Origin of the sequence: Dialister succinatiphilus (genome assembly GCF_928721695.1) — a bacterium.
GTDB classification, from domain to species: Bacteria; Bacillota; Negativicutes; order Veillonellales; family Dialisteraceae; genus Dialister; species Dialister succinatiphilus.
In genome coordinates, this window is record NZ_OV788641.1 from 2,394,903 (window position 1) to 2,486,895 (window position 91,993).

The following is a 91,993-nucleotide window of genomic DNA, read 5'->3' on the forward strand; positions in this document are numbered from 1 at the left end:
CCCTTACATTTCTTTTCAGCGCGCCGCCGTTAAATAAGGGATAGGATACCTGAGGCATAATGCCGAAGGCGTGGCTGCCGGCAGAGAAGAGGCCGCCGGAAAGGGCTGCCAGCCCCAGTACGCCCAGAATGGAAAACTTCGGCTTCATTTCCGCCCTGGCTTCTTTTGTCTTTGCTATCTGCGCAGCCCAGGCCATTTCCGCCGCGCGCACATCCGGCCGCTGGCGAAGCACCTCTGCCGGAATGGCATTGTACATGGCGCTGTCGATTTCCGGAAGAGGCGAAGGGGTGAGGAGCTTTTCATTCAGCGCTCCCGGCACCGTACCGGTGAGAATGGAAATCCGATTGGCTGTATCTGCGATTTCCGTCTTCAGCTCCGGCACTTTCGCTTCCGATTCATGAAGTGTATAGGACGCCTGGTCTGCAGGGAGGGATGAAAGAAGGCCTGCATTCTCGTTCACCTGAAGAAGGGCGAGATTCTCTTTCTGGTTATGGATATGGGCTTCCGTCACCGCCAGCTCCTCCTGCAGGGTGCGGAGGGTGATGTAATTCATGGCCACTTCCGCCGAAAGGGATACCCAGGTGGAGTAGAGGGCCGCCCTTTGGGCTTCCAGCGATTTTTCCGACGCCTTCACCTTGGACCGGTTTTTGCCGAAGAAATCCGGTTCCCAGGACGCATCCAGTCCGGTGTAGGTAAGATTATGGCTGTTATCAATGGTCATGCCCGGCACTTTTTCCAAAGCCGATGGAGTGACATCGGTGATTACTCCTTCCGGCGCCTCAGCCCTCACCCAGCCGGCGCCTGCATTCATCCAGGGTACCAGGGATGCTTTCGTCATGCCCAGCGCCTCCCTGGCCTGTTTCAGTCTTGATTCTGCCTGGGCCAGGTCCCGGTTATGGTCCAGGGCGGTATAAATCAGGGAGTCCAGGGTATCATCATGAAATACTTTCCACCATTCCGCCAGCACCTCCGGCGAAAGGGTGGCTCCCTTTTCTTCTGTGAAATAGGGGTTCCCGTACATGGACGCCAGAGCCGTCCATGACGTTTTCTCAAGATTCACCGGTTCCTCTGCTTTTCCGGAAAGGGGAACCATGCAAAAAGCAGCCGCTAACAGGGAAACCATGCCAAGGGCTGCTTTTCTTTTTTTATCCATGCCGCCACCTCCTTACAAGCTGGATATGCATGAAAGGGAAGGACATCTGATGCCTGTCCCTGTCTGATTGATTTTCTATCCCTATTATATATAATTCAAATTTGAATTTCAATTTCTCCTTCCTCTTCTCCTTACCTTATATAATATATCGAAAACATTGCGTTCCCCTGTAAATAAGCGTATAATGAAAAACCGTAGCATCTCTTTTTACTTATATAGGAGGATTCTCTTGATTTCCAAAATACAATCCATTCTTTCCCATATCAAACTGATTCACCAGATTGCCCTGGGACTGGTGCTTGGCATTCTGCTGGCCGTCACTCTTCCCCAGTCAGTACCCTTTCTTACCGTATTCGGTGACCTCTTTGTGAAAGCATTAAAGAGCGTGGCGCCGGTGCTGGTATTTTTCCTTGTCATCAATGCCATTGCCCAGAAGAAGCCAAACCAGAAAGGCAGCATGAAGCCCATCGTCACCCTGTACATGACCAGCACCTTCCTGGCTTCCATCATTGGCGTATCCTTTTCCTTCCTTTTCCCCACCACCCTCACCCTGCAGGCCGCTGCCGATGCAGGCAGCACCGCGCCGCCCAGCGGCATCGGGGAAGTGCTCTTCAACCTGGTGATGAGCACCATTGACAATCCGGTCAGCGCCCTCTTGAAGGCTAATTACATCAGCATCCTTCTCTGGGCCGTCATTTTCGGCATTGCCATGAAATCCATGGGAACAGGCAGCACGAAACGATTCCTCGATGACACTGCCAAAGCAGTGACAAAGATCGTAGGCTGGGTCATCCATCTGGCGCCCCTGGGCATTATGGGACTGGTGGCCAATTCCGTAGGCAGCCAGGGCGTTTCCGCCCTTCTGGGCTACCTCCATCTCCTGGCCGTCTTGATTGGTGCCTATGGTACCGTGGCTCTGGTGATGAATCCTCTTCTTGTATTTTCCAGAGTTCATAGAAATCCCTATCCCCTGGTGCTGACCACATTAAAGGAAAGCGGCGTCTACGCCTTCTTCACCAGAAGCAGCGCCGCCAATATTCCGGTGAACCTTAACCTCTGCCGCCGTCTGGGACTGGATCCGGACATGTACTCCATTTCCATCCCCCTGGGGGCTGCAGTGAATACGGCCGGCGCTTCTGTCACCATTTCCGTCCTCTCCCTGGCTGCTGCCCATACCCTGGGCATCGACGTGGACATTCCCACAGCCTTCCTCCTCTGCCTGGTAGCCACCATCGGCGCCTGCGGAGCTTCCGGAGTAGCCGGCGGCTCCCTCCTCCTCATCCCCGTGGCCTGCGCCTCCTTCGGCATCAGCAGCGACATTTCCATGCAGGTAGTAGGCGTAGGATTTATTATTTCCGTACTGGAAGATGCCTGTGAAACAGCCCTCAACAGCTCCAGCGACGTTCTCTTTACTGCCACGGCGGAATTTGAAAAGCGAAGAAAAGAAGGAATCCTCAAAAGCTCCGACATGGTGCTGGGCGCAGAGGATAAGTCATAAAAATAGTTTCCTGCCGTGATGATTCCCCAATGCGCCACACCGGACAGAAAACCATCCCGCAATAAAAAGTCCCCGCCGGTCACAGTGATGACTGACGGGGACTTTTTATTTCTCAGCACTTTTTCAGAACTTTGACGATTTCTCCCATATAAATGCTGTGGTTATTGCCGGCCTGTCTGCCGGAATTCCACCTTTCATAGGTTTCCTTATCCGTATAGAATTCCTCTTTCATTTCATGGGTATAAATCTTCCGGCATACCAGGATGAGATCCGCTTCTTCCAAGCCCACCGCTTCATCACCGATAGCATAGGGATGAAGGCCGCTGCCTTCGAATTTATCACCGTCCCTGCCGGAGTGGGAGCCCATGTAGGATTCCTTTGGCTTATAAGATACGGGCGGGAAAGACAGGGTGAAATAATCCTGGGCATCCAGGATGGTCTTCGTGAAACGGCTCTGACGGATATAGATGGATGCCACCGGTTTTCTCCACATAATGCCGAAACCGCCCCAGGTCACCAGCATGGGATTGCATTTTTCTTTATTGCCTGCTGTGACAATGCAGTAATCAGCGAGTTTTGTAAACGGATTCAATCCGCATTCTTCCACAGGGATTTCTTTAAAAGACATAGCAAGTCTCCTCTCATTTCATAAAATCTATATGGATTATACCATTTTCTCAAATCATTCTAAAGAGAAATGATAAGGATTGTCAAATTATGATAGAATAGCAAAAGCATCTGATTCATTTAAGGAGGATTCATGAGTCAAAATAAAGCTGATTTCCTACTTTTTACCGCAGCCTTCGTATGGGGCAGTTCCTATGGATTTATGAAACTGGGCGCAGAGACCATGCCGCCTGTCTCCATTGCCGCACTGCGATGCCTTTTTGCCTTCTTCATCCTGCTCCCCTTCTTTATGAAACGTCTTCGGAAGACCGACGGGAAAATACTGAAATACAGCGCCATCACCGGATTTCTCATTGCCGGTGTCTTTATCGGCGTCATCTACGGAGTCATCGGCACCTCTGCCTCCACGGCGGGATTTCTGATTTCCACTTCTGTCATTATGGTGCCCATCCTTCACGGCCTGTGGATTCAGAGAATGCCGTCTTTTCCCATCATGCTTGGCACCGCCATCGTCACCGCCGGTCTTTTCATCCTGAACGGCGTCACTTCCATCAGCCTGGACAAAGGATTCGTGCTCTGCCTCCTGGCAGCATTTCTCTACGCCCTGGATATCCTCTTCACCAATACCTTCGTTTCTAAAGTAGACAGCCTCCTTCTGGGCCTATGGCAGATGGGCTTTGCCGGAATCATAGCCGGCGCCGTCAGCCTCCTTCTGGAAGCGCCCAGAATGCCCCATACCCTGCCGGAATGGACCGCCATTCTGGGGCTGGCGGTCTTCTCTTCCGCCTACGGCTTTACCATCCAGGCGGTGGCTCAGGAATACACCACCCCTGAAAGGGCAGGCTTCATCTTCTCCCTGGAGCCCGTGTTCGCCGCCATTTTCGCCTACTTCTTCCTCGGTGAAAACATGGGCCTCGGCGAACTGGCCGGCGCCGCCCTTATCCTTCTGGGCGTATGGGCCGCCGGAGGAACATTAAAACTGCCGGCATGGATGAGGAGCCGCTGAAAATTGTGGTGGCGGCTCTTGGACACACCTGCGATGTGAGGGTTCAGGCGCCTTTCGGCGCCCGGGTTCTATCGTTCGTGTGCTGCGCACCGAACGATGGGTTCCGCCCACAGAGCGGGCTGGTTCAGAGGGGAATTTTATATGCCGCTGCCCGGGGCAGCGAAAACCTTTACAACCGCCCTGCGGGCGATACCACAATCCTCGGCCCGAAGGGCCGTCAAACTTACGAACCCTCCGGCCCATAGGGCCGGTCCATCTTAAGAACCCTTCCTCATAACGCTGACTTTATAAACATTGTCCCCACAAGAAAACGACTCACTATGATTTGTGCATCGCTTTGCTCAAGGGACGAGAAGTAAAAAGCCAAAAAATTTTCAGTCTTATTCCAATTCCTCCACCAGTTTCCTGACTTCATCCAGGGAGCAGGCAAAGGAGCCCTGCATAATGTCCTTTCCGCCGCCGCGGCCGTGAAGGCGGGTGTTCCATTCTTTGAGGAGGGGTTTCAGATTCACGCTGCCGCTGCCGATGGCGTAGTTCAGCGCCTTTTCATCCTTTCTGGAGAGAAGGAAGAAAAGGGTATCCGGCTTTTCTCCCATCAGGTATTCGCAGAATTTCCGAAGTTCCATGGGGGCCATGGTTTCTTCATAGAGAAGCACCGCTTTCTTTCCTTCCGGCAGGGAAGCAGCCCGCATAGCAAAGTAATGGCGGTTCATGTCGTTGATTTTCTGCCGGAGTTCTGCCATATCCTTTTCCATCTTTTCCACAGCCTTCACTGTTTCATAGGGTTTGACGGAAAAACGGACTGCTATATCCCGGTTCAAATCATGGACCCTGTCATAATCTTCCATGGCCCACCGGCCGCAGGCCAGTTCAATGCGTACGCCGCCCTTATGGTTCATCAGGGAAAGCACCTTAATCAGCCCGATTTCTCCCGTCCTTGCCACATGGGTACCGCAGCAGGCACAGATATCGCCGCCGGGAAATTCTACAATGCGCACCTTGCCGGTGAGCTCGATTTTACTCCGGTAAGGAATGGTTTTCAGTTCTTCTTCCGTGGGGAAGGTAATTTTTGTTTCCACATTGCTGTAAATCAGCTGATTGGCTTCCTTCTCAATTTCCAGCGCCTCTTCCATGGTCATGGGACCGCTGAAATCGACGGTGACCACTTTGTCCATATGGAAACCCACATTGTCGTAGCCAAATTTCTTATGCACCAGGCCGGAATAGATGTGTTCCCCGGAGTGATTCTGCATGAAATCAAAGCGCCGCTGCCAGTCAATGGTTCCATGCACCCTGCTTCCCACGCCCAGGGGCTTGTCGGTATAATGGACCACTACACCCTCTTTCCGGTGTACATCAAGCACCCGGGCATCGCCCAGGGTCCCCTGGTCCCCCGGCTGTCCGCCGCCCTCGGGATAAAAGGCAGTGTCGTCCAGCACCACCTCATAGCCCTTCTTCCCCTTCGTACAGCTCACTACTACACCGTCAAAGTCCTTCATGTAGGCATCTTTATAAAAAAGTTCATTCATTTCATCCATCATTCTTTCCTCCTTATATGGGTTTATCATGCCACAGATAGCCCGGAGTTTCCAGTGGTATTTTGATGGTCTTCTCTGTGGCCCGGGTTCAGAGGGTTCGTCTTGGACACGCCTGTGAACGGTCAGCCGACAATAGGAAGGCCCTTTTATGGGCAGGCTAAGGGCCAACTTCGGCTGACTTGCGCATTCTATGCAGAATGCGCACATGAGGGTTCAGAAGGTTCAGAGGGTTCGGCCTGCCTTTGGCAGGCTGGTTCAAAGGGTTGTGGATTGCCCTTACGGGCAATGCTTATAAAGTCAGCGTTACGGGATTGGCTTTATGAGCTTGATACGCATTCTGCTGACTGGCTCGCTACGCTCGCCCCCCTATCCGAGCTGCGCCGGACTTCTCCACGGGAAAGCGTGTCACACGATTCTCAGGTCGCTTCGCTTCCTTACGAATCGTGTTCCCTTGCCACCCCTGTTCAGGGGGCAGAATAGATTTCTATGCTTCCTGCAGAGACATGGCTCCATTGCTAAGCACCCATAGTCCCACCGCACCGCGGGGGGAAGGTGGTGCCATAAGGCACCAAAGGGGGAATGCATTTTCCTCGCCCGCAGGGCGGTTGTATGGTTTTAGCCGCCAAAGGCGGTATAAAAAATGGCGCCGAAAGCGCCGTACCTCGCCAGCGCAGCGATACTATATAACTCCCGAGGGCGAGAGCCCTCAACCCGCCTGTAAGGCGAAGCCGATCACAGGCAGAACCCTGGCAGCCCAGGGCCGAAAGGCCCGGCGGCTGGCTCAACCCTCACGCCCGTAAGGGCGTGTCAACCTTCGGGAATACCGGAAAGCACCGCGAAACAGTCACTTCATAAGAGGCTCTACAGTAAGCGCCGATAAAATTTCCCGCCATATCCCACGTAAAAAGGCGAAGCATGACGCTTCGCCTTTTTATTTCCTATACTTCCATCCTTTTCCTTCTATTCTTCCTTGCTTCCTTACATTCTTTCTGATTTCCATGCTTCCCTGCTGCTTTACTGACATGTCAGCCTATTAAGCGAAAGGAACCCATTTTCCATCCTGTACCTGGAGTACATCCAGATCCATCTTTGGATCCCTGTTTTCATCAAATTCAAACTTGCCGGTAGCGCCTTCGAAGTTCTTAATCTGGGCCAGTGCATCGCGGAATTTCTTGCGGTCTGTGGTGGAGCCGGATTTTTCAGCGGCTTCATGCATAATGTAGAAAGCATCGTAGGTCTGGGCTGCGAACTGGTCCGGTTCGTGTCCGTACTTAGCTACGAAGGCTTTACGGAAGTTCTGGGCCTTGTCGCTCTTTCTATCCGGGTTCCAGGGTGTTGCTACCAGGGTGCCGTTGGCTGCATCGCCGGCCTGTTTGATGTACTGGGGGCTGTTGAAGCCGTTGTTGCCGATAATGGGCTGGTTCATTCCCATTTCTCTGGCTTTCTTTACAATGAGGGCGCCTTCCTGGTAGAAGCCTGCAATGCAGATGACGTCCGGATTGGCCGCCTGAATCTTGGTGAGCTGAGCGGAGAAGTCCGTATCCTTGTCTGCAAAGGTTTCGGTAGCCACTACATCAATGCCCATATCCTTGAAGGTCTGCTGGTAAATTTCATTTTCACCGACCATCTGGTCATTGTTGTTGGAGTACATGACAGCTACCTTCTTGAATCCCAGTTTATCATGGGCTTTCTTGACTGTGGTGGGGATAGCCAGCTTACCGGGGATGGCGTTTCTGAAAATGTAGTCGCCAATGTCTGTTACCTTCGGAGCTGTGGTGCTGGTGCCGAAAACGGCAACTTTAGCCTGCTGGGCAATGGGGCCTGCGGCGAAAATTTCACCGGAAGTCATGGGGCCCTGAATAGCCAGTACCTTATCCTGTTCAATGAGGCGCTTGAAGGCATTGATGGCTTCTGCCTTGTTCAGCTTGCTGTCGTAGGTCACCAGATCAATTTTCATCTTTGTTTTCGGATCTTTATTGATTTCTTCTACAGCCAGTTCTGCGCCTTCCTTTTCAGCCTGGCCATAAGCGGCGCCGGGGCCGGTATAGGCGGTAACAAAACCAAATTTTACTGTATCACCGCTGGCTGCCTTTGCGCTGGAAGAAGCGGCTTTCTTGTCACCGCCGCATCCTGCAAATGCTCCACATACTGCTGCTGCTGCCATTGCTGCTGCCATTGCTTTCATCCATTTCTTCATTTTCGTTTCCTCCCTGATATATAATGAAAATTGTTATCCAATCAAAAACCCCTGCCGGACTGATTCATCCGGCAGGGGCGCATATACGCGGTACCACCCTGGTTTATCGCTCAGTGGAACACCGATGATACCAAATAAAAAAGCTCCTGATCTTCATTCTTTTGAAGATAGGGGCGAAAGTTTCGCGGTACCACCCTACATTATACTCTGGTGTTCCTATTCGTAACGTGAATGGACGTTTCCGCTTACTTAGTTCGGCTGAAATACTCACGGGTGAGTGTTGGAAGTTTTCTTCTTACCGGCTTACACCAACCGCCGGCTCTCTGTAAATCAAGGAAATTTCCTTTTTCCCGTTCCTTGTATCTTTGGGTTTTCGGTTATGCATAGAGTATAATACCCGGGTCAGTTCTTGTCAATAGATTTCTTGAAAAAATTGATTGAGGAAATAAGTTTCTTCCTCCACATGGGGCCATTGCGTTTCATGATGACAGGAAACTTTTCGCATATAGTTTCCTACTCCACATAGCACCATTGCGTTTCACCTTCACAGGAAACTGTTCGCATATGGTTTCCTATCCGGCATGGCACCATTGCGTTTCACCTCAGCAGGAAACTTTCCGCATATGGTTTCCTATCCGGCATGGCACCATTGCGTTTCACCTTCACAGGAAACTTTCCGCATATGGTTTCTTATCCGGCATGGCACCATTGCGTTTCACCTTCACAGGAAACTGTTCGCATATGGTTCCCTATCCGGCATGGCACCATTGTGTTTCAACTCGGCAGGAAACTTTTATGAATCTGTCAAATTTTCCTTTCTATTTGGTATAATAGGATAGATAGAATTCAGGAGACCCCGGTCTCCATTGCACGGAGTGTGAGAGTCATGAAAAAAGAAGGACAGTGTACCATCATCGTCAACCCTACATCGGGCCATGAACGGGCACCGCGATATATTCCCCTTCTCCATTCTGTTCTTTCCAAACGGTTTGAGGATATCATCATCAGACTGACGGAAAAGGCAGGGGATGCCACGGATTTTGCCAGAGATGCGGCAGAAGCAGGGCGGGATGTGGTATGCATGGGCGGCGACGGTACCATTAACGAAGTCATCAATGGCATGGTGCCTGTCAACAGCAGCTCCACCTTCGGCTTTGTCCCTTTCGGCACGGTGAACGACCTGGCCAGGGCCCTTCACATTCCCCGCTCCCCCCAGGGAGCCATCCACATGCTGGAAACGGCGGTGAAAACGAATATCGACGTTGGCCGGGTGAATGACCGCTATTTTATCAATGTGGTGGGCGCCGGCAGCATTTCCGAAGCTGTAGGCAAGGTTACCATCAAGGAAAAGACCCTCTTCGGATCCCTGGCGTACTACATGAAGGGCATGCAGGTGGTATCGAAGCAGAAATCCTACCATTTCAAAATTGAAGAGGAAAACGGCACCGTCATCGAAGTGTCCTCTCCCCTCATTGCGGCCATGCTCACCGACTCCGCCGGAAGTTTCCATAACCTCATTCCGCCGTCGGAAAGAAATAAAGGGGTCATCAAACTCTGCCTCTTCCACGATTTTGAATGGCTCCTGGCCCTGAAATCGGCGCCAAAGCTCTTGGCAGGCATGCAGATGGGGCCGGACTTCCTCACCGTAGTGAGCTTCAAGAAAGCCCACCTTTCCATCCGGGAAAACGAACCCCTTGTCACCAACGTAGACGGCGACCTGGGCCCCACCTTCCCTCTGGATTTGGAAATCCTTCCCAACCGTCTTCCCGTCTTCGTTCCAGCTCATCCCAGAGAGGATCAGGGCATTCTTCCCCGTTTCCTGAAGCCCCCTCATATTCACCTGCCCTGGGACGAGGAGTAGGGCACGTGGACACGCCTGCGAACGGTCAGCCGACAATAGGAAGGCCCTTTTATGGGCAGGCTAAGGGCCAACTTCGGCTGACTTGCGCATTCTATGCAGAATGCGCACATGAGGGTTCAGAAGGTTCAAAGGGTTCTTAGGTTTGACGCCCGCTTTGCGGGCGAGGGTTGTGGAGGCGCCCTATGGGCGCAATATGAAGTCAGCGTTACGGGACCTGCAGTTGTGTCATCTGTGCTTCCCCGTCATTTCGAGCGGAAGTACAAGCCGGTATGAATCGCATGTTTTCATGGAGCCGGTGAAACGGAGTCGAGAAATCCCCCACAGGAAGCTGCCTTTCGGCAATCAGGACTGCCCAGGGAAGCACTGATTAATTCATAGAGTCTACTTTCATAAGAATGAAAGCAAACAACGAATTAATCAGCGCTTCCCTAGAGTATCATTCTGAATGATACCCTCCTACGCCCCTTCGCCGCTTCGTTGCCCTCTTCTCCACAGGAAGGAGCCTTGCCATTTTATATTTCCATACAAAAAGCACCGTCCCGAAAGGGCGGTGCTTTTTTGTTCCATTTTAGAAGGAATATCTGGCGGTAAGGGTGTAGGTCCTGCCGTCACCGATGTAATAATGGTTGTTGTCATCATAATATTCCCTGTCGAAGAGGTTATTCACAGCAAACTGGAGTCCGAAGTTCTTATTGAACTGGTAATTGGTGGAAAGGTTCATGAGGAAATAAGCATCCCGAGCCATGAAGTGACCGCTTTCCTTCCCTGCTTCCGTCCTGTCGGAAATGAACATGCCGTCCAGGTTCACTGTCCAGGGATTCTTGCTGTACGTAGTACCAAGGTGGAGCAGATGGCGGGGAATGTCATAATTCTTTTCACCCTCTACCTTTCCTGTCTGCCAGGTGTAATTGATATAGGAAGTCCAGGCGTCACTGTGGTGCTGGTTCAGGGAAATTTCAAATCCATGGGTCTTGGCGTCGCCGGCGTTTTCATAGAAATAAGCAGATGCGTTCTCTTTATTCAACTTGATATAATCATCTGTTTTTGCATAGAACACATCGGCATGAACATCGGTCTTGCTGCCAAATTTCTTTTTCAGTCCTAATTCCCAAGTATCTGTAGTTTCCGGATCCAGGTCAGGGTTAGGACGATAGGTCCCTCTCTTGTTGTCAGAGTATCTGTACACCTGGTACAGAATAGGCGGATTAAAGGATTTCCCATAGGAAACATAAGCATTGGTGCTGTCATTAAAAGCATAATCAAGAGAAATCTTTGGGGAGAACTTGTCATAGGAAGAAGAATCGAAATCCTTTTCATCCTTTCCCCTGTACTGAGAGTACCCATCATATTTTTTATAATGGTCATACCGTCCGCCGATATAAGCGGTCAATTTCTGAGAAACAGCCCATTTATCCTGCAGATACAGGGCGTAACTCTTATCTTTTCCGCCCAGCCGCTGATCAATTCCATCAGATGCTCCGTTCCAGGACTTCCAGTCATAAACATTATTTTCTATGGTTTCTGAGAACTTATCTTCTGTATAGGATCCGCCAAACAGCACGGTATGGGCTCCTAAGATCCAGCGTTTGTTCAAATCGAAATTCCAGGACCTGGACGGATAAGACACTTTCTTACCGGGGCCATCAAAATTCTTTTCCGGATTTACGCTTGTGTCCGGAGAGGTAGCCGGAGAGGTATAACCATCTTTGTAATAATCGGTCAAGCCAAAGTGAGCATGGATGCCATTATCTTTATCATTATAGGTTAAAGAATGAAGATTATAGGCACGCCATCCCCACGTCCCCAGAAAACTGGACGGGCTGTAGCTCATATTATTTTCTCCGATTGTTCCATTCCAGCGATGAGCCCCATCAATGTAGGAAATGGGGTCGTCATACTTCCAGTCATAAATTGAATGGGTATATTTATAGGTCAATTTCTGGCTGTCGTTGAAACTGTAGCCCATGTTGAACCCAAAGGACTCATTCAAAACTTTCTTGCTGCCTCTGTTACCGATGATGGCGTTTCCTTCCGCATCGGAATCATAACCTTCCTCTTTCCCGGATTTGCTGACAGAAACATCGTAATCCTTCCAGCCATGGGTATTCATGCTGCCATAAAAGGCGCCAAAATCAAACTTATCCTTTTTGAAGCCAACATTATAATTCTGCTTTACCGTGGCGTTGCTGCCATAGCTGACAGTGGCAGAGCCGTGGAGACCGTCCTGCTTCTGGGTTTTGGTCATAATATTGATGACACCGCCTACAGCCCGACCGCCGTAAAGAGCGGACTGTCCGCCGGAGACCACTTCGATTTTACGGATATTTTCCACGGGAATCATATTCCAGTCCACATCCCCGTCCCAGGCCGTGTTCATGGGCTGACCATCCACCAGCACCAGAATATTCTTGGAATTATATCCTCTCAGATTCACCGTACCCTCCACAGACTGGGATGCCGATACACCGGTCACCATAGCCAAAGCCTGGGCTGTATTCTGCACATTCCTCTTCTGGATATCCTTCTCCGTAACCACCTGTACATTGGCCGGCACATCCTGCAGCCTTTCCGCCTGCCTGTTGGCAGTAACCGTAATACCCTTCAGCGTATACACCGGTGTTTCAGCACTGACACTGCCTGCCCCTGTCAAAGCCAGTACGGCTAAAAGGGCTGTAATTTCTTTAGATTTTAATGACATAGTACACTCCCCTTGTATTTTTATTGGTAAATAGCAATTTTCAATATATGAAACGCTAATTCATCCGCTTTAATTTCTTACTATTTACTTATCTTATTATATACCCTTGTTCAAGTAGGACAAAGAAATGATTGGACACACCTGCGGTGTGAGGGTTGACGGGGCTTCGCCCCGAGGGTTATGGCCGCCTTTCGGCGGCGGGTTGTGTAAAAGGGTTGTGAAGGGAAAGGTTCTTAAGATGGATGGGCCTTCGGCCCAAGGGTTCTTAAGTTTGACGGCCTTTCAGGCCGAGGGTTGTGGTATCGCCCGCAGGGCGATGAGTATAAAGTCAGCGTTACGGGATTTACTTTTCTGTGTCATATGTGACACAATATCCAGTGCCACCTATTTTCTCGTTTCCCCTTGAGGTGGCAAAGGAACTGGATTTGTAAGAGAGCGAAGCGACCTGAAAATCCAGTGACATGCTTCCCACCGGGGGGAAGTCCCGCGAAGCGGGAAAGGGTGTACGGGGCAGAGCACCGATAGGATGCTCCATCGCGGTCCTGACCGCCAATCGGCGGCCCCCTGAGCGAAGCGATGCACAGCGAACACATTTTGCACTATCTTACCACCGTCCACCCCTTCGCCACTTCGTGGCCCTCTTCCCCTAAAGGGGACGCAAGAACGTTACGGGATTTACTTTCGGTGTCATAGGGCTTGATTGGCATTCTGGTGATTGGCTCGCTACGCTCGCCACCCCCTATCCGGGCTGCGCCGGACTTCCCCCTATGCAGGGGGCAGAATAGATTTCTACGCTTTCCCGCAGAGACATGACTCCATGGCTAAGCACCCATAGTCCCACCGCTCCGCGGGGGGAAGGTGGTGCCGTAAGGCACCAAAGGGGGAATGCATTTCCTCGCCCGCCAGGGCGGTTGTATGGTTTTCGCTGCCCCAGGCAGCGGCATATAAAACTCCCCTCTGAACCAGCCCGCTCTGTGGGCCGAACCCATCGTTCGGTGCGCAGCACACGAACGATAGAACCCGAGCGCCGAAAGGCGCTTGAACCCTCACGCCCCAAAGGCGCTTGTCCATAAAAAAGCACCGTCCCCGAAGGAGCGGTGCTTTAGATTTCATGGTTTTCAGTTATTTTCTACGCCCAGTTCATGTTCCACCACGGAAGCGATGTCATCTACGATTCGTTCGAGCTGGTTCAGCTCCTTGCCTTCACCCATGACGCGGATGAGGGGTTCGGTGCCGGAGGCGCGGACCAGGATGCGGCCATCGGCGCCCAGTTCTTCTTCGCCTGCCCTGATGGAGTCCATAATGAGTTCGTTCTCTTCCCAGCCGTTCTTGCTATATACTTCTACATTCTTAAGAATCTGGGGATAGGTGGTCATGAGGCTGTTCAGTTCGGAGAGTTTCTTTCCGTTTTCGCGGAGCACCCGGAGTGTCTGTACGGCGGTGATAAGGCCGTCGCCGGTGGTGTTGAATTCCGGGAAAATGATGTGGCCCGACTGTTCGCCGCCGATGGAGTAGTTATGTTTCAGCATTTCTTCCAGTACATAGCGGTCTCCTACTTTGGTGGAAACGGTCTGGCAGCCGTATTTCTTCAGCGCTTTGCCGAAGCCCAGGTTGCTCATGACGGTGCCTACCACCATGTTGTCGTTGAGGCGGCCTTCTTTTTTCATCTGCAGGGCATTGATGACCATGAGATGGTCACCGTCCAGGACTTTGCCTTTTTCATCGACGAAGAGGCAGCGGTCAGCGTCGCCGTCGTTGGCAATGCCGCAGTCAGCGCCTTCTTCCACTACTTTTTTCTGCAGGGTTTCGATATGGGTGGAGCCGCAGCCGTTATTGATGTTTACGCCGTTGGGCTGATTGAAAATGGGGATTACCTCTGCCCCCAGTTCGGCAAGGATTCCCGGGAGGAAACTGCTGGCTGCGCCGTTGGCGGAGTCGGTGACGATTTTCATGCCTTTGAAATCGCCGTCCACTGTGGATTTCACATAGTTTCTGTACTTTTCAGCCAGTTCCGGATAGTCGCGGATCACACCGATGCCATCGCCGGTGGGGCGGACGATTTCTTCATCATGGCGAAGGATGTTTTCGATTTCCTCTTCCGTCTTATCCGGCAGCTTGTAACCGTTCCGGTCGAAGAATTTGATGCCGTTGTCGGGGAAAGGATTGTGGGATGCGGAAATCACGACGCCTGCGTCATAGCCTTCCGTTTTGGTCAGATAAGCCACGCCGGGGGTGGGAATCACGCCTACTACATCCACATTGACGCCGGATGCGCAGAGACCTGCGGAAAGGGCAGCGGTCAGCATGGAACCGGAAATACGGGTATCCATGCCGATAAGGAAACGGTGCTCGCCCTTCGTCTTACAGAAATAAGCACCTGCTGCTCTGCCCAGCTGATAGGCAAGCTCCGGCATGAGGGTCGAATTCACCAGTCCGCGCACACCGTCTGTACCAAATAAAGTAACCATTCATATTCCTCCCAAAATTTTCTTGAAATAACTTTCAAATCATACATCTAAAGAGGGATTTCGTCAAGTAAGAGGGGACGCGCCTTTGGCTCGAGGGTTGACGGGGCTTCGCCCCGAGGGTTATGGCCGCCTGATGGCGGCAGGTTGTGTAGAAGGGTTGTGAAGGGAAAGGTTCTTAAGATGGATGGGCCTTCGGCCCAAGGGTTCTTAGGTTTGACGGGGCCTTTGGCCCCGAGGGTTGCGGTATCGCCCGCAGGGCGATGAGTATTATAATGCCGCCTTTCGGCGGTCACATCCACATCGAGTATCATAGTCATTCTTACCACCGTCCACCCCTTCGCCACTTCGTGGCCCTCTTCCCCTAAAGGGGACGCAAGAACGTTACGGGATTTACTTTCAGTGTCATATGGCAAAATAACCATTCTGCTGAATTATCTGCCTTCGGCAGATACACCCCCCCTATCCAGCTGTGCCGGACTTTCTCCACGGGAAAGGTGGTGCCGCCAGCCACCAAAGGGGGAATGCATTTTCCTCGCCCGCAGGGCGGTTGTATGGTTTTATACAAACTGGCGCCTTCTATAAATTTAGAGGCGCCCTCCACAACCCTCAGCGGCATAGCCGCTGTCAAATTTAAGAACCCTCGGGGCCACAGCCCCGTCAAACTTTAGAACCCTCAAGCCCGTCAGGGCTTGTCCATTTGAACCCTCAAGCCCCAAAGGGGCTTGTCCATAAACCTTAATCCTTATCTATTTCCACAACCACCGTCACCTTAGGCACCGCCACGCTGCCTCCGGAAGGCACGTTCACATTCACCACCTGGTGGATGTCGGAGCTGGCGCCGGTGACGTCGATAGGATCCAGGTCCAGTGTCTTATTGCTGGAGAAGAAGGAAATCGGTGCCGTAATAGTCGCTACCGGCGGCGTAATGGTAATCCTGCCTACTTTGTATCCCTTGGCCGGTTCTCCCTTCGTATCGATTCGGATGGGCAGGTTGCCCAGCTTGGTGGCTTCCTTCATCTTCACCGCCACTTTGACCTGGCTGGGCATGATATCCAGTCCCGTCACCGTATTTCCATCGGCATCGAGGATGTTCACACTGTCAAATTCAGTGAAGCTCTTTTCCTTGCCTGCAATATTCACAGACACCACAGCCCGGTCTGCCTTGGCAATCATGGCGGAGCTGCCGGCGATAGTAATGGTATCAGGCGTTACCTTCTTGCTTTCTACGGAGAAATTCGTTTCCGGCGTGCCGAAAATCTGTACATTGGCAGGCAGCGTCTTGACGGCATAGGTATCCACATTCAGGTCAAAGGTTTTCGGAGTCACCGACACCACCGATTCATCGCCCGGTACGGACACATGAATGGGCGTATTGGGATAGTCCCCGTCGGTGACACCGGTCAAATCCACATAGGCCTTGATATTATCGGAGCGCATATAAATCATATCGCTTCTGGACATGCGAACCTTCACCTTCACCGTAGAAGGCACATTGGTAGCCACCAGGGAGCGGTCCAAATTTCTTGTTTCCACCGGTACCGTATAGGTATTTTCCACCTGGGGATTCTGCTCATTCATCACATACACCCACAGAGCACAGGCAGCAATGAGACAGAGGAGTTTTGGAAGCCACCATTCAAATCTTGTATATTTCATTTCAAAGGCCTCCATTTCTGCAGTACATCGCTGACGCCCTTCGGTTTACTGGTGACCAGGTAATTCCGGAGGATGTTCTTCAGACTTTCCGCATCCTGGCCGCGGTAAATATGACCGCCGTAAGTATAGGAAACGATGCCCGTTTCCTCACTGACCACCACGATGACGCAGTCTGCCTGCTCGGACATGCCGATAGCCGCACGGTGCCGGGTGCCAAGCTCCGTGGACAGGTTATGGTCACGGGTGAGAGGCAGCAGGCAGCCTGCCGCCATGACCCGGTTCTCACGGATAATCACAGCGCCGTCATGGAGAGGCGTATTCACGATGAAAATATTTCCAAGAAGCTCCTTGGAAACGAGACCTTCAATGCGGATGCCCGTATCAATGCGGTCATCCAGCCCTACACTTCGTTCAAAGACGATGAGAGCGCCGATTTTGTTGGCAGACATGGTCATGGTAGCGGCCACCACATCATCAATGACATGGTCCCACTCCACCTCATTCATGACCCGGGACGAAACGTAGAACTTCCCCCGGCCGATCTGCTCCAGCGCCCGGCGAAGCTCCGGCTGGAACACCACCGGCAGAGCCACGATGAGCACCGTCATCAGCTTGTCCAGAATCCAGCTGACCACATGAAGCTGCAGCCAGCCTGCAATCACCGTAAAAATTCCCAGAAACACCAGCCCCTTCAAAAGAGCTGTGGCCCGGGTGTCGCGAATCAAAATATAAATGCGATATAGAAAAAAGGCAACCACCAGGATATCCAGAATATCCCAGAGCCTCATGGTCATAAACAGTCCCTGTATCTGTCCCAAAAACATGGAAAAATCTCCTTTATATAAAACCGGCATCCGCCGGTACTATGTATGTATACTTTAATATTTTTATTGTAGCATGAAAAGGAAGAGAAAGGAAATGGGATTTGATATGGGACCGCCTGGACACACCTTCGGTGTGAGGGTTCTTAAGATTGATGGGCCTTCGGCCCAAGGGTTCTTAGGTTTGACGGCCTTTCAGGCCGAGGGTTGTGGATTGCCGCTCTGCGGCAATGCTTATAAAATCAGCGTTACGGGATTTTCTTTCTGTGTCATATGACATGCTTCCCACCGGGCAAGGTGGTGGCGACAGCCACCAAAGGGGGAAAACGCCGAAATGGTACCTGAAGTATATGACTCGCTGTTTTTTCCCTCATATCTCTCGTTTCCCCTTGAGGGGAAGTCCCGCGAAGCGGGAAAGGGTGTACGGGGCAGAGCACCGATAGGATGCTCCATCGCGGTCCTGACCGCCAATCGGCGGCCCCCCGATCGAAGGGCGATAAGACATAAAATAAGAGTATCATAATCATTCTTACCACCGTCCACCCCTTCGCCACTTCGTGGCCCTCTTCCCCTAAAGGGGACGCAAGAACGTTACGGGATTTACTTTCAGTGTCATATGGCTTGATTGGCATTCTGGTGATTAGCCGCTACGCGGCTCCCCCTTATCCGGCTGCGCCGGACTTTCCCCCATCCGGGGGACAGAATAAATCGCTCTATGCTTTCCTGCAGAGACATGGCTCCATGGCTAAGCACCCATAGTGCCCCTGCTTGCGGGGGAAAGGTGGTGCCGTAAGGCACCAAAGGGGGATGCATTTCCCTCGCCCGCAGGGCGGATGTATGGTTTTCCCACGGGCGAAAGCCCGGTTGTAAAGGTTTTATACAAACTGGCGCCTTCTATAAATTTAGAGGCGCCCTCCACAACCCTCAGCGGCATAGCCGCTGTCAAACTTAAGAACCCTCGGGGCCACAGCCCCGTCAAACTTTAGAACCCTCACGCCCCAAAGGGGCTTGTCCCTAAGCGCCCCTTTACCATTCCCCTGATCCCCATTATACTAAATAAGTAAGGAGGTCTTAACCTATGGCATTTACCCTCATCTGCCACGCCTGCGGGCAGAAGCTGACTTTATTTGACCTGGACGTGAAGAAGCGGAAAGGCACCGTGCGGTGCACCCGCTGCGGCGCCCGGATTTCCTATGATTTGGACAAAAGAAATATCCAGCAGTCCGGTTTCTGGGCTGCCGAAGAACCGGCCTTTGACAGCCGGGCCAAGAACCGGCTGGTGAACCAGCTGAAACGGGAAGAAGCCCGGAAGGCAACAGCCGAAAGAAAAGACGCAGCCGATGTCATTTCCATGGAACAGAACTCCTCCCGGGTTCACGACTTTGATGAAAACCCTTTCAGCGCCAAAGCGGGATTTGCTAAATTTGACCTGAAAACAGGGCAGATTGTAGACGATAAGCCTGAAAAAACGGCCGCTCCCCTGCCCCGTCAGGAAAAGGACGGCATCACCTTTAAAGTGGTGGACCGAAGCCACCAGAAACGCACCATCCGCGCCGCCCATGCCGCCCTGCCTTCCATGAAAAACGAAGCAAAAACGGCAGAAAAAACCTTTACCCCGCCGCCCCGCATCGTCACCCGCACAGCCCACCGGAACATGCAGCTCGTCCGCCAGGCCGGCATGGCACGGGCGCCCAAGGCACCGGTGAAAATTTCAAAAATACAGTCATTCTGGCAGAAGGTAAAAAACTTCTTCTCCTTCGGCCATCACAAATAAGGAGGAACTATCATGCACAATACCATCTTCTTATGCTTCGCCCTTCTCATTCCCCTGGTCTTCCTTGGCGGCTGCGCCCCCTCCGCTTCCGACGCCTACCATAAAATCACGCCCCAGGCAGGCTATGAAATGATAAAGAAAGAGCCTGTCACCCTCATAGACGTAAGAGAACCGGCCGAATACCAGCAGGGCCACATCCCCGGCGCCCGCCTCATCCCCTTGGGCACCATCGACGAAACCATCAAAGACAAACTTCCGGACAAGAAAAAGCCCCTCATCGTCTACTGCCGCTCCGGCGTCCGCAGCAAAAAAGCAGCCATGAAACTGGTCGAACTGGGCTATAGTGACGTGAGAGACATGGGCGGCATCCTGGACTGGCCCTATGAAATAGAGAAATAGAGAGTCCCTTCGGGCAGTCAGGAGAAAAGTTCTTAAGATGGATGGGCCTTCGGCCCAAGGGTTCTTAGGTTTGACGGGGCCTTTGGCCCCGAGGGTTGCGGATTGCCCTTCGGTGCACAGCGAACACATTTTGAAGGAGCGCTAGCGACGCGCAAAATGTAGTGAGTCGTTTCCCCTTTAGGGGGCAATGCTTATGAAGTCAGCGTTACGGGATTGGCTGTCTGTGTCATATGTGACACAATATCCAGTGCCACCTATTTTCTCGTTTCCCCTTGAGGTGGCAAAGGAACTGGATTTGTAAGAGAGCGAAGCGACCTGAAAATCCAGTGACATGCTTCCCACCGGGGCGAAATCCCGCGAAGCGGGAAAGGGTGTACGGGGCAGAGCACCGATAGGATGCTCCATCGCGGTCCTGACCGCCAATCGGCGGCCCCCTGAGCGAAGCGATGCACAGCGAACACATTTTGCACTATCTTACCACCTTCCACCCCTTCGCCACTTCGTGGCCCTCTTCCCCTAAAGGGGACGCAAGAACGTTACGGGATTTACTTTCGGTGTCATAGGGCTTGATTAGCATTCTGGTGATTGGCTCGCTGCGCTCGCCACCCCCCTATCCGGGCTGCGCCGGACTTCCCCCTATGCAGGGGGCAGAATAAAGCACCGCGAAGCATTCCTTTCATAAGTCGCTTACAGCATAACGGAGCTTTATAGTGCCCCCGCGAAGTGGGGGTGGCAAAGGAACTGGATTCATAGGGGAGCCCCGCGACCCGCGAATCCAGTGACATGCTTCCCACTGGGCAAGGTGGTGGCGCCAACCACCAAAGGGGGAATGCATTTCCTCGCCCGCAGGGCGGTTGTAAAGGTTTTATACAAACTGGCGCCTTCTATAAATTTAGAGGCGCCCTCCACAACCCTCAGCGGCATAGCCGCTGTCAAACTTAAGCCCCTTAAGAACCTTCGGCCCAGCGGGCCGTCAACCCTCAAGCCCCATAGGGCCCCTTCCTCAAATCAAAAACTCCTCCCTTGAAAAGAGAGGAGTTTTTTGATTGTCCTGGTTTCAGGTAAATCAGTTGAAGTAGATGTACACGCCTTTGAGGTCGATGAGGTCCAGGCCCATTTCTGTGTAGCCCACATAGAGAGCTTTTTCAGAGAGGGACACGTTTTTGTTCTTATCGCCTGCGCGGACCGTTTCTTCTGCTTCCTTGTCCTGCGGATAGACTTTGAGGGAAACGCCGTTGTATACCAGCTTGAAGGTACCGCTTCCTGTTTCAGTGGAAAGGGTGGTGGTGAAAGTTCTTTCTTCATCAGGCACCTGGTCCGGTTCCGGCAGTCTCATGCCGGTAGCAGAGAGAACCAGTCTGTCTCCCTCTTCATCGTGTTCCACGCCATAGGTGCCATACTGGCCTACCTTTGCGTCTTCCACGCGGAAGACAGGAAGAGATGTTTCGATCTTGTTCCGCGGGCGATAACCGCCGCTGTGGGCCCATACATCAGGCTTCACAATGGGGTTGAAGGTGAGCTGGACGATACCTTTGGAATGGAAAATATAATTCTTCCCATAGCGTGGTACATCGGTGGTGGAGTCATAGATCTGGGTACCATTGATAAAGCTATTCACATCGAAGGTCTGGTTATCATAGGAAATCAGATTTCCTGGCGTATAGGTAAATTCTACACTATCTCCATTGACCATCTGGTCTTTCGGATCTCTCACTATCTCCCAGGTAAGGTCCTTCAGAGTCGAACCTTTACCGTTAACCTCCGTGTAGATATCTTTCGGATTTACGATAATATCCCCTTTGATGGTGACGCTGTAGTTCTTGCGGGCATCGCTGCCATTTTCATGGACAATGCCGCCGCCATCCGATTCCAGGTCATTCTCGTACTTCCCGGCATCTGCCGTTGTCCGGCCGGCCTGGTTGGTTTCATAGGCCCCGCCGGCTTTAGGGGTCATGGTAAGCCCATCGGTAGAAATGGTATCCCCATTCACCAGAAGCGGCGTAGCGATTTCCTTGAAGGACCGGTCCGCCGAACCGTAGGTCTGGATCATTTCGTTGTCCACGGTGATGGCCACCGGGGTCAGGGTCATGGTCCCTTCGGACAGTTCCAGATTGTAGTTCTTCAGTGTGTCTTTATCCAGCTGGGTATCGATTCGGTAGCTGTCCAGGCTGCCGTCGGTCTTGTACTTCACATCATTGGTCCGGGTGTCGCTCAAAAGGGCCCCAGAGGTGTTGTGGATGCCGATTTCAGAAACCAGATCTGCCAAGTCATCCCCGTTCTGTTCCCCGGTGACTTCCGTTTGCTTCAGGTCCGCTCCCACTTTGTCCGCAGCCCCGTAAGCTTCGGTATAGTCACCCACCTTCAGTTTCAAGGTAGCCTTGTTGATGGTGGCATCAGCTCCGTCGATGAACACCTTATAATTCTTCAGGGTCCTCTCTGTAGTCCCGGTCAGTTGATATCCAGTACCCGCATCCTGGGTCTTGGCGCCCTTGGCAATCTTATCCGGATCCGTAGCGTCTCCGGTGTTGGTGTAGGTGATATCCCCGTTGCCAATGGCTTTCGTCACTACATCCGTGCTGTCCCCATTGGCCATCGCCAGCTTGCTGACATCGTATCCATAGGTGTTGGTATCCGTAAAGGCGGTACCGTAGGTGGTGGACACGTCGTTGAGCTTCAGATGGATTTCTGCCGGAGTGACAGTGGATGTCCCATCCACGTAGGTAACATCATAGTTGTTGGCTGTATCGCCGGCAACCGTGAAATTCCCGATCAGCTTCCAGTCTCCCACGTCCTGGGTCTTTACCTTGTCGTTATTGGCATCGGCCTTTTCCCCGGTGTTGGTGTAGTTGACGCTGATCTGGTTGTTCTTCAGGGTTTCATCTGTATCTCCGTTGGCGTTGCCGGAAATGGTATAAGTGTACTTCGTCCTATCGAAGCCCGTACCGTAGACCGTGCTCACGTCTCCTACGGTCAGGGTCAGTTTGGCCTTTTCCACCGTGGAAGTCCCCGGATTCACCACTTTGATGTTGTAGTTGTCCAGGGTCCTGGTGGTGCTGCCGGTGATCTGGTAGCTGCCTGCGTTCTGGGTCTTGACATTTTCGTTATTGGGATCGGATTTCGCCCCGCCGTTCACATACGTAAAATCGCTATCCTGGAGGACATCGGTGATGGCCGTTGCGGCATCCCCGTTGGTCAGCCCCTGCAGATCCGCCGCATCCTTTTTGTACCCATAGGTGCTGCCGTCAAACTCATTCCCGTAGGTGGTAGAGACATCTTTCAGGGTCAGGGTCAAGTCCGCTTTATCCACGGTGGCATCAGCCCCGTCGATGAACACCTTATAATTCTGCAGTGTCTTCTCCGTGGTCCCGGTCAGTTTGTATCCTGTTCCTGCGTTTTGGGTCTTCACATTCTCATTGTCCGGATCCGTAGCGTCCCCAGTGTTGGTGTAGGTAATATCCCCATTGGCAATGACTTTCGTCACTACATCCGTGTTGTCCCCATTGGCCATTGCCAGCTTGCTGACGTCGTAACCGTACTTGCTGGTATCGAAAGCTGTACCATAGGTGGTGGATACGTCGTTGAGCTTCAGATGGATTTCCGCCGGGGTGACCTCAGCCTTGCCGGCCTTCACGGTGCCGATTTCGTAATTAGCTGCCGTATCGCCGCTGAGCGTGAAGGTTCCTGTCAGATTGTAGTCGCCTACATTCTGGGTCTTTACCTTGTCATTGGCCGCATCGGATTTCTCCCCGCCATTGGTGTAGGTAACAACGGTGATCTTGTTGTGTTCTACATCCTCTGCCGTATCCCCATTGGTGTTTCCAGACAGGGTATAGCTGTACGTATTGGGATCAAAAGCAGTTCCGTAGGTGGTTTCCGTATTCCCCACAGTCAAGGTCAGTTTGGCCTTTTCCACCGTAGATTTCCCGTTGGTGATATGGACGGTATAGTCAGAGAGATTCTTGCTGGCAATCCCCTGGAGTTCATAACTCCCGGCATTCTGAGTCTTCACCTTGTCGTTGCTAGCATCAGTTTTCGCCCCGGTATTGGTGTAGTTGAGGAATTTGTCTCCCAGTACAGCATCCTTGGTATCCCCATTCACCAGCCCACCTTTGGCGTCATCCACCGTATAGCCATACTGGGTATCATCAAAGGCCGTGCCATAGGTGGTGGACACATTCCCCACCGTCAGGTAAAGGTCTGCCGGATTCACGGTGATGGTGCCGCTGCCGGTGACTGCATAGTTGGCGGAAGCGTCGCTGCCGTCGCTGGCTTTTACTTTGGCACCGGTGGTCAGATACTGGTTTTCATAACTGCCTACGTGGGCCGTATCGTTGCTGCCCTTGCTGTCCGCATAGCTGCCGTCGGTGGCAATGGTATATTGGATATCGCCCAGCGTATCTCCGTTCACCAGCTGGGTTTTGTCGTAGGAAGGCGTCCCATTGGTCACTGCAGTATTACCGTAGGTCTGGGTGCCATCGGTGCTGATGGTCACGGTCTTCCGGAGAATTTCGATATCCGCATTTTCTGTTGCTAAATCATAGCCGTTCAGACCTGTAGCATTTTCCTTACCAACGTTGAAGTGATAGGTCGACTTTATCGTTCCGCCCGTCGGGTCTTTATAGCCGTCCATACGGGTTGCAGCGTCATCCTGTGCTCCACTGTATACAGAAATATTCTTCAGGCCAGTATCTGTTGCATCTGTAGTGCTGGCGATATAAGCTGATTTATCACTTGCTTCTTGGAAATTTTTGCTATAGTCATCCACACTATGAGCTGAGGTATCATCGGAAGCCTTAAATGTCGCCGATGTAATTGTCAACTTATTACGCAAATCTTCATCAGATAAAGTATCACCATAAGTCTTCGTCATATCCTGACCAGAAACCGTGATAGTCGGCGTCACCTGGAAGATGAATTTGTTATGCGTTTGATCCGTATAGGTGCCAATGTCCCTACCCGCTGCATTTTTATCAGATTCAGCAGAAGTAGACTTCTTTGTGGATTCCGACGACCACTGGGCATTGGTTTCGCTATTCAGGTTACCTCCCAAAACAGTTCCATAGTCGCTTGGAGAAGCCACATAGACCTGCCAGGTGCCATGGGGAGCAGTAGTAATAGCGGGAGACTTAGGATTAGTGCTATTAATGAATGCTCCTGTCTTGCCCTGAGCATCAATGATGACAGCGCCATTATCCGAGCTGCCGGCTGCGATCGTCCCAGCAGTAGCATTGCCATCATAATCGACACCAGCCCCCAACGTAATCTTGCCGGAATCTCCAGTGGAAGTCAGGCTGATCTTGCCGCCGCGGGTAGTCGTTGTACCATCATTGGCAACATTATAGGTATTGGACGTAATGCCGTGAACTTCAATATCGCCAGCAGAGTTAATGGTTACATTGTCCAGATAGTCACTAAAGGAAGAATCCGTATTCCTGGTGGCCTCTACATCGGTGCCGCCGGAATGGATTTCGCCGCCTACGGTTACCTCACCACCATTGATATATACACCATGATCGGCATAAATAGTACCATTATTGTATTTTGTTGCAGTATTTTTGGTGTTGCCGGTAGTCACAGAACCAGAGCCAGCATCAATCTTAACCGTATCTAGACCTACAGATTTCCCAAGATCCCCCTGGAGGGTGACTTTGCCCCCGTCCGTCTTGATATTCAGGCTGGAATTGTACAGATTGGTTTCCTGGACGAAGCCTACGGTGGTTCCCCCATCAATAGCGGCATCATCCCAGGCATTGTTGTTGCCATAGCCCACGGTCAAAAAGGGAGCGCTGTTGTCCGGCTGTCCGCCACCGCTCCAGCTGGACCATTTGGTATAGCCATAGACCTGTTCCCCATAATTGGACTTTTTAAGATCTTTGTTCCAGTAAGATTTACTGGTGTCCCAGAATTTTGTACCCTTGATAGTAGTGGTAGTGCCATCTGCGTTGGTAACCGTTGTGGTGACCAGACCTTCGGGCCCGGTCACCCAATAGAATCCGTCCTGATGGCTGGGATCAGCCGGATACTGGGAATAGGGGTTGGTGGTTTTATCGTTGGTCTTGTTGCGTACACCGGACCCCATGCCACCGACCCAGAGGGTTTTCTGGGAGTTGGGAGTGGAGAGGGAGTTTTCCAGTGCCGTGGTAATGGTGGCCAGATAGCTGTCCCCGTGATTGGCACCAGACTTATCCCCTGGATTAGCCAAGCTCTCACTGGCAAACCAGTTATGGGCAATGAGCGCTCTGATATCGCTCTCCAGCGTTGCCATTTTGGTGGGATCGTTTTGAATCTTTTCATAGGTCACCAGATTGCTATTTGTATCTTTGTTACCGTTAGCATATTTTTTTGCATAATTATCCGGCTCAGTCCGGCGGTAATAAATCAGCCAGTCATCGATAGACATCTGGGAGGTTTCCGGCGTGGTCCCTTCCATGATGAAAGAATTGTAGCCATCTCCAGCCTTAGTCGTTGCATACCAGCGGGTATGCTGGGTATCCAGCGTTGCATCCGAATTTGTATAGGTCCAGTTCGCCCCATTCACATCTTTAGGGTTCAATTCATGGAAGGCATAATGGGATTCTCCTTTGTCAAAATGTTTGGCTTGGGTAGTATAGCTATACGTCCCATCTTTATTTTTCGTATAGTTGATTCCTACAAAACGGTAGGAAGGAACTGTATTGTGAGTCAAGTAATCCTTAACCAGATTTTCTACCAGTTTATTCCATTTTTCCGTTCCGAAAATATAGGTGTCATAGCTATTCCCGGAATTGATGATTCCCGTGATATTGACATTGCCGCCAGCTGTCCCATCCTTTTTGCTGGTATCTCTGGTATCTAAAGTGAGGACACCGCCATTCAAGCCGATGGCGACTTCGCCATCCAGTGTAATGGCACCGCCATTGGTCGCGATTTTCCGATTATTTTGTTCTCCGGACAAATCTATGGCGGATTTCCCTTCAGGAACCACATAACCGAAATAAGTACCAACGGTATGGCCTGCTATATTAGGTTTCGTGTCTTTCTCTATACCAGTAGCAGCATATGCACCCGCCTCGGTTCCTGATGGCGCCGTAAACTTTACATTACCGCCGCTGCCAGAAGTAAAAGTACCGCCATTGGTGGAAATATCCGCATTGATGATGACCGCACCGACACCATCGCCATCCGTATCAGAATTCAGCTTCACATTCAGTTTGCCGCCACTAGCCTTTATCTCCTTGTTGATCGTGATATTGCGCTGGGCTTCCAGGGCCAGTGTCGCTTCTCCATCACCGGCAACAGTCGGATTGATAGCAGAATTGACCGTAATGCTGGCAGCCTGACTGGTAGATGCCGCCTGGATCGTCACATCCGTGCCCTTATTCAGAATATCCGTAATCAGATTCGTCTTGATCCAGGAAGTGGAATCATAAGTAGAATCGGCATTCTGGGTGGCAGAAGGTGGATCATTATAGGTAATCTGCGTTCCGCTGCCTTCATTGACCGTGCCAACGGTCTGATCCATACTGCGCTGCGTAGGCTTGTCATCCTGAATCAGGATTTCCAGCGGGTCCAGCAGCCATTCTCCTGCCTTGCCGTTGATGCCTTTAGCGTCGATATTGAGGTTATCCCCCAGGTTCAGCACGTCGCCGGAAGTCTCGATTTTGCCGCCGTCCACATTGCCTTTGGCGAGGAGGTTTGTCCCGTCGTGAACGATGGTCTTTTCACCGATGACTTTGATATTTCCTGCGCTCTGGCCATCTTCTGTGCCGGAGGCGTCCAGGGTGCCGCTCACTTCTACCTGGCCTTTATCGCCGCCTTCGAGGAGGATCTGGCCTTTTTCGTTTTTGCGGAGGGTTCTGGCCTGGAGGGTGCCGGAGTTATTGACCACAGTGCTCATCACGTCGGAGGCGCTGTCGGCGGTCATGACGATGGTGCCGCCATCGGCGGTGATGGCACCTTTGTTGAGAGCGGAGGCTTCTGCTGTTTTGCCGTCTACGGTGAAGTTCAGTTTGCCGTCGGCGTCAGGGGTGAGGGTAAGGGTATCTGCTGCAGCGAGAACTGCGGAGCCGCCGATATTGGAAATGGTGCCGCTGTTTTCTACTTTGGCAGCATGGAGAGCCACCAGGCCCCCTTCGGCTTTAATGGTCCCTTCGTTGATGATTTTTCCATCAGAAACGCCGCCCAGGCTGAAAGAGCCTGTGCTGTTTCCGAATTCTTTCATGAAATTATCCTTCATCTGGGCAGTGGAGGCCACCAGACCCCCTACGTCGATGGAAGCGTTTTTACCGATAACCACGCCGTTGGGGTTCACCAGGAGCACGTGGCCATTGGAAAGAAGGCTGCCGTCAATGACGGACTGCTGATTGCCGGTGACCCGGTTCAGGGCCAGGGCGTCTTTTCCGGGCTGCTGGAAACGGACAGTTTCGTCCTTTCCTACGCTGAAGCCGGTCCAGTCCATGGCCAGGCGTCCCGAGTCCTGGCGAATGGTCATTTCCTTCCCGTTCTGGGTGACGGAGCCGGAACCGGAACGGACGACTCCGCCTTCCGGCATGGCATCCACGCTGGATGCACCCAGAGAAAGGGCAGACATGACCAGAAGGGCCAGTGTCTTTTTCCAATGTCCATAGTTGTGCATTTTCGTTTTCTCCTTATATATGATGAATTGGTTTTGAATGTATTTGACAGCGCCTTTGGCGCTGGGGGTTCTTAAGATTGACCGGCCTTTGGCCGGAGGGTTCTTAGGTTTGACAGCCCTTTCAGGGCTGAAGGTTGTGGAAACGGCTGTCGCCGCAGTTTATAGCCGCCTGACGGCGGAAAAACCAAACAACCGGGCTTCGCCCGTGGAAATGCACCCCTTCTGCCTACGGCACCTCCCCCGGAGGGGGAGGTTTGCTCTATGCTTAACTTTTATCTCATACGTTATGAACCGCATTTCGGAGATTAGCCGCCTGCAGCGGCTTTTCCCCCTTTGGTGCCTACGTCACCACCTTCCCCCCGCTGTGCGGTGGGACTATAACCCGCCGAGAAGCAATCATTTCATAAGTATCTCAAGGCATAGTGTCGCTAGAACTTCCCCCTCCGGGGGAAGTTCCGCCGCAGGCGGGGATAGGGGTGCATTTCCAACGCCCCCAGGGCGGTTTGCATGTTTTGCCTTCGCCCGCCAGGGCGGTTGTATGGTTTTATACAAACTGGCGGCGCAGCCGCCTACCACCACCCTCTGAACCCTGTGAACCTTTTGAACCCTCTGAACCTTCAGGGAAGCTTCGCTTCCCTGTCCTTTAGAAGTAGAATCCGCCGCGGAGCCAGAAGCGGCCGTTGTTGTGGCTGGTGTCGGATACAGGGTCTTCGGCGCCCAGTTTCCATGCGTAGTCAGCCCGGATGAACCAGTCCTGCCAGCGCTGCCAGATAATGCCGATGCCTGCGCCCTGGAGGTTTCTATGGTTCTTCGTACCGGAGTCTCCTCCGTTTCTATCGATCCACACGCCGCCATGCTCTGCGTAGAAGGCAAGCTGGAACTGCTGGTCGTGGGCTTCCAGAGGGATGAGCCAGCGGTATTCGGCTCTGGTAATGTAGCCGCTGTCGCCGGAGCCTTCACTGGTGGGATAGGCTTTCACGCCGTAAGGGCCGCCCAGGGAGAAATGTTCCGACGAATCCAGCGGGGTGAAAGCGTACTGTCCGTAGGCAGAGAGCAGGAGGTAGGATCTTTCGTTGATGTTCTGATGTCTTTCGATATGTCCGCGAATCTTGGAGTAATCGCCGTTGGTGTCGGGGTCGCCGGCCATCCAGCGGGCGTAGATGTTATCGGAGTGGAAAGCCCGGTTGTTGATATGGCCCAGTTTCCAGTCCAGACGCCAGTCTGTCATGCCGGCGGTGTCCTGGTCGTCTCCGTAGAGGGAGAGTACCAGAGCGTTTCCTGTCTTGTCGCCGTAGGTGGCATCATAGGCTCTGTATTCGTCCTTGATTTCACTGTGTTCGAAGCGGAGGCCGGTGTACAGGTTATGGCGCCGGCTTCTCCGGATGGCATAGTCCAGTCCCAGAGAAGTGACCCGGGAGGTGCCTACGCCTTTATACATGGCCCATTCGTCGCCCATGTCGTAGCTGAATACGTTGTATCCTACGGTGAGCTTCAGGCCGTCCTTGGCAAGGGGCGTGATGTAGTTGGTGCCCCAGTTGAACATATGACGGCCGGTGGTGGAAATGGATGCCATGAGGTGATCCCCGTTTCTGGCGGGATTCCAAAAATCATAGTCCAGAGAGTATTCATTGTAGCCCATGGCCCGGCTGCCGTAGTTGTCGGCAGACACCAGACCGTGTTTCCCCACATAAGGCTCTACCGTCATATCCAGTTTCACCGTACCGGGATTTCTTCCGCGGCTCAGCGCCACACGGGCATCGGCGCCGGCCATGTCGGATACCAGCCACACCGCTCTTTCCAGCTTGTCCCTGGTCACGTATTCCCCTTCCTTCACGGCCTGGGCCTGCTTTCTGATAGCGCTGTCCCGGATATTCGTCTTGTTCGTAATGGAGGGAGCATCAAAGCGTCCCACTTCCACATGGTAGTGAACGATACCGGCAGTCACATCCTGGGGCGGAATGTAGGTCTTCGCTACGATATAGCCCTTTTGGCGGAAATAGCGGGTAATTCTGTCCGCCCCGTCCTGGATATCCTTGAAAGAGAGCTCCTTGCCTTTCTTGTCAGCCAGAAGGGCCTTCAAGGTGTCTTCAGAGTAAATATCCTGTCCATCGATGGTGAAATCCTTCACCAGCACCTTTTCCGTTTCAGGAATGTTCAGGGACGGCGTTTCTTCTTCCTGACTTTCCACCCTGGACTCGCCGGTCCGGGTCTGGGAAATCTGACGCTGCCGGTCTTTCCATTCATTTTGCCGCATCAAAGCCTCTGCCTGATTCCTCCCGGCCTCCATGGCCGTGCGGGCAGAGTCCGGAATAACCGGCGGCTCCGCAGCCAGCGACACAGCCGGCATAGCAGCCAGGGCAGCCAGAACAAGGACCAATCTCTCTTTCTTTCTGTTCATGATAACGCGTTCCCTTTCCATCTGTTTAGTGAATGTAAAAGTAAAAAAATGACGTCCAACAGACTGTATATACACAATTTCTACCTGCATTATACGCGAAAAATGCATTGCATTCAAGAAAATCGATTATAAAGTGGGGTATAAATGCCCTTGAATTTCGTCACTTCTTTACCATGCTAAATCTATATTATTCGAATTAAGCGGTCTAAATCCTCTGAATTCTCAATTATTTAAAAGTACATCGATTATTATAGTTGATGTAAAATGCATATTCAATGGTATGTATATGTTTGCTGCATGATTCGATATGGCCTTAATTTAGAATAGAAATAAATCGTTATTAAGAACATGATTTTGTAAATGCTATGCCTGCAAAGCAGAATTCTCGGTAAAATCTGTATTTTATATATTATTTATTCAAATCTTGTCCCCTATGTCTGTCTTTACAATTTCCAGTAATCAATGAATTCAGAAGACATAGTATGCTATATTTATGTGTTAGAAATTTATTAAGTTTATGTCTGATAAATATTTCGAGGAGAAAGGTTCTCAAGATGGACACGCCCTGCGGGCGTGAGGGTTCAGAAGGTTCAGAGGGTTCAAAGGGTTCAGAGGGAAAGGTTCTTAGGATTGACCGGCCTGACGGCCGGAGGGTTCTTAAGTTTGACGGCCCTTCGGGCCGAGGGTTGCGGATTGCCGCTCCGCGGTGCACAGCGAACACATTTTGAAGGAGCGCTAGCGACGCGCAAAATGTAGTGAGTCGTTTCCCCTTGAGGTGGCAAAGGAACTGGATTCATAGGGGAGCCACGCGACCCGCGAATCCAGTGACATGCTTCCCACCGGGGCGAAGTCCCGCGAAGCGGGAAAGGGTGTACGGGGCAGAGCACCGATAGGATGCTCCATCGCGGTCCTGACCGCCAATCGGCGGCCCCCTGAGCGGAGCGACGCGAAAATGTAATGAGTCGTTTCCCCTTTAGGGCGATAAGACATAGAATAAGAATATCATAATCATTCTTACCACCGTCCACCCCTTCGCCACTTCGTGGCCCTCTTCCCCTAAAGGGGACGCAAGAGGCGTTACGGGATTTACTTTCTGTATCATATGACATGCTTCCCACCGGGCAAGGTGGTGGCGCAGCCACCAAAGGGGGAATGCATTTCCGACGCCCGCAGGGCGGTTGTGAAGGTTTTATCATAAGATGGCGCCTTCTATAATTTAGAGGCGCCCTACCACAACCCTCGCGCCAAAGGCGCGTCAAACTTAAGCCCCTTAAGAACCTTCGGCCCAGTGGGCCGTCAACCCTCAAGCCCGTCAGGGCTTGTCCATAGTGTCCAAAAAAAAAGCACCACCCCGAAGGGCAGTGCTTTTTTTATTTTTCTTTTTCTTCAAGCGTAGGAGCCGGGTCTTTCTGGACTAAGAGCAGGGTGCCGTGGATTTCCTGGTCCTTCACTTCTTCCGCTTCTGCAGCGGTACAATAGATCCCATCTTTGCTGGTGAGAGCTGCGTAGGCTTCTTTGGCTCCGCCGCCGCTTCGTTTGAAGATGAGGATTTTACGATCCGAGGGAAGGTGCAGTTCGCCCGGCGCCGCTACCAGAATGGGGGCGTGGATGACGGAGATGGACTGGTCTTTTTCCCAGTCCTGGTCCTTTTCTTTCAGAATCAGGAGGGTGTCTCCGCCGGTGCCGCTGGTATAAGGGCCCTGCACGAGGACCAGGACTTCCATTTTCCCGTCGTGGTCAAGGTCCATGAAGTTGTAGGAGTAGTGAGTGGTCTTCCAGTCTTTTGGGGGAATGTGGAAAGCGGAAATGACGGCCCTGCGAATCCCGTCATTGGGACGCACTTCGGCATCCAGGGTGCGGTCAGGTCCCTGTTCTTCCGGTGCCGGCTCTTCTTTTGGACTGCTGCCGCCGGTCAGAATATCCAGGATGTCTTTCAGTTTCTTATTTTTCTGTACATCATCGGACTTCAGGATTTCGCCCAGAATGACGCTGCTCATGCCTTTCCAGTCGAAGCTGCTGTCATTCCCGCCCTTCCTGTAAGCCTCTTTCAGTTGCTGAAAGAGAAGATCCAGGTCCTTGTCTGAAATCTTCCCCTCCTCCACCGCTTCTTCTGCAGAGGACAGGGTATCGGACTTCGCTTCCAACGGGAAGGAAATGGTGAGAGCCGCCAGCAGGGCTGCCGCCAGGGCTATAGGTTTTATGTATGTCATGTGATGCAACTCCTTTACTTTAGACACACCTGCGGTGTGAGGGTTCAAAAGGTTCAGAGGGTTCAGAGGGAAAGGTTCTTAAGATGGATGGGCCTTCGGCCCAAGGGTTCTTAAGTTTGACGGCCTTTCAGGCCGAGGGTTGTGGTATCGCCCTATCGGGCGATGAGTATAAAGTCAGCGTTACGAGAATTCCTTCCCGCCCTCATCGTCATTCTGAGCCGTAGGCGAAGAATCTCGGCACAAGGCACTTATGAGCTAATCGATAGTAAATACCAGTCGGCGGGAAAGGCGAAGTACCAGGCCCCTGCATGAATTCCAATGACGTCATCCTCGCCACGCACCGAGATTCTTCACTGCGTTCAGAATGACAGAATCAAGGGGCCATCCCATGACCAGTGCTGCCTCGATTTCTTCCCGCCGGACACTCGTCATCCGAGGTCGGTCAGCCGACAATCGGAAGGCCCTTTTATGTGCAGGCTAAGGGAGGGCTTCGGCTGACTTGGAGACCCTCTGCAGGGTCTCCACAAAGCGAAGGATCTTGGCAAGAAAAGCAAGTGACAGAAATGCTATTAACTACCAGTCGGCGGAGCCGCGCCGTCAGGCGCTCCCCAGCCACCAGCCACTAGCTCACTAAAGTTGTTCTATACAAACTGGCGCCTTCTATCAATTCAGAGGCGCCCTCCACACCCCTCAGCGGCATAGCCGCTGTCAAACTTAAGAACCCTCGGGGCCACAGCCCCGTCAAACTTTAGAACCCTCAAGCCCGCAGGGCTTGTCTTTCCTTACTATACTACCAATTTCCCCACAAAAAAAGAAGCCGCCGGAGCAGCTTCTTTTTTTTATATGTTATTTCTGGTCAGCCAGATAAGCCTTGAGGGCATCAGCCAGTCTCTTTACGCCTTCTTCGATAACGTCGTCATCGTTGTAGGAGAAGTTGAGACGGAAGAAGTTCTTCTTCTTGGTCTGGGGGAAGAAGGAGTCGCCTGGTACGTAGGCTACTTTTCTTTCCAGAGCGTATTTGAAGAGGTCACGGGCATTGCAGCCTTCGGGGAGTTCTACCCACAGGAAGAGGCCGCCATGGGGATAGGTGCATTTCACGTCAGAGGGGAAGTATTTCTTGATGGCGTTGCACATCACATCACGGCGATGTCCGTAGAGTTTGCAGTTTTCTCTGATATGTCCATCGAAATCGTAGTTCGTCATGTACATAGCGGCTTCACGCTGGGTAACAGACGGTGTGGCAAGGTCGGTGGAGCCTTTGACGAGGTCAAATTTCGGCAGCAGTTCATCATTCAGAACCATCCATGCCAGTCTCATGCCAGGAGCCAGGGTCTTGGAGAAGGTGCCGGAGTACATAACCAGGTGTTTCGGATCCATGGTGATGAGAGGAGCGATTTCTTCGCCTTCGAAACGGAGGTCGCCGTAGGGGTTGTCTTCGAATACAGGGATTTCGTACTTGGTTACGATTTCCATGAATTTCTTACGGCGTTCCAGGCTCATGCAGCGGCCGCTCGGGTTCTGGTAGTTCGGAATGACGTAAATGAATTTTACTTTGTCATTGGTGGACAGTACTTTTTCCAGTTCTTCCGGAATAATGCCGTCATCGTCGGTGGGGATTTCTACGTAATTTGGCTGTTCGAAATCAAAAGCACCGATAGCGCCCAGATATGTCGGGCTTTCGCAGACAACTACGTCGCCTTTGTTCAGGAATACACGGCCCGTAATATCGAGACCCTGCTGGGAACCGGTGACAATCATAATGTTCTTCGGGTCTACTTTGTACATGCCCATGGGCTGGTACATGCGGTTCATACGGTCGGCAATGGCCTGACGAAGTCCCATGAAGCCAAGGGAGGGGCCGTACTGCATAGCACCGGCGCCATCTTCTTCTCTTACTTTAATGGCTACTTCAGTCAGTTCCTTCAGCGGAAATGTCTGCGGTGCGGGAAGACCGCCGGCAAAGGAAATAATGTCCGGCTGTGCTGTGAGGGCCAGAAGAGGACCCAGGTCGGAACCTTTCATACTTGCAAGTACATCGGAAAAACGAATTGCCATAAAAATCTCTCCTTTACTTCTGGAAAGCGAAATGAAAGTTCATCCCGTTTTCATGGATTTATTATATTGCACCAGGCTCGGGGAACTTCCCGCTGACCGGTCATATAAACAGTATTAGTATTCTTATTGTAAGGCTGCCATGGGAAGATGTCAATGGTTTGGGCGCGCCCTTTGGACGCGCCTGCGGCGCGAGGGTTGACGGGGCTTCGCCCCGAGGGTTGTGGCCGCCTGTCGGCGGCAGGTTGTGTTCGCTTCGCTCAGGGGGCGACAGCGCCTGCGGCGCTGAGGGTTGAGGATTGCCCTTCGGGCAATGCTTATGAAGTCAGCGTTACGGGATTGGCTGTCTGTGTCATATGTGACACAATATCCAGTGCCACCTATTTTCTCGTTTCCCCTTGAGGGGAAGTCCCGCGAAGCGGGAAAGGGTGTACGGGGCAGAGCACCGATAGGATGCTCCATCGCGGTCCTGACCGCCAATCGGCGGCCCCCGAGCGAATCGATGCACAGCGAACACATTTTGCACTATCTTACCACCGTCCACCCCTTCGCCACTTCGTGGCCCTCTTCCCCTAAAGGGGACGCAAGAACGTTACGGGATTTGCTTTCGGTGTCATAGGGCATGATTAGCATTCTGGTGATTAGCCGCTACGCGGCTCCCCCTTATCCGACTGCGCCGGACTTTCCCCCATCCGGGGGACAGAATAAATCACTCTATGCTTTCCTGCAGAGACATGGCTCCATGGCTAGGCAGCCATAGTCCCACCGCTCCGCGGTGGCAAGGGAACTTGATTCGCAGGGAGTCGTAGACGACTGAGAATCAAGTGACACGCTTCCCAGCGGGGCGGGAAGGTGGTGGCGCCAGCCACCAAAGGGGGAGCTCCTTCGCCCGCAGGGCGGTTGTATGGTTTTTTCATAAGAGGGCGCCTTCTATAATTTAGAGGCGCCCCACCACAACCCTCAGCGGCATAGCCGCTGTCAAACTTAAGCCCCTTAAGAACCTTCGGCCCAGCGGGCCGTCAACCCTCACGCCCGACAGGGCGTGTCCATAACGCCAATAAAAAAAGCTGCCTTGCGGCAGCAGGTCGATGGAAATTAATGTTTATTCATGGATGCCAGTTCCAGTAATGCCCAGCATACTTCTTCCTGTTTTTCTTCTTCTACTACAACTTCGTTTTCAACCTGCTGTTCTTTCATTGTTTATTCTGCCTCCATAAAAAGTACCCGATTCTCTGCGGGTCATCAACATATTTTCTATGTTGATACACACATATCTCTTATGTCTATAATATATATCTTTTATACCCCATTATCCAATATTTCTTTGACAAAGTTTGTTTTCTCACTTGAATGGCCATTCATATATTTCATAGCATACATATCTTATAAAATATTCGTTCACATGTATTGATTCCAGAGTATTGGTCAGAGCGAAGTGAATGAAAATGCATGGTGGGGCTATAGGGTGTCAAATACTTTTGTATTTATGCGTTGTATAGTTTGCAGGTTATGATTCAAAGGAAAGGTTCTTAGGATTAATGGGCCCTTTCGGGCCCAAGGGTTCTTAGGTTTGACGGCCTTTCAGGCCGAGGGTTGTGGTATCGCCCTGCGGGCGATGAGTATTATAATGCCGCCTTTCGGCGGTCACGTCCACATCGAGTATCATAATCATTCTTACCCTCGTACATCCCTTCGCCACTTCGTGGCCCTCTTCCCCTAAAGGGGACGCAAGAACGTTATGGGATTTACCTTTCAGTGTCATATGGCATGAAAAACATTACGTCGATCAGCCACCTCCGGTGGCTTTCCCTTGCCCGCAGGGTGGTTGTGAAGGTTTTATACAAACTGGCGCCTTCTATCAATTCATAGGCGCCCTCCACAACCCTCAGCGGCATAGCCGCTGTCAAACTTAAGCCCCTTAAGAACCTTCGGCCCAGCGGGCCGTCAACCCTCAATCCCGCAGGGCTTGTCCATAAAAAACCCCTTCCACCGCTTACGCGGTCCCCCTCCCCCATAGATGGGGGAGGCAAGTGTGAAGGAAAAAAGCAGCGGCCAGGCCGCTGCTTTTTCAGTCTTTCAGTGTTCCCACGATTTCGTTGATGTCTTTTACGTTATTTTTATCGCACCATTCGTCCATTTCGTTCACGATGCGTTCCATGGCTGTGGGGTCGGCCAGGTTGGCGGTGCCTACCTGCACGGTGCTGGCGCCGGCCATCATGAATTCGATGGCGTCTTCGCCGGTCATGATGCCGCCCAGGCCGCAGACGGGGATGTGTACGGCTTTGGCTGTCTGCCATACCATGCGGAGGGCTACGGGTTTGATGGCGGGGCCGGAGAGGCCGCCGGTGATGTTGCCCAGGATGGGGCGGCGGGTGCGGGTGTCGATGGCGATGCCAAGGAGTGTGTTGATGAGGGAGATGCTGTCAGCTCCTGCGTCTTCCACGGCTTTGGCAATGGAGACGATGTCAGTGACGTTTGGTGACAGTTTCACGATCACCGGCAGGGTAGTGGCATCCTTGACGGCTCTGGTGACGGCAGCTGCCTGGGCGGGGTCGGTGCCGAAGGCGGCGCCGCCTTCTTTGACGTTGGGGCAGGAGATGTTCACTTCCAGGGCGGAAATGCCGGGGACTGTGAGCATTCTGGCGCATTCGGCGTATTCTTCCACGCTCTTTCCTACCATGTTGGCGATGAAGGCGGTAGGAAGTTTCCTGACTTCCGGCAGGTAGTGTTCGATGAACCAGGGGGCGCCGGGGTTTTCAAGGCCGATGCAGTTCAGCATGCCTGAGGTGGTTTCGGCCACCCGGACGCCTTCGTTTCCTTTCCAGGGGGTGGGCGCCAGGCCTTTGCCGGAGAGGGCGCCGATTTTTTTCATATCGATGTAGTCATTCAGTTCCAGACCATAGCCTACGGTGCCGGAAGCGCCGATGACGGGGCTGGCCATGGGGATGCCCAGATAGTTTACTGTAAGGCTGCTCATAAGACCACCTCCTCTGCATTGAATACAGGACCGTCGGCGCAGACTTTGTAGTGGCCTTTGCCGTCTTTCCTGTCGCATACGCAGCCAAGGCAGGTACCGATGCCGCAGCCCATGCGTCTTTCCATGGAAACTTCGCAGGGAACACCGGCTTCTTTTGCCATTTCTGCGGCGGTTCTCATCATGATGCCGGGTCCGCAGACGCAGGCTTCGTCCACTTTTTCTTCAGCGAAGAGTTTGGGCAGCACGGACACGGAGAAGCCTTTGATGCCGTAGGAGCCGTCGTCGGTGGTGACGATCATCTGCCGTATTTTCTTCGGGAAGAGGTCTTTCCAGAAGACTTCTTCCTTATTTCTGCCGCCGATGACTACGGTCATCTGGCCTTCCCGGGAGGCGCGGGCCATGAAGAGGATGGGGGCGATGCCTACGCCGCCGCCGATGCCTACGATATGGTCCTTGTCCATATCAAAGGAGGTGCCCAGGGGTCCCAGGCAGTCCAGGGTATCCCCCACTTTCAGATGGGACATGGCTTCTGTCCCTTTTCCTACAATGCGGTAGATGATTTCCACGATGCCCCTGCCTGCATCGGTGCCGGCGATGGAAATGGGACGGCGCAGGATATAGCGGGGGTCGTTCACTTTCACATGGATGAACTGGCCCGGTTTCGCTTCTTTGGCGATGCGGGGCAGTTCGATCTGCATGAGCCAGATATCAGGGCCCACATGGTTATGGACCCGGATGATTCCTTTTTCTACAAAACCTGACATGGTATTACTCCTTCACATAGTCCTGGATGGCTTCTACATGGTGTTCGGCGCCGCTGGAGGCCATGACGCGGAGCACTTCCTTGGCCGTATCCAGGGAGGTAATGCAGGGGATGGCCAGTTCCACCGCAATGCGGCGCAGGTCATATCCTTCCTGCTCGATCTGGCTGCCGTAGGAAATGGTATTCAGCACCATATCCACTTTGCCCGATTTCAGATACTTTTCGCAGTTTTCCCCTTTTTCGTGAATCTTCTTGATGATTTCCACGGGGATGCCGAGGCTCTGGAAATAGGAACCGGTGCCGGAGGTGCAGATGAGGTGGTAGCCCAAGTCTACGAAGCCCTTTGCCAGTTCTGCGGTTTCCGGTTTATCCCGGTCGCTGACGGTGATGAGCACATTGGCGCCGGCGGGAACCATGAGGTTGGCTGCCACTACAGCTTTGTAGAGGGCTTCCTGGTAGGTGTGGCCGATACCCATGACTTCACCGGTGGATTTCATTTCCGGTCCCAGCTTGATTTCTACCAGTCCCAGTTTGGAGAAGGAGAAGACCGGTGCCTTGATGGCCACGTAGTTCTTCGGCGGTACCAGTCCCAGGGGCAGGCCCAGGGTATGGAGCGGTTCGCCCAGGGCCACGCGGGTGGCGTATTCCACCATGTTGATGCCGGTAATCTTGCTCATGAAGGGCACGGTACGGCTGGCGCGGGGGTTCACCTCGATGACGTAGACTTTGCCGCCTACCACGATGAACTGGATGTTTACCAGGCCTTTGACGTTCATGGCGCAGGCAATGTCTTTCGTGTATTTCGTGAGGGTGTCAATGACTTCAGGAGACAGGTGCTGGGGCGGGTACACGGCAATGGAGTCGCCGGAGTGGACGCCGGAGCGTTCGATCTGTTCCATGATGCCCGGGATGCATACGTCCACGCCGTCGGAGATGGCGTCGATTTCCACTTCACGGCCTACCATGTACTGGTCGATGAGGACGGGGTGTTCATGGGATGCCACCACCGCTTCTTTCAGGTACTGGCGAAGCTCTGCCGGGTCATAGACGATCTGCATGGCCCGGCCGCCCAATACGTAGCTGGGGCGTACGATGAGGGGATATTCCAGCTCTGCCGTTTTCTGCATGGCTTCTTCCACGCTTTCCACCAGGCAGCCCTTCGGACGGGGGATGCCCAGCTGGCCGCAGAGGGTGTCGAACCGTTCTCTGTCTTCTGCCATGTCGATGGATTCATTGGAGGAGCCGATGATGCGGATGCCTCTCTTGGCCATGGGGGTGGCCAGGTTGATGGCGGTCTGGCCGCCGAACTGGCAGATTACGCCTTCCGGTTTTTCCTTTTCGATGACTTCCATCACGTCCTGCTCAGTGAGGGGTTCGAAATAGAGGGAGTCGGAGGTATCAAAGTCGGTGGATACGGTTTCCGGATTGTTGTTGATGACGATGGATTTCTTTCCTGCCTTTTTCAAAGCCCAGGAGGCATGGACGGAGCAGTAGTCGAATTCGATGCCCTGGCCGATGCGGATGGGGCCGGAACCGAAGACGACTACAGAGCCTTTGCCCTGGGGTTTCACTTCATCTTCGGCGCCGTAGGTGGAATAGTAGTACGGAGTGTGGGCTTCAAATTCAGCAGCGCAGGTATCTACCATTTTGAAATCGGGGTGGAAAGCCAGTTTCTTTTTGAAATTTTCCACTTCCTTGACCGTCACTTCTGCAAAGTGGGCGATGGCTTCATCAGGCATCTGGATCCGTTTGGCCGCTTTCAGGGTGTCTTCGGTGAGGCCTTCCTTCAGGAGGCGTCTTTCCATTTTGATGATATTCTGGATTTTATAGATGAAGAAGAGGTCGATGCGGGTAATGCGGTTGATTTCTTCCGGTTCGATGCCGCGGCGGAGGGCTTCGGCCACCACGAAGATTCTTTCATTGTCGATGCGTTTCAGGAGGCAGCGGATATCGTAGAGGGACTGGCTGTCCAGTTTCTTCAGGTGCAGATACCCCTCTCCCACTTCCAGGGACCGGAGGGCCTTGAGGAGCGCCCCTTCCAGGGTGCGGTCCAGGGCCATCACTTCGCCGGTGGCCTTCATCTGGGTGCCGATTTCACGGTCCGCCAGGGTGAATTTCTCAAAAGGCCAGCGGGGGAATTTGCAGACCACATAGTCGATGGACGGTTCGAAGCAGGCCTTCGTATTGCCTGTAATGGCATTGGTGATTTCATCCAGATGCATACCCAGGGCTACCTTGGCTGCCACTTTGGCAATGGGGTAGCCGGTGGCTTTGGAGGCCAGGGCGGAGGAACGGCTCACGCGGGGATTCACTTCGATCACATAGTACTGGTTCGTCTTGGTGTCCAAACCGTACTGTACGTTGCAGCCCCCTTCGATCTGGAGGTAGCGGATGATATTGATGGAGGCGGTGCGGAGCATCTGGTACTGGCCGTCAGTCAAAGTCTGGGTGGGGGCCACGACAATGGAGTCGCCGGTGTGGACGCCTACGGGGTCAATGTTTTCCATGGCGCAGACAATGATGCAGTTGTCGGCGCTGTCCCGCATGACTTCAAACTCCACTTCCTTCCATCCTGCAATGGACCGTTCCACCAGGATCTGGTTGATAGGAGACAGCTTGATGCCGCGGTTGGCGATTTCTTCCATTTCATACCGGTCATGGGCAATGCCGCCACCGGTGCCGCCCAGGGTATAGGCGGGACGGATGATGACAGGGTAGCCGATTTTATCCGCAAAAGCCACGGCCGGTTCCAGTTCTTCAAAAATTTCCGATTCCGGTACGGGCTGGTGGATTTCTTCCATGGCTTCCTTGAAAAGTTCACGGTCTTCCGCATGTTTGATGGCATGGAGAGAAGAGCCCAGAAGCTTCACGTTGTATTTTTCCAGCACTCCTGCTTCGGAGAGCTGCACTGCCATGTTGAGGCCCACCTGGCCGCCCAGGGTAGCCAGCAGGGCATCAGGTCTTTCTTTCTTAATGACTTCCGTCACAAAAGGCAGGGTAATCGGTTCGATGTAGACCCGGTCCGCAATGTCCACGTCCGTCATAATGGTGGAAGGATTGCTGTTTACCAGGACCACTTCCACCCCCTCTTCCCGAAGGGAGCGGCAGGCCTGGGTGCCGGCGTAGTCAAATTCCGCTGCCTGGCCGATGACGATGGGGCCGGAACCGATGACAAGGACTTTCTTCACGTCTTTATTAATCATTTTTTAAATTCCTCCATGGCCTTGGTAAATTCAGCAAAGAGATAGAAATTATCCTTCGGTCCCGGAGATGCTTCCGGATGGTACTGCACGGCCTGGATAGGCAGGGTCTTGTGGCGGATGCCTTCGATGGTACCGTCGTTCACGCTGCGGTGAGTCACTACGATGGAGTCCGGAAGGCCTTCATCGGAAATGGCGTAGCCGTGGTTCTGACTGGTAATGTACACCCTTCCGGTGCGCAGATCCTTCACCGGATGGTTGGAGCCGCGGTGGCCGAAAGGCAGCTTGAAGGTGTGTCCCCCAAGAGCGGTGGCCAGCATCTGGATGCCCAGGCAGATGCCGAAAATGGGGCGCTTCCCGATGAGCTTCTTCACCGTATCCACTACATAGGGCACATCCTTGGGATCCCCCGGTCCGGGAGAGAGGAAAATGCCGTCGGGATTGCCTGCCAGCAGTTCTTCAGCCGATGTATGGGCAGGAAATACGTGGACCGTGCAGTCATTGGCTGCCAGGCTCACCAGGATATTCTTCTTGAGACCGCAGTCCAGAAGGGACACCTGGTATTTCCCATTTCCATAGGTATAGGGATAGGCCGTAGTCACCCGTTCTACCTGGTCCCGGTGGAGGGGCTTTGCCAGCTCGGCCTGGATGAATTCCTCGCTTCTGTCGGCACTGACGATGATGGCCTTCATGACGCCCTGGGTGCGGACCATGCGGGTCACCGCCCGGGTGTCCACATTGTAGAGGCAGGGTACATGGTATCTTTCGATGAAATCAGTAATCTTTTCCTTGCATTCCCAGTTGCTGGGATGGTCTGCAATCTGGTCCAGCACATAGCCGGCGGCTGCGGGCTTCCTGTTCTGCATGAACAGGTCGTTGGCGCCGTAGTTGCCGATTAATGGATAAGTCAGGGTCAGGATCTGTCCTTCATAGGAAGGATCCGTAAAGCATTCCTGGTATCCTGTCATGCCCGTATTGAAAACCAGTTCTCCCAGACCTTCCACCGTTCCCAGAAGGTCCCCTTCGAAACGGGCGCCGTTTTCCAAAATCAAGAGGCCTTTCATTTGAGCACCTTTCCTTCTTTCATAACCACTTCCCCATCTACCACGGTGAGGACTGCCTTTCCTTTCAGGGAAATATTTTCATAGGGAGTAAAGAGAGACTTGGTGTAGAGGTCTTCCCCGTGCACCGTCCACTCCTTCTCCGGATCAAATACAGTAATATCTGCAGGAGCGCCTTCCCTCAGCACGCCGCCTTCCACGCCCAGAAGCCTGGCAGGGTTCACGCTCATGAGCTCCACAATGCGGTCCAGCGTAAAGCCCTGCTGGTGATAAAGCACGGTCAGCGTGGAAGCCAGAGACGTTTCCAGCCCCGCAATGCCGTTGGGCGCGCAGTTGAAAGGCACATTCTTTTCCTCATTGCAGTGAGGCGCATGGTCCGTCATGATGGCATCGATGGTGCCGTCCCGGAGGCCTTCAATCAGCGCCTCCCGGTCCTCTTCACTGCGGATAGGAGGAGCCATCTTGAAAGCCGTATCATAATCCTTCAGCCATTCATCGGTGAAATAGAGATGCTGGGCCGTCACTTCCGTAGAGCAGTTCACGCCCTTCCTCTTCGCTTCCCTGATGAGGTCCACCGCCTTTTTGCTGGACACATGGGCGATATGGATATGGCAGCCCGTGAGCTCGGAAAGGAGCAGATCCCGGGCCACTGCAATATTTTCCCCTGCCGCCGGCCGTCCGGTGACGCCCATGGCATAGGACACTTTGCCTTCATTCATGAAACCGCCGCCGCACATGGTCATGTCCTCGGCGTGGTCAATCACCATTTTATGGAGCATATCTGCATACTCCATGGCCCGGCGCATGAAATTGGCATTTTCCACATAATGGCCATCATCGGAGAAAGCCACAGCCCCGTCGGCTGCCATATCTCCCATTTCAGAGAGCTGCTTCCCTTCCAGATTTTTGGAAATGGAACCGATAACGCTCACCTTCACCACGCCCACATCTTCTGCCCGCTTCTGCACATCCCGGAGGACCGCGGAATTATCGATGACAGGCTTCGTATTGGCCATGGTAGCTACCCGGGTGATGCCGCCGGCAGCAGCCGCCTCGGTGCCTGTATGGATATCTTCCTTCGCTTCCTGCCCCGGTTCGCGGAGATGCACATGCATATCAATGAGCCCCGGCGCCACCACCAGACCCTTAGCGTCAAACACTTCCACATCACTTTCCGGGACGGGGATTTCCTTTGCTATTTTCTGAATCTTTCCATTTTCTACGAGGATATCTCCCACTTCATGCTGCTTTTCTGCGGGATTTACAATGGTTCCGTTTTTAATTAAGAGCATCAATGTCTTTACCCTCCGTCAGTGTCAAATACTCCAGAGCCATACGCACAGCCACGCCGTTGCGCACTTCCTCCTGGATCCAGGACTTCTCATCATAGGCCACATCATAACCGATTTCGATGCCCCTGTTCATGGGACCGGGGTGAATCACCGCCACATCCGGTTTGCACAGAGCCAGCCGCTTCTTGTTGATGCCAAAGAGACGGGCATACTCGCGGGTGGTAGGAATGAAACCGGCAGCCGCCCTTTCCAGCTGGATACGGAGAATATTGATAGCATCCGCATCCTTCAGCGCCGTTTCCAGATCATCATCCACAATGCAGCCCATGGCCTCCAGCTCCTTCGGCACCAGCGTACGGGGTCCCACCAGATGCACCTCAGCACCCAGCTTCGTAAATCCCACGATATCGCTCCGGGCCACCCGGGAATGAAGAATATCGCCGATAATCACATACTTCATGCCCTTGATATTCTTCCCCGCTTCCTTCAGCGTAAAGAGCTCCAGAAGCGCCTGGCTGGGATGGGCATGGGCCCCGTCGCCGGCATTCAGCACCACCGGCACCTTCACCTTCGGGCTCATCACTTTGGATGCAAAAAGAGCGGCACCCTCTGACGAATCACGAATAATCACTGCATCCACTCCCATTGCGGAAACGGTAAGCAATGTATCTCGCATGCTTTCACCTTTCGTCATCGAGCTGCCGCTCTTTGTAATATTGATCACATCGGCTCCCAAATATTTACCGGCAAGCTCGAAAGAACTGCGTGTTCTGGTAGATGCTTCGGAAAACACTGTCACCATGGATTTCCCTTTGAGGAAATCTCTCTTCTTGTTGTCAGACAAAACAATCTTTTTCATCTGTGCTGCTACTTGAAGGATCCGTTCAATCTCCTCCGCTGAAAAATCAGCTAAGGCGAGAACCGAACGACCTTGTAGTGAAATCGCGCTCATGCCGGCCTCCTAATTCATAACATCAAAATAGTTATCTCTATAATCATATAGAAACAGCACCGTTTTTTCAATAGGGTAGAAAAATTAAAATCTCCTTACACGAAAACAGTGCCTCATCCATAGCTCTTGTACATATTATATGATAAAGAGGCAGAGGGTTCAAAGGGATTTGACACGCCTTCGAACGGTCAGCCGACAATAGGAAGGCCCTTTTATGGGCAGGCTAAGGGCCAACTTCGGCTGACTTGCGCATTCTATGCAGAATGCGCACATGAGGGTTGACGGGCCTTTGGCCCGAGGGTTCTTAAGGTTCGTAAGTTTGACGCGCCTTCGGCGCGAGGGTTGTGGTGGCGGCTGACGCCGCGGGTTGTGTAGAAGGGTTGCGAAGGGAAAGGTTCTTAAGATGGATGGGCCTTGGACACGCCTGCGGCGTGAGGGTTCATAGGGTTCATAGGGTTCAAAAGGTTCAGAGGGAGAGGTTCTTAGGATTGACCGGCCTGACGGCCGGAGGGTTCTTAAGTTTGACGGGGCCTTTGGCCCCGAGGGTTGTGGTATCGCCCTTACGGGCGATGAGTATTATAATGCCGCCTTTCGGCGGTCACGTCCACATCGAGTATCATAATCATTCTTACCCTCGTACATCCCTTCGCCACTTCGTGGCCCTCTTCCCCTAAAGGGGACGCAAGGACGTTACGGGATTTACCTTTCTGCGTCATACGTTATGATAAGCATTCTGCTGACTGGCTCGCTGCGCTTGCCTCCCCCTATCCGGCTTCGCCGGACTTCCCCCGCAGTTCGGTCGGTCAATCGAAAGGAAGGCCCTTTTATGGGCAGGCTAAGGGCCTACTTTGACCGACTTGCACATCCTATGCAGGATGTGCACAGGGGCAGAATAAAGCTAACGCATAGCGAAGAATAAAGTCCCCCCCCGCCGGGGGGAAGGTGGTGGCGCCAGCCACCAAAAGGGGTGCATTTCCGACGCCCGCCAGGGCGGTTGTATGGTTTTCCCACGGGCGAAGCCCGGTTGTAAAGGTTTTATCATAAGAGGGCGCCTTCTATAAATTTAGAGGCGCCCTCCACAACCCTCGCGCCAAAGGCGCGTCAAACCTAAGCCCCTTAAGAACCTTCGGCCCAGCGGGCCGTCAACCCTCAAGCCCGTCAGGGCTTGTCCCCGATCCCATTTACAAAAAAATACTGATATCCCCCTTATTGGCCCTTTCAGTGCTCACCCGGCCCTCCCTGCGGCCAAAATCTACCCAATGATCCTCGTGCCGTTCACTGATTTCCTTGGGATAAAAAATGCCATCTGTGATGACCACCTTATGGGGATAGCGCTCGTTCAGTGAATATCCGGGCCGGTAGTATCTGTCGGGCCTTTTGAAATAATCTTCCCGCAGCGCCTCGTAGGTCATACCCTGATTGGCCTCTGCAGAATAATAGGCCGCCTCAAAAGTGCCGGCATAGTAAATATGCACAAACCAGGCATCTCCATGGGGTATGCGGATGCCAAGGTCCTCTGCAATTTTCCGGCCCTTTTCACTATAGGAAGGAATGCACAGAGGTTTAGACGGGTTGTAGCACTTTCTCATCAGCTCCTCTGACAGCCCGCTGAACCGGCCCTCCCTCAGCTTATGGATCACCTCTACCGGCGATAAAGGCGAAAATCTGCCCCGGTCCGCCGCCTCCGAGAGAAGCGTGTCGGCATGGCTGAGAACAGAGCGGATAGATTCTCCCGCCTGTCCCCCTGCCCCGCCGGTATAGAAACCAAAACCCAATCCCACCACAAGGCCCAGCATGAGGGCATACTCCACCAGATTCTGTCCCTTTCTCCTGTCCATACTGTTTCCCTTTCCTTCAAAACCATCCTTCCCCTGCCCCTAAGAAGCCGGGAAGTCCCCAAATAGAAACAAAAGTACAGCTGCTGTGAAATTGTAAAAATCGATAAGACCGGCTTTTCCCTCCCCTCCCAAAAACACAACGATTTCACGTACATGGATTTATCTTTATTTTACCATAAGTCCGCATCATACTTTTTCTTTATGCACCTATAGAAAAATTTCATCCCAAAAGCTCTCCCGCCCCCCTCACTTCGACGAAAGCGAAGCGGTGTGGAGAAATCCCACTCCCTCATGGCAGCGAGAGCATGGCGGCAGGAAATCTCTCAGCCCAGAGTCTCCATAGTACTCACTTCCCCTGGCCCTGCAGCCGACATGGAACTCCCCTCGAGATGACCATGGAGCAGGCTGCCTGCTGCCATTGACCCAAAATAAAGACATACAAAAAGAGCTGCGAAGAAATGATTTACATTTTTCACAGCTCTTTTCATACCATCACTTTTGGTCCTTCGGCTTTTCATAGGTACCAGGATAAATACTCGTCATGCTGCCATTGAGCCCTTCTACATGGCCTGTGGTTGTACCATTGTATTTCTCTATCCCATTTTGATCGTAATATCCTTCATTGATGTTTATCGTAGTTTTATAGACGCCCGTACTCTCGTCCTTACCATATTTAGCAGGATTGCTCTTGTAATTATCTCTCAGCTGTTTGAAAGTGACCCAATTATTAGCCGCTGCCGAGTAGTAGGTCACCACGAAAAAGCCATTCGTATTCACCCGGGCATACCAGCCGTCGCCCTCAGGAGTCTGGATATTCAGCTTCTGGGCCAGCGCCTGGCCTTCCTCACTGTCAAAGGCAATATCCACCACACTAGCCGGCTTTCCCTTCAATATATCCGCCAGACCCTGGTATCGTCCATCGCCCAGCCGCTTGATGATATCCTCTGGAGAAGAAGCTGCAGGAAGCGATGCACTGTCCAGAAGGGAACCGGCATTATTAAAGACATTGGAAATGGAATTCGCTATCCCCCGTCCGCCATAGGAATAAATACCAAACCCGATGCCCACCACCACGGCCAGCATCAGTGCATATTCGATGATATCCTGACCCTTTTCTTTTCGCATAAGACTTCATCTCCTATCCTGTAAAAACAGGCAATGTCTCTTTCTGTCCCTATTATAACATACCCCGGCTATCTCATGGACACACCCTGCGGGCGTGAGGGTTCTTAAGATGGATGGGCCTTCGGCCCAAGGGTTGTGAAGGGAAAGGTTCTTAGGATTGACCGGCCTACGGCCGGAGGGTTCTTAAGTTTGACGGCCCTTCGGGCCGAGGGTTGTGGTATCGCCCTATCGGGCGATGAGTATGAAGTCAGCGTTACGGATTTACCTTTTTGTATCATACGCTATGATAGGAATTCTGCTGATTGGCTCGCTGCGCTCACTTCCCCCGCAGTTCGGTCGGTCAATCGAAAGGAAGGCCCTTTTATGGGCAGGCTAAGGGCCTACTTTGACCGACTTGCACATCCTATGCAGGATGTGCACAGGGGCAGAATAAAGCTAACGCATAGCGAAGAATAAAGTCCCCCCGCCGGGGGGAAGGTGGTGGCGCCAGCCACCAAAAGGGGTGCATTTCCGACGCCCGCAGGGCGGTTGTAAAGGTTTTATACAAACTGGCGCCTTATATAAATTTAGAGGCGCCCTCCACAACCCTCAGCGGCATAGACGCTGTCAAACTTAAGCCCCTTAAGAACCTTCGGCCCATCGGGCCGTCAACCCTCAAGCCCGACAGGGCTTGTCCATAAGGCGCCAGCCACCAAAAGGGGTGCATTTCCAACGCCCGCAGGGCGGTTGTATGGTTTTCCCACGGGCGAAAGCCCGGTTGTAAAGGTTTTTTATAAAAGGGCGCCTTATATAATTTAGAGGCGCCCCACCACAACCCTCAGCGGCATAGCCGCTGTCAAACTTAAGCCCCTTAAGAACCTTCGGCCCATCGGGCCGTCAACCCTCAAGCCCGACAGGGCTTGTCCATAAGGCGCCAGCCACCAAAAGGGGTGCATTTCCGACGCCCGCAGGGCGGGTGTATGGTTTTTTCATAAGAGGGCGCCTTCTATCAATTAGAAGGCGCCCTACAACAACCCTCGCCCCTAAAGGGGAAACGACTCACTATGATTTGTGCGTCGCTTTGCTCCTTCAAATCATGTTCGCTGTGCACGCCAAAGGCGCGTCAAACTTAAGCCCCTTAAGAACCTTCGGCCCGAAGGGCCGTCAACCCTCAAGCCCCATAGGGGCTTGTCCCTATGGCGCCCTCCACAACCCTCAGCGGCATAGCCGCTGTCAAACTTAAGAACCCTCGGGGCGATAGCCCCGTCAAACTTTAGAACCCTCAAGCCCGTCAGGGCTTGTCCCCAATAAATTTCCTCAAGGTCAATATCTTCCGTCACCTTTAAACTTCAGCCCCTTTGATGTATAATGACTGTATCACGTACCACCTTTCTGTATTTTGGTTTGTGGAGAATCTAAGATACATGCATGAAGGAAGCGTGATTTTTTATTTCATTTCAAAAAGCAAAGCTATGCCGCCGCATAGCCTGTTCATGTCAGATAGGGGCATTTTCATGAAACGTAAAAACAGAGTCCTTCTTTCCTTACTGGCCGCCGTCTCGCTGGCCATGGTATCCGCGCCTGCCGGGGTGTATGCATCAAATGCTGCTGCATCTTCCGTTAAAGATGCAGGCGCCCTTTCTTTTGTAACCACTGCCAAAGACGCAGTGAAACATATGGAAGCCGCCGGCTTTGTGGATACCGACGGCTCCAAGCTGCAGGCCGTCATCCTGTCCTACGACCGGGCCATTCCTGCTTCATCGGTGGATACAGACACCTACTCCATTGATGATTACGGCACCACCCTTCGCCAAGAAGACCTGACCCAGGGAAAAGACCCCGGTCAAATCAAAAAAGTCTATGTCAATGACAAGCCGGAAATGGACGCCAAAGGCGGCACCTCCTCGGGCTCTTATGTCATCATCGAAGTGAATACAGACTACCAGACCGGACGGTTCCCCCGGTCCTACGCCATTACCATGTATGCCGGCGTAACCCAGAAGAAAGCCATCCGGGCGGAAAAGGGCATCATCCTCCCATCCGATGAAGCCATTACCAACTACACGAAAGAAACCTACGTAGGCTATGACCCCCAGACAGGAAAGCCCAGGGCGCCGGAATATTACAACTACGCAAAAGAAGGCTCCTACCATATCCGGGGCATCGAAGGATACCAGCTCCATACACTGGAAAACGGCACCGCCTTCCACGCCGTCCACTGCTTCGACGAAGCCAATGGCCAGTACTGGGACCTGGACCTGCCCTACACCCTCTACGTGCCAAAAGACTATGACCCCCATAAAACCTACGGCCTGCTCCTTCACATTCATGACGCCGGCTCCATGAGCGCCGACCCCCGCCCCACCCTCACCGAATCCCAGGCCGCCTCCAACTACGCTTCTGAAGATTTCCAGAACTTCGCCAGAAAAAACGGTCTGGACGGCGTCATCGTAGTATGCCCCGCCATTCCCGAATTTTACGCCATGGACGAAGCCCATCCCCACTATGAGCTCCGAATGGCCAGGGACAACTGGACCCTGAGCTGCGCCGAACCCGCCATCTGGCAGCTCATGGACCACCTCACCCGCCAGTACCACATCGATCCCGACCGCATCTACGGCAGCGGCCAGTCCATGGGCGGCATGACCATCATGGCCATGGCGGCCCAGCGGGACAACTATTTCGCCGCCCTCCTGCCCATGAGCTGCAAATGGGGCAACAACTTCAACAAAGACTACCCCTTCAACGGCACTGCCTATTACAACATGCCTGCCGACGGCACCATCGTATGGCAGAAAGACAGCCACGGAAATCCGGTGAACTACAACAACTGGCTCTACATGGTATCCGACGACAACATCCTCTACCTCAATACGGCCCAGGAAAATACGGAATACCGGGTACTCTACCAGGACCTCGCCGGCCTGACCATCCCCCGGGAAGAACTCCTCCTCGACAGCACCACCACCGCCAGGAAACGGAACGCATCCATCCGCCGCCTCACCGCAAGGCCCAATGAAACAGGCATCTACCAGGCCGTCCTCACCGGCAGCGTCAGCCATATGTCCGCCTGGTTCTACGGCCACGGCACACCGGCCTGCTACGAATGGCTGCTGAAGCAGACAAGAAAAACAGAAATGGCCCGCTCCAAACTGCCCCTGAACCGCCCCTTCGCCCTGGCAGACCAGCAGAAAAAAGACGCCGACCACATTTACTCCGTGGACCGGGAAGATCCCTCCCGCATCGTCTACTACCCCACCGGCCGCCCCGGCGCCGGTACCGAAGGATACAACTCCCCCGTCACCGCCCTGGGCTCCAAAGCCAGCCTCCCGCCCGGATGGACCCCCTCCGGTAAAGACTGAGGAAATACGAAATCCCGGGCAAGTCCCTGCCCCTCCCTGTTCCGCTTTCCCTCTATGAAACAGATGAAACCAGAAACTGTGCCTTTCCCCTTATGATGGTCATAACACATGGCAGGGACAGGCAATGAACGATGGGATCTAAGTTAAAAAAATATGTCATACTGCAAAAGGCGCCCTGTCAAAGGCGTCTTTTGTCATTTCTCATGATTTTCTTCCGCCGGTGGGCAGCCCCCCGGCCGGATGGAAACTACGGTTTTCCCCTCTTTTCTGATTTCAAGGGTATACGATGCAGACACTGCTGGATGATTTGGATATAATTGAGCTTTACCAACAGCCAGGCAAAGCCTATCATCTTTCAGAGATAACAAAGAAGCAGATGGCTCTGTATGATGCAATGAGAGTCGCAACCCGAAATAGATATAATTTCACGGGATTTCAGGCCTTAAGAACCCTCGGCCCTAAGGGCCGTCAACCCTCACCCCTAAAGGGGAAACGACTCACTATGATTTGTGCGTCGCTTTGCTCCTTCATATCATGTTCGCTGTGCACGCCAAAGGCGTGTCCATTTTATCTACCACAATTATGGTATAATAATTCCATAGAAAGGATGTGATTTTATGCCCAAGATTATCCCCATCAAAGACCTGAAGGACACCGGAAAAATGTCTGAACTCTGCCACAGCTCCCATGAACCGGTTTTTGTTACGAAAAACGGCTACGGAGACATGGTGCTTATGAGCATGGAAGTGTACGAAGAAATGCGCCGAAAAGAAGGCCTCTACCGGGAACTGGAAACTGCTGAAGCCCAGATAGCAGAAGGCAAGGTGGCACCGGCCAGAGAAGCACTGGCGGAATTGAGGAAGAAATATGGTCTATAAACTTCTGATCGCTGAGCAGGCAGAGAAGCAAATCGAAAAGGCCATCGCATATGTAACTGAAGTACTGAAAAATCCGAAAGCCGCTGCTGATATTCTGGACGATATTCTCCACGTCTACAATACCCTGGAAAAGGATGCTGCCAGCTTCGCCTTTTGTGAGGATAGTTACCTTCGTGCAAAAGGATACCGCAAATTCTCTCTTTATAAACATGACTACATTGTTATTTATCGCGTTAATGAAGATATTGTTTATATAGCAGGCTTTTTCCATATGCTTGAAAACTACAGAATGAAATTATAATAAATGAATGCAAAAGGCAGGAAGTGCTCCGACACTTCCTGCCCTTTTGTACTTCCAGGAGAAAGACGCCGACCACATTTACTCCGTGGACCGGGAAGATCCCTCCCGCATCGTCTACTACCCCACCGGCCGCCCCGGCGCCGGTACCGAAGGATACAACTCCCCCGTTACCGCCCTGGGCTCCAAAGCCAGCCTCCCGCCAGGATGGACCCCCCTCCAGTAAGGACTGAGGAAATCATCATTGACACACAAAAACCTCTTATTTCCCTGCGTGAAATAAGAGGTTTTTTATATTTTATCGATTCAAGCAACTCCTTCCACCCTTTCCGAAGGATTTTCGACCGCAGTTTTATTTTCACCGCTGATAATATACCGCTCCTTTTCAAAGTCCAGCTTGGCTACCGGTTCCATCAAGGGTAGGCAGTCTCTCCTACAATCAAAACCACACAAGTCTTTTCCTCGTCCCCATGTTTAGGGATTCTTTTTTCACACGTGTTCACAACGTACACCGATAGCGGTGACGTGATGAAGTTTTCGTCCCCATGTTTGGGGATTCTTTTTTCACCGGCGGCACCGTCAAGATGGACGGCATTTGCCCGTTTATGTTTTCGTCCCCATGTTTGGGGATTCTTTTTTCACAGGATGGAAATTGTAAATGATAATACCGTAGTACTTTATAGTTTTCGTCCCCATGTTTGGGGATTCTTTTTTCACTTGACGAAAACGGACGAAACGTCCTTGCCTCTGTAGCGTTTTCGTCCCCATGTTTGGGGATTCTTTTTTCACCCGTTCATCTACGGCGGTAGGGGGATTTCCCATGTATTGTTTTCGTCCCCATGTTTGGGGATTCTTTTTTCACAAGGTTAGACGAATTGGAAGAAATGGAGTTTTATGTTTTCGTCCCCATGTTTGGGGATTCTTTTTTCACAGCAGGCCCGGGCTGCCCCACGGGATGGGCTCTCTATGGCCCTTTTGCGGCGGGGATTTCCAATTGATTGGAATTCTCATTATTTTCACCCTTTGACCTTCTGTTTTCTTAGATTTCATGCCTATCGGCGGAGATTTTTATTCCTGTCGTCTTTTCTGACTATTCACTCTGCCTGAGGCTCTCTATGATTTTATCATTTAAACTGTCATAGGTCCATGGAATATCTCTTCCCATAATCAGCCGGGCTGCTTCATGAAGTAAAGAGATAATATCCTTTGCCCGCAGCCCGCCAGGTATACCAGGCGATTTGTCCCAGCTTTCTGCCGTGGCTTTCTGTATCATTTCATCATCCAGATTCGTGATTTCGTGGGCCACCAGGTTTCTGGTTCTTTCTTCCACCACTCGAAGGCAGGTGAAAATGCGGGTAATCCTTTCATGTCCGCTGTTCCCCTTCAAATCATTGTTTTGCAGATATTCGCAAATCATGACCATGGTGCTGAAGTATAAAGGGCCATCGCGGAAGGTATTTCCCAGCTGTGTTTCCAGATAAGCCAGGAGTTTGGGATATTGCCGATTCAGCAGGTACCTTTTGACATAGTACTTTACATTTCTTTTCTTATCGCAGCAGTCCTCCAGGTGGAAGCAGGTCAGTTTTTTCATATATTTAATTCCTAAATCCATCAATACCGGTGACAGCTTGACCACAAATTCAGGATACTGCTTTTTTCTCTCACGAAGCTCCATGACCTGGAAATATTCTGAAAAATCATCGGGGCTGGCAATGAGCGGTTTCCCTTTGTATTGGGAAATGACCTTATTAGCCTGACGCCAAAGAAGGTCTCTCCGATACATGGCATGGTGGAGCATTTTTTTGGTAGTATCGGAAAAAAGGGTGGGATTCAGTCTCACCAGTTCATAGGCGCCGGCATATTCGTAGTTTCTTACAAGGGACTCGATCTGCATGGAAATCCCATGCCGTTTCAGCAGAAGCAGCGGCGGCTCTTCGCAGCGGTCAGGCGCCCCTTCCTCATTATCTTCATTGCAGTCCAGCATTTCCACCAGTTCTTCACTGGTCCGGCAGGGATGGTTGTCGCGGTTCGAGCTTCCTTCCGGGCTGTGTACCTGGATGGCTTTCGCTTTTGGATAGTCCAGCGCCAGAAGAGCCATGACCGTCTTAATCTGAGGCGTGCCGGAACTTACATTGAGAAGCCATTCTGCACCAGGATTCTCTTCATAGGCCCTGGCAAAGTCTTCCTGCATAACAGTCAGGTTTTCATACTCTTGAGGCTCTGTAATGCCGCTCTTGATATAAGTAATGGACGTATCTGGTGAGACAGAGTGTATGCCTTTTGTATAACAGGCCATATCTTCTTCTTTTTTCTCCATATCCGCCGTCAGAAAAAGAATCACTTTATCTACCTTATAATGCCGCAAAATATGAAGAATGGCACCATCGCGATAGCCTCTTACCGGGTCTGTATCACCGGCAGGGGTAAATAAAATACGCATTTATTTCACCTCTCTAAAAAATGAAATCTCCGCCTCTGTCCCGCCCATGCCAAGAGCCGTTTTCATGCCTGTCCCTGCATAGGTTGCAAAGTCCGCCAGCACCGCTGTGAGTCGGGAAGCCATATCATTCCGGAAAAGGCCATAAGACACATCTCCCCGGAAAGCCCGGATTCTCCTGCCTTCCAGCGAGAAAGGGTGCATGTGCAAATGGTAATCTACCACCTGCATTTCTTCATCCAGCTGATCCGCCGTGCGGTCAGAATCAATGAGGGAACTGTCCGTATAGACATTCCATTTACTCACCAGATTTTTCAATATAAGGTAGGGGAAAGGAAAAACAGCATAGCCTCCCTGGGTCTTACAGGAGGTGGAAGTCAGAAATCGGAAATGGATATGATGAATTTTATTATGATTCAGTACATATTTAGACTCTATGTCTCCGAAAGTCTCCTGCCTGACAACGCGGAAATGGGACAGTTCCAGGTCATAGTCTCTCTGCTTCAGGCGATATCGGTTCTTACTAAGCAGGGGATAAATCAGTCGTTCAAAGGCTTCATCGGTAATGGTCTGTATACGCCATACCGGTTTTCCCTCTACCACAGTGACATACTGGCTGTAGGGCCGTACCTGCTGGGTATGCATTTCCTGTGCCCAGGATGAGTCCGTCCTTTCCATCAGGAGTCCCTGGAGGAGAGATCCCATGGACTGATTCAGCTTTTCCCCCGCCGGAAGAGTCAGCTCAAATTCTACCTGTCTGAGCATAGTGGTTTCTCCCCATCCAGATAGCAGAGGCCCATGAGATAGTTCCGCCCATCCACCTCTGACAGTTTCAGGGCATGAGGTGAAATTTCCGTATCCCACCCATGATGGCCCCTCTTGAACATGTTCTCCATGAGCTTTCTGACCACGTACACCGCATCCTCTTTGTTCGGCGCCAGAGCATATACCAGTGTTTTGGAAATGTATCCGGCACCGCCTCCCAGGACCAGGTCCGCATTCTTGGCCCCCTTTATATCATGAAGCTCATCCGTTGCGAAAGACTCAAAAGGTTTCTTCAGGATTTCATACTGGAATTTGACAAACTCTCTGAGTACGTCCACAAAATCTTTGAAGTTATGAATTCCAAAATGACCCATGGCTGATGCATCGTCATCAAGGCCAAGAGTAAATTCCAGAGTAGAATCGGCCTTAAGGGTTTCCCGGAACAGAGACACCTCATGGGTGCGGAAGGTATGAAGGCCCAGGTCTGTCTTAGGCACAACGCACAGGCCGCCATTGACCAGCCTGGCATCACTGACCGTAAGCCCCCGGAAATAGCTTTTCACCATGTCCCTTTTCCCGTTTTTATCCATAGGAATGGCCGCCTCTCTTTCCAGGTTATCCATGGCTTTTCCCATGTCTCTTTTATTTCCGGCAGCTCTCCTGATATTTTCCCAATCCTTGCTGTATGCGCCGCGATTCTGCAGAATATGATGAGCCAGAATGGCGGTACGGAAAGCTCCTTTTAAAGAAGAGCCGGGAATATAGGGATTTCCCCTGGCATCCAGCACAAATCCGGCTATATCACCGGGCCCTTTATCCCGATTTCCAAGATAGGGCTCCGTACGAAGGATAGCTTCTTCCTGTTTCATGGCATGCATTATGTTTCCTATACTGCCATATTCCCTGCACAGCCTGTCCTGATGAGACAAATAGCCAAACAGATTCAGATGGAATGGATTGGCCAAAAGTGCATTAGAAAAATCTTCCATGATTCCATGACGGCCAAGAAAGCGAATCCATCCTGATTCATCAAGGAAATGTACTTCTCCTGCCCTTTTATCGTAAATGTACTCGCTCTTTTTAAACTTTTCGCCGCTCCCCACAAAGACCGGCGACAAGCACACCAGCGATACCTTCCAATAATGCATACTCATTTCGGCACCCCCAGATACAGTCCTTTCCCATAGCGGTACACCGGATGACTGACTGCCCCGGTGCTGACGTCCGCCACCCGGCCATGGAGACGGGACGAGAAGCAGCTGCCCGATGACAGCATATAGACTGATTTTGTTTTGACAGGACTTTCCATGCCCGGTGTCCAGGTAAAGCCGCTCCGCTGTACCCAGAGCCCTGAACCGCGAGATGCTTCCTCTATTTCATCATCTGCCGGAAGAAATACGGATAATGCCATCTGACAATCGGTCTTTCCATCTTCCAAAAGTTTGGCCAAGGACGCTTCATCCTCATTATCGCTTTTAGAGGAAAGGGAAATCCCATCCTGCTCCTTTATAAAAGTTCCCATGCCACTTGATTTTCTGCCACCGATTCCCGCCATACCTGTCAAGCCAATCAGTGACTCCAGCCACTCCCAATCAGCGGGATTTTCCAAACGGACCAGCACATACAAACCGGAATGGGGAGCGAAAAAATAGGAACCAGCAGAATAGGGTGTCCTCGTTCTTCCGTTAAAATGCACCACGGACAGGGCCTCTCCAAAAACAGGCTCCTCCTCCAGGGATGCAGAGCCATAGCGCAGATCATCTATATAAAGACCCAGATCAGAAGCCTTGAGGAAAGCTCTCTTTTTGCTTTTCTTACGGAAAGAAGACATGCTCCTTGCCTTTTGCAGAGACTCTACCTGCATGTCTTTCGCAGGAATAGAAATCACAGGCTTGGGAATATACCATTCATAAATCCCATCTCTCCGAACCCAGGGAAATAAGTCAGAAAAAGCGATTTCCTCATGATTCACCTTTTGAACCAGCTTATCCAGCATCTGTCCACCCAGCCGGGCCGCTTCACTGCAAAGGGCGCTGAAAAAGGTGTCCGCCCTGCAGATGGGCTGCACCGCATCCAGTCCTCCCCCGCCGGATGCATCGCCAAAATGGACAGGAGCCGTAAATTTCAGGGGAAGAATGATATAGGTACTCATAAGGAAGCACTTTCAAACTGACCGGCCAGTTCTGCATCCGGTTTCGCTTTACCCGTATGAGCATCCACCCTGGTCACAGAAAAACCGGAGAAAGCCACTCGTCCATACCCCCGGGAACCATGACCGCCCAGATAGTCCAACTGAAGCAGACGGAAGCCATCTCTGAGCGCATCCATGTCTTGCGTAAAATCTGCTTCCTTTTCCAAGTTGTAGACCAGCCGGAAATCAAACTGCATGCCCGCCGGTACCCTTTCAATCTGCCTTGGATTGGCCACACCGGTAGCACGATTGATGGTATTTTCAAATTTCACTTCTCCCAGATAGGTATCCGTATCCAGGCTGGAAAACTGCTTTATCGATGTGTCCTTCACAAAGGAATCAGAAAACTGGAGTCGGGAGAAAAGAATGTGATTCTTCTGGGCGGAGCCAAAAAGGCGAAGCACCACTTCTTCATCATTGTCCGGAGAATTGCCTATACCACCGCCATTCCTCGTTTTAGCCAGAAGGGTACGCATTTTCCCTTTCACCGAGCTTCCCGGAATCATGGGCTGTTTGGTGAGAGGGTCCCGCACAAATACACTGTCTACGGCACCGATAGGAGCATAATCACTGGAACCGCCGATATGAAGGCCGGTTTTCACAGTCAATACTGCGCGAATAATCACCTTTTCTAAAAGCTGTGTCTGTTCCATGATTAATCCTTCCCTCCGTAAAACTTATGAAATGCCACCAGCGCTTCCACATAGCGGGCAAAGTTTTCATACCTTTCCAGACTGTCTCCGATTTTATCGATTTCACCAATTAATCCTGATTTGTCTGCAAATTCTTTCACCGGATTAGCGCGATTCCGTCCAGAATCAGCCCGCCCAATCTGGTAAGCCAGCTTGACCTTGAGAAACTTGATTTCCATCTGTAAATCCTCTGGAATCCTGCCGGAGGCAGATGATTTATTCCCATTTTTAAACTGGTCTATCTTGCCGTTCACCCGATTCACAGCTGTCAGGAATTTCCTGATCTGGGAGGTCGTCACCATTTTAGAGCCATAGCTTTTCTGTGCTTCTTCGCTTAATGCACGCATGACTTTGTCAGCCCGATCTACATAGTTATCCATAATTCCTCCTTATTTATCCCGCATGCCGTAAATTACAAGACGAAGTGCCGTTTCCAATTCTGCCCGATCCTCTCCGGAGCTTCTCCCCCATCGGAAAAGAGCGTCACGGACTTCACTGTAGCACTTTTTCTCTTCTTCCCTGCATTTCTTTCCCCCACTGCTTTCCGGGTCCAGCCGGGCAATAGCATAGGCAAAATGAGCTAGATTAAAGGTCGGCTCCTTCAGGATTCCTAAAATGCGATAGAGAAGAGACTTCCCCGCCGGAAGCAGGGTCTGCCGAGTTTCAGAATCATTCAGTCCAGCCAGCCGGAAATGAGTCAGAAGGAACTGCAGCTTGTTCCCCCGGATGCCCTCTTCCAGCTCCTTCCAACGGAAAACAGGCAGAGTGTCTTCCAGCTCATTCCTGCCAAAGAGGGCCAGGCTGTCTTTCACGGCATCATTCTTCTTCTTTGCCCCATCTTCCATCTCTCCCGTATCCGAAGCCATCCGTATCACCGGATAGGTGGGAGAAAAAAGCCCCAGACCAGCGGAGAAGGAAAGCTGACCATTGGTATAGCTGTGAAATGCTCTTCTAAGATCCACTGAGAGCTCCAGCAGATCGTCCCAGGCACCAGCTATAAAAATATCGTCGCCGCCGGAATAAACAATATGAACAGCGCGGCTGCCTTTCTTCTCATGGAAAAGATAAAAAGGCTGCTGTCCCTTTGGCAGTTCTTTTCTGCAGATATGGGAAATGATACCGGCAAAAAACATGGACAGGCTGCGTGACATGGAAGCATAACGGGAAAGAGTCCCATATGTCTTCGGAAGGCCTGCCATAAAGACAGCTCCCAGCCAGTCCACATCAGCCCGAAGGATGCCCAGCCGGCAAATACCCGTTTCACCCTTGCCGCCGGATCTTTCTGCCAAATCCGCAAAGTCAAGAATTTTTCCATCCTCCCTTGCTGCATAATCTCCTACCCACAGACGGGTGGCAATGACGTCTGAGGTGGTGGAATCATTCTTGCTATAAATCCGTTCAATCACTCCGTCCCTCATATATTCCTTACCTTCCGAGGGAGTCACTGCCTTCAGCCACTGGTCATGAAAGGGGGCAGGAAGAAGAATGCTGTCCGGCTCTTCCCGATTCAATACGACAAAGAAAGTGCTCTCCCTATCGGGATTTCTATCAATCATCATTTTTCCCAGATAATACATACCATTGCACTGCGGACAGACCTGGAGCTTTTCTTCATTGTCTCCCCTCTCCGCCATGTAATTGGAAAGAAGGGATTCCTTCAAGGAATGGTGGCAGAGACCGCATTCCTTCATACCGCTTTCCATAATGTTCAGCGGGCTGTCTTCAGAAGTCATGAGCTCTACCTGAGCCGGACTGTATCGGACCTGCTTCTTCTCTGCCACCTTTCGATTCACCCGGCGGAATATGGAGTCTTCCCCCACCTTTTCCCCCATCAGATCCTCCGCACATACCGGTACCCAGCCTGCGGCCAGATAAAGGCTTGTTCCATAAAGGGAGAGCAGCTTGTCATTCACCTTTTGGAAAGCCTCTTCCAAAACCTGTATTGTTTCGGCGGAATTGTCTGCCAGCATGTAGAAATGACCGCCGCCGGAATAAATAAGGTTTGCCCTTGAAAGCCCCAGTCTACACAGTATTTCATCCACCACATTTTCCAGAACAATCTGCAGATAGAAAGACCGGCCCCGAAGCATACGCATGGCTCCTTTGGTGGGCACACGGTAAATGAATTTCTGTATACCGGAAAAATCACCGGAAATAAAGAGCATATTCTTCTCCCGGCGATGGTCCTTTCCGTGGGTGAAACAGTAGTCCTTGTAGTCATGATTCCCCTGACTTTCGAGATACCGGAAAAGCGAGGTCCCGATAGCTGCTGTCATTTTTACGTGATCATACAGGGAAATATCAGCCACCTGATTCCTGTCCGTGCTGGAAGGAACGAAACTGACCGTATCCTCCAAAATACGAAGCAGCTCATCAGGTTCCATATCCTGTGGCGCCTTCCGCTGGAAATTAGCTTTCAGGTCATTCACTATAGTCTGGTATTTCCCCGGCGTTGCCACAAGGCTCGGATTCCCGACCGGATAATTAGGTTCCTCCCTGGCATCCAGCTCCTTCAACGGGAAATAGGACTTTTCTTCCTTCTTTGTTCCTTCAAATACATTGAAAACATTCTCCAGGCATATGGACGGATCAAAGGAAAAAGTTTTCTTTCCATCAGCCTTGTCTCTCCGATCCGCACCGGCCGCTATATTATCCGCTTCATACACCAGATAAGCCAGATCATCCACTGCCAGATGAGCCCCGCTTAAATCCCTTCCATGATGATAGCGGACACAACGCAGGATGGCCCCACCTGCTTCAGAGCCTTCACAAAAAGGGCGCAAAAAATCAGAGCCTAAAAGGGAATGGGACTTTTTCTCTTTCCCGGCTCTATAATTTACTTTTCCCACATCATGAAGCAAAGAAGCAAGTGCAGCTGTCTTTAATCGATCAACCATTGTACCACCTCACAGCAAAATTGATGAGAATGAATGTGTTTATCTAATTTAATTATAGCATGATGGCATGCAGATAGCCATCCCGCAAAGAATAATAAGTAAGTGTCAAGTTTTCCTCGGTAATTCATTTGACTGTCGATGATTACTATCTCCGTGGCTTCGGTTTAATCAGTATTTCTGTATAGCTCTGGCCAGTCTCCCCATTGGTGAAGAAGAAGCTCCATAAACGCCTATACGCCCCTCCAGGCATCCTGGCCTATAGTTTCTCATTTTACGCTTCTGCGCCTCACTCCGGACATTCTGGGCGATTTTACGCTCTGCCTGCACCGCAGCCTTGTGCATGGCTCTATCCATCTTTTTGTAGCTTTTCCCATTAGCATGGTACAGGAGAGCTGCTGTAAGTGTTTTATTCTTCCGGGCGGTCAATACCCAAACCATACACTCCATTCCCTCGCTGGACCAGCTCCGTCCCTGCCGCTTCATGCGATAGCTATAGAACCGGTGGTTTGTTTCTGCAGTCCCCAGGTGAATCTCTGTATGGATGCCGCGCTGACTCAGGCTGGGGATATAGGGGGCATTTCTCTCCAGATAGCTCTGCAGCTTGTCTACCTCCTCCAAATCCTCCTCTGTCCGGGCACAGCTCCGGGCAGTGTCCATCCATACGGGAATCTGTTTCATAATATTGTCGGTCCGGTGAAGTTCTCGGATAATACGGTCTATCAGTTTCCTGTTGCAGAAGCTGAGCCGGGTCCGGATCTTTTCATGCACATGATAGCAGTCGCGGAAGTGCTGGTGATCCAGGCAGCCTTCTACCATTCGCTCAAAGTCCTGAAACTGGTATCCGGACCCTCCATCCCCATTCGACAGCACTGTGGTCTTAGACAGGTCATAGTGCCCAAGCAGATAGCTTCTTACCATTGCAAAAAGTTCTTTTCTGCTGGTAGATGCAAAGCAGCGAAGTCCTACCAGTTCTGTCCTGTTGCCATTTTTCCTGACTCCCTCATATATCTGGAGGCGGTGCACTTCCGAAACGCTGCCTTTCTCCTTGTTCTTGAGTACAATTCCATCTCCTTCAATCGCTATAATTTCCGGCTGTGTCGGCTTTTCAACCTTTTCCTCTTCTGCCAATGCTTTTTCATAAGTCTTCGCCTTCTCGCCGGCATAGTTCTTGAGTGAGATAACGGACTGATGGGAGATGGTAATCCCGGCCAGGCTTTGCAGGAGTTCGCTGGCACTGCGAGATGTGGTAATTGCAACAGCCTCGACAATCCGCTCAATCATTCCCAAGCTGTAGTGCTTTCTGGACTCAAAGCCCATTTTGCAGTCCAGGGGATAGAAGCTCTTCCCTTCTTTCTGCAGAAGTCTTCGTGTATAGGTCAGCTCTCCATAGCGGCAGCAAATCGTCCTAGAGTCCCGGCGCGCCACACGCCACCCCTGTGCCTTGTAAATCTGATACAGCTCAGTGTCAATACGCGCCAGGGCCATAGCTATAAGCTGACAGTTCATTTCAGTGAGCCAATGAGTTAGCTTCCTTTCAGCCTCGATAGAGTCATCAGATTCCTTAATGAGAGAAATGACTGCACCAATTGCATTTTCACTCCAAATTTCTCCAGTTTTTGTTATAATATCCATGAGGAAAGCCCTTTCTTTGTTTTATTCTTTGCCACGGAAATTATAACATTTCCACTCAAGGGGAGGCTTTCCTCTTTTATTGTTTCTGGAAAAATTCCCTTACCGAGTAAAATTTTACACTAAGGAATAATAAGAACAATATTTTAAACTATCTCGTCCCCATGTTTGGGGATTCTTTTTTCACCTTACAGATGAGGATTTGAAGATTGTGGAACCTGACTAGTTTTCGTCCCCATGTTTGGGGATTCTTTTTTCACAAGAACTCCGACGGATTCGAAGGTTATTACTACATGAAGTTTTCGTCCCCATGTTTGGGGATTCTTTTTTCACTACCAGTATGAGATTGAAAAGGATGAAATGATTTCAGAGTTTTCGTCCCCATGTTTGGGGATTCTTTTTTCACTTCCGTTGATGAGCACAATGATAATTGTATGCTCATATTCTTGTTTTCGTCCCCATGTTTGGGGATTCTTTTTTCACCTTTGTGGATACCAACTTCCCGACGAAAGCCGGGAACACGTTTTCGTCCCCATGTTTGGGGATTCTTTTTTCACAAAAAGAGACGGCAAGGTATTCCTGATTGCGGAAATGACGTTTTCGTCCCCATGTTTGGGGATTCTTTTTTCACAGCAGGCCTGGGATGCCCCACGGGGTGGGCTCTCTATGGCCCTTTTGCGGCGGGGATTTCCAATTGATTGGAATTCTCATTATTTTCACCCTTTAACCTTCTGTTTTCTTAGATTTCATGCCCATCGGCGGGGATTTTCTAAATAGGAAGAATCCAAACTGCAGACAGGGAACTTTTCTATATTGTATCATTCTCTTCTTTCCCGGTCTACAGAAAGAATAGGCAGTTTCTTCACCCACTCCACTGCTATCCTGTCCGCACCAAGCCAGTCCATATTTTCCAGTTCCTCTTTCTTCACCCATCGGAAGTCGGAATGTCCCAGGATGGTCGGGGTACCCCTGCTGCGTGACACAGGTACATTCCAATGAGAAATAGCGCTATTCTAACGCCATCATACAGAAATGATAATGATTCAATGTCCTTTAGTAAATAATCACGTCCTCCGTCTTTATCTCCCCCTTGCCCCAGGACTTAACTTTGGTATGATCCTGCAGCTTGTATACGCGAAGAGAGTCTTCATGAAAATCAATAATACGGCTGGCTTCCAACTCCATCTGCTCGCACTGGCGCGGAGTCAAAAATCCTTCAAAACAGGACTTCTGTACCCGTACTGCATAGCGGGATAAACATTTTACCATAGCCAGTCTTTTCTTATTATTCACAATGTCATAAATAATCAGAATAATCATCCTGGAATCATCTGCAGAGACCAGTTCTTCCTCTTTCATTACCGAATCACCAGGGCTTTCAATGTCTCCGGATTTTTAGTATGCAGAGCCTGCCTATAGGAGTCGCATTCCATTTGAATTGTATGTCGCCATGAATACTTGCCGTCAAAATAAGAATTGACACTTCGCAATTTCCGTTCATAGGCCTGAATGAAAATTCGACGCCCTACACGATTCAGATAAACACCACCGTTATCATCATTTCTTACAAAACAGTCCTTATCTATTTCATGATGAGTAACAAGTGACAGGCAAAAAGAATCGACAATAGCAGCCCGCCACGGCTCCATAAGATCTGATGCCAATGCAGGATGCCCCTTGCGAAGAGCATGAAGAAAACCAACATAGGGACTCAGTCCAGTTCTGGTGATAGCACTATAAAAGTCGTACATGAGAAGCGTATAGCCAAAGCTCAGCATGGAATTAAAGAAATCCTTAGGTGGCCTTCTCGATCTTTTTTCAAATTGAAATTCCGAAGGCAAAAAGGAAGACAAAGCCTTGAAGTAAATCCGGGAAATGGCTCCTTCATATCCCATCACTTCCTCTATCCTTTTCGCTTTATGTAATTGATCTGCAAGTATACGTATGCGATTATAAGCCTCCTTGACATCTTCAAGACCAGCCCGTCGATTATAGCTTCTCAAAACAGCACGCTGATTATAGAATTTGCGAAATATCACCATGCGCCCTAAATTGAGACAAAATGTACCATCCTGCAGCATATCAAACTGTTTTTTAACCTGTATTACATCTCTATCAGAAGTAGATTCCAGCCGTCCAAAGAACTTACCTTCTGTAGATAGCCAGGTAACCGGAATATTCCGTTTCAAGCAATCCACAATCACCTTGGACGAGACCTGAATAGCATCTATCAAAGTGACTCCCTCTACCATTTCCGAAGGAACTTCTGCCATAGTTTCGTTCTCACGGCTGATGACATACCGTCCTTCTCGTAATCCAAGTTTTGCTCCAGCTTCCGTCAAGTAGAGCCAGCTCATGCTGAATCACCTCTCATACAATCAAAGCCATACAATCCTACCCTTCGTCCCCATGTTTGGGGATTCTTTTTTCACCATCACCATTGCCGATATCACCCTTACAGGCGACACCAAGTTTTCGTCCCCATGTTTGGGGATTCTTTTTTCACACCGTCAAGATGGGCATTATCGTGGACACGGCGTTCCCGTTTTCGTCCCCATGTTTGGGGATTCTTTTTTCACAAAAAATAGTTTCACCGGTAACATCGAACGTTCCATTCAGTTTTCGTCCCCATGTTTGGGGATTCTTTTTTCACAACGTGACAACGGCGATTATCCTTGTCCCCCTTGACGGGTTTTCGTCCCCATGTTTGGGGATTCTTTTTTCACAATTATTTTAAAAGTGATGATAAATACATGCGTATTGATAGGTTTTCGTCCCCATGTTTGGGGATTCTTTTTTCACCGTCGCTGGAACTATGAGGTATGGCGGCTATACGTGGCGGTTTTCGTCCCCATGTTTGGGGATTCTTTTTTCACCAAAGATATTGACCCCACCGCACGGCAAGTGCGGCAAATGTTTTCGTCCCCATGTTTGGGGATTCTTTTTTCACTGGCAGAATTATGAGTATCAAAAAAGCAATCGCGATTGTTTTCGTCCCCATGTTTGGGGATTCTTTTTTCACTCAACAGAGCCAATTAGTAACGCCCAAACAGTGGGGGTGAAGTTTTCGTCCCCATGTTTGGGGATTCTTTTTTCACTTATGCTCGTTGTATCCCATCTGATTATTAGCCTTATCAAAGTTTTCGTCCCCATGTTTGGGGATTCTTTTTTCACAAAGATTGAGAAGAGAAGACCCAAAAGAGTACATGAGGTTTTCGTCCCCATGTTTGGGGATTCTTTTTTCACAAGATAATGGAGGTAAAAGATTATGCCAAGCACTACAGTTTTCGTCCCCATGTTTGGGGATTCTTTTTTCACACAATTCCACTGCTGGGCCTTAGCATATAAGGACTAACAAGTTTTCGTCCCCATGTTTGGGGATTCTTTTTTCACAGCAGGCCTGGGATGCCCCACGGGGTGGGCTCTCTATGGCCCTTTTGCGGCGGGGATTTCCAATTGATTGGATTTCTCATTATTTTCACCCTTTGACCTTCTGTTTTCTTAGATTTCATGCCCATCGGCGGGGATTTTCTAAATAGGAATAATCCGAACTGCAGACAGGAACTTTTCTATATTGTATCATTCTCTTCTTTTCCGGTCTACAGAAGGGTAGGCAGTTTCTTCACCCACTCCACCGCTATCCTGTCCGCGCCAAGCCAGTCCACTTTTTCCAGTTCCTCTTTCTTCACCCACCGGAAGGCGGAATGTTCCAGGATAGTCAGGGTCCCCCCTGCTACGTGGCACAGGTAGCATTCCATGGTGAGGTGGAAGTGGGGATAGTCGTAGTCCACGGTGCCCAGGAATCGGTCTACTTTGATATCAGCGGCCAGTTCTTCTTTGATTTCCCGCCGAAGGGCTGTTTCCGGCGTTTCGTCTTTTTCTATTTTACCGCCGGGAAATTCCCAGTATCCTTTGAATTCTCCATAGCCCCGGCGGGCAGCAAATATTTTATGATTTTCTACAATCACCGCCGCTGCCACATGAATGGTTTTCATCAGTTTTTCCTTCGCATTTCTTTTCAAAACGGTATTTCTGTTTCACGTCCGGATATTTTTCATGGTCCACTTCCGACAGGAACATGGCCAGAGGCCGGGCGTAGATGCCGTAGTCGCCGTAAAGGGCCCGGTAGACTGCCAGTTTTTCTCTTGTTTCTGTATGGGTGGCTATGGCTATGATCTGGTAGTCGTGGTTTTTGAAGTGGTGCCAGATTTCTCCGGCTTTTGGATTTTCACGCATTTGGTCTCCTTTGGGAATATAGAGATTTGAGAATTGAGAATTGCCAGGGCGGCAGGTGGCTGCAGCGTCATGCAGCCGCTCTTCTCGCTGACTGGTATTTAACCGCTTATAAGTCATTAACGTCATGTACCGAGATTCTTCACTGCGTTCAGAATGACCCGCCCGGCGGGAAGGGGCTATGTCGTTAGAAATGCCATAAACCATTCTTAACGTAGTGCAGGGAGATTTCTCGTCTCTCTTTCACTGGCTCCATGGGAAGAGGGATTCATAGCGGCTTGTGCCTCCGCTCGAAATGACATGGGCGGCGGGAAGGATGGGTACGCAGCTTCCTGTTTCCCTTACAGCACGCCGGCGCTGTCGGTTTTGGTAATGTATTTGGCCGGGATGGGGTTATCCAAATGGTAAATGATGGTCATGGGCTGGGAGCCTTCCCATCTCATGAGGTGGGCGGGGCCCAGGAAGGTATAGGCCATGGAGGATTTGTAGGCGTCCTGTTTGGCACTTCGTACGAAAAGGAGCACTGTGGTCCCGTTGTCTCTCTGGTGGATATAGCGCTGTCCTGTTTTGGATTCCGGCGTGGTGGTACTCTGGCTCTGCCAGTGGAAGGTTTGTCTGTCTATGGAGTAGTCTTCATACAGGGTGGTATCGGAAAATTCTTTTTCCGATTTATTGAGAGTCACCAGAAATACATCGGTAGGCGCCGTGACCACATCGCTGTTTTCTGGTGTCAGGTATTTCACGCCTTCCCTGATGCTGCCGGGTTTGGCAAAGCCCAGGGCCGCAAAGAGCTGATCCCTGCTGTAGTTGCAGTATACTTCCAGAGGCGTTTGGTAAGGGAGGTCCGGCTTTTCCGGAATGATATCGATGGAGTCATACTGCCAGCGGAGCAGTGACTTGATTTCATCGGTCAGTTCATGCTGTCCCTGGAAACGACGCACTGCGTCTTCCGGTGCCGGACAAGTCCATTTCCCACCTTCCGGATACAGGGTGAGCTGCCACATGCGGAGATATTTTTTCTCCATCTCCGTCAAGGCAGGCGGCATAGTTTCATAACATTTTTCCATGAAGGAAATCCATTTGGGTGAGTCCATAGAAAGCACTCTTGGCAGGGCTTTCCGAAGAACTTCTTCCTCTTCAGTGACGGGAAAATCGGGAATGAGCCCGGCATCAGCCAAAAGGCGGGCAAAGGTATGTTTTTCATTATAAAAGGTATGGGGATGGATGGCGGTGGCTTTGAAAAATTCTTCCAGTGTAGGAATATGGCCGGTGGCCGAAGCCAGTTCCTTCACCATGTCCATGTAAAATTCATTTTTTCGAAGGCGGCTGTTAATATTTTCCAGTACATGGCGGGCAGCGATTTCTTCCAGCTGAATAGAGCAGCCTTTAGGTACATGGGGAAATCCATCCTGAATTTCTTTCTTGATGACCACATGACTTTTGCCCAGAAGAGAGGCATAGCGGGAGGCAAAGTCGTACTTCCTGTTGGCTTGGGCTACGAAATCCAGTACCGTGAGGCAGTCTTTCTCCGGGAAAAGGCGAAGGCCGCGCCCCAACTGCTGAAGGAAAATGGTCATGGAGTTAGTAGGACGAAGGAAGAGGACTGTATTCACCGCAGGAATATCCACCCCTTCATTGAAAAGGTCCACTACGAAAATGATGGTGATGTCTCCGCTTTCCAGCTTCTGCCTGGCCGCATTTCGGACATCCTTCGGGCTGTCTGCGTCCAGGGCCAGGGCTTTGATGCCCTGCCGGTTGAAGTAGTCTGCCATAAAATGGGCATGTTTTTTAGAAACGCAGAAGCCCAGAGCTTTCACGTCTCTCATATCCGCTGTATACCGCTCCAGAGCCTGGATAATGGCACGGGCCCGCTGGCTGGCCAAGGCTCCTTCCCCGGTATATACATTTTCCAGTTCTTCTATATCATAATGGCCGCCGGTCCACTTGATATTGGAAAGGCTCACAGGATCGTCGATGCCAAAGTAATGGAAGGGGCAGAGCAGGCGTCGTTCAATGGCATCGGGAAGCCTGATTTCTGCCGCCATATGACCGCCGAAATAGTTCAGTATGCTCTTCCCATCCATTCGTTCCGGCGTAGCCGTAAGGCCCAGCAGGATTTTCGGATGAAACCAGTCCAGAAGCTTATGGTAGCCTTTGGCCGCCGCATGGTGAAATTCATCTACAATAATCATGTCATAGTAGAAGGGATCCATTTTTTCCCAGAACTTTTGACTGTTAAAGGTCTGGATGGACATGAAAAGATGCTCGCTGCGGGTGGCATGGTAATTTCCCACAGCCAGCTGTCCAAAATTCGGATCTTTCATGACCTGGCGGAAGCAGGAAATGCTCTGTTTCAGGATTTCCTCTCTGTGGGCTATAAAAAGAAGCTTGGCCTTTCCTTTGCGGCTCTGATAAAAATTCCGATAGTCAAAGGCAGAAATAGCGGTTTTCCCTGTGCCCGTTGCCGCCACCACCAAATTATACCAATGGTTCTTCCCCAATCTTTCTGTGCGGAGGGCATCCAGCACGGCCTGCTGGTAGGGATAGGGCTCAATATCAAAGGAATAGGTGGTGTCGCTCCCCTCTTCCTTTCGTCCCCTTTCCCGGTCGATGGCACGGCTCAGTTTATCAAAGTCCGATGCCTGAAATGGCTGGAATTCGTCGGAATGCCAGTAGGTATCAAAGGTGGCTTTCATCTTGGCAATGATACCGGGCAGGTCCTGCTCAGTGACCTTCATATTCCATTCCATACCATCGGCAATGGCGGCGCGGGACAGATTGGAGGATCCTACGTAAGCCGTAGAAAATCCGCTGTCCCGATAGAACATATAGGACTTCGCATGAAGCCTTGTTTCCTTCACGTTATAGGAAATCCGAACCTCCGTATTGGGCAGCTCCGACAGCACCTTCACTGCCTTGGGATCTGTGGCACCCATGTAGGTAGTGGTCACCACTCTGAGATGGCCGCCGCCGGCAGTAAACTGGCGAAGGCAGGGCAGAATGAGGGAAAGGCCGGAAAAGCGGATAAAGGAAATCAGCATATCCATGCGGTCACAGGTCATGATTTCCCGGTTCAGCTCATGAATCATGGATACATCATTCCGAGAATTGGTAAAGAGGAAGGAATTCACCAGTGATGTAGCCGGCACTTCCCATTTCTTTCTGGCAATCTTATTGGCCCGATGCTCCAGGGATTTCAAAAGGAACTGCTCCGCCGTCACATCATGTCCATCTCCCAGATTCGCAATGCGAGACGCCAGCTTTTCTACCAGCTCATTCGTCAGTGCCAGCTCATCTTTCACGCAGTGGTCCTGATTCTCGTCGGCAATCTCCTTCAGACAGAGCCGGATCAGCTTTTCCAGATAAGAGGACAAATACCCCACTGCCTCCTGGGCATCCACATCCTCCCGATCCGCCCAGATTTCCTTATCCGCCAGCGCCTTTGTCAGCTTTTTATCAAAGTCCCGGGAAATAACCTTCTCATATACGCCGTCCTTCAAATCAATGATGTCAGCCATAGGAACCCCCTTACAATTACTACCTGTATTATACCAGGGCTCGTAGAAAAAATAATGAAATATGTTTCCCTGCTTTCTATTATGCAAAAAGGCATGACAATCCATGTCATGCCACGCAAAAAAACAGAAAAGCCTATCAGGGGAGTCTCCAGGTAAGTTCAACCAATGAATCAGGCGTCCGCGCCTTGGCTCTCCCGCTTACGTGGGTGCTGCTCGGAACATGGACGGTCGGGAAATTAAAAGGAAAGCCCTTTTATGTGCAGACTAAGGGCCAACTTTTCCCGACTTGCGTATCCTATGCAGGATACGCACATCAGAGAGAGGAAAGTCCTGCGAGCGCTCTTCCTTATTGCTTTTCTGTCTTCTGTTTTTTGGGTACTGCATTTTCTTCTGTCTATCATCGGCCGATTGTAGAAGAAGGGAGGATTGAAAAGTGGAATTCCCTGATGATTCTTCATTCCCCTGCCCTTCTCTTTACCGCGGATGTGGAGGATGGCCGTTTGGAAATCGGATTCATCGTCTCATGAGGTCTTTTCATCCCTCTATTATTAATATCGCAGAGGGTTCGATTTCTAGACCCCTTGAAAGAAAAAATTTTGAAAATTTATTTCAGTGTTCCTCAGTGCTTCCCTAGAAATGACAGAATCCTGATGGTGCTATCTGCATATCAAAGTAAAATTTTTAAGGAAGGTTGTGAAAAAGGGGTGCTTATGCAATATAAATGTATGGAGAAGGAAATCCGGAAACTCCATGGAAGGATTCTCTGTCCCATCTGTCATGTATATCGCGAATATTCCGGCCGGAATGCAGCTTTGACAGAAAGGACACCATGAATCCCTGTACAGGCTCCTGATTTTCCTCCCAGATTTTCCCGGGAAAATCGGAACGAATTCTGCAGATTCGTAAAAAGCAAGACAACCAAATAAAAACACGGATACCATCCCTTGCAGCATGAGCCCGCATTCCCGGACGACAAGAGCAGGGTTGACGCAGGATTTTCCTACAGTTTAGCGCTGCCGCCTGATTTCAGGGAAGCACTAATTAATTCACAGAGTCTGCCTTTATAAGAATTTTTCTGCACTGCTGCGTCATGGGACTCCTTAAATAGCTCGCTATTTGCGTCATCCCATTCCTTGCATTGCATAAAAATTCACGAATAAAAGCAGACAATGATTTAATTAGCGCTTCCCTAGAGGCCCGCCATACTGACTGGCTCGGATACCATCCGTGTTTTTGTGCTGCCTTTTGACAGCATGAAAAAAGCAGCCCTTCATGGACTGCTTTTTTCATGGTAAAAACTCCTGATTGGTCCCATGCCGTTCCACGGTAGGGCTCAGGCCTTCGGCTTCGATGAATCGGCCAGGGGTAGCCACCTAAGCGGAATGTCTGTGTCGTCAAGGAAGAACAGGTATAGCCATTGTTGCCACCGTCATGTCTGACAGGTCATGCCTCAGGAGTTTTTATGGAGTTTTCGGCGCGCCGGAGAGGAAAAATTCATGAAGGTTCCCAGTCTTTCCTCCCCGCTTCCATGGATTGTGCACCGCGGGAATTAGAAAGCTCTTTCGCCAGGCCTTTTCGCCTCTCTGGTCATATAGTCAGGGAGACTGGGAAGATGTATCAGTCAGGGATTTGTTGATATACTCTTGGACACGCCCTGCAGGCGTGAGGGTTCAGAAGGTTCAAAGGGGTTCAAAAGGTTCAGAGGGTGGTGGTGGCTACTGACGCCGCAATTTTTAAAGTCAGCGTTACGGGATTTACTTTCAGTGTAATATGACATGATAAGCACTACGGTGATTAGCCACCTTCGGTGGCTTTCCCCCCTTTGGTGCCTTACGGCACCACCTTCCCCCGCGGTATCGGTCGGGCGACAAAAGGAAAGCGCCTTTATGGGCAGGCTAGGCGCCTTACTTCGCCCGACTTGCACATCCTATGCAGGATGTGCACAGTGGACAATAAAGCTCTGAAGAGCAGCCTTCTCATCATTGATTCTATTATGCCCCTGCATAGAGGGTGGCAAAGGAACTGGATTCATAGGAGAGAGAAGCGGCCCACGAATCAAGTTTCCTTGCCACCGCAAGGGAACGCAAGGACGTTATGGGATTTACCTTCCTGTCTCCAGTGGTAAATGGCGAAGTGCCAAAGTCTCTTTTCTGGGGGCTGCTTCATTCACATGGGCTGCCTATGTCCATGTTTTCGTACTGTCCTTTTTATAGTGAAGAAAAAAGCAGCTCCCCATGAAGCTGCTTTTTCACCACAAAGAAACCCGGTGCCTTCCCATCCCCTATGCCCAATGAGTTCGGTGTCTGCATGGTCTACGGCCGCTGCTGTACAAGGTACGACGGCGCGCGCCATACATGAGTCTCCCGTCATTTCTGCCGAGATAGATGATGAAGTCCTGGATTTCTCTGCTATTTTTTCAGTTTACACTGATTTTCTACCTTTTTCCGGAAAAGGTGAGGGAAAAGGCGGTACCATCTTTTGATTTCCCCTGCCCCGTCCTTTCATTTCTTATGCGCAACTTGGAAATATACGGAGCCGGTTTCTTCAAAACCGCGGGCCTTTCATGTCCCTCTACTATATAAGTAACGGCAGGTCCTCATTTTTGAAAAGAAGAGGAAAATTTTTTTTGAAAAATGGCACACCTTCGGTGGGAGGGTTCATTGGACACGCCTACGGCGTGAGGGTTGACGAGGCTTCGCCCCAAGGGTTGTGAAGGGAAAGGTTCTTAAGATGGATGGGCCTTCGGCCCAAGGGTTCTTAAGTTTAACGGCCTTTCAGGCCGAGGGTTGTGGTATCGCCCTTACGGTGCACAGCGAACACATTTTGAAGGAGCGCTAGCGACGCGCAAAATGTAGTGAGTCGTTTCCCCTTTAGGGGGCGATGAGTATTATAATGCCGCCTTTCGGCGGTCACGTCCATATCGAGTGTCATAATCATTCTTACCCTCGTACATCCCTTCGCCACTTCGTGGCCCTCTTCCCCTAAAGGGGACGCAAGAACGTTACGGGATTTACTTTCAGTGTCATATGGCAAAATAACAATTCTGCTGACTGGCTCGCTGCGCTCGCTTCCACCTATCCGGCTGCGCCGGACTTCCCCCGCAGTTCGGTCGGTCAATCGAAAGGAAGGCCCTTTTATGGGCAGGCTAAGGGCCTACTTTGACCGACTTGCACATCCTATGCAGGATGTGCACAGGGGCAGAATAAAGCTAACGCATAGCGAAGAATAAAGTCCCCCCGCCGGGGGGAAGGTGGTGGCGCCAGCCACCAAAAGGGGTGCATTTCCAACGCCCGCAGGGCGGTTGTATGGTTTTCCGACGGGCGAAGCCCGGCTGTCCGGTTTTCGCCGCCAAAGGCGGCTTTTATACTGGCGCCCGAAAGGGCGCCCCACCTCGCCAGCGCAGCGATACTATATAACTCCCGAGGGCGAAAGCCCTCAACCCGCCTGTAAGGCGAAGCCGATCACAGGCAGAACCCTGGCAGCCCAGGGCCAAAGGCCCGGCGGCTGGCTCAACCCTCACGCCCATAAGGGCGTGTCAACCTTCGGGAATACCGGAAAGCGCCGCCCAGGTCCAGGTCCCGGTCCCGATCCCGACCGCCCCAAAGGGGCTTGTCATCCAATGGCTTTTTTCAGTCCTCCGATATAGTCCATGAGGTCTTTGTCTGCCTTGTTTCCTTCTTTGTTGATAATATCCACCACGCCGCTGCCGGTGATAACGCCGTCTGCCAGGGCGGCCATTTCTTTTGCCTGCTTGGGGGTGTGGATGCCAAAGCCGATGGCTACGGGGGTGTCGGTGGTTTCTTTGATGACCCGGATAATGTCTTTCAGGTCGGTTTGGATGCTGCCGCGCATGCCGGTGACTCCCATGGAGGAGACTACATATACGAAGCCTGTGGCGTTTTTCACGTTGCTGCGGATCCGGTCTTCTGATGTGGGGGCTACCATCTGGATGATGTCTACGCCGTTTTCATCGGCCAAAGGACGGATTTCCTGCTGTTCTTCGCCGGGAAGGTCGGGGATGATGACGCCGTCGATGCCGATTTCCTTTGCTTCCTGGAAGAAGCGGTCTGCGGGATAGCGGAAGACGGGGTTGTAGTAGGTGAGAAGGACGATGGGGATGGCGGTGTGTTTGCGGATTTCTTTCACTGTTTCCATGACCTGGGGCAGGTGGATGCCGTTTTTCAGGGCCTTCACGTCGGCTTCCATAATGACGGGGCCGTCGGCGATGGGGTCGGAGAAGGGGACGCCCAGTTCGATGAGGGTGGCGCCTGCTTTTTCCATGTCCAGTACGTATCTGACGGTGTCTTCGATGGATGGTGTGCCGGTGGTCAGGAATGCGATTAATGCTTTACCGTTTTTGAATGCTTCATTGATATGGCTCATGTGGGGATCCTCCTTAATCATGCAGGTTTTCGCCGCGGTAGCGGGCAATGGCAGCCACGTCTTTGTCTCCGCGGCCGGACAGGGTGATGACGACGATGTCGTCTTTGTTCATGGTCTTGGCTTCTTTCAGTACGCCTGCCACTGCGTGGGCTGATTCGATGGCGCAGATGATGCCTTCTTTTCTGGCCAGGTATTCGAAGGCCTGTACCGCTTCTTCGTCGGTAATGGCGATGTATCTGGCTCTGCCGATGTCATGGAGGTAGGCGTGTTCAGGGCTGACGCCGGGATAGTCGAGGCCGGCGGAAATGGAATAGACTTCGGTGATATTTCCGTCTTTGTCCTGGCAGAAAATGGATTTCATGCCATGGAAGACGCCGATGGATCCTTTGGTGATGGTGGCTGCATGGTAGGGAGTGTCCACGCCTTTGCCGCCGGCTTCGCATCCTACGAGGGCCACGCCCTGGTCCTGGAGGAAGGGGTAGAAGGTGCCGGCTGCGTTGGATCCGCCACCTACGCAGGCGTAGACTCTGGTGGGAAGGCGGCCGGTCCTTTCCAGTACCTGGGCTCTGGCTTCACGGCCGATGCAGCTCTGGAAGTAGCGTACCATTTCGGGGAAGGGAGCGGGGCCGGTGGTGGATCCGATGATGTAGTGGGTATCATCGCAGCGGCGGCTCCATTCCTGCATGGCAGCGTTCACGGCGTCCTTGAGGACCCGGGATCCTGTCTTCACTGCGTGAACTTTGGCGCCCAGAAGTTTCATGCGGTATACGTTCAGCGCCTGTCTTTCGGTATCGATTTCACCCATGAAGACTTCGCATTCCATGCCGAAGAGGGCGGCAATGGTGGCAGCGGCTACGCCGTGCTGGCCGGCGCCGGTTTCGGCGATGAGGCGGGTCTTGCCCATCCGTTTTGCCAGAAGGGCCTGGCCGATGCAGTTATTGATCTTGTGGGCGCCGGTGTGGTTGAGGTCTTCTCTTTTCAGGAAGATGCGGGGGCCGCCCAAGTCTTTTTCCATGTTTTCCGCTTCATAGAGCATGGAGGGGCGGCCGGTGTAGTTCACGAAGAGGCGGTGGAGTTCGTCCTGGAATTCCCTGTCTTTTTTGCATTCTTCAAAGGCTTCTGCCACTTTATTGACTTCATTCATCAGTACTTCCGGTACATACTGTCCGCCGTATTCACCAAATCTTGTTTTCATATGTATTCCATCCTTTTCTCATGAATTTTCCTGTATCATTTTTTTGAGGAGGGCCGGCCTGTTTTCTGCCTTCATCAGCATTTCGCCGATGAGCACGGCATCTGCGCCGGCCTGTCTCATCCGTTTCACTGCTTTTTCATCGGTCATGCCGCTTTCGGAAACAAGGAGCACTCCCTCGGGCACCAGGGCTGCCAGCCGCTCGGTGGTTTCCATGTGGATGGTGAAATCCCGGAGGTCCCGGTTGTTCACTCCCACAATGCGGGCGTCGGCGGAAAGCAGGCGTTCCATTTCTTTTTCGTCATGGGCTTCCGCCAGCACATCCAGTCCCAGATTTTCCGCTTCTTTCATGAAGCCTTTGATTTCTTCATCTGTAAGAATGGCGGCTATGAGAAGAATGGCGGAGGCGCCTGCCAGGGCTGCTTCTTCGATCTGGCACGGGTCAATGATGAAATCTTTCCGGAGCACCGGGATAGCCACTTCCGAGGCCACTTTTCGAAGGTAGGCGATGTCCCCTTTGAACCATTTCGGTTCGGTGAGGCAGGAGATGGCTGAAGCGCCGGCTGCTTCATATTCCTTTGCAATCTCTTCAAAGGGGAAATCTTCACTGATGATTCCTTTGGAGGGAGACGCTTTTTTCAGCTCGCAGATATAGGAGAGCCCCGGGGCTTTCAGATTTCTATAGAAGGCATGTCCTTTTCTCGGGATGAAATCTTTCATGCGCCGGCGGATTTCATCATAGTATCCTTCCCTTTCCAGCCGGTCTATGCGCTTTCTTGTTTCCTGTGCAATATCGTCCAGTATCATGGTGCACCTTATTCGTTGGAGACTTTAATGTAGGCTTCCATGGTCTTTTCGGCAGCGCCGCTGTCGATGAGGTCAGCCGCTTTCTTCACCCCTTCTGCCATGGTGTCTGCCACGCCGGCTGCATAGAAGGCCAGGCCTGCATTGAGGAGGATGGCATTTCTCTTCGTGCCCTGGATTTTACCGGAAAGGATGCCCTTCGTGATCTCTGCGTTTTCTTCCGGTGTGCCGCCCACCAGTTCTTCTTTCTTACCCCGGGTGAGGCCGAAGTCTTCCGGTTTGATTTCCGTGGTGCGATAGTAGCCGTTCTTCAGTTCGCATACCAGGGTGGGCGCGCTGGGGGAAACTTCATCGAGGCAGTCCATGCCATGGACCACTACCGCTTTCTTCACGCCCAGCTTGTCCAGTACCTTGGCCACCGGTTCCACCAGGTAGGCATCATAGACGCCCAGAAGGAAGAAATCGGGATTGGCCGGATTCGTGAGGGGTCCCAGAATATTGAATACCGTACGGAAGCCCAGCTCCCTGCGGATCGGTCCTACGTACTTCATGGCTGCATGGTACTTCTGGGCGAAGAGGAAGCACATGCCCACCTTCTTCAGCATGTCCAGGGCTTTTTCGGGGTTCTGGGAAATATTGGCTCCCAGCGCTTCCTGCACATCGGCGGTGCCGCACTTGGAAGAAGCGGCCCGGTTGCCGTGCTTGGCCACCTTCACGCCCCCTGCTGCCACCACGAAAGCGGCGGTGGTGGAAATGTTGAAGCTGTTGGACTTATCGCCTCCGGTACCTACGATTTCAAGGACTTCCATACCAGGATGGGGAACAGGAATGGCATGTTCCCTCATGGCCGCTGCGCAGCCGGAAATCTCGTCAATGGTTTCCGCCTTGGTGCTCTTGGTGGATAAGGCCGCCAGGAATGCGGCGTTCTGGGTGGCAGTGGTTTCACCGTTCATGATTTCGTTCATTACGGTATAGGCTTCGGTATAGGAGAGATCTCCCTTTCTTACGATTTTCTGAATGGCTTCTTTAATCATTTTTTATTCCTCCTGCTTCGGTTATCTACTTGATTCCTGCTATGCTTCCCTTACCTGCCATCGTCTGATAGAATCCATGATTTCCTCCTTCAGGGAGGTAATAAAAAAATCCGTCCCTGACAAATACTTGTCAAGGACGGATATACTTCCGCGGTGCCACCTTGCTTCAGGGTATGACCCCTGCTCTTAGCGAGATACCAACATATCTCCGGCAACTGACGTATGCCCTACGTCGCGAGCTACTAAGGAAATCCCTTTCACCGCGCCCTCAGCGGTCCATTTAATAACCTGCGTCCTGCCGGCTTCTCAATACCCCGGCTCCCTGTGAGTGCACGAATTATTTTTATCTCCGCTTCAACGGTTTGTTTTCTTAAGTTGTGGCTATTATAATGCGCCGGACTCATTATGTCAAGTATATTTTTTGGGCCGCTTTGGACACGCCCTGCGGGCGTGAGGGTTGACGGGCCTTTGGCCCGAGGGTTCTTAAGGTTCGTAAGTTTGACGGCCCTCCGGGCCGAGGGTTGTGGATTGCCGCTCCGCGGCAATGCTTATAAAGTCAGCGTTACGGGATTGGCCTTTCTGCACTATATGGCATGAAAAGCATTCTGCTGATTGGCTCGCTGCGCTCGCCACCCCCTATCCGGGCTGCACCGGACTTCCCCCTATGCAGGGGGCAGAACAACCCATGCTTAGCGTAGAGCAACTTATGAAAAGATGGAACCGCGAAGCTTTATTGTGCCCCCGCTTGCGGGGGAAAGGTGGTGGCGCCAGCCACCAAAGGGGGAAAACGCCGAAATGGTACGTGAAGTATATGACTCGCTGTTTTTTCCCTCATATCTCTCGTTTCCCCTTGAGGGGAAGTCCCGCGAAGCGGGAAAGGGTGTGCGGGGCAGAGCACTGATAGGATGCTCCATCGCGGTCCTGACCGCCAATCGGCGGCCCCCCAATCGAAGGGCGATAAGACATAGAATAAGAATATCATAATCATTCTTACCCTCGCACACACCGACTTCGCTGGATGGCGTCTCACTGGATTCGCGGGTTGCAGAGCTCCCCTATGAATCCAGTTCGCTTGCACACCCTTCGCCACTTCGTGGCCCTCTTCCCCTAAATGGGACGCAAGAGGCGTTACGGGATTGGTTTTCTGTGTCATATGGTATGATACGCATTCTGGTGATTAGCCGCTGCGCGGCTCCCCCTATCCGGCTGCGCCGGACTTCCCCCGCAGTTCGGTCGGTCAATCGAAAGGAAGGCCCTTTTATGGGCAGGCTAAGGGCCTACTTTGACCGACTTGCACATCCTATGCAGGATGTGCACAGGGGCAGAATAAAGCTAACGCATAGCGAAGAATAAAGTCCCCCCGCCGGGGGGAAGGTGGTGGCGCCAGCCACCAAAAGGGGTGCATTTCCGACGCCCGCAGGGCGGTTGTATGGTTTTCGCCGCCAAAGGCGGCATTTATACTGGCGCCCTCAAGGGCGCCGTACCTCGCCAGCGCAGCGATACTATATAACTCCCGAGGGCGAAAGCCCTCAACCCGCCTGTAAGGCGAAGCCGATCACAGGCAAAACCCTTGGCGCCCAGGGCCTGAGGCCCGGCGGCGCCATCAACCCTCGCCCGCAGGGCGTCAACCTACGGGAATACAGGGAAGCACCGCGCCGATCCCGGTCCCGATCCCGACCGCGCCGAAGGCGCCCTCCACAACCCTCAGCGGCATAGCCGCTGTCAAACTTAAGAACCCTCGGGGCGATAGCCCCGTCAAACTTTAGAACCCTCAAGCCCGAAAGGGCTTGTCCTTTCCAGCCCCCTTCACCCAGATAGCCATGAAACACAAAGCGCCGCCGAAAAGGAAGCGCAGGGTCACCGGATTTCCGTAATAGAGGCAGGAGAAGAGGAAGCCGAAAACCGATTCCATGCTGCTGATGAGGGAGACTGTCACGTCAGGCAGGTATTTCTGGGCCTCATTCTGCAGGGTAAAGGCGGCGGCCGTATTTAAAATCCCCAGGAAAAGCACGCCTTCCCAGCATTCCCTACCCTCCGGGATGAGGGGCTCTCCCATAAGGAGAAGGAGGAAAAGGGAAAAGAGGGACGCCGCGGCGAACTGGATGAAGGAAAAGGCAAAGATGTCCATTTCTTTTTTCATATGCTTTCCCACAAACACGATCTGCAGCGTAAAAAGGATAGAAGATACCAAGGTGATTCCGTCCCCCAGGCGGATTTTCCCCTCCCCTCCGGCAGCAATGAGACCGATGCCCAGAACCGCCAGAAAGGCGGCGGCAAAGGCCCTCTTTCCCGGCCTCTTCTTCAAAACGAGCCAGCTCACAAAAGGCGTCCAAGCCACATAGGTGGTAAAAAGGAAAGACTGCCTGGCGCTGGTGGTGTAAGACAGCCCCAGAAGCTGCACCGCCAGAGACAGCGCCAGAAGGACGCCGGACAGGATGCCGAAGGCAAGGACCCTCCTCCCCTGCCCCATGATGGCTTTATGAAAGGGCAGAAGAAATAAAAGCGCCGCCAGCCCGAACCGCCAGAAAAGCACGCCCCAGGGCGACAGACCGGTTAGCGCCATTTTACCAGCCACAAAACCACCACCCCAGATGAGGGCGGTGGTCCATAGCATAAAACGGGCTTTTTTCTCCGATGAATGAAAGATCATAGTATCAGGGTCCTTGTGTGAAATTGGACACACCTTCGGTGTGAGGGTTGACGGGGCTTCGCCCCGAGGGTTGTGAAGGGAAAGGTTCTTAAGATGGACCGGCCTGCGGCCGGAGGGTTCTTAAGTTTGACGGCCTTTCAGGCCGAGGGTTGCGGATTGCCGCTGGACACGCCTGCGGCGTGAGGGTTCAGAAGGTTCAAAAGGTTCAGAGGGTTCAAAGGGTGGTGGTATCGCCCTTCGGGCGATGAGTATTATAATGCCGCCTTTCAGCGGTCACGTCCACATCGAGTATCATAATCATTCTTACCCTCGTACATACCGACTTCGCTGGATGGCGTCTCACTGGATTCGCGGGTCGCGAAGCTCCCCTATGAATCCAGTTTGCTTGCACACCCTTCGCCACTTCGTGGCCCTCTTCCCCTAAAGGGGACGCAAGGACGTTACGGGATTGGCTCTCTGTGTCATATGGCATGTTAAGCATTCTGGTGATTAGCCGCTGCGCGGCTCCCCCTTATCCGGCTGCGCCGGACTTTCCCCCATCCGGGGGACAGAATAAAGCTAACGCATAGCGAAGAATAAAGTCCCCCCGCCGGGGGGAAGGTGGTGGCGCCAGCCACCAAAAGGGGTGCATTTCCGACGCCCGCTGGGCGGTTGTATGGTTTTATCATAAGAGGGCGCCATCTATAAATTAGAGGCGCCCACCACAACCCTCAGCGGCATAGCCGCTGTCAAACTTAAGAACCCTCGGGGCCACAGCCCCGTCAAACTTTAGAACCCTCAAGCCCCATAGGGGCTTGTTCATATGGCGCCAGCCACCAAAGGGGGGATGCATTTCCTCGCCCGCAGGGCGGTTGTATGGTTTTCCCACGGGCGAATGCCCGGTTGTGAAGGTTTTATACAAACTGGCGCCTTCTATCAATTTAGAGGCGCCCTCCACAACCCTCAGCGGCATAGCCGCTGTCAAACTTAAGAACCCTCGGGGCGATAGCCCCGTCAAACTTTAGAACCCTCACGCCCGACAGGGCATGTCCATTTTACCTCCTCAGCATGCGATGTTTGAACTTGATTCCCTTAAATCCCGTCACTTTCCTGAAGTATCTGGCCAGGTATTCCGACACGATATAGAAGGCGGGGATGAGGAAGAGGCCGCAGAGGGTGGCGAAGGTCATGCCGCCTACAACGGCTACGCCCATACCGCAGCGGGCGCCGGCGCCGGCGCCGGTGGCCAGGGCCAGGGGCAGGCAGCCGATGATGGCGGTGAAGGCGGTCATGAGGATAGGACGGAGGCGGAGTTTGGCTGCAATCACCACGGCGTCCATGGGATCCATGCCTTTATCCACTCGTTCTTTGGCAAATTCTACAATGAGGATGGCATTTTTCGCTGCCAGGCCGATGATCATTATAATGCCGATCTGCATGTACACGCTGTTCAAAAAGCCGGTGGCGTTTCCTCCGGTCATAGATGCCAGGGTGCGGATGATGTATTCGGAGAACACGGCGCCGAAGATGCCGGTGGGCACGGTGAAGAGAACGGCGAAGGGCATGGACCAGCTTTCGTAGAGGGCTGCCAGGCAGAGGAAGGCAAAGATGAGGGCCATGATGAGGACTTTCATGGTGGAGCTGGAGGAGGTGCTTTCTTCACGGCTCTGGCCGGACCATTCGATGGTGAATCCGGAAGGCATGACGCTCTTGGCTGCTTCTTCCGCCGCTTTCATGGCTTCGCCGGAGCTGTAGCCGCTGGCGGCGCTGCCCTGGATGGTGACGCTCCGTACGCCGTTGAAACGGGTAATGGAGGAGGGACCGGTGGTAATGGAGCTGGTGAGCAGGGTGTCCAAAGGCACCATTTTCCCGGAGGCCGATTTCACGGAAATAAATTTCAGACTGTCCGCCTGGGAGCGGTACTGGGTATCTGCCTGTACGATGACTTTGTAGGCTCTTCCGAACTGGTTGAAATCGTTGACCTGGGAGCCGCCGAAGTTTGCCTGGAGGGCGGTGAATACGTCGGAGAGGCTGATGCCCAGATTTTTAATCTTTTCACGGTCCACGGCGTACTGCACGCTGGGGGTATTGGTGGCGTAGCTGGTGCGGACGCCGGAGAGCTCCGGCCTTGCGCTGCAGGCTGCCACCACCTGGTCAGCCACCTGGCCCAGCTCGGTATCGGAGAGGCCTACATTATCCTGAAGCTGCATGGTCCAGCCGCCTTCCATGCCAAGGCCTGGAAGGGCAGGCGTATTGAAGGCTGCCACCCGGGCTTCGGGATGGAGAGGCACCACGGTTTTGTTGAATTTGGCAATAATGGAGTTCACGCTGAGGTCGGAAGACTTTCTCTGGTCCCAGCTGTCCAGGGAAATATAGACGTTGCCGGAGTTGGAGGTAGAGCCGCCGGCATGGGTCATAATGTCCTTTACACCGGGGATTTTTTTCGTTTCATCAGCAATGGCATCCACGGTCTTCACGGTCTGGTTCAGGGATGTGCCTTCAGGCATGGTGACACTGGCCATGAAGAATCCCTGGTCTTCTTCCGGCACGAAGGTGGAAGGCAGCAGCTGATAGAAGAGGCCCATGAGGCCGGTAACAAGGACGAGGAAGATGACCGCGTATTTCAGATGGTGGATCATCCAGCCCACTTTTCCTGTGTATTTCTCGCGCCAGGATTCAAAGGCACTGTTAAATTTCCGGAAGAAGAAGGCCAGGGGGCCGCCGGTAAAGCCTTTGTCGTCCGATTTCAGAAGGAGGCCGCAGAGGGCCGGTGTCAGGGTGAGGGCTACGAAGGCGGAAATGGCCACGGATACGGTAATGGTAATGGCAAACTGTTTGTACAGCACGCCGGTGACGCCGCCGATGAAGGCCACGGGGATGAAGATGGAGGCCAGCACGGCGGTGGTAGCAATAATCGGTCCCTGTACTTCCACCATGGCTCTTTCGGTGGCTTCTTTGGCGGAAAGGCCGTCTTTGGACATGTGCTCTTCCACGTTTTCGATAACCACGATGGCATCATCCACCACCAGGCCGATGGCCAGCACCATGGCGAAGAGGGTCAGGGTATTGATGGTAAAACCAAGGAAAATGAAGGTGGCAAAGGTGCCTACAATGGAAACAGGCACGGCCAGCACCGGAATGAGGGTGGTTCTCCATTTCTGCAGGAAAATGAATACCACCAGGATAACGAGGAGCAGGGATTCCACGAAGGTATCCTTCACTTCGCTGATGGAGGCATTGATGAAGCTGGTGTTATCCATGACGATGATGTAGTCCAGATCAGGCGGGAAGTTCTCTTTGGCTTCGCTGAGCACCTGCTTCACCTGGCTGATGGTATCCAGGGCATTGGCGTCGTTGGTGAGCTGCACGCCGAAACCGATACCGTTCTTGCCGTTGATTTTGGAATTGCTGCTTGCGTTCTGGGTACCGGTCTCGATTTTGGCCACGTCCTTCAGGTACACGAACTGGCCGTTGGACGCGGACTTCAGGATAATGTTGCCAAACTGTTCCGGCGTGGTGAGCCGGCCTTCTACTTTGGCGCTGTACTGTTTTTCCTGGATTTCCGGCGCCGGCTGGCCGCCTACGGTACCGGCAGGAGCGGAAATGTTCTGTTCCTTAATGGCGGAAATCACATCAGAAACAGTGAGATTTCTTTCTGCCAGCTTATCCGGATTCAGCCATACCCGCATGGCATAGCTGGAGCCGAAGGTATTCACGTTGCCTACGCCATTGATGCGCTGGATTTTGTCCAGAAGGTAAATGTCCGCATAGTTCTTGAGAAAGGCCTGGTCATAGGTGCCGTTCGGCGAATAGAGGTTGGCCATGAGCACCATGTCGCCGGAAGACTTGCGCACCGTGAGGCCCGTGGTCTGCACGTCACTGGGGAGACTGTTCTTAGCCAGGTTCGCATTGTTCTGCACATTCACCGAGTCCGTATCGCCGTCACTGGACAGATCGAACACGATGGACAAACTGTAGGATCCGTCATTGCTGGAAGTGGAAGACATGTAGGACATATTTTCCAGCCCGTTCAGCTGTTCCTCGATGACCTGGGCCACCGTCTGGTTCACAATAGTCGCATTGGCGCCGGTATAGCTGGCGCTCAGACTGATGGTAGGCGGTGAAATCTGGGGATACTGGGCAATGGGCAGGGACAGAAGGGAAATGGTGCCCAGAAGCACAATAATAATGGAAATGACGATGGCAAAGATAGGCCGCCGGATAAAGAATTTTGACATGGCTCCTCCTTACTTCGCGCTCACGGAAGCGCTGGCGGAAGTGGAACCGTCGGAAGAAGTAAGAGACAGCCCCAGCTCATCAGCCGTGGTTTCCGTCACATTCAGCTCCTGCCCTTCCTTCAGGTTCGTCAGCCCTTCCACCACCACATTGTCATCTTTCGTCAGGCCGCTCTTCACTACATAATAGCTGCCTACCTGGTCCCCCAGGGTAACCTGCCGGGAAACGGACTTGTTATCCGATCCCACCACAATGACAAAGGACTTATCCAGCACCTGCTGCACCGCCCGCTGGGGCACAAGGATGGCATCCTTCAAAGGCCTTCCCTCCACCGTCACCCGGGCAAACATGCCCGGCAGCAGCACACCGTCGGCATTATCAAAAACAGCCTTCAGCGTCAGGGTGCCGGTACTCTCGGAAAGCTCACGGTCTGCAATATACTCCGTAGACACCTCGTCATACTTCTGGCCGTTGCTCAGAGTCAGAGTCGCCTTCGGCGGACGGGGCTCCTCCCCGCCTTCCCTCTCCGGCTTATCGCCGGTGCGGAAATTCAGGTATTCATTTTCACTGATAGAAAACTGCACATAAATGGGGTTGATAGAGCCCACAGACACCAGGGACGTATTTCCCGACGTAGCATAGGTGCCTACACCCACATCATCCACAGAAAGCTTGCCCGAAATAGGCGCACGAATCACCGTATCATCCAGATTTTCCTCCGCCTTCTGCAGAAGAGCATTGGCATCATCATAACTGGACTGGTTAGACGCCACCGTGGCCTCCTGGGTAGTCACCGTCTGCTCCGCAATGGCCCCCGAAGAAAGGAGCCTCTGGTACCTTCCCAGGTCGATGATGGAATTATTCAGCGCCGTCCTAGCCTTCTCCACATTGGAACGGGCAGAAAGCACCTCCGACTCATACTGCCGGTCATCGATCTTGTACAGCGCCTGCCCCTCATGGACCAGATCGCCGCTTCTGAAATATTTCTCCGTAATAGACCCGGAAACCTTCGGTTTAATCACCACCGCATCCATGGACTTCACCTGTCCCGAATAGTCATGAGACACACTGGTATCCTGCTGGATTACCTTCATAGCCTTCACCGAAACAGCCGAAGACTTCGGCTGCGCGCTGCTGCCGCAGCCCGTAAAGAAAACAGCAGCCCCCATGCAAAGCACAGCCGCCGCCATGACACAACGCTTCCTGCAAAATGTATTCATATCCATACCCTTTCCTTTACAAAATCACTCCCTGTATGATCTCTTACACTTTTTGCCTTTAGTTTACCATAAGTATCCCTTTCTTGGAAATTTCATTTAATGACTTGTGGTAATTTATAAATTATACCACACTTCCCTGTGGGACACACCTGCGGTGTGAGGTTTTAGTGGGTTCAAGGGGTTCAAAAGGTTCAGAGGGGGAAGGTTGACGGGGCTTCGCCCCGAGGGTTGTGAAGGGAAAGGTTCTTAAGATGGATGGGCCTTCGGCCCAAGGGTTCTTAAGTTTGACGGCCCTTCGGGCCGAGGGTTGTGGCCGCCTGTCGGCGGCAGGTTGTGTAGAAGGGTTGTGTACGCTTCGCTCAGGGGGCGACAGCGCCTGCGGCGCTGAGGGTTGTGGTATTGCCCTATCGGGCGATGAGTATAAAGTCAGCGTTATGAGGGAAGGTTCTTAAGATGGACCGGCCCCATGGGCCGGAGGGTTCTTAAGTTTGACGGGGCCTTTGGCCCCGAGGGTTGTGGTATCGCCCTTACGGTGCACAGCGAACACATTTTGAAGGAGCGCTAGCGACGCGCAAAATGTAGTGAGTCGTTTCCCCTTTAGGGGGCGATGAGTATAAAGTCAGCGTTACGGGATTGGCTTTATGAGTCATATAGTTTGATACGCATTACGGTGATCAGCCACCTTCGGTGGCTTTCCCCCCTTTGGTGCCTTACGGCACCACCTTCCCCCCCCGCAGTATCGGTCGGGCGACAAAAGGAAAGCGCCTTTATGGGCAGGCTAGGCGCCTTACTTCGCCCGACTTGCACATCCTATGCAGGATGTGCACAGTGGACAATAAAGCTCCGCAAAGCAATCCCTTCACTCAACGCATAGCGAAGAATAAAGTCCCCCCGCCGGGGGGAAGGTGGTGGCGCCAGCCACCAAAAGGGGTGCATTTCCGACGCCCGCAGGGCGGTTCTATGGTTTTCCCTCGGGCGAAGCCCGGCTGTCCGGTTTTCGCCGCTAAATGCGGCATAAAAAATGGCGCCCCAAAGGGCGCCCACCTCGCCAGCGCAGCGATACTATATACCTCCCGAGGGCGGAGCCCTCAACCCGTCCGGGAGGCGTCAGCCGGTCCCGGACAGAACCCTTGGCGCCCAGGGCCAAAGGCCCGGCGGCGCCATCAACCCTCGCGGCGAAGCCGCGTCAACCTTCGGGAATACAGGAAAGCACCGCCCAGGTCCTGCTCCCGATCCCGACCGCGCCGAAGGCGCCTGAACCCTCAAGCCCCAAAGGGGCTTGTCCCCAGCCCATATCCCAACAGTACCCCTTTTTTATTCAATATTTCATAGCTATACTCAATAAATCACAGCCATATGCAAAAAATTGTGATGCCTGCCGACTCTCCTCTATTTTCCTTCGATTTCCTCTGATTTCCTTATTGACATACCCTGCCTTCCATCCCTATAATACAAGCAAAAAAACAGGGAGGTTTTTCATGAAACAGTTAAAAATCGCTTTAACTGCCTTAGCTGCAGAAAGCGGCATTTCCCAGGAGAACTGGAAGACAGTGCCCCTGGAAGGCGCAGATCTTACTGACGTATCTGCCGTAGTCATGACCAGCCGGGACGAAGTTCCCCCATCCTATGACACCATTCATGCTTTTTCCATTCCCCTTTTCATTCTCGACACCGGCGCCGCGGCGGGAAGGAATATGTCTGCCATATCAGGCACCCTCCTTCCGGTGAAGGAGAAAGCATCCTGGAAGAAACGAATTACCCGGGCAGCCCTGCAGTATGAAAAAGACCTGCTGCCTCCTTTTTTCGGGGCCCTCATGAAATATACATCCCGGAAAAATGACCAGTACGACTCTCCCGGCCACCAGAGCGGTGCCTTTTACCGGAAACATCCATCAGGACGCATTTTCTACGACTACTACGGCCCCAATGTATTTCGCGGAGACCTTTCCAGTTCCGACGTGGACCTGGGGGACTTCCTCATCCATGAAGGGCCCGCCCTTTCCGCCCAGAAACATGCAGCCCGGGTATTTCATGCAGACAAAACCTATTTCGTGCTGAACGGCACCTCCACGGCCAACAAAATCGTGATGAACGCCGTACTGGCGCCCGGTGATATAGTACTCTACGACCGGAACAACCATAAATCAATCGATTTGGGCCTCATCCTCTCCGGCGCCATTCCCATATACATGGAAACCGCCCGTAACGCTGCCGGCTCCATCGGCGGCATTCCCGAAGCCTGCTTTGATGAAGACTATATCCGGAAACTGGTGGCGGAAAAAAATCCGGAAAAAGCCAAAGAAGAACGGCCCATCCGCCTGGCCGTCATCGAACTGGGCACCTATGACGGCTGCCTTTACAATGCCCGCCAGGTCATCGACCGCATCGGTTACCTCTGCGACTACATTTTCTTCGACTCCGCCTGGGTAGGATACGAACAGTTCATCCCCATGATGAAAGACGCCTCCCCCCTGCTGCTGGAACTGGGCCCCGACGACCCCGGCATCTTCGTCACCCAGTCCGTCCACAAACAGCAGGCCGGTTTCTCCATGACCTCCCAGATCCATAAAAAAGACGCCCACATCCGTGGCCAGCACCGCTACGTGCCCCACAAAAGGATGAACAACGCCTACATGATGCACTCCTCCACCTCCCCCTTCTACCAGCTCTTCGCTGCCCTGGACATGAACGCCCGGATTCACGAGGGAGAAGGGGGGAAGAAACTCTGGAAAGACGCCCTCATCCTGGGTATCGAACTCCGGAAAGAAATCATAAAAAAGTGCCACTACCTGAAGCCCTTCCTCCCGGATACCGTGGGAAACAGGAAATGGGAAAATGCAGACACCGCCCAGATTGCGGCAGACCGCCGCTTCTGGGCCTTCAGCCCCAAAGCCGGCTGGCACGGATTCAAAGGATACGGAGAAAACCAGTACTTCCTGGATCCCATGAAACTCATGCTCATCACCCCGGGCATTGATATCCCCACAGGCACCTACGAAGACTTCGGCATCCCCGGAACCATTGTGGCCGAATACCTCCGGGAAAACAAAATCATTCCGGAAAAATGCGACCTCAATGACATCCTCTTCCTCATGACCCCTGCAGAAACAGAAGAAAAACTGCACCGCCTCCTAGAGAAACTGGTGCAGTTCGAAACCGTCATAGACCAGGATGCCCCCATGGAAAAAGTACTGCCCCAGGTATACGACGCCTATGAAACATACTACAAAGGCTATACCATCAGGAAACTCTGCCAGAAAATGCACGATTTCTACAAAGAAAGAAACGTGGCCGCCCTGCAGCAGCAGCTCTTCGACCAAGACCACCTGCCTCCCTACGCCATGAGCCCCAGAGAAGCAGAAGGAGAATACTTCCGCGGAAACGGAGAACTCATAGACCTGAAAGACGCAGAAGGCCGCATCGCCCTCGAAGGCGCCCTCCCCTATCCCCCGGGCATCCTCTGCATCCATCCCGGAGAACGGTGGACAAAAACCGCCATCCATTACTTCATGGACCTAGTAGACAGCATCAACGCCCTCCCCGGCTTCCCCCCGGAAGTCCAGGGCGTCTACGTGGAAGACGGAAAAGACGGTAAAAAACACGCCTTCGGCTGCGTACTGAAAGAATAATGCCATATGGACAAGCCCCTTTGGGGCTTGAAGGTTCAGAAGGTTCAGAAGGTTCAAAAGGTTCAGAGGGAAAGGTTCTTAAGTAAGATGGATGGGCCTTGGACACACCTACGGTGTGAAGGTTCTTAGGATTGACCGGCCTGACGGCCGGAGGGTTCTTAAGTTTGACGGCCTTTCAGGCCGAGGGTTGTGGTATCGCCCGCAGGGCGATGAGTATAAAGTCAGCGTTATGAGGGAGGGTTCTTAAGATGGACCGGCCTGCGGCCGGAGGGTTCTTAAGTTTGACGGCCTTTCAGGCCGAGGGTTGCGGATTGCCCTCTCGGGCAATGCTTATAAAGTCAGCGTTACGGATTTACCTATCTGTATCATACGTTATGATAGGATTCTGTTGATTGGCTCGCTGCGCTCGCCTCCCCCTTTCCGGCTTCGCCCTTGGACACGCCTGCGGCGTGAGGGTTGACGGGGCTTCGCCCCGAAGGTTCTTAAGGTTCTTAAGTTTGACGGTCCTTTGGGCCGAGGGTTGCGGATTGCCGCTCTGCGGCAATGCTTATAAAGTCAGCGTTACGGATTTACTTTCAGTGTCATATGACATGCCTCCCACAGGGCAAGGTGGTGGCGACAGCCACCAAAGGGGGAAAACGCCGAAATGGTACGTGAAGTATATGACTCGCTGTTTTTCCCTCATATCTCTCGTTTCCCCTTGAGGGGAAGTCCCGCGAAGCGGGAAAGGGTGTACGGGGCAGAGCACCGATAGGATGCTCCATCGCGGTCCTGACCGCCAATCGGCGGCCCCCGATCGAAGCGATGCACAGCGAACTGGATTTGTAGGGGCGCATCAGCGACCTGAAAATCCAGTGAGTCAGTGACAGCAGAGGGTGAAGGAGCGCTAGCGACGCGCAAAATGTAGTGAGTCGTTTCCCCTTTAAGGGGGCGATGAACATAAAGCCAGCGTTATGAGGGAGGGTTCTTAAGATGGACCGGCCCTATGGGCCGGAGGGTTCGTAAGTTTGACGGCCCTTCGGGCCGAGGGTTGTGGTATCGCCCTTTGGGCGATGAGTATTATAATGCCGCCTTTCGGCGGTCACGTCCACATCGAGTATCATAATCATTCTTACCCTCGTACATCCCTTCGCCACTTCGTGGCCCTCTTCCCCTAAAGGGGACGCAAGAGGCGTTACGGGATTTGCTTTTCTGTGTCATAGGGCTTGATTGGCATTCTGGTGATTAGCCGCTGCGCGGCTCCCCCCTTATCCGGCTGCGCCGGACTGTCCCCCATCCGGGGGACAGAATAAATCGCTCTATGCTTTCCTGCAGAGACATGGCTCCATTGCTAAGCACCCATAGTGCCCCCTCGAAGAGGGGAAAAGGTGGTGGCGCCAGCCACCAAAGGGGGATGCATTTCCTCGCCCGCAGGGCTGTTGTATGGTTTTCCGACGGGCGAAAGCCCGGTTGTCCGGTTTTCGCCGCCAAAGACGGCATAAAAAATGGCGCCCTTATGGGCGCCGTACCTCGCCAGCGCAGCGGTGCTTCATACCTCCCGAGGGCGAGAGCCCTCAACCCGTCCGGGAGGCGTCAGCCGATCACAGGCAGAACCTTTGGTGCCCAGGGCCGTCAGGCCCGGCGGCGCCATCAACCCTCGCGGCGAAAGACCACGGTCGGCCGACTAAATGGAAGGCCCTTTTATGGGCAGGCTAAGGGCCTACTTCGGCCGACTTGCACATCCTATGCAGGATGTGCACATCAACCTTCGGGAATAAATGATACGCACAGCAAAAAAGCACTAACCATAACAGTTAGTGCTTTTTCAGT

The 91,993-nt window shown here is 52.2% G+C and carries 52 protein-coding genes, 3 CRISPR repeat arrays and 1 other annotated feature (1 of these 56 running past the window's edge); of the genes, 10 read left to right on the forward strand and 42 right to left on the reverse strand.

Going from position 1 to position 91,993, the window contains the following annotated elements; genetic code table 11:
• Positions 1 to 1,153: the 5' portion of an efflux transporter outer membrane subunit gene (locus NW747_RS10055; protein ID WP_273187294.1), read on the reverse strand. 353 nt of this gene lie to the left of the window's left edge; 1,153 of the gene's 1,506 nt are visible here — the first part of the coding sequence; the start codon lies at positions 1,151 to 1,153; the stop codon falls past the left edge of the window.
• Positions 1,154 to 1,385: 232 nt separating this feature from the next.
• Here NW747_RS10055 and sstT point away from each other — a divergent pair, with 232 nt between their 5' ends.
• Positions 1,386 to 2,651, forward strand: coding sequence for a serine/threonine transporter SstT (sstT, locus tag NW747_RS10060; protein ID WP_419095315.1), 1,266 nt, complete (start codon positions 1,386 to 1,388; stop codon positions 2,649 to 2,651).
• Positions 2,652 to 2,763: 112 nt separating this feature from the next.
• On the opposite strand, the gene NW747_RS10065 is transcribed toward sstT, so the two are convergent.
• A complete protein-coding gene (locus NW747_RS10065) occupies positions 2,764 to 3,279 on the reverse strand; it encodes a flavin reductase (RefSeq protein WP_273187298.1) in 516 nt (171 codons plus the stop codon).
• 132 nt (positions 3,280 to 3,411) lie between these two features.
• Here NW747_RS10065 and NW747_RS10070 point away from each other — a divergent pair, with 132 nt between their 5' ends.
• Positions 3,412 to 4,284, forward strand: a complete 873-nt coding sequence (locus NW747_RS10070; protein WP_273187300.1) for a DMT family transporter — start codon at positions 3,412 to 3,414, stop codon at positions 4,282 to 4,284.
• 380 nt (positions 4,285 to 4,664) lie between these two features.
• Here NW747_RS10070 and NW747_RS10075 read toward each other — a convergent pair whose 3' ends face one another.
• Together NW747_RS10075 and NW747_RS10080 are read right to left on the reverse strand one after the other, a co-directional pair.
• Entirely contained in the window at positions 4,665 to 5,825 is a 1,161-nt protein-coding gene (locus tag NW747_RS10075) for an alanyl-tRNA editing protein (RefSeq protein ID WP_273187302.1), read from the reverse strand.
• Between the two features lie 1,030 nt (positions 5,826 to 6,855).
• On the reverse strand, positions 6,856 to 8,019 hold the full coding sequence (locus NW747_RS10080) for an ABC transporter substrate-binding protein (RefSeq protein ID WP_008858688.1): 1,164 nt from the start codon (positions 8,017 to 8,019) through the stop codon (positions 6,856 to 6,858).
• Positions 8,020 to 8,185: 166 nt separating this feature from the next.
• Positions 8,186 to 8,386: a binding site (T-box leader), on the reverse strand.
• A gap of 519 nt (positions 8,387 to 8,905) precedes the next feature.
• On the opposite strand from NW747_RS10080, the gene NW747_RS10085 reads away from it, so the two are divergent.
• Entirely contained in the window at positions 8,906 to 9,880 is a 975-nt protein-coding gene (locus NW747_RS10085; RefSeq protein WP_273187304.1) for a diacylglycerol/lipid kinase family protein, read from the forward strand.
• Positions 9,881 to 10,448: 568 nt separating this feature from the next.
• Here NW747_RS10085 and NW747_RS10090 read toward each other — a convergent pair.
• From NW747_RS10090 to cdaA, 4 genes are all read right to left on the reverse strand, one after another.
• Positions 10,449 to 12,578, reverse strand: coding sequence for a TonB-dependent receptor plug domain-containing protein (locus NW747_RS10090; RefSeq protein ID WP_273187306.1), 2,130 nt, complete (start codon positions 12,576 to 12,578; stop codon positions 10,449 to 10,451).
• 1,118 nt (positions 12,579 to 13,696) lie between these two features.
• Positions 13,697 to 15,046 carry a phosphoglucosamine mutase gene (glmM, locus tag NW747_RS10095; protein ID WP_008858685.1) on the reverse strand — a complete coding sequence of 450 codons (1,350 nt, stop codon included), beginning with the start codon at positions 15,044 to 15,046 and terminating at the stop codon, positions 13,697 to 13,699.
• A 735-nt stretch (positions 15,047 to 15,781) separates the two neighbouring features.
• Positions 15,782 to 16,702, reverse strand: coding sequence for a CdaR family protein (locus tag NW747_RS10100; RefSeq protein ID WP_273187308.1), 921 nt, complete (start codon positions 16,700 to 16,702; stop codon positions 15,782 to 15,784).
• On the reverse strand, positions 16,699 to 17,526 hold the full coding sequence (gene cdaA, locus NW747_RS10105) for a diadenylate cyclase CdaA (RefSeq protein WP_008858683.1): 828 nt from the start codon (positions 17,524 to 17,526) through the stop codon (positions 16,699 to 16,701). The genes NW747_RS10100 and cdaA overlap by 4 nt, the downstream gene beginning before the upstream one ends.
• A 1,075-nt stretch (positions 17,527 to 18,601) precedes the next feature.
• Between cdaA and NW747_RS10110 the strand changes: the two genes are divergently transcribed.
• Positions 18,602 to 19,297, forward strand: coding sequence for a hypothetical protein (locus NW747_RS10110; RefSeq protein ID WP_273187310.1), 696 nt, complete (start codon positions 18,602 to 18,604; stop codon positions 19,295 to 19,297).
• Positions 19,298 to 19,309: 12 nt separating this feature from the next.
• Positions 19,310 to 19,696 (forward strand): rhodanese-like domain-containing protein, encoded by a 387-nt coding sequence (locus NW747_RS10115; RefSeq protein WP_273187312.1) that lies wholly within the window; start codon positions 19,310 to 19,312, stop codon positions 19,694 to 19,696.
• Between the two features lie 1,066 nt (positions 19,697 to 20,762).
• Here NW747_RS10115 and NW747_RS10120 read toward each other — a convergent pair.
• From NW747_RS10120 to NW747_RS10175, 12 genes are all read right to left on the reverse strand, one after another.
• On the reverse strand, positions 20,763 to 28,310 hold the full coding sequence (locus tag NW747_RS10120) for a two-partner secretion domain-containing protein (RefSeq protein WP_273187313.1): 7,548 nt from the start codon (positions 28,308 to 28,310) through the stop codon (positions 20,763 to 20,765).
• Positions 28,311 to 28,953: 643 nt separating this feature from the next.
• Positions 28,954 to 30,708, reverse strand: a complete 1,755-nt coding sequence (locus tag NW747_RS10125; RefSeq protein ID WP_273187315.1) for a ShlB/FhaC/HecB family hemolysin secretion/activation protein — start codon at positions 30,706 to 30,708, stop codon at positions 28,954 to 28,956.
• A gap of 1,370 nt (positions 30,709 to 32,078) precedes the next feature.
• Positions 32,079 to 32,918, reverse strand: coding sequence for a hypothetical protein (locus NW747_RS10130; protein WP_273187317.1), 840 nt, complete (start codon positions 32,916 to 32,918; stop codon positions 32,079 to 32,081).
• Positions 32,919 to 33,764: 846 nt separating this feature from the next.
• A complete protein-coding gene (locus NW747_RS10135; RefSeq protein ID WP_273187319.1) occupies positions 33,765 to 34,973 on the reverse strand; it encodes an aminotransferase-like domain-containing protein in 1,209 nt (402 codons plus the stop codon).
• Between the two features lie 2,065 nt (positions 34,974 to 37,038).
• The gene (locus tag NW747_RS10140; RefSeq protein ID WP_273187320.1) at positions 37,039 to 37,947 is read right to left on the reverse strand and encodes a dihydroorotate dehydrogenase; all 909 of its coding nucleotides are present in this window, start codon (positions 37,945 to 37,947) and stop codon (positions 37,039 to 37,041) included.
• Entirely contained in the window at positions 37,944 to 38,711 is a 768-nt protein-coding gene (locus NW747_RS10145; protein ID WP_273187322.1) for a dihydroorotate dehydrogenase electron transfer subunit, read from the reverse strand. The genes NW747_RS10140 and NW747_RS10145 overlap by 4 nt, the downstream gene beginning before the upstream one ends.
• A gap of 4 nt (positions 38,712 to 38,715) precedes the next feature.
• Positions 38,716 to 41,910 carry a carbamoyl-phosphate synthase large subunit gene (gene carB, locus NW747_RS10150; RefSeq protein ID WP_273188288.1) on the reverse strand — a complete coding sequence of 1,065 codons (3,195 nt, stop codon included), beginning with the start codon at positions 41,908 to 41,910 and terminating at the stop codon, positions 38,716 to 38,718.
• Positions 41,910 to 42,974 carry a glutamine-hydrolyzing carbamoyl-phosphate synthase small subunit gene (gene carA / locus NW747_RS10155; RefSeq protein ID WP_008858668.1) on the reverse strand — a complete coding sequence of 355 codons (1,065 nt, stop codon included), beginning with the start codon at positions 42,972 to 42,974 and terminating at the stop codon, positions 41,910 to 41,912. Before carA ends, carB begins: the two co-directional genes overlap by 1 nt.
• Positions 42,971 to 44,266, reverse strand: a complete 1,296-nt coding sequence (locus NW747_RS10160) for a dihydroorotase (RefSeq protein ID WP_273187324.1) — start codon at positions 44,264 to 44,266, stop codon at positions 42,971 to 42,973. The genes carA and NW747_RS10160 overlap by 4 nt, the downstream gene beginning before the upstream one ends.
• On the reverse strand, positions 44,250 to 45,215 hold the full coding sequence (locus NW747_RS10165) for an aspartate carbamoyltransferase catalytic subunit (RefSeq protein WP_008858666.1): 966 nt from the start codon (positions 45,213 to 45,215) through the stop codon (positions 44,250 to 44,252). The genes NW747_RS10160 and NW747_RS10165 overlap by 17 nt, the downstream gene beginning before the upstream one ends.
• 1,181 nt (positions 45,216 to 46,396) lie before the next feature.
• A complete protein-coding gene (locus tag NW747_RS10170; protein WP_273187326.1) occupies positions 46,397 to 47,053 on the reverse strand; it encodes a hypothetical protein in 657 nt (218 codons plus the stop codon).
• Between the two features lie 492 nt (positions 47,054 to 47,545).
• Positions 47,546 to 48,178: a Flp family type IVb pilin gene (locus NW747_RS10175; RefSeq protein ID WP_273187328.1), complete on the reverse strand. Its 633-nt coding sequence runs from the start codon at positions 48,176 to 48,178 to the stop codon at positions 47,546 to 47,548.
• Between the two features lie 1,493 nt (positions 48,179 to 49,671).
• Here NW747_RS10175 and NW747_RS10180 point away from each other — a divergent pair.
• From NW747_RS10180 to NW747_RS10195, 4 genes are all read left to right on the forward strand, one after another.
• Positions 49,672 to 51,519, forward strand: a complete 1,848-nt coding sequence (locus NW747_RS10180) for a prolyl oligopeptidase family serine peptidase (protein ID WP_273187329.1) — start codon at positions 49,672 to 49,674, stop codon at positions 51,517 to 51,519.
• A gap of 617 nt (positions 51,520 to 52,136) precedes the next feature.
• Entirely contained in the window at positions 52,137 to 52,397 is a 261-nt protein-coding gene (locus NW747_RS10185; protein WP_273187331.1) for a type II toxin-antitoxin system Phd/YefM family antitoxin, read from the forward strand.
• On the forward strand, positions 52,387 to 52,698 hold the full coding sequence (locus NW747_RS10190; RefSeq protein ID WP_273187333.1) for a type II toxin-antitoxin system RelE/ParE family toxin: 312 nt from the start codon (positions 52,387 to 52,389) through the stop codon (positions 52,696 to 52,698). Before NW747_RS10185 ends, NW747_RS10190 begins: the two co-directional genes overlap by 11 nt.
• A gap of 7 nt (positions 52,699 to 52,705) precedes the next feature.
• Complete coding sequence (locus tag NW747_RS10195) at positions 52,706 to 52,921, forward strand: hypothetical protein (RefSeq protein ID WP_273187335.1); 216 nt, start codon at positions 52,706 to 52,708, stop codon at positions 52,919 to 52,921.
• 232 nt (positions 52,922 to 53,153) lie between these two features.
• Positions 53,154 to 53,626: a CRISPR direct-repeat array (repeat unit 35 nt; unit sequence GTTTTCGTCCCCATGTTTGGGGATTCTTTTTTCAC).
• A gap of 159 nt (positions 53,627 to 53,785) precedes the next feature.
• On the opposite strand, the gene csm6 is transcribed toward NW747_RS10195, so the two are convergent.
• The 22 genes from csm6 to NW747_RS10305 all read right to left on the reverse strand — a co-directional run bounded on the left by csm6 (position 53,786) and on the right by NW747_RS10305 (position 86,561).
• Positions 53,786 to 55,135, reverse strand: coding sequence for a type III-A CRISPR-associated CARF protein Csm6 (gene csm6, locus NW747_RS10200; RefSeq protein WP_273187336.1), 1,350 nt, complete (start codon positions 55,133 to 55,135; stop codon positions 53,786 to 53,788).
• Positions 55,136 to 55,897, reverse strand: a complete 762-nt coding sequence (gene cas6, locus NW747_RS10205; protein WP_273187338.1) for a CRISPR system precrRNA processing endoribonuclease RAMP protein Cas6 — start codon at positions 55,895 to 55,897, stop codon at positions 55,136 to 55,138.
• A complete protein-coding gene (gene csm5 / locus NW747_RS10210; protein WP_273187340.1) occupies positions 55,882 to 57,051 on the reverse strand; it encodes a type III-A CRISPR-associated RAMP protein Csm5 in 1,170 nt (389 codons plus the stop codon). The genes cas6 and csm5 overlap by 16 nt, the downstream gene beginning before the upstream one ends.
• Complete coding sequence (csm4, locus tag NW747_RS10215; RefSeq protein WP_273187342.1) at positions 57,048 to 58,049, reverse strand: type III-A CRISPR-associated RAMP protein Csm4; 1,002 nt, start codon at positions 58,047 to 58,049, stop codon at positions 57,048 to 57,050. The genes csm5 and csm4 overlap by 4 nt, the downstream gene beginning before the upstream one ends.
• Positions 58,046 to 58,741, reverse strand: a complete 696-nt coding sequence (gene csm3, locus NW747_RS10220) for a type III-A CRISPR-associated RAMP protein Csm3 (RefSeq protein ID WP_273187344.1) — start codon at positions 58,739 to 58,741, stop codon at positions 58,046 to 58,048. The genes csm4 and csm3 overlap by 4 nt, the downstream gene beginning before the upstream one ends.
• A gap of 2 nt (positions 58,742 to 58,743) precedes the next feature.
• On the reverse strand, positions 58,744 to 59,160 hold the full coding sequence (gene csm2, locus NW747_RS10225; RefSeq protein WP_273187346.1) for a type III-A CRISPR-associated protein Csm2: 417 nt from the start codon (positions 59,158 to 59,160) through the stop codon (positions 58,744 to 58,746).
• 9 nt (positions 59,161 to 59,169) lie between these two features.
• Entirely contained in the window at positions 59,170 to 61,677 is a 2,508-nt protein-coding gene (gene cas10, locus NW747_RS10230; protein ID WP_273187348.1) for a type III-A CRISPR-associated protein Cas10/Csm1, read from the reverse strand.
• A 168-nt stretch (positions 61,678 to 61,845) separates the two neighbouring features.
• Entirely contained in the window at positions 61,846 to 63,309 is a 1,464-nt protein-coding gene (locus tag NW747_RS10235; RefSeq protein ID WP_273186357.1) for an ISLre2 family transposase, read from the reverse strand.
• Positions 63,310 to 63,458: 149 nt separating this feature from the next.
• A CRISPR array of direct repeats spans positions 63,459 to 63,937; the repeat unit is 35 nt; unit sequence GTTTTCGTCCCCATGTTTGGGGATTCTTTTTTCAC.
• Between the two features lie 187 nt (positions 63,938 to 64,124).
• Entirely contained in the window at positions 64,125 to 64,289 is a 165-nt protein-coding gene (locus NW747_RS10240; RefSeq protein ID WP_273187349.1) for an NUDIX hydrolase, read from the reverse strand.
• A gap of 70 nt (positions 64,290 to 64,359) precedes the next feature.
• Complete coding sequence (cas2, locus tag NW747_RS10245) at positions 64,360 to 64,665, reverse strand: CRISPR-associated endonuclease Cas2 (protein WP_273187350.1); 306 nt, start codon at positions 64,663 to 64,665, stop codon at positions 64,360 to 64,362.
• Positions 64,665 to 65,663 carry a CRISPR-associated endonuclease Cas1 gene (gene cas1 / locus NW747_RS10250; protein ID WP_273187352.1) on the reverse strand — a complete coding sequence of 333 codons (999 nt, stop codon included), beginning with the start codon at positions 65,661 to 65,663 and terminating at the stop codon, positions 64,665 to 64,667. The genes cas2 and cas1 overlap by 1 nt, the downstream gene beginning before the upstream one ends.
• Before the next feature lie 40 nt (positions 65,664 to 65,703).
• Positions 65,704 to 66,699: direct repeats of the CRISPR family, unit length 35 nt; unit sequence GTTTTCGTCCCCATGTTTGGGGATTCTTTTTTCAC.
• Positions 66,700 to 66,905: 206 nt separating this feature from the next.
• Positions 66,906 to 67,301: a (deoxy)nucleoside triphosphate pyrophosphohydrolase gene (locus NW747_RS10255; protein ID WP_273187354.1), complete on the reverse strand. Its 396-nt coding sequence runs from the start codon at positions 67,299 to 67,301 to the stop codon at positions 66,906 to 66,908.
• The gene (locus NW747_RS10260; RefSeq protein WP_273187356.1) at positions 67,255 to 67,542 is read right to left on the reverse strand and encodes a DUF1653 domain-containing protein; all 288 of its coding nucleotides are present in this window, start codon (positions 67,540 to 67,542) and stop codon (positions 67,255 to 67,257) included. The genes NW747_RS10255 and NW747_RS10260 overlap by 47 nt, the downstream gene beginning before the upstream one ends.
• A 338-nt stretch (positions 67,543 to 67,880) precedes the next feature.
• The gene (locus NW747_RS10265) at positions 67,881 to 71,057 is read right to left on the reverse strand and encodes a DEAD/DEAH box helicase (protein ID WP_273187357.1); all 3,177 of its coding nucleotides are present in this window, start codon (positions 71,055 to 71,057) and stop codon (positions 67,881 to 67,883) included.
• 1,041 nt (positions 71,058 to 72,098) lie between these two features.
• Positions 72,099 to 72,347, reverse strand: coding sequence for a hypothetical protein (locus NW747_RS10270; RefSeq protein ID WP_273187359.1), 249 nt, complete (start codon positions 72,345 to 72,347; stop codon positions 72,099 to 72,101).
• A gap of 2,322 nt (positions 72,348 to 74,669) precedes the next feature.
• A complete protein-coding gene (trpA, locus tag NW747_RS10275; RefSeq protein WP_273187361.1) occupies positions 74,670 to 75,440 on the reverse strand; it encodes a tryptophan synthase subunit alpha in 771 nt (256 codons plus the stop codon).
• Between the two features lie 13 nt (positions 75,441 to 75,453).
• Entirely contained in the window at positions 75,454 to 76,635 is a 1,182-nt protein-coding gene (trpB, locus tag NW747_RS10280) for a tryptophan synthase subunit beta (RefSeq protein ID WP_008858651.1), read from the reverse strand.
• 18 nt (positions 76,636 to 76,653) lie between these two features.
• The gene (gene trpC, locus NW747_RS10285; protein ID WP_273187363.1) at positions 76,654 to 77,439 is read right to left on the reverse strand and encodes an indole-3-glycerol phosphate synthase TrpC; all 786 of its coding nucleotides are present in this window, start codon (positions 77,437 to 77,439) and stop codon (positions 76,654 to 76,656) included.
• An 8-nt stretch (positions 77,440 to 77,447) separates the two neighbouring features.
• The gene (gene trpD / locus NW747_RS10290) at positions 77,448 to 78,470 is read right to left on the reverse strand and encodes an anthranilate phosphoribosyltransferase (RefSeq protein WP_273187365.1); all 1,023 of its coding nucleotides are present in this window, start codon (positions 78,468 to 78,470) and stop codon (positions 77,448 to 77,450) included.
• 1,771 nt (positions 78,471 to 80,241) lie between these two features.
• A complete protein-coding gene (locus NW747_RS10295; RefSeq protein WP_337954989.1) occupies positions 80,242 to 81,120 on the reverse strand; it encodes a DMT family transporter in 879 nt (292 codons plus the stop codon).
• A 1,034-nt stretch (positions 81,121 to 82,154) separates the two neighbouring features.
• The gene (locus NW747_RS10300; RefSeq protein ID WP_273187367.1) at positions 82,155 to 85,337 is read right to left on the reverse strand and encodes an efflux RND transporter permease subunit; all 3,183 of its coding nucleotides are present in this window, start codon (positions 85,335 to 85,337) and stop codon (positions 82,155 to 82,157) included.
• A 9-nt stretch (positions 85,338 to 85,346) separates the two neighbouring features.
• Entirely contained in the window at positions 85,347 to 86,561 is a 1,215-nt protein-coding gene (locus tag NW747_RS10305; protein ID WP_273187369.1) for an efflux RND transporter periplasmic adaptor subunit, read from the reverse strand.
• Positions 86,562 to 88,033: 1,472 nt separating this feature from the next.
• Between NW747_RS10305 and speC the strand changes: the two genes are divergently transcribed.
• Positions 88,034 to 90,184 (forward strand): ornithine decarboxylase, encoded by a 2,151-nt coding sequence (gene speC / locus NW747_RS10310; protein ID WP_273187370.1) that lies wholly within the window; start codon positions 88,034 to 88,036, stop codon positions 90,182 to 90,184.
• The last annotated feature ends 1,809 nt before the right edge of the window (positions 90,185 to 91,993 follow it).

Excerpts from the sequence above, each read along its gene's own strand:
- NW747_RS10065 (WP_273187298.1), bottom strand. The coding sequence starts at position 3,279 with ATGTCTTTTAAAGAAATCCCTGTGGAAGAATGCGGATTGAATCCGTTT.
- NW747_RS10070 (WP_273187300.1), top strand. The coding sequence starts at position 3,412 with ATGAGTCAAAATAAAGCTGATTTCCTACTTTTTACCGCAGCCTTCGTA.
- NW747_RS10075 (WP_273187302.1), bottom strand. The coding sequence starts at position 5,825 with ATGATGGATGAAATGAATGAACTTTTTTATAAAGATGCCTACATGAAG.
- NW747_RS10080 (WP_008858688.1), bottom strand. The coding sequence starts at position 8,019 with ATGAAGAAATGGATGAAAGCAATGGCAGCAGCAATGGCAGCAGCAGCA.
- NW747_RS10085 (WP_273187304.1), top strand. The coding sequence starts at position 8,906 with ATGAAAAAAGAAGGACAGTGTACCATCATCGTCAACCCTACATCGGGC.
- NW747_RS10090 (WP_273187306.1), bottom strand. The coding sequence starts at position 12,578 with ATGTCATTAAAATCTAAAGAAATTACAGCCCTTTTAGCCGTACTGGCT.
- glmM (WP_008858685.1), bottom strand. The coding sequence starts at position 15,046 with ATGGTTACTTTATTTGGTACAGACGGTGTGCGCGGACTGGTGAATTCG.
- NW747_RS10100 (WP_273187308.1), bottom strand. The coding sequence starts at position 16,702 with ATGAAATATACAAGATTTGAATGGTGGCTTCCAAAACTCCTCTGTCTC.
- cdaA (WP_008858683.1), bottom strand. The coding sequence starts at position 17,526 with ATGTTTTTGGGACAGATACAGGGACTGTTTATGACCATGAGGCTCTGG.
- NW747_RS10110 (WP_273187310.1), top strand. The coding sequence starts at position 18,602 with ATGGCATTTACCCTCATCTGCCACGCCTGCGGGCAGAAGCTGACTTTA.
- NW747_RS10115 (WP_273187312.1), top strand. The coding sequence starts at position 19,310 with ATGCACAATACCATCTTCTTATGCTTCGCCCTTCTCATTCCCCTGGTC.
- NW747_RS10120 (WP_273187313.1), bottom strand. The coding sequence starts at position 28,310 with ATGCACAACTATGGACATTGGAAAAAGACACTGGCCCTTCTGGTCATG.
- NW747_RS10125 (WP_273187315.1), bottom strand. The coding sequence starts at position 30,708 with ATGAACAGAAAGAAAGAGAGATTGGTCCTTGTTCTGGCTGCCCTGGCT.
- NW747_RS10130 (WP_273187317.1), bottom strand. The coding sequence starts at position 32,918 with ATGACATACATAAAACCTATAGCCCTGGCGGCAGCCCTGCTGGCGGCT.
- NW747_RS10135 (WP_273187319.1), bottom strand. The coding sequence starts at position 34,973 with ATGGCAATTCGTTTTTCCGATGTACTTGCAAGTATGAAAGGTTCCGAC.
- NW747_RS10140 (WP_273187320.1), bottom strand. The coding sequence starts at position 37,947 with ATGAGCAGCCTTACAGTAAACTATCTGGGCATCCCCATGGCCAGCCCC.
- NW747_RS10145 (WP_273187322.1), bottom strand. The coding sequence starts at position 38,711 with ATGTCAGGTTTTGTAGAAAAAGGAATCATCCGGGTCCATAACCATGTG.
- carA (WP_008858668.1), bottom strand. The coding sequence starts at position 42,974 with ATGAAAGGCCTCTTGATTTTGGAAAACGGCGCCCGTTTCGAAGGGGAC.
- NW747_RS10165 (WP_008858666.1), bottom strand. The coding sequence starts at position 45,215 with ATGAGCGCGATTTCACTACAAGGTCGTTCGGTTCTCGCCTTAGCTGAT.
- NW747_RS10170 (WP_273187326.1), bottom strand. The coding sequence starts at position 47,053 with ATGGACAGGAGAAAGGGACAGAATCTGGTGGAGTATGCCCTCATGCTG.
- NW747_RS10175 (WP_273187328.1), bottom strand. The coding sequence starts at position 48,178 with ATGCGAAAAGAAAAGGGTCAGGATATCATCGAATATGCACTGATGCTG.
- NW747_RS10180 (WP_273187329.1), top strand. The coding sequence starts at position 49,672 with ATGAAACGTAAAAACAGAGTCCTTCTTTCCTTACTGGCCGCCGTCTCG.
- NW747_RS10185 (WP_273187331.1), top strand. The coding sequence starts at position 52,137 with ATGCCCAAGATTATCCCCATCAAAGACCTGAAGGACACCGGAAAAATG.
- NW747_RS10190 (WP_273187333.1), top strand. The coding sequence starts at position 52,387 with ATGGTCTATAAACTTCTGATCGCTGAGCAGGCAGAGAAGCAAATCGAA.
- NW747_RS10195 (WP_273187335.1), top strand. The coding sequence starts at position 52,706 with ATGCAAAAGGCAGGAAGTGCTCCGACACTTCCTGCCCTTTTGTACTTC.
- csm6 (WP_273187336.1), bottom strand. The coding sequence starts at position 55,135 with ATGCGTATTTTATTTACCCCTGCCGGTGATACAGACCCGGTAAGAGGC.
- cas6 (WP_273187338.1), bottom strand. The coding sequence starts at position 55,897 with ATGCTCAGACAGGTAGAATTTGAGCTGACTCTTCCGGCGGGGGAAAAG.
- csm5 (WP_273187340.1), bottom strand. The coding sequence starts at position 57,051 with ATGAGTATGCATTATTGGAAGGTATCGCTGGTGTGCTTGTCGCCGGTC.
- csm4 (WP_273187342.1), bottom strand. The coding sequence starts at position 58,049 with ATGAGTACCTATATCATTCTTCCCCTGAAATTTACGGCTCCTGTCCAT.
- csm3 (WP_273187344.1), bottom strand. The coding sequence starts at position 58,741 with ATGGAACAGACACAGCTTTTAGAAAAGGTGATTATTCGCGCAGTATTG.
- csm2 (WP_273187346.1), bottom strand. The coding sequence starts at position 59,160 with ATGGATAACTATGTAGATCGGGCTGACAAAGTCATGCGTGCATTAAGC.
- cas10 (WP_273187348.1), bottom strand. The coding sequence starts at position 61,677 with ATGGTTGATCGATTAAAGACAGCTGCACTTGCTTCTTTGCTTCATGAT.
- NW747_RS10235 (WP_273186357.1), bottom strand. The coding sequence starts at position 63,309 with ATGGATATTATAACAAAAACTGGAGAAATTTGGAGTGAAAATGCAATT.
- cas2 (WP_273187350.1), bottom strand. The coding sequence starts at position 64,665 with ATGAAAGAGGAAGAACTGGTCTCTGCAGATGATTCCAGGATGATTATT.
- cas1 (WP_273187352.1), bottom strand. The coding sequence starts at position 65,663 with ATGAGCTGGCTCTACTTGACGGAAGCTGGAGCAAAACTTGGATTACGA.
- NW747_RS10255 (WP_273187354.1), bottom strand. The coding sequence starts at position 67,301 with ATGAAAACCATTCATGTGGCAGCGGCGGTGATTGTAGAAAATCATAAA.
- NW747_RS10260 (WP_273187356.1), bottom strand. The coding sequence starts at position 67,542 with ATGCGTGAAAATCCAAAAGCCGGAGAAATCTGGCACCACTTCAAAAAC.
- NW747_RS10265 (WP_273187357.1), bottom strand. The coding sequence starts at position 71,057 with ATGGCTGACATCATTGATTTGAAGGACGGCGTATATGAGAAGGTTATT.
- NW747_RS10270 (WP_273187359.1), bottom strand. The coding sequence starts at position 72,347 with ATGAAAAAAGCAGTCCATGAAGGGCTGCTTTTTTCATGCTGTCAAAAG.
- trpA (WP_273187361.1), bottom strand. The coding sequence starts at position 75,440 with ATGAGCCATATCAATGAAGCATTCAAAAACGGTAAAGCATTAATCGCA.
- trpB (WP_008858651.1), bottom strand. The coding sequence starts at position 76,635 with ATGAAAACAAGATTTGGTGAATACGGCGGACAGTATGTACCGGAAGTA.
- trpC (WP_273187363.1), bottom strand. The coding sequence starts at position 77,439 with ATGATACTGGACGATATTGCACAGGAAACAAGAAAGCGCATAGACCGG.
- trpD (WP_273187365.1), bottom strand. The coding sequence starts at position 78,470 with ATGATTAAAGAAGCCATTCAGAAAATCGTAAGAAAGGGAGATCTCTCC.
- NW747_RS10295 (WP_337954989.1), bottom strand. The coding sequence starts at position 81,120 with ATGATCTTTCATTCATCGGAGAAAAAAGCCCGTTTTATGCTATGGACC.
- NW747_RS10300 (WP_273187367.1), bottom strand. The coding sequence starts at position 85,337 with ATGTCAAAATTCTTTATCCGGCGGCCTATCTTTGCCATCGTCATTTCC.
- NW747_RS10305 (WP_273187369.1), bottom strand. The coding sequence starts at position 86,561 with ATGGATATGAATACATTTTGCAGGAAGCGTTGTGTCATGGCGGCGGCT.
- speC (WP_273187370.1), top strand. The coding sequence starts at position 88,034 with ATGAAACAGTTAAAAATCGCTTTAACTGCCTTAGCTGCAGAAAGCGGC.